The 115,343-nt window shown below is 68.8% G+C and carries 92 protein-coding genes and 1 pseudogene (2 of these 93 running past the window's edge); 46 read left to right on the plus strand and 47 right to left on the minus strand.

Going from position 1 to position 115,343, the window contains the following annotated elements; translation table 11 throughout:
• Positions 1-449 carry the 3' portion of a rhodanese-like domain-containing protein gene (locus tag DAT35_RS04695; RefSeq protein WP_108065706.1) on the plus strand. 13 nt of this gene lie to the left of the window's left edge, so only the last 449 of its 462 coding nucleotides appear in the window; its start codon lies beyond the left edge, outside the window; it ends in the stop codon at positions 447-449.
• Positions 450-703: 254 nt separating this feature from the next.
• A complete protein-coding gene (locus DAT35_RS04700; protein ID WP_108065707.1) occupies positions 704-1,171 on the plus strand; it encodes a nucleoside deaminase in 468 nt (155 codons plus the stop codon).
• A gap of 45 nt (positions 1,172-1,216) precedes the next feature.
• Here DAT35_RS04700 and DAT35_RS04705 read toward each other — a convergent pair whose 3' ends face one another.
• From DAT35_RS04705 to DAT35_RS04715, 3 genes are all read right to left on the minus strand, one after another.
• Entirely contained in the window at positions 1,217-1,618 is a 402-nt protein-coding gene (locus tag DAT35_RS04705) for a helix-turn-helix transcriptional regulator (protein WP_108065708.1), read from the minus strand.
• 127 nt (positions 1,619-1,745) lie between these two features.
• Positions 1,746-3,041, minus strand: a complete 1,296-nt coding sequence (locus tag DAT35_RS04710) for a CapA family protein (protein WP_233261303.1) — start codon at positions 3,039-3,041, stop codon at positions 1,746-1,748.
• Between the two features lie 65 nt (positions 3,042-3,106).
• Positions 3,107-5,068 carry an APC family permease gene (locus tag DAT35_RS04715; protein WP_108065710.1) on the minus strand — a complete coding sequence of 654 codons (1,962 nt, stop codon included), beginning with the start codon at positions 5,066-5,068 and terminating at the stop codon, positions 3,107-3,109.
• Between the two features lie 238 nt (positions 5,069-5,306).
• On the opposite strand from DAT35_RS04715, the gene DAT35_RS04720 reads away from it, so the two are divergent.
• The 4 genes from DAT35_RS04720 (at position 5,307) to DAT35_RS04735 (ending at position 8,757) form a co-directional block, all read left to right on the plus strand.
• Positions 5,307-6,278, plus strand: a complete 972-nt coding sequence (locus DAT35_RS04720) for a DUF6328 family protein (RefSeq protein ID WP_108065711.1) — start codon at positions 5,307-5,309, stop codon at positions 6,276-6,278.
• Positions 6,279-6,352: 74 nt separating this feature from the next.
• Entirely contained in the window at positions 6,353-7,258 is a 906-nt protein-coding gene (locus tag DAT35_RS04725) for a hypothetical protein (protein ID WP_146209565.1), read from the plus strand.
• Entirely contained in the window at positions 7,255-8,169 is a 915-nt protein-coding gene (locus tag DAT35_RS04730) for a DUF3396 domain-containing protein (protein ID WP_108065713.1), read from the plus strand. Before DAT35_RS04725 ends, DAT35_RS04730 begins: the two co-directional genes overlap by 4 nt.
• 42 nt (positions 8,170-8,211) lie before the next feature.
• Positions 8,212-8,757, plus strand: a complete 546-nt coding sequence (locus DAT35_RS04735; protein ID WP_233261304.1) for a glutathione peroxidase — start codon at positions 8,212-8,214, stop codon at positions 8,755-8,757.
• A 10-nt stretch (positions 8,758-8,767) separates the two neighbouring features.
• On the opposite strand, the gene DAT35_RS58770 is transcribed toward DAT35_RS04735, so the two are convergent.
• Positions 8,768-9,223 (minus strand): DUF4440 domain-containing protein, encoded by a 456-nt coding sequence (locus DAT35_RS58770; protein WP_158501550.1) that lies wholly within the window; start codon positions 9,221-9,223, stop codon positions 8,768-8,770.
• 208 nt (positions 9,224-9,431) lie between these two features.
• Here DAT35_RS58770 and DAT35_RS04745 point away from each other — a divergent pair, with 208 nt between their 5' ends.
• Together DAT35_RS04745 and DAT35_RS04750 are read left to right on the plus strand one after the other, a co-directional pair.
• Positions 9,432-11,978: a VIT domain-containing protein gene (locus tag DAT35_RS04745; RefSeq protein WP_108065714.1), complete on the plus strand. Its 2,547-nt coding sequence runs from the start codon at positions 9,432-9,434 to the stop codon at positions 11,976-11,978.
• A gap of 180 nt (positions 11,979-12,158) precedes the next feature.
• Entirely contained in the window at positions 12,159-13,829 is a 1,671-nt protein-coding gene (locus DAT35_RS04750; RefSeq protein WP_108065715.1) for a hypothetical protein, read from the plus strand.
• 37 nt (positions 13,830-13,866) lie between these two features.
• Here the strand turns inward: DAT35_RS04750 and DAT35_RS04755 are convergent, their stop codons facing one another.
• Positions 13,867-14,349: a RebB family R body protein gene (locus DAT35_RS04755; protein WP_108065716.1), complete on the minus strand. Its 483-nt coding sequence runs from the start codon at positions 14,347-14,349 to the stop codon at positions 13,867-13,869.
• 141 nt (positions 14,350-14,490) lie between these two features.
• Here DAT35_RS04755 and DAT35_RS04760 point away from each other — a divergent pair, with 141 nt between their 5' ends.
• Positions 14,491-15,234 (plus strand): hypothetical protein, encoded by a 744-nt coding sequence (locus DAT35_RS04760; RefSeq protein WP_108065717.1) that lies wholly within the window; start codon positions 14,491-14,493, stop codon positions 15,232-15,234.
• Between the two features lie 5 nt (positions 15,235-15,239).
• Complete coding sequence (gloA, locus tag DAT35_RS04765) at positions 15,240-15,626, plus strand: lactoylglutathione lyase (RefSeq protein ID WP_108065718.1); 387 nt, start codon at positions 15,240-15,242, stop codon at positions 15,624-15,626.
• A gap of 72 nt (positions 15,627-15,698) precedes the next feature.
• Here gloA and DAT35_RS58775 read toward each other — a convergent pair whose 3' ends face one another.
• On the minus strand, positions 15,699-17,087 hold the full coding sequence (locus DAT35_RS58775; protein ID WP_158501551.1) for a hypothetical protein: 1,389 nt from the start codon (positions 17,085-17,087) through the stop codon (positions 15,699-15,701).
• A gap of 189 nt (positions 17,088-17,276) precedes the next feature.
• On the opposite strand from DAT35_RS58775, the gene DAT35_RS04775 reads away from it, so the two are divergent.
• The 5 genes from DAT35_RS04775 (at position 17,277) to DAT35_RS04795 (ending at position 24,480) form a co-directional block, all read left to right on the plus strand.
• Positions 17,277-18,686, plus strand: coding sequence for a hypothetical protein (locus DAT35_RS04775; protein WP_146209566.1), 1,410 nt, complete (start codon positions 17,277-17,279; stop codon positions 18,684-18,686).
• Positions 18,667-20,019 (plus strand): hypothetical protein, encoded by a 1,353-nt coding sequence (locus tag DAT35_RS04780; RefSeq protein WP_108065720.1) that lies wholly within the window; start codon positions 18,667-18,669, stop codon positions 20,017-20,019. Before DAT35_RS04775 ends, DAT35_RS04780 begins: the two co-directional genes overlap by 20 nt.
• Positions 20,020-20,191: 172 nt before the next feature.
• The gene (locus tag DAT35_RS04785; RefSeq protein ID WP_108065721.1) at positions 20,192-21,946 is read left to right on the plus strand and encodes a DEAD/DEAH box helicase; all 1,755 of its coding nucleotides are present in this window, start codon (positions 20,192-20,194) and stop codon (positions 21,944-21,946) included.
• Positions 21,943-23,007: an RING finger protein gene (locus DAT35_RS04790; RefSeq protein WP_108065722.1), complete on the plus strand. Its 1,065-nt coding sequence runs from the start codon at positions 21,943-21,945 to the stop codon at positions 23,005-23,007. Before DAT35_RS04785 ends, DAT35_RS04790 begins: the two co-directional genes overlap by 4 nt.
• 63 nt (positions 23,008-23,070) lie before the next feature.
• Complete coding sequence (locus DAT35_RS04795) at positions 23,071-24,480, plus strand: hypothetical protein (protein ID WP_146209567.1); 1,410 nt, start codon at positions 23,071-23,073, stop codon at positions 24,478-24,480.
• On the opposite strand, the gene DAT35_RS60495 is transcribed toward DAT35_RS04795, so the two are convergent.
• Positions 24,470-24,724, minus strand: coding sequence for a hypothetical protein (locus DAT35_RS60495; RefSeq protein ID WP_233261305.1), 255 nt, complete (start codon positions 24,722-24,724; stop codon positions 24,470-24,472). The genes DAT35_RS04795 and DAT35_RS60495 overlap by 11 nt on opposite strands.
• Positions 24,725-24,865: 141 nt before the next feature.
• On the opposite strand from DAT35_RS60495, the gene DAT35_RS04800 reads away from it, so the two are divergent.
• On the plus strand, positions 24,866-25,798 hold the full coding sequence (locus DAT35_RS04800; protein WP_233261306.1) for a hypothetical protein: 933 nt from the start codon (positions 24,866-24,868) through the stop codon (positions 25,796-25,798).
• Positions 25,799-25,801: 3 nt separating this feature from the next.
• Here DAT35_RS04800 and DAT35_RS04805 read toward each other — a convergent pair whose 3' ends face one another.
• Both DAT35_RS04805 and DAT35_RS04810 read right to left on the minus strand, forming a co-directional pair.
• Positions 25,802-26,728: a hypothetical protein gene (locus DAT35_RS04805; protein ID WP_108065724.1), complete on the minus strand. Its 927-nt coding sequence runs from the start codon at positions 26,726-26,728 to the stop codon at positions 25,802-25,804.
• 201 nt (positions 26,729-26,929) lie between these two features.
• Positions 26,930-29,044: a peptidase gene (locus DAT35_RS04810; RefSeq protein WP_108065725.1), complete on the minus strand. Its 2,115-nt coding sequence runs from the start codon at positions 29,042-29,044 to the stop codon at positions 26,930-26,932.
• A gap of 85 nt (positions 29,045-29,129) precedes the next feature.
• Between DAT35_RS04810 and DAT35_RS04815 the strand changes: the two genes are divergently transcribed.
• From DAT35_RS04815 to DAT35_RS04840, 6 genes are all read left to right on the plus strand, one after another.
• Positions 29,130-29,975 (plus strand): alpha/beta fold hydrolase, encoded by an 846-nt coding sequence (locus DAT35_RS04815; RefSeq protein ID WP_108065726.1) that lies wholly within the window; start codon positions 29,130-29,132, stop codon positions 29,973-29,975.
• A 10-nt stretch (positions 29,976-29,985) separates the two neighbouring features.
• Positions 29,986-30,978, plus strand: a complete 993-nt coding sequence (locus tag DAT35_RS04820) for an AraC family transcriptional regulator (RefSeq protein ID WP_158501552.1) — start codon at positions 29,986-29,988, stop codon at positions 30,976-30,978.
• Positions 30,975-31,685, plus strand: coding sequence for an AzlC family ABC transporter permease (locus tag DAT35_RS04825; protein WP_108065728.1), 711 nt, complete (start codon positions 30,975-30,977; stop codon positions 31,683-31,685). Before DAT35_RS04820 ends, DAT35_RS04825 begins: the two co-directional genes overlap by 4 nt.
• Positions 31,682-31,966, plus strand: a complete 285-nt coding sequence (locus DAT35_RS04830) for an AzlD domain-containing protein (RefSeq protein WP_108065729.1) — start codon at positions 31,682-31,684, stop codon at positions 31,964-31,966. The genes DAT35_RS04825 and DAT35_RS04830 overlap by 4 nt, the downstream gene beginning before the upstream one ends.
• A 77-nt stretch (positions 31,967-32,043) precedes the next feature.
• Entirely contained in the window at positions 32,044-32,718 is a 675-nt protein-coding gene (locus tag DAT35_RS04835) for a GNAT family N-acetyltransferase (protein WP_108065730.1), read from the plus strand.
• A 155-nt stretch (positions 32,719-32,873) separates the two neighbouring features.
• Positions 32,874-34,217 (plus strand): haloacid dehalogenase-like hydrolase, encoded by a 1,344-nt coding sequence (locus DAT35_RS04840; RefSeq protein WP_233261307.1) that lies wholly within the window; start codon positions 32,874-32,876, stop codon positions 34,215-34,217.
• A gap of 33 nt (positions 34,218-34,250) precedes the next feature.
• On the opposite strand, the gene DAT35_RS04845 is transcribed toward DAT35_RS04840, so the two are convergent.
• Positions 34,251-35,444: a leucine-rich repeat domain-containing protein gene (locus DAT35_RS04845; protein WP_158501553.1), complete on the minus strand. Its 1,194-nt coding sequence runs from the start codon at positions 35,442-35,444 to the stop codon at positions 34,251-34,253.
• 322 nt (positions 35,445-35,766) lie between these two features.
• On the opposite strand from DAT35_RS04845, the gene DAT35_RS04850 reads away from it, so the two are divergent.
• From DAT35_RS04850 to DAT35_RS04860, 3 genes are read left to right on the plus strand one after another with little or no spacing between them, the layout of a single operon-like run.
• Entirely contained in the window at positions 35,767-36,222 is a 456-nt protein-coding gene (locus DAT35_RS04850) for a hypothetical protein (RefSeq protein WP_108065732.1), read from the plus strand.
• Positions 36,219-36,593: a hypothetical protein gene (locus DAT35_RS04855; protein WP_146209568.1), complete on the plus strand. Its 375-nt coding sequence runs from the start codon at positions 36,219-36,221 to the stop codon at positions 36,591-36,593. Before DAT35_RS04850 ends, DAT35_RS04855 begins: the two co-directional genes overlap by 4 nt.
• Positions 36,594-36,603: 10 nt before the next feature.
• A complete protein-coding gene (locus tag DAT35_RS04860; RefSeq protein WP_146209569.1) occupies positions 36,604-37,401 on the plus strand; it encodes a hypothetical protein in 798 nt (265 codons plus the stop codon).
• Positions 37,402-37,456: 55 nt separating this feature from the next.
• Here the strand turns inward: DAT35_RS04860 and DAT35_RS04865 are convergent, their stop codons facing one another.
• Positions 37,457-38,563: an AraC family transcriptional regulator gene (locus DAT35_RS04865; RefSeq protein WP_108065735.1), complete on the minus strand. Its 1,107-nt coding sequence runs from the start codon at positions 38,561-38,563 to the stop codon at positions 37,457-37,459.
• A gap of 108 nt (positions 38,564-38,671) precedes the next feature.
• Here DAT35_RS04865 and DAT35_RS04870 point away from each other — a divergent pair, with 108 nt between their 5' ends.
• Both DAT35_RS04870 and DAT35_RS04875 read left to right on the plus strand, forming a co-directional pair.
• Positions 38,672-39,700 carry an aromatic ring-hydroxylating dioxygenase subunit alpha gene (locus DAT35_RS04870; protein WP_233261308.1) on the plus strand — a complete coding sequence of 343 codons (1,029 nt, stop codon included), beginning with the start codon at positions 38,672-38,674 and terminating at the stop codon, positions 39,698-39,700.
• Positions 39,701-39,729: 29 nt separating this feature from the next.
• Positions 39,730-41,076 carry a transporter substrate-binding domain-containing protein gene (locus DAT35_RS04875; RefSeq protein WP_108066397.1) on the plus strand — a complete coding sequence of 449 codons (1,347 nt, stop codon included), beginning with the start codon at positions 39,730-39,732 and terminating at the stop codon, positions 41,074-41,076.
• A gap of 15 nt (positions 41,077-41,091) precedes the next feature.
• Here DAT35_RS04875 and DAT35_RS04880 read toward each other — a convergent pair whose 3' ends face one another.
• The 11 genes from DAT35_RS04880 to DAT35_RS04930 form a co-directional block, all read right to left on the minus strand.
• Entirely contained in the window at positions 41,092-41,550 is a 459-nt protein-coding gene (locus DAT35_RS04880) for a GyrI-like domain-containing protein (RefSeq protein WP_108065737.1), read from the minus strand.
• Between the two features lie 90 nt (positions 41,551-41,640).
• Positions 41,641-43,581 carry a methyl-accepting chemotaxis protein gene (locus DAT35_RS04885; protein ID WP_108065738.1) on the minus strand — a complete coding sequence of 647 codons (1,941 nt, stop codon included), beginning with the start codon at positions 43,579-43,581 and terminating at the stop codon, positions 41,641-41,643.
• A 24-nt stretch (positions 43,582-43,605) separates the two neighbouring features.
• A complete protein-coding gene (locus DAT35_RS04890) occupies positions 43,606-44,160 on the minus strand; it encodes a PDC sensor domain-containing protein (RefSeq protein ID WP_108065739.1) in 555 nt (184 codons plus the stop codon).
• Positions 44,160-46,316 carry a response regulator gene (locus DAT35_RS04895; RefSeq protein WP_158501554.1) on the minus strand — a complete coding sequence of 719 codons (2,157 nt, stop codon included), beginning with the start codon at positions 46,314-46,316 and terminating at the stop codon, positions 44,160-44,162. Before DAT35_RS04895 ends, DAT35_RS04890 begins: the two co-directional genes overlap by 1 nt.
• A complete protein-coding gene (locus tag DAT35_RS04900) occupies positions 46,306-46,818 on the minus strand; it encodes a chemotaxis protein CheW (RefSeq protein WP_108065741.1) in 513 nt (170 codons plus the stop codon). Before DAT35_RS04900 ends, DAT35_RS04895 begins: the two co-directional genes overlap by 11 nt.
• Positions 46,796-47,656: a chemotaxis protein CheW gene (locus tag DAT35_RS04905; protein ID WP_108065742.1), complete on the minus strand. Its 861-nt coding sequence runs from the start codon at positions 47,654-47,656 to the stop codon at positions 46,796-46,798. The genes DAT35_RS04900 and DAT35_RS04905 overlap by 23 nt, the downstream gene beginning before the upstream one ends.
• Before the next feature lie 9 nt (positions 47,657-47,665).
• Positions 47,666-48,070, minus strand: coding sequence for a response regulator (locus tag DAT35_RS04910; protein ID WP_108066398.1), 405 nt, complete (start codon positions 48,068-48,070; stop codon positions 47,666-47,668).
• 264 nt (positions 48,071-48,334) lie between these two features.
• Entirely contained in the window at positions 48,335-48,736 is a 402-nt protein-coding gene (locus DAT35_RS04915; RefSeq protein ID WP_108065743.1) for a response regulator, read from the minus strand.
• Between the two features lie 174 nt (positions 48,737-48,910).
• The gene (gene polX, locus DAT35_RS04920) at positions 48,911-50,677 is read right to left on the minus strand and encodes a DNA polymerase/3'-5' exonuclease PolX (protein WP_108065744.1); all 1,767 of its coding nucleotides are present in this window, start codon (positions 50,675-50,677) and stop codon (positions 48,911-48,913) included.
• A 95-nt stretch (positions 50,678-50,772) separates the two neighbouring features.
• Positions 50,773-51,588, minus strand: a complete 816-nt coding sequence (locus DAT35_RS04925) for a Uma2 family endonuclease (protein ID WP_108065745.1) — start codon at positions 51,586-51,588, stop codon at positions 50,773-50,775.
• Between the two features lie 217 nt (positions 51,589-51,805).
• Entirely contained in the window at positions 51,806-53,395 is a 1,590-nt protein-coding gene (locus tag DAT35_RS04930; RefSeq protein WP_108065746.1) for a glucose-6-phosphate isomerase, read from the minus strand.
• Positions 53,396-53,620: 225 nt separating this feature from the next.
• On the opposite strand from DAT35_RS04930, the gene cglB reads away from it, so the two are divergent.
• From cglB to DAT35_RS04945, 3 genes are all read left to right on the plus strand, one after another.
• Positions 53,621-54,862: an adventurous gliding motility lipoprotein CglB gene (cglB, locus tag DAT35_RS04935; RefSeq protein WP_146209570.1), complete on the plus strand. Its 1,242-nt coding sequence runs from the start codon at positions 53,621-53,623 to the stop codon at positions 54,860-54,862.
• Between the two features lie 56 nt (positions 54,863-54,918).
• Positions 54,919-55,725: an alpha/beta hydrolase gene (locus DAT35_RS04940; protein ID WP_108065747.1), complete on the plus strand. Its 807-nt coding sequence runs from the start codon at positions 54,919-54,921 to the stop codon at positions 55,723-55,725.
• A gap of 117 nt (positions 55,726-55,842) precedes the next feature.
• Entirely contained in the window at positions 55,843-60,693 is a 4,851-nt protein-coding gene (locus DAT35_RS04945) for a myxosortase-dependent M36 family metallopeptidase (protein ID WP_108065748.1), read from the plus strand.
• A 49-nt stretch (positions 60,694-60,742) separates the two neighbouring features.
• On the opposite strand, the gene DAT35_RS04950 is transcribed toward DAT35_RS04945, so the two are convergent.
• The 9 genes and pseudogenes from DAT35_RS04950 to DAT35_RS62300 all read right to left on the minus strand — a co-directional run.
• Positions 60,743-61,480 carry an SDR family oxidoreductase gene (locus DAT35_RS04950; protein WP_108065749.1) on the minus strand — a complete coding sequence of 246 codons (738 nt, stop codon included), beginning with the start codon at positions 61,478-61,480 and terminating at the stop codon, positions 60,743-60,745.
• A complete protein-coding gene (locus DAT35_RS04955) occupies positions 61,458-62,855 on the minus strand; it encodes an NAD(P)/FAD-dependent oxidoreductase (RefSeq protein ID WP_108065750.1) in 1,398 nt (465 codons plus the stop codon). The genes DAT35_RS04950 and DAT35_RS04955 overlap by 23 nt, the downstream gene beginning before the upstream one ends.
• Positions 62,842-64,122 (minus strand): kynureninase, encoded by a 1,281-nt coding sequence (gene kynU, locus DAT35_RS04960; RefSeq protein ID WP_108065751.1) that lies wholly within the window; start codon positions 64,120-64,122, stop codon positions 62,842-62,844. The genes DAT35_RS04955 and kynU overlap by 14 nt, the downstream gene beginning before the upstream one ends.
• Positions 64,123-65,136, minus strand: a complete 1,014-nt coding sequence (locus tag DAT35_RS04965) for an amidohydrolase family protein (protein ID WP_108065752.1) — start codon at positions 65,134-65,136, stop codon at positions 64,123-64,125.
• The gene (nbaC, locus tag DAT35_RS04970; protein ID WP_108065753.1) at positions 65,133-65,657 is read right to left on the minus strand and encodes a 3-hydroxyanthranilate 3,4-dioxygenase; all 525 of its coding nucleotides are present in this window, start codon (positions 65,655-65,657) and stop codon (positions 65,133-65,135) included. Before nbaC ends, DAT35_RS04965 begins: the two co-directional genes overlap by 4 nt.
• A 1-nt stretch (position 65,658) precedes the next feature.
• Complete coding sequence (locus tag DAT35_RS04975) at positions 65,659-66,090, minus strand: RidA family protein (RefSeq protein WP_108065754.1); 432 nt, start codon at positions 66,088-66,090, stop codon at positions 65,659-65,661.
• Positions 66,087-67,529: an aldehyde dehydrogenase gene (locus DAT35_RS04980; protein ID WP_108065755.1), complete on the minus strand. Its 1,443-nt coding sequence runs from the start codon at positions 67,527-67,529 to the stop codon at positions 66,087-66,089. Before DAT35_RS04980 ends, DAT35_RS04975 begins: the two co-directional genes overlap by 4 nt.
• 104 nt (positions 67,530-67,633) lie before the next feature.
• Complete coding sequence (locus tag DAT35_RS04985; RefSeq protein WP_255415152.1) at positions 67,634-67,972, minus strand: DUF1579 family protein; 339 nt, start codon at positions 67,970-67,972, stop codon at positions 67,634-67,636.
• Positions 67,863-68,357 (minus strand): annotated as a pseudogene (locus DAT35_RS62300) (DUF1579 family protein); the annotation flags it as partial. The pseudogene DAT35_RS62300 and the gene DAT35_RS04985, both read right to left, overlap by 110 nt.
• Between DAT35_RS62300 and DAT35_RS04990 the strand changes: the two are divergent.
• The 4 genes from DAT35_RS04990 (at position 68,248) to DAT35_RS05005 (ending at position 74,826) form a co-directional block, all read left to right on the plus strand.
• The gene (locus tag DAT35_RS04990) at positions 68,248-70,518 is read left to right on the plus strand and encodes a hypothetical protein (protein ID WP_108066400.1); all 2,271 of its coding nucleotides are present in this window, start codon (positions 68,248-68,250) and stop codon (positions 70,516-70,518) included. The pseudogene DAT35_RS62300 and the gene DAT35_RS04990 overlap by 110 nt on opposite strands.
• Positions 70,515-71,855: a hypothetical protein gene (locus DAT35_RS04995; RefSeq protein ID WP_108065756.1), complete on the plus strand. Its 1,341-nt coding sequence runs from the start codon at positions 70,515-70,517 to the stop codon at positions 71,853-71,855. Before DAT35_RS04990 ends, DAT35_RS04995 begins: the two co-directional genes overlap by 4 nt.
• A 66-nt stretch (positions 71,856-71,921) precedes the next feature.
• The gene (locus tag DAT35_RS05000; protein WP_108065757.1) at positions 71,922-72,707 is read left to right on the plus strand and encodes a 2-keto-4-pentenoate hydratase; all 786 of its coding nucleotides are present in this window, start codon (positions 71,922-71,924) and stop codon (positions 72,705-72,707) included.
• 103 nt (positions 72,708-72,810) lie between these two features.
• Entirely contained in the window at positions 72,811-74,826 is a 2,016-nt protein-coding gene (locus tag DAT35_RS05005; protein WP_108065758.1) for an ATP-binding protein, read from the plus strand.
• Positions 74,827-74,848: 22 nt separating this feature from the next.
• Here DAT35_RS05005 and DAT35_RS05010 read toward each other — a convergent pair whose 3' ends face one another.
• From DAT35_RS05010 to DAT35_RS05040, 7 genes are all read right to left on the minus strand, one after another.
• Positions 74,849-76,306 (minus strand): hypothetical protein, encoded by a 1,458-nt coding sequence (locus DAT35_RS05010; protein ID WP_233261309.1) that lies wholly within the window; start codon positions 76,304-76,306, stop codon positions 74,849-74,851.
• Positions 76,307-76,676: 370 nt separating this feature from the next.
• The gene (locus DAT35_RS05015) at positions 76,677-76,976 is read right to left on the minus strand and encodes a DUF5985 family protein (RefSeq protein ID WP_108065759.1); all 300 of its coding nucleotides are present in this window, start codon (positions 76,974-76,976) and stop codon (positions 76,677-76,679) included.
• Positions 76,973-77,230, minus strand: coding sequence for a DUF5985 family protein (locus tag DAT35_RS05020; protein WP_108065760.1), 258 nt, complete (start codon positions 77,228-77,230; stop codon positions 76,973-76,975). The genes DAT35_RS05015 and DAT35_RS05020 overlap by 4 nt, the downstream gene beginning before the upstream one ends.
• Positions 77,223-77,624, minus strand: a complete 402-nt coding sequence (locus DAT35_RS05025; RefSeq protein WP_108065761.1) for a hypothetical protein — start codon at positions 77,622-77,624, stop codon at positions 77,223-77,225. Before DAT35_RS05025 ends, DAT35_RS05020 begins: the two co-directional genes overlap by 8 nt.
• Before the next feature lie 54 nt (positions 77,625-77,678).
• Entirely contained in the window at positions 77,679-79,199 is a 1,521-nt protein-coding gene (locus DAT35_RS05030) for an ATP-binding protein (protein ID WP_369945109.1), read from the minus strand.
• Between the two features lie 50 nt (positions 79,200-79,249).
• Positions 79,250-84,526 carry a HAMP domain-containing protein gene (locus DAT35_RS05035; protein WP_158501555.1) on the minus strand — a complete coding sequence of 1,759 codons (5,277 nt, stop codon included), beginning with the start codon at positions 84,524-84,526 and terminating at the stop codon, positions 79,250-79,252.
• Positions 84,527-84,631: 105 nt separating this feature from the next.
• Positions 84,632-85,081, minus strand: a complete 450-nt coding sequence (locus DAT35_RS05040; RefSeq protein ID WP_158501556.1) for an arsenate reductase ArsC — start codon at positions 85,079-85,081, stop codon at positions 84,632-84,634.
• Between the two features lie 213 nt (positions 85,082-85,294).
• On the opposite strand from DAT35_RS05040, the gene DAT35_RS05045 reads away from it, so the two are divergent.
• From DAT35_RS05045 to DAT35_RS05060, 4 genes are read left to right on the plus strand one after another with little or no spacing between them, the layout of a single operon-like run.
• On the plus strand, positions 85,295-85,624 hold the full coding sequence (locus tag DAT35_RS05045; protein ID WP_108065764.1) for a hypothetical protein: 330 nt from the start codon (positions 85,295-85,297) through the stop codon (positions 85,622-85,624).
• Positions 85,624-85,887: a hypothetical protein gene (locus tag DAT35_RS05050; RefSeq protein ID WP_108065765.1), complete on the plus strand. Its 264-nt coding sequence runs from the start codon at positions 85,624-85,626 to the stop codon at positions 85,885-85,887. The genes DAT35_RS05045 and DAT35_RS05050 overlap by 1 nt, the downstream gene beginning before the upstream one ends.
• The gene (locus DAT35_RS05055) at positions 85,884-87,434 is read left to right on the plus strand and encodes a PepSY domain-containing protein (RefSeq protein ID WP_108065766.1); all 1,551 of its coding nucleotides are present in this window, start codon (positions 85,884-85,886) and stop codon (positions 87,432-87,434) included. Before DAT35_RS05050 ends, DAT35_RS05055 begins: the two co-directional genes overlap by 4 nt.
• Positions 87,435-87,471: 37 nt before the next feature.
• Entirely contained in the window at positions 87,472-88,698 is a 1,227-nt protein-coding gene (locus tag DAT35_RS05060; protein WP_108065767.1) for an MxcI, read from the plus strand.
• Positions 88,699-88,713: 15 nt separating this feature from the next.
• On the opposite strand, the gene mxcH is transcribed toward DAT35_RS05060, so the two are convergent.
• From mxcH to DAT35_RS05080, 4 genes are all read right to left on the minus strand, one after another.
• Positions 88,714-91,200 (minus strand): TonB-dependent siderophore myxochelin receptor MxcH, encoded by a 2,487-nt coding sequence (gene mxcH / locus DAT35_RS05065; RefSeq protein WP_108065768.1) that lies wholly within the window; start codon positions 91,198-91,200, stop codon positions 88,714-88,716.
• Positions 91,201-91,464: 264 nt separating this feature from the next.
• Positions 91,465-92,214, minus strand: coding sequence for a zf-HC2 domain-containing protein (locus DAT35_RS05070; protein WP_108065769.1), 750 nt, complete (start codon positions 92,212-92,214; stop codon positions 91,465-91,467).
• A complete protein-coding gene (locus DAT35_RS05075; protein WP_233261310.1) occupies positions 92,211-92,825 on the minus strand; it encodes an RNA polymerase sigma factor in 615 nt (204 codons plus the stop codon). The genes DAT35_RS05070 and DAT35_RS05075 overlap by 4 nt, the downstream gene beginning before the upstream one ends.
• Positions 92,826-93,063: 238 nt before the next feature.
• Entirely contained in the window at positions 93,064-93,960 is an 897-nt protein-coding gene (locus DAT35_RS05080) for a LysR family transcriptional regulator (protein ID WP_233261311.1), read from the minus strand.
• A 129-nt stretch (positions 93,961-94,089) separates the two neighbouring features.
• Between DAT35_RS05080 and DAT35_RS05085 the strand changes: the two genes are divergently transcribed.
• Positions 94,090-95,067, plus strand: a complete 978-nt coding sequence (locus tag DAT35_RS05085; RefSeq protein WP_108065772.1) for an NAD(P)-dependent alcohol dehydrogenase — start codon at positions 94,090-94,092, stop codon at positions 95,065-95,067.
• A gap of 71 nt (positions 95,068-95,138) precedes the next feature.
• Here DAT35_RS05085 and DAT35_RS05090 read toward each other — a convergent pair whose 3' ends face one another.
• Both DAT35_RS05090 and DAT35_RS05095 read right to left on the minus strand, forming a co-directional pair.
• Positions 95,139-96,980, minus strand: a complete 1,842-nt coding sequence (locus DAT35_RS05090) for a M4 family metallopeptidase (protein ID WP_108065773.1) — start codon at positions 96,978-96,980, stop codon at positions 95,139-95,141.
• 349 nt (positions 96,981-97,329) lie between these two features.
• A complete protein-coding gene (locus DAT35_RS05095; RefSeq protein WP_108065774.1) occupies positions 97,330-97,731 on the minus strand; it encodes a DoxX family protein in 402 nt (133 codons plus the stop codon).
• 258 nt (positions 97,732-97,989) lie between these two features.
• Here DAT35_RS05095 and DAT35_RS05100 point away from each other — a divergent pair, with 258 nt between their 5' ends.
• Positions 97,990-100,377, plus strand: coding sequence for an excinuclease ABC subunit UvrA (locus tag DAT35_RS05100; protein WP_233261312.1), 2,388 nt, complete (start codon positions 97,990-97,992; stop codon positions 100,375-100,377).
• Between the two features lie 98 nt (positions 100,378-100,475).
• Here DAT35_RS05100 and DAT35_RS05105 read toward each other — a convergent pair whose 3' ends face one another.
• Positions 100,476-101,351 (minus strand): alpha/beta fold hydrolase, encoded by an 876-nt coding sequence (locus DAT35_RS05105; RefSeq protein WP_108065775.1) that lies wholly within the window; start codon positions 101,349-101,351, stop codon positions 100,476-100,478.
• A gap of 320 nt (positions 101,352-101,671) precedes the next feature.
• On the opposite strand from DAT35_RS05105, the gene DAT35_RS05110 reads away from it, so the two are divergent.
• On the plus strand, positions 101,672-102,715 hold the full coding sequence (locus DAT35_RS05110; protein WP_158501557.1) for a DUF4157 domain-containing protein: 1,044 nt from the start codon (positions 101,672-101,674) through the stop codon (positions 102,713-102,715).
• Positions 102,716-102,813: 98 nt separating this feature from the next.
• On the opposite strand, the gene DAT35_RS05115 is transcribed toward DAT35_RS05110, so the two are convergent.
• Positions 102,814-103,365 carry a carboxymuconolactone decarboxylase family protein gene (locus tag DAT35_RS05115; protein ID WP_108065777.1) on the minus strand — a complete coding sequence of 184 codons (552 nt, stop codon included), beginning with the start codon at positions 103,363-103,365 and terminating at the stop codon, positions 102,814-102,816.
• Positions 103,366-103,451: 86 nt separating this feature from the next.
• Between DAT35_RS05115 and DAT35_RS05120 the strand changes: the two genes are divergently transcribed.
• Entirely contained in the window at positions 103,452-103,781 is a 330-nt protein-coding gene (locus tag DAT35_RS05120) for a helix-turn-helix domain-containing protein (RefSeq protein ID WP_108065778.1), read from the plus strand.
• A 157-nt stretch (positions 103,782-103,938) separates the two neighbouring features.
• On the opposite strand, the gene DAT35_RS05125 is transcribed toward DAT35_RS05120, so the two are convergent.
• Complete coding sequence (locus DAT35_RS05125) at positions 103,939-110,136, minus strand: AAA family ATPase (RefSeq protein WP_108065779.1); 6,198 nt, start codon at positions 110,134-110,136, stop codon at positions 103,939-103,941.
• Positions 110,137-110,250: 114 nt separating this feature from the next.
• On the opposite strand from DAT35_RS05125, the gene DAT35_RS05130 reads away from it, so the two are divergent.
• The 4 genes from DAT35_RS05130 to DAT35_RS05145 form a co-directional block, all read left to right on the plus strand.
• Positions 110,251-112,446 (plus strand): NAD(P)-binding protein, encoded by a 2,196-nt coding sequence (locus DAT35_RS05130; RefSeq protein WP_108065780.1) that lies wholly within the window; start codon positions 110,251-110,253, stop codon positions 112,444-112,446.
• 108 nt (positions 112,447-112,554) lie between these two features.
• On the plus strand, positions 112,555-113,814 hold the full coding sequence (locus tag DAT35_RS05135) for a caspase family protein (protein ID WP_108065781.1): 1,260 nt from the start codon (positions 112,555-112,557) through the stop codon (positions 113,812-113,814).
• Positions 113,811-114,563, plus strand: coding sequence for a hypothetical protein (locus DAT35_RS05140; RefSeq protein WP_108065782.1), 753 nt, complete (start codon positions 113,811-113,813; stop codon positions 114,561-114,563). The genes DAT35_RS05135 and DAT35_RS05140 overlap by 4 nt, the downstream gene beginning before the upstream one ends.
• On the plus strand, positions 114,560-115,343 hold the 5' portion of the coding sequence (locus DAT35_RS05145; protein ID WP_108065783.1) for an Ig domain-containing protein. It continues 284 nt past the right edge of the window; the window shows 784 of its 1,068 coding nt (coding positions 1-784); the start codon lies at positions 114,560-114,562; the stop codon falls past the right edge of the window. The genes DAT35_RS05140 and DAT35_RS05145 overlap by 4 nt, the downstream gene beginning before the upstream one ends.

Genomic DNA, 115,343 nt, shown 5'->3' on the forward strand with positions numbered 1-115,343 from the left:
TCCTCGGCGCCGTCCTCGTTGCCGCCACCCTCGCCGCTCCCGTCGTGCTCGCCGGTGAGGGTGAGTCCTGCTCGGGTGACAAGGCGACGCACGCCGCCAGCAAGTCCGCCGTGAAGGATGTCACCATCACCCAGGTGGCCAGCCTGCAGAAGGAGAAGAAGGTGACGGTGCTCGACGCCAACGGCGCCGACTTCCGCAAGCAGAACGGCATCATCCCCGGCGCCGTGCTCCTCACCCACTTCCAGAAGTACGACGTGGCCAAGGAGCTGCCGGCCACCAAGGACTCCAAGCTCGTCTTCTACTGCGCCAACACCCAGTGCAAGGCCAGCCACGCCGCTGCGGAGAAGGCGCTCGAGGCCGGCTACACCGACGTGAGCGTGCTGCCCGACGGCCTGCTGGGCTGGAAGAAGTCGGGCCAGCCCACCGCCTCCGTCGCGCCGCAGAGCTGACGCGTCCCCGGAGGTGCGCGCCTCACTTCACGGTGAGGCGCGCGGTGTTCCGCTCGAAACGGGGGGACACGGCGGCCGCTGCCGCCACGGCGCTATGCTGCGCGGGTCATGACCTCCTCCTTGACTGGGGCTCATGCCCGAAGGAGCGGTGCGCGTGTCGCTGCTGCATTACAACACGCTCGAGGACATCGACCGGCTCCTCGCCGGCCTGGACTCGCTACCCTGAACCACCCCCCACACATCGGAGAGAGCACATGCGCCCGGAAGAGCTACAACACCTGATGCACTCCATCGACCTGGCGCGCAAGGCCCGCGCCCGGGGAGACCATCCCTTCGGCTCGGTGCTGGTGGACGTGGGGGGCAAGGTCCTCCTGGAGGGGGAGAACACCGTGGAGACGACGCGCGACTGCACCGGTCACGCGGAGTCCAACCTCATGCGCGAGGCCACGCAGCGCTATGCCCCCGAGCTGCTCGCGGACTGCACCCTCTACGCCAGCACCGAGCCCTGCGCCATGTGCGCGGGCGCCATCTTCTGGGGCGGCGTGCGGCGTGTCGTCTTCGCGCTCTCCTCCGAGCAGCTGGGCCAGCTCATCCACCCCTCCGCGCCCGCACTCCGCATGTCCTGCCGCGAGGTCTTCGCCCGCGGCTCCGAGCCCACGGAAGTGGTGGGTCCCGTGGAGCTGCCGGAGGCCCGTGAGGTGCACGCGGGCTTCTGGAAATAGGCCGACCTCTCCCATCGGGTGGGACAGGCTCACCCGACGCGGAGCTCAGCGCGTGAGCGCGGTGGCGATGACGTTGAGCACCTTGAGCTGGGCCGGAGACAGGTTGCGCAACGAGCGCGCGAGCCGCCTCAGGTCCGGTGGCCGCTCGTCCCGGGCCGGCAGCGAGTCCACCCAGGCCGTCACCTCCGAGTGGCTCAGACTCAGCAGCGTGTCCGAGGGAATCTTCAGGACGATGCTCAGCCGTCGGAGCGTGGGGACACTGGGCATCATGCCTCCGCGCTCGATACGGCCGTAGACGCCTGGGGCCAGACCGACCTTCTCGGCCGCTTCCGCCTGGGTGAGCCCCGCGCGCAGCCGGGCGGCGCGCGCCGCTGCCCCCAGGGCAAGGGCCAGCTTGTCATCCATGCGCTGCTGCGAAGTGGGCGGAGGGGTGCGTTTCGATGCCATGGTGCCTGACGTCCAAAGAGACGTTGGAGGACATTACCCGAGAGGCCAACCCGCGCCTAGGGACTTGCGGAATCACCAGGGCGTCTCATGTCCTTCCCGGCAGCCAGGGCACACCCGCGGGGGCTCCTCAGCCCGAGGTCTCACCCACCCGGCGCCTGCCGGACTCCACCGGGGCCACGCCGGGGCCGGGAGGCAGGGCAATCTGGAGGATGACCTCGCGCCGGCTCCGGGCCAGGTCCAGCCGGCGCTCGAGCGCGGTGCGCTCCTGACGGAGCTCGCGCGGCGGCAGGTCGGCCCGCGACGTGAGCGCCAGGAGCCGCTCGTGGAGGGTCCGCACCTCCTCGTCGAGGAGCATGGGCCCGATGTGGCGCGGCACATTGCGCTTGCCGGACGCGACGTAGTGGTTGTTGTCGATCCACACCGGCAGGACGGACATGTCCTCCAGCGACACGGGCGCGCCCGGCTCGGGGCGAGAGAGTGAGAGCCGCAGCAGCAGCGAGTCGCGCTTCCGGCCTTCCTCCTCCATGTGCCGGCCGTGGATGAAGCCCCGGCCCTGGTTCGCGAGGAGGTTGCCCAGCGAGAAGGCGACGAGCGCGTTGCGCCCGGAGGTGGTGCGGTACGACTCGATGGGCTGCAGCACGTGGGGATGGTGGCCGATGATGGCGAGCGCACCGGCCTCCACGAGGGCCCGGGCCAGCTTCCGGTCCTCCGGGTGCGGCGTGTGCGAGTACTCGGTCCCCCAGTGGATGGCGACGATGAGCGCGTCACAGCGGCGGGCCGCGGCGCGCACCAGCTCCGCGGCCGACTCGGGGGACAGGCCGCTCTTCCGGGGCTCCTTCGAGGCGTAGGGCACGAAGGCCACCTGGGGAGAAACATCCGGGTCCATCGGGTTGCGGGCGCCGTTCAACCACCGGGTGATGGACAGGAAGCCGATCCGCATCCCGTGCTTCTCGACGATGAGGGGCTCCCACGCGGCGGCCTCGGAGGGGCCCGAGCCGACGCCCTGGATGCCCGCCTCGGCCAGGTGCGCCCAGGTCAAGGGGATGCCCGCCCGGCGCTGGTCGAAGGCGTGGTTGTTGGCGAGCGACACCACGTCCACCCCCGCGTTGGCCAGCGCGTGCAACAGGGCGGGCGGCGCGTCGAAGAGGAGGGGGCCGGTTCGGGCACGAGGGTCCCCGCTGACGGGCGTCTCCAGGTTCACCATGGCGACATCGGCGGAGCGCAGCGTGTCGGCGATGGGGGCGAAGACATGGTCCCAGCCTTCATGGTTCGCCGAGCGGGCCGGACCGGCATCCCCCGGGTCGGTGCGGTCGTGGTCCGCCGCGGCCTCCTTCACCTCGCCATGGGGGATGACATCGCCCCCGAAGACGAGCTCCACGCGCTCCGGTGGAGTGGCACACAGCGAGGAAGCGAGCAGGAACACCGGGACAAACACGCCCTCACGCTAGCCGAGCAGGCTGCCCGGGGGACAGGCCCCCGGATCCACCTTCACGGAGAGTCAGAGGCCTGCTTCCGGAATCGGAGGCCTCGGAGCGACGACTCCGGCCTACGAGTGGCGGCACCCGCGCCATGGCGTCTTCGTTCTCGCAAATACCAGGGCGCGTTGATGACCACGACCCGCGGCCCGCCTCGGAACAGGAGCATCATCTTCAGCAGGGTGGCCGTGTGGCTGCGCAGGAGGTAGTGGTACCACCGGTGCTCGATGAGCTCCGGCACGAGCACGGCGATGAACCTGTCCGGATGCTGCCCGGCGAGCTTGCGGACATAGCCGAGGAGCGGGTCGATCACCTGGCGGTACGTCGACGCGAGCACCACCAGCTTCGGCACCGGGAGCCCCGCGGCCCGGAGGGGCGCTTCCACCAGGCTCTTCCAGTTCGAGCCGATCTCCTCACTCTCCTGCGGCTGCGCGTGGACCTGGACGACGTAGACCTCGGGAGAGATCGAGAGCGCGAACTGAAGGCCCTTCTCCGCCACGAGGTCCAGACGCTTGATGGGAACCACCACCACGGGCGCGGTAACAGGAGTCACCCTCATCGGCTGGTGCGTTTCGGTGGCCCGCGCCACCTTCACGTAATGGCGGCGGTTGGCGCGGAACAGCGCATACGCCAGGGGGATGAACACGAAGGTCAGCCAGGCCCCCTCGAGGAACTTCGACACCGCCACCACTCCCAGCGTCAGGGCCGTGGCCACCGCGCCGGTCCCGTTCACCACGCGGTAGTGCCTCGCACGGGGAGCGGTGCTCTTGCGCCAGTGGGCGACCATCCCGAGCTGCGAGAGGGTGAAGGCCAGGAAGGCCCCCACGGCGAACAGCGGGATGAGGTGGTCCGTCACGCCGCCGAAGACCACCAGCAGCACACCCGCCAACAGGGAGAGGATGATGATGCCGGTCGAAAACACCAGGCGGCGGCCGGAGTGAGCGAAGGAGGCGGGAAGATTGCCGTCGAGCGCCAGCACGCGGCACAGGCGTGGGAAGTCCGCGAAGCTCGTGTTGGCCGACAGGCACAGGACGGCGACGATGGCCGCGATGGTGACGTAGTAGAACACCCCGCGCCCCATGACGGCGGAGACCATCTGGGACAGGACGCTCTGGAAGCCCGCCTGGCCAGGAGGCGTCGCGCCGATGCCGTAGGCGTGGCACATCAGCGCCACCCCCGCCAGGAGCAAGACCAGGGTTCCCACGATGCTCGAGAGGGTGCGCTGGGCACCCTGGACCCGAGGCTCCCGGAAGAGGGGGACGCCATTGCTGACCGCCTCCACGCCCGTCATCGCGGTGCACCCGCTCGCGAACGCACGCATGAGCAGCCAGAGGCTCACCGTGGCCGTCCCGGCCGGAAGCCGTGGCGGCGGTACGACGGGAGTCGGATGCCCCGCCGAGCCAACGAGCTTCACCAGTCCCACCACGATGGTGATACCCAGACAGGCGACGAACAGGTACGTCGGGAGCATGAAGAGCATGCCCGCGGTGCGCACGCCCCGCAGGTTCACCAGCGTGAGCAACCCGAGCAGCACCAGGCACAGCGCGAGCATGTGGGGGAAGAGCACGGGGACCGCGGACACCAGGGCACCCACTCCCGCGGAGATGGCCACCGCCACGTTGAGCACGTAGTCGAGCGCCAGCGCCGCGGCGGCAAGCAGCGCCGGCTTCGTCCCGAGGTTCGCCCGGGCCACCGAATAGGAGCCCCCTCCGTCAGGGTAGGCGGCGATCGTCTGCCGGTAGGAGAACTGAACGATCAGCAGGAGCGCCGCGATGACGATGACGAGCGGGCCGATGTAGCGAATCCCACCGGTCCCCAGCACGAGCAGGATGGTGAGCGCGGCCTCCGGCCCATACGCCGCCGACGCGAGCGCATCGAGCCCAAGGACGGGTATTCCCGTCAACGGACCGATCTTCTCCTCCTCCGCCTCGTCGTTCGGGATGGGCTTCCCGAGGAGCAGTTCCTTCCAGGACATAATCGAATGTAGGGAGGGGCGGGTCCGGACGTGCACTGGTCCCGTGGACCTCGATGCTGGCCTTCCACTCGACCTTGCGAGTAGAAGCGCGGGCCCTACCTTTCTCGTCGGATGGAAACAACCACCGCCAGCACCCGGGGCGGGCGCACAGGAGAGCACTCACCTACCAGGCTCCTCCGGCGGGAGCGTGACTTGCGGTCGTCCGAGGGCATTCACACGCTCGTGACAGGGAACCCGAATGGCCGAGCTGAAGAACAAGATCCAGAACGGGCTCGACGAAGCCCGCATCCTCATCCTGGGAACCCAGGTGCTCATCGGCTTCGGGTTCCGCCTCATCTTCGAGGACCGCTTCCCGGAGCTTCCCGCCACCTCACAGCGGTTGCTGCTGGTGGACCTGGGCCTGCTGCTGATGACCTTCGCCCTGCTCGTCACCCTGAGCGCCTGGCACCGCATCGTCGAACGCGGTGAGGACACCCCCGGCTTCCTCCGCACGATCTCGAGCCTGATGTGGCCCACCTTGCTGCCCATCTCGGTGGCGTTGGGCATCAACCTGTTCGTCGCGGGGGAGAAGGTGCTGGGACGCACGGGGGGACTGGCCTTGGGGCTCGGCGGAGCAGGGGTGTCGCTCGTCCTCCTCTACGGGCTCGAGGAAGTACAGCGGCACAGGTACGCGCCCGACATCCAGCGGAGACAGGACATGAGCAACCCAGAGCAGGCCGAGGGGAAGACGGGAATCGAAGACAAGATCCGCCATGTGCTCACCGAGGCCCGCGTCATCCTCCCAGGGGCCCAGGCCCTGCTGGGTTTCCAGTTCGTCATCATCTTGATGCGGGCCTTCGACGAACTGCCGGCCTCCTCGAAGCTCGTGCACCTGGCGAGCCTCGCGCTGGTGGTGCTCAGCACCATCCTCCTGATGACCCCGGCGGCCTACCACCGCATCGTCGAGCGGGGAGAGGAGACGGAGCACTTCCATCGCTTCGCCAGCCGCGTCGTGATCGCATCGCTCGTGCCGCTCGCGCTCGGGCTCTCCGGAGACCTCTACGTGGTGGTGCGCAAGGTGATGGGCTCGGTGCCGATGGCCCTGACCGCCGCGGCCGTATGCCTCGTGGCCTGCTATGGACTGTGGTTTGGCCTCCCCCTGGCGCGCCGTGCACGGCAGACCTCGCGGCCTCCCCTGCCACCCCGGAGCTCCCATCCGGCCCACGCGTGAGCCGCCCCTCTGGAATCACCCCCGTTTCTTGTCCCGCCACGGCAAGCCCTCTATAGCATCGGCGCCACTCCGCCATGCCCTTCAAGAAGACAAAGACCGAGTCGCTCATCCACAAGCGCCACACCCCCTCCGAGCTCGACACCCACAGGGGACAACGCCGCAAGGACAGAACCAGACCTGCGTTCCGGCCATTGACTGGAGTATTGCTCACCAGCGTGCTCCTCACGTCCTGCCATGTTGGAGTGGTGGGCTACGGAACCCCGAGCCACTACGCGCAGTCCTTCGACTCGGCATCGAACTCTTGCAGGACCCAACCGGCCTTGTGCGCTCGTGTGGCCGGAGAGGAAATCGTCGTACCGCAGGCCGCGCAACATCTGGCCGAGTTCGGCGCATCGGCCACCGCGGTCGCGGTGCTGCTGAATGAAAAGCAGAGAACATCCATCGAACAGAAGCTGAAGGAATGCGCCAACAAGGCACGCGAGAAGGTGCTCCTCCAATACATGGACGGCAGGAGTCCCACCGCGGCTGAATGCCGCGAGGAGAAGACGTTCAGGGGCAGGGTCAGAACGCGAGCCATGTTCTTCGGCGAGGAGATGCACCGGGTCGCGTTCGAATGTGCCCAGCTGGAGTTGAGTGCATTGCGCCCGGGCGGTTTCAGCCTGGAGCCACGCTACCGCTACAACAAGGAGAACGGGCAGCGCGAACTGATCAGCCCCGAGAAGGAGCAGGCTCTGCTGGAGGAGGGCTGCTACAGCGAGCTGAGCGGTACGATCAAGCCAGACATCGTCATCCACCCGGGAGATCCGCTCCTGCCTCAGGCCGTGTATGATTTCAAGTTCCCCTGCGTGAACACTGATACAGTCCCCTGGTGCAAGTATAAAAAAGGGCCTCATGCTGACCGCTTGCAAAACACGGTGTATGAGGAAGCCCTGGGAGTTGAACCCCAGGCAATCCTCCCCTGGGTGGGAGTCACGCCATGAGCGAACATCATCCACGCATCCGCGTCTACGGGCCGGCCGGATATAGCATCCTCCGCGACAGCCTGAACCTCTGCTTCTACATCCGCCACCCCCACCAGGAGATAGTGCGGGGAGTGCTTCACTCGTTGGAAACCTACCTGAATGCGGTAGGGCCAGGGGCGCTCGGCACCTACGTGGACGATGAAGGATACAGGCAGGTGCTCGACGACGCCGGGTGGAAGCGCATCCGGCGTGAATTGCTCGAGGACGAAGATCGCCTCATCCAGCTGCACGATGATGAGACCAGCCGTGAGGAACGGTACTGTTTCGACTATCACGGCAAACCGCTCGGCACCCCCGCCGTGAACTACGAACCGGATGCGTCCTGCGCGGTGAGCTTCTGGCTTCCCACCGAATACCTGGAGGAGCACGGACCAAACCGGTTGCGCGAACTGGCACTACAACTGGCCGCCCCCCTGCCCTTCTGCTTCGGACAGGTGGGCCTCGCCTTCAATGGCCAGCTGACCCTGCTCGGCATCCGGAGGAGAATCCGAGAGCTGTGCTTCCGCTATCCCGGCATGGACATCCCCGATCCGGGCTGGCACTCCTGGCACCTCGGCACCCGAGTACGCGGCCCCTCCTGGCTCACCTTCCTGGGGCAGCCCGTGCTGGGCGAGCTGGGCGGCGCGGCGGGCCTGCGCTCGCGCCTGTCCTCACCGGGCACCACCGTCCAGGAGATGGAGGGGGAGCGCGCCGTCGTCACGCTCGGCCCCTGGCCAGACGCGGGGGACACCGAACAGGGCCGTACGCTCCCCGCCTACCGGGAGCTGGCGCGCGTCCTGGAGCCCTGGCTCTATCATGAGACGCGCGGCGCCTCGCCCGACTTCACTGCCGAAGACCTGCGCCGCTGGGAGCGCCGGTTCCTCGACTAGCGAGCCGCGAAACGCGCGCCGGAATCAGGCATCCTGGGGGTCATGACCACCCGACTGCTGTTCCTCACCGCGGCGGCCCTCCTCCTGGGCACCGCCGCCGTTTCCGCGGAGCGTGTGATGTCCTTCCATGACTTGCAGTCCAAGCGCCTCAATGGCCAGGCCGTGAACCTCTCCGAGTACAAGGGCAAGGTGGTGCTCGTGGTGAACACCGCCTCCGAGTGCGGCTACACGCCCCAGTACGCGGGCCTCGAGAAGCTCTGGGGCGAGTACAAGGACAAGGGCGTGGTGGTGCTCGGCATCCCCTCCAATGACTTCGGCGGCCAGGAGCCCGGCAGCGCCGAGCAGATCGCCAAGTTCTGCGAGCTCCGCTACAAGGTCACCTTCCCCATGCTCGAGAAGGTGAAGACCAAGGGCGCGGGCCAGTCCCCCATCTACGAGTTCCTCGCGCGCAAGCATGGCGAGCCCAAGTGGAACTTCCACAAGTACGTGGTGGGCAAGGACGGCCAGGTGCGCGCCGCCTTCCCCAGCTCGGTGACGCCCGAGAGCACCGAGCTGAAGACCGCGCTCGACAAGGCGCTCGCCGAGTAACCCGGACGCCTCACTGGGGCTTCGTGGGAGGTGGCGGCGCCTCGTCCGGGTCACCGATGTCCACCATCACCTTCCACGAGCCATCCGGCTGCTTCTGCCAGAAGTTCATGTACGTGCCGCGTGCCTCCACGCGCTTGCCGCTCTCGTCCTTGTGCACGCTGAGGTAGCGGCCCGTGGTGTAGCCGAGCCTCCCTCCCGGGGTGATTTCCGCGTGCTGGGGCTCCCAGGTGAGCGACACATCCGGGTGGGTGAAGCCCGGCGTGACCGCCGCGCGGATGGCCTCGTGGCCGGTGATGGGACCCTTGGGCCGCACCATCGAGCCGTTCTCCGCGAAGAAGGAGACCCAGCCCTCCACCCCCCGGGCCTGCGTGGCCGCGTTGAAGTCGCGGTCCGTGCGCAGCAGCACTTCCTCCTCCGAAGTCGTCGCCCGCTGTGCCGCGGTGGGGGCGGCGCATCCGGACATCATCAATACTCCAGCCGTGAGCAGTGAGAGTCGTCGCATGGGCGCGCACGCTATGCGAGTGCGGCCGGGAAGCCACAGCTCATGCGAGGCCCTCGGGAACACGGGCCTCCCGCTCCACCCGGCCCAGTCCTTCCGCGCACTTACCGCGACGCAAGCCCTGGCCCGCTGACTGCATTCCCCTGGAGCGTACCCATCCAGTCCGAGGAATCCCATGCGAGCCGCCCTCGCCGCGCTCTTCGTCTGTCTTCTGTCCGTTCCCGCTTCCGCCCAGGAGGGGGAAGCGCCGCGGACGCCCTGCCCCGCTCCCGCCTCGCCCCTGAGCTCCGGGGCCATCACCCAGGGCACGCTGGTGGCGAAGCTGCGCCGCAACGCCGACACCCAGGGCTGCCCCGAGTCCCAGCCCCAGCACTTCAGCCTGAAGCGCACCGAGGTGGACGCCGAGGTGAGCGGCTTCCTCGCCAGCGTCAGCGTCACCCAGGTCTTCGAGAATCCCTACACCGCGCCGCTCGAGGCCCTCTACGTCTTCCCGCTGCCGGAGAAGGCCGCGGTGGATGCGATGGAGCTCGTGGTCGGCCAGCGCGTCATCCGCGGCGTCATCCAGACGCGCGAGCAGGCACGCGACACCTACGAGCGCGCCCGCGCCGAGGGGAAGACGGCCGCGCTGCTCGACCAGGAGCGGCCCAACCTCTTCACCCAGGCCGTGGCCAACATCCTCCCGGGTGAGGAGATCCGCGTGCGCATCCACTACGTGGAGCGGCTCGTCTACGAGAATGGCCAATACCGTTTCAACTTCCCCATGACGGTGGGCCCGCGATTCATCGGCGGCGAGCCCCTGGCCTTCCGCCAGGGCGAGGGCACCGCGCCGGACACCACCACCGTCCCGGACGCCAGCCGCATCACCCCGCCGGTGCTGCCGCCCGAGCTGCGCAGCGGCCACGACATCCACCTCACCGTGCGCCTGGACGCGGGAGTGCCCGTGCATGAGCTGCGCTCCACCTCGCACCGGGTGACGGTGACGCGCACGGGCTCGAGCCGCGCCCAGGTGGAGCTGGCCGCGGACGACCGCATTCCCAACAAGACCTTCACCCTGGAGTACCGCGTGGCCGACGCGCTCATCCGCCCCGCCGTGCTGGTGCACCGCGAGCCCGGCGCCGAGGAGGGCTACTTCCTCGTGCTCCTCAACCCGCAGCTGGAGCCGAAGCAGGAGGAGGTGGTGCCGCGCGAGCTGTACCTGGTGCTCGACACCTCGTGCTCGCAGTCCGGGCAACCCATCGAGAAGTCCAAGGCCATCACCGCCGAGGTGCTGCGCCACCTGAACCCCGAGGACACCTTCCAGGTGCTCAACTTCGACACGCAGGTGACGAAGTTCGCTCCCGCCGCGGTGCCGGCCACGCCGGAGAACGTGACGCGCGCCCTGCCCTACGTGGCCAACTTCTGGGGCGGTGGCGGCACGGACGTGGGCGTGGCGGCCCAGGAGGCCATGGTGCCCCCCAATGACCCGAAGCGTCTGCGCATGGTGCTGCTCATGACGGACGGCTTCATCGGCGGCGATGACCAGGTGCTGGGCACCCTCCAGCAGCACCTGCGCGAGGAGACGCGCGTCTTCAGCGTGGGCGTGGGCAACGACGTCAACCGCTACCTCGTCACGAAGATGGGCGAGGTGGGCCGTGGAGCCTCCACCTTCGTCAATCTCCGCCGCCCCGAGGAGGAAGTGGCCCGTGAGTTCGAGTCGCGCATCCGCGGGCCCGTGCTGACCTCGGTGCGTGTGGACACGGACGGGCTGCCGGTGTCGGACGTCTACCCGCGCGTCATGCCGGACCTCTTCAGCGGCCAGCCGCTGTTCCTCGTGGGCAGGTTCCATGGCACGGGCCAGGGCCTGCTGCGCATCACCGGCCGCGTGCGCGGGCAGGAGCGCCACTTCGAGGTGCCCCTCTCCTTCCCCGAGTCCGCGCCGGAGCACTCGGCGCTGCGCAGCCTGTGGGCACGCCAGCGGATTGAGGAGCTGTCCGTGGAGAACTACCGCGGCGAGAAGCCCGAGGTCGTCCAGGCCATCACCGCCACGGCGCTCCAGTACGGGCTGATGAGCAAGTACACCTCGTTCGTCGCGGTGGAGGAGGTGGCGCGCACCCAGCCGGGTGGCGACTCGGTGCGCGAGCTGGTGCCGGTGGAGCTGCCAGAGGGCACTTCGTACACGGGCGTCTTTGGAGAGCTGAGCCGCGAGGAGATTCCGCCCGGGGACCCCATCATCTCCGTGGTGGCGCCGAGGAACGCGCGCCGCGTGACGGCCTACTTCCCCTTCGGCCTGGTGAAGCCGCTCACCTATGACACCGTCTCGGGCTTCTGGCGGGGCCGCTTCCTCGTGCCCCTCTTCGTGAAGGACGGGTACTACGACGTGCTGGTGGCCGTGGAGATGAAGGACGGCACGGTGCGCCGGCGCGAGGTGCGCTACCGGCTGGACTCCCAGGGCAACGACTTCGAGGTGACGCTGTCCTCACGGCTGCTGGCGCCGGGCCAGACGCTGCGGCTGGAGGTGGACGCGGTGGAGGCCACCCGGGAGCTGAGCCTCTACGGCGAGCTCTTCGGTGACGAGCAGCTCCTCCTGGAGACGCGGGATGGCCTGCGCTTCTCCCGCGAGCTGCGGGTGCCCGAGGGCACCGAGCCGGGGGAGTACGAGCTGGTGCTCGTGGCCCGGGATGCCGCTGGCAACCGCTTCGAACGCCGCGAGAAGATTCGCGTCGCCCTCACCGTCGCGGAGTAGGAGTAACCCCGCGGTCCCGTGAACGAGCTCCTCGGCCCCCACTCCGCCGAGGAGCTCGTTGCGTCTCGAGCAGGGGCGCATCGGTGATGGTGCCCGGCCACACCTCGCGGCTGGAAGCGGACACCCCTACGTGATTTCGCGGGGATGCACGCTGGCCCGGGCCTCGCAATGCACCCAGGCATGATGCTCGCCACCCTGACCGCCGCCCTGCTCTCCGCCACCGTCACCAACACCGAGACGGTGCATGACCTCGCCGCGTACAACGACCACGTGGTGGCCTGTACCGAGGGAGGCCTCGAGCTCTTCACCCGCGCGGGCCGCCCGGTGCGCACACTGACGGTGGAGGACGGTCTGCCGAGCCACTTCTGCCGCGCGCTCGAGGTCGCGGGCGACCGGCTCTTCGCGGCCACGGACGAGGGCGTGGTGGTGGTGGACAACCGCTGGCGGGTGGAGCTGGCGGTAGGGGCGAAGTGGTACGCGCTGCCAGCGGCGGGTGGAATGAATGCGGAGGTCTACCGCGCGGCGCTCGGCTGGCTCTCGGAGCGGCTGCCCGCGGGCCCCACGTACACGGCCTTCACCGAGCGCTACCTCGGTACGGCGGACGGGCGGGTGATGGCTCCGGCCTCGGGGCGCATGTGGACGGTACCGGGGCAGGTGCTGCTGCTGGAGGAGGCGGGTGACTCCCTGCGCGTGGGCACCACCGAGGGCGCCTTCACGCTCGGGCCCGACGGGCTCGTGTCACTCCCCGTGCCGGTGGGACCGCTCGCGTACGCCACGGGCCCGGACAGCGGGACGCGGGTACTCGGCGGTGAGGGCGAGGCACGGCGCTGGGGCGCGAGCTCGGGAGAGCCCCAGGCACTGCCCTCGGGGACCACGAGCACGCTCGAGGTGAAGGGCGTGGCATGGGCGGGCACTCGCGACCAGGGCGTCTTCCGGCGCCAGGGCAAGGAATGGAAGCGGGTGACGCCCACGGGCCAGCTCTGTGGCAACCACATCACCGCGCTGACTCGGCACCAGGGACAGCGGGTGGTGGGCACCTTCGACAAGGGCGTGTGCTGGGAGCTGCCCGATGGGCGGTGGAGGACGTTCCGCGCGCCGAACCTCCCGAGCAACCACGTGCTGGGCCTGGCGAGCGACGGGCGCAACCTCTACGTGGCCACGATGTACGGGCTCGGCCTCTATGACGGGAAGACGTGGACGCCGATGGCCTACGGTGGCCGCAACCCGGTAGCACTCGGCAAGCTGACGGTACTGGCGGCGGTGGCGGACACGGAGGACGGTGTCGCCCTGGTGGACGGGCGTGGCGCCTCCTTCGTGAAGCGGGCGAGCCAGCCGCTCGAGCTGGCGAAGCGGCTGCAACTGCCGGAGGGCTGGAGCACCCACGTCGCGGGAGCGGATGGCGCCGGGCGCTACCTCTGGGTGGCGAGCGAGGACCGGGGCCTCCTGCGCTGGGACGGCGCGCAGTGGAAACGCTTCCACGATGGGAAGGACCTCACGGACAACTGGGTGACGGCGCTCTCGGCGGACGCGGAGGGCCGCGCGGTGGTGGGCTCGTGCCAGGACGGCTTCAGCTACTTCGACGGCGAGCGCTGGACACGAGTGCGTGACGCCGAGGGCCTGCCGAGCCGCTATGTGGTGTCCGCGGCGCTGGTACCCGGAGGCGCGCTGATTGGCACACTGCTGGGCGCGGCGCACTACGACGCGGCGAGCGGCACGGTCCACCCGTTGCCACGGCTCGCGGATCCGCGAGTGCATGCCCTCCTCGTGGAGGAGGGCAGCGTCCTCTTCGGCACGGAGGGCGGTCTCTCCCAACTGGCATGGAGCGCCCCCGTGTCACTCACCCGGCGCTGAGCCGCATCCTCCGGCGTGCGCCTCACGTCTCCAGGGCTCAGCCCGCCTTGAGGACGCCCACCGGCTGCGACTCGCTCGAGGAGCCGGCCGAGAGCACGTGCACCGCGGACTGGCTCAGCGCCGCCTGCCCCAACACGTTGAGTTGCTGCTGATTGACCACCGCGTTGTGGAAGGCCAGACCGAGCGCCTGCGCCGCCGCCTCGTAGACGGAGGCCAGGGCCCGAGCCCGCGCCTCGTCCGGGTGGATGTCCCGCGAGCCCGACTCCTGGGCCTTCTCCACATGGGGCACGGGCTGCGCCGGCTCGATGGGCGGGAGTGAGGCGGACTTCGGCTCGGGGGAAGGACCCCGCACGGCCTCGCAGGCCATCCGCGCGTCCACGACGAGCTGCAGGATGCTCCGCTGCTGCTGCGCGGTCACTTCGTTCAGCTTCGCCAGCACGTCGGCCACCGCCGTCCCGAGCTGCACCAACTCCGCCTCGGCGCCGAGCGTCGCCAGATTCACCTTGTCGCCATCCGCCATCGAGTTCCTCCTGGGAATGAAGGGCACCACGGTGCCACCCCCGTGAAGTAAAGCCGTCCCGCCCGGCGACGTCGAGCCAACTCGTCCCTGGCGCCCGCTTCTCCTCCACCGCGCGGGCGTGACACACTGCTCCAAGCCCCCATGCGACTGAGCCACGCGCAGGCGCTGCTGGACACCTCCTTCCTGGGTATGAAGGAGGGCGCCGCCCGGATGTACGAGCCCGAGGACCTCCGCTTCGACAAGCGCCTGAGCGCCGTGTGGCTGGAATACCGCTGGTACGTGCACGAGCGGGGGCTCGCCGAGGTCTTCGTGAAGTGGAAGCGGGTGGAGAAGGAGGCCTGCGCACAGGAGGAGGTGTCCGTGCTGCGCATCCATCTGCTCGGGCACTCGGCCATGCTCACCGAGCGGGCCCAGCGAGTGCTGGAGGTGGGCCTGCCCTCCCCGGGACGGCTGCTGGACCTGTTCGGCTCGGACGGAGTGAAGCGCGAGTGCAGCGCGGCTGGCGCCACCGGCATCACGCTCGAGCACTGGCCTCACCCGGCGCCCCAACCCCTGCTGCCGGAGGAGACCTTTCAGGCGCTCTCCGCCGTACTGGTGGACCCCGGCGCCTCCTTCGAGGAGCGGCACGAGGCGGTGGACCGGCTGTGCCGCGAGCGCAGCCCACGCGTGGTGCACACCCTGCTGGCCGCGCTGGAGGTGGGCCCCTCGCTGTCCGCCCTGCGCCGGCTGTCCGAGTGGGGCGAGCCCGGCGCCCTGCCCCACCTGGAGCGGGCACTCGCGGCGGTGGCACCGGACAATCCCGCGGACCTCTGGGCCCTCACCGCGTTGCAGAGACGACTCCAGGCATGGAAGGCCACGACACTCGCGGGCGAGCCCGCTATGTAGGGCGCATGCGAATCCTCCACACGATGCTGCGCGTCGGTGACCTCGACAAGTCGCTCGACTTCTACACCCGCGTCCTCGGAATGCAGTTGCTGCGCCGCAAGGACTATCCGGACGGCAAGTTCACCCTCGCCTTCGTGGGCTATGGCCCCGAGGACACCCACCCCGCCCTGGAGCTCACCTACAACTGGGGCACCTCGAAGTACGACCTGGGCAACGCCTACGGCCACGTCGCCCTCGGCGTGCAGGACATCCACGCCACCTGCGACGCCATCCGCAAGGCCGGGGGCAAGGTGGTGCGCGAGCCGGGTCCCATGAAGCACGGCACCACGGTCATTGCCTTCATCGAGGACCCGGATGGCTACAAGGTGGAGCTCATCCAGCGGGACTCGTGACGGCTCGGTGACCCCTCGGCTGCGTCCCCGCGCGACTTCAACAGCCGAGGAGTCCTCGTGAATGCGCCGCGCCTACTGGCCGAGCTGGAAGGAGCCCTCGGCGACCACCAGCACCTCCACCGCGGGCGAGGCCTTCGCGCCGAACACGGCCAGCGCGGTGGCCTGCGCGCGCACCGCCGTCGCATAGGCCTGGTAGGCCTCCGCCGTCTTCGTGGCCAGCAGCGTGACGTCGACGGCATTCGAAGACACCGCCGCCGAGGCCGCCGCGTCCAGCGTCGCCTCCAGCGTCGCCGCCGCCGTCACCGTCGCCTGCACCGCCCCGCTCACCACGAGCTGGTTCGCCACGTTCACCCCGAGATAGCGACCCAGCACCGAGGCCTGCAGATCCGCGCTCCCCGTCACGTTCGCTCCGAAGCTCGCGAAGGCCTGCGCCGCCATCGCCGCGCTCGTGGACGCACGCACCTGGGTGCGCAGCGTGGTGCTCGCCGTCACCGCCTGCTGCTTCACGTCATCCGCCGCGTTGGCCGCCGCGAGGATGGCCGACAGCGCCGCTCCCGAGGCCCTCGCCTCAATACCCGCCGAGGCCCTCAGCGCCGCATCCGCCAGCGGCTTCGCGTCCTCCGCCGACAGCCGCGCCTTCACCGTCGCCCGGAAGGAGGCACTCGCCGCGCGCTCGCTCTGCGCCTGCTGCTCCACCTTCGCGCCCAGCCGCTCGGCCGCCGCCTGGAGGTCCGCGTGGAACTTGTCATAGGCCTGCTCCGCCGACGTGCCCGCGTCCAGCGCCACGTTCAGCGCCGCCGCCGCCGAGAGCTCCGCCTCGAAGAGCGCGGACTGGCTCGTCTGCACCCCCGCCTTCGCGTACATCTCCAGCTCCGCCTGCTGCGCCGCGCGAATCGCATCCGCCAGCGCCTTCACCCGCGAGCGGAAGGCCTCGCTCGTGGATGCCCCCTGCCGCGCCGCCGTCGCCATGTTGGCGGTGATGCGGGCGCGCACGTCCACCATGTCCACCATCTCCGCCCGTGCGTCCGCCGCCATCTGCAGGAAGACATCGGCCTCCAGCGAGCTCTCCCCGTCCATGGGCGGCGCCACCGCGTCCTGGCCCTCGGCGGTTGCCTCGAGCAGCGCCGAGGCCACCACCTTGCCCGAGGCATCCACCGCCTCCAGCACCAGGCGCTCCTCGCCTGCGGGCACATCGAGCGTGTAGCTGCCCTTCGCATCCAGCTTGCCCTCGGCCACCACCGTCAGCTTGCCGTCCTGTCCCACGGTGCTGGCGCGCACCTGCGACGTCGCCGCCACCGTTCCCGAGCCTCCAAAGGTCGTCGCTCCTGAGATCAGCGCCTGCGGCTGCGTACCGTCCGCGTCCGTCACCCGCCCCTTCACCTGCACCGTGTTGCCGCACCCCGTGCCCAGGCCCAGCACCACCACCGCCGCCCAGAGGTTGCGAAGCGTCGTCGTCTTCAAGGTTTTCTCTCCTCATACGCAAGTCGCCCCGTCCGGCCTTCCGGCCAGGCCAGGAGCGGGCGCTCACGCTCTCTTTGACAGGGGGATTTCGGGTTGGATCCACCCCCGCTCCTTCGCGGGTGGGAGCCGGACTGACTGTTCAGTGCTCATCATGAATGGGAACCCGTGAGGCATGAGAAGCTGGCGGGCATGCGCTGGCTTCGCCTGCTTGCCCTACCACTCGTGCTGGCCCTTGCCGCGCCGGGCACGGGCTGCACCGAGGACGAGCCCTACGTCCGCACTCTTCCACCCGTCGACGAGCCGCCCTTCGACTACGGCCTGTACTGTGATGCCCAAGGGCAACTGGTGGGCGAGGACTCCGCCGTGCTCCTCGTGCGGCGGTCTTCTCACCTGGAGCGGGTGTACGCGGACTCGCAGCACGGTGAGACACGCGCCCAGGTGGTGTTCCGCCAGCTCGAGGACACCTTCGTCTCCAGTGGGCTGTACATCGCCGACGAGGTGACATCTCCGCGCTGCCTCGCCCTGCCCCTGCCCGGATGCAAACCGGACTGGAGCTTCCTGGACACGCTGCTGCCCTCGCATGGGCCTGGGGCGCAGCGCCTGCGCGAGGTGATGGGAACGGCTTTTACCGAGCGGGCCCGCGTGCGCGGCATGCGCAACGCCCTCATCACCTCGTCCGTGAGCGCACTGCTGGCCATCACCGTGGTGAAGGGGCAGTTGAAAGGCGCCGCGGCGGAGGGGAGCGCCGAGGCAAGGGCGACGCTGGCCGCCACCGAGGGGCGGACACTCGTAGCCGCCACCACCGAGGCCGAGGTGCTCGAGGCCCGGCTGGCGGAGGCCGAGGCCGCGTCCACCGAGGCCCGCTACCCGGCAGAGCCCTCCGGGCTCGCCCGCTTCCGCCCCTCCTTGCAGAGCCCGCCCACGGGTGTGACTGCCGGAGACACGTTGTGGGGCGAGTACGTGGCCTACTGGGAGCAACGCTACGCGGAGGTGACCGGCCAGGGTCCTCCCTCCGCCCGGCCAAATGCGCCAAAGCCGCCCCTCAAGCCGAAGCCTCCCCTCAAGTGGGAGGGCTATCGCGTAATGCGCGCCGACTTCCGGCGCGGCACGGTGTTCCAGGGCTCGGTGGGCCAGATGCTGCGGCGGGAGTTGGAGCTACCGGAGATGGTCCGGCGCCTGCTGCGCGGCATGCGCAAGCCCCGGCTGGACGAAAACCTCGGCCTCAAACACCCGGGCAGCACCTCCCTCACCTACCCCGACCAGTTCACCGTGGACGAGGCCACCATCGGGCCCGGCTTGAGGGTGCGCGTGGAGACATTCAGCAACAAGAGCCATGATTTCAGGGGTTGGAGTGAGGAAGACATCTTCAAGCAAGTCGTGGCAGATGCGAAAGAAGCCCAGGTGAAGTACGGAGGCATCGTGCAGGTACGCCGCCCTGGCCATCCGCTCTTCGGCCAGAACGTTCCCGTGTCCCGGGTCCATCTCGTGTATGACGACCAGACATTGACGCCCCGCCTCAAGCAGGAAATCGTCAAGGAACTCGACGAAAATAAAATCAAAGTCGAAATCCACTTCCACCATGTCCCTCCCGCCCCCTGACGAATGGAACAAGTCGGATGTCCTCGACTTCGAGCTCTTCTCTCTCGTCAACCCGTTCGACCGGGGCCATGAGGGCCTGGACGAGGTGCTCGACGTCATCGAATCCTTCGATGAGGAACTGCGTCCGGGCAGGATCTCGTTTGAGCGTAACCGCAAGCCAAAGTACTCGCGTCAGCTCATGCATGAGAGCCTTCCCGAGTTCCAGAGCATGGAACACACCTCCTTCTTCCTCAGGTGCGCCTGTGTTCCCGAGGCCTACTTCCGTATTCACGGCAGCACGGACGATGAAGGCTCGCGCTTTTCCCTATCACTTCAATCCATTCCGTTCGCTTGGTTCCGCGAGCCCGGAAAGCAAGAGGAGCGCGCTGCCGGGCTGGTGGCGGTGGTGCGAGCCCTTGCCGCCCGCCTGCCACTCTCCTACGGCCAGGCCCACAGCGGCACCGACCAGGGCCTCGACAAGGACCTGGATCATCCCGGTCTCCATCCCTATCCCCCGACTGAGGTGGAACGGATGTATTGGCTCAACGTGTACGGGCCTCAATTGGTGGAGGCGCTCGGCCGCGAGCGGGTGCTATCCACTCCCGCCTTCCTCGTGGAGGAGTTGCCCCACGGCGCCGTGCTCGTGCTCACGCACCCCACCCCCGTGGACTTCGCCTCCGAGAAGGCCCGCCTCGCCCAGGCTCGCGCCCTCGTCCACCTGCGTCCCGACTTGAATTTGGAGGACGTCCTCTCCACCCTCCACCGGCGCTCCCTCGCCTTCACTCCCATCCCCATCGAGTTCGACCCCGACGTGGCCGACATCCTCCAGGAGGAGATGGAGTTCCAGGGACTCCTGCTCCAGCGCCCGTTCGTCGAGCGCTACAACGCGTACCACCCGCCCTCCGTCTCCGAGTGGCTGCCCGCCGCGCAACAACCCTGGCCCGATGTGCCAGACGTCGAGGCCGCCATCGACCGCTACGAAGGCCTCCACGCCGAGCGACTCCTCGCGCGGCTCCACACGGAGGTGCCCTCCGTTATGGACCGCTCGCCCGAGTCCCTGCCCCGCATCGACTGGAACGCGTGGCGGATGGCCTGGGGCAGCACCATGTCGCAGGAGGAGCGCGCCCTCGTCACTCCCGCTCTCGGTGCCTACCTCGGCATGCTGCTGGTGTACCAGTTGGGCGGGAAGTGGATGCCCCGGCGCAACCTGGACGAGGCCGCCGTGATGGTGGGCGACAGGGCATGGCTCCCCTTCCTGCGCGCCCGCCATCACCTGCAGGGGCGCAATGGTCCCCTGGACTACTCCCTCACCCAATTCTTCCGTGAGGCCCGCCGGCTGCGCGGCGAAGAGTGACCCACCTGTTCGCTTTCCCTCCATCCTCCCTCGGAAGTCATCTTCCGGGTTGAACTTCCCGAGTAGGGTCTTATGCTGCTCATGAAGGCTCCGGCCCTGGCGGGGGCGGCCCACCACGGACTCCCCCATGGGTCCTGGAGGCCCCCGTGCGTCCCGATGGAGTGGAAACGCCATGCACAGCACCCTGGAGACAGGCCTTGAGCTCGCGCCACTCGAGCAGCAAACCCTGACGCCGCTCCTCGCCCATCCAAAGGACTCCGTGGCCGCCGTGGCCCACACCTTGCGGGCCCATGCCCTCGCGGCCGCCGAGCAGTTCGAGGAGTTGCTCGCCTTCTCCTCCCTCCACGGAGTGGAGCCCCATGCCTACCAACTCGAGACGGTTCGCCGGGTGCTGCGCCAGCACCGGGGCCGCACCCTGCTCGCCGACGAGGTCGGTCTGGGCAAGACGGTGGAGGCACTCATGGTGCTGCGCGAGTACCAGTTGCGCGGCATGGTGCGCCGGGTGCTGGTGCTGGTGCCGCCCGCGCTCGTCCTCCAATGGAAGGGCGAGCTGGCCGCCAAGGCCGGCCTCGAGGCCCAGACGCTCTCTGACCACGCCCCCGGCACACCGGCCGAGTCCTTCTGGCAACGCGAGGGGGTGCTCATCGCCTCGCTGGCCCAGGCCCGAAGCGCCCGGCACGCACCGCTCGTCCAGGCACAGCCGTGGGACCTGGTCATCGTCGACGAGGCCCACCACGTGAAGAACCGGCGCACGCTGGCCTGGAAGCTGGTGGATGGGCTCAAGAGCCGCTTCCTCCTGCTGCTCACGGCGACCCCGGTGGAGAACGACCTGGAGGAGGTCTACAACCTCGTCACCCTGCTACGGCCCGGGCAGCTCGCCACGCCCACCGACTTCCGGCGCCAGTACGTGGACTCGAAGGACCCCACCTCGCCACGCAACCGGGAGAAGCTGCGGCGCCTGCTGTCCGAGGTGCTCATCCGCAACACCCGGGCCCGCTGCGGGCTGAAGCTGCCGCCGCGCTACGTGACGACGGTGGCGGTGGAGCCGCTGGAAGGCGAGCGCGCCCTGTACACCGAGGTCCTGGGCTTCCTCCAGCGCCACGCGGGCGAGGCTCGGGCCCGGCTCTCCGCCTCGACGTTGTTGCTGGAGGCCGGGTCCAGCCCCGCCGCGGTACGCGGGACCCTGCACCGCCAGCGCGAGCGCCACCTCCACGCAGAGGACGGACGCTCACCCACCGTCGCACGCGAGCTGGAGCGCTTGGGACTCCAAGCCGAGACGGTGCGCGCGTCAGCCAAGGCCCGGGCCCTGGTGGACATCCTGCGCGCCCACCGCGAGCAGGTGCTCGTCTTCAGCCGCTACCGCGAGACGCTCGGCTATGTGGAGCAGGTGCTGGAGGAAGCGGGAGTGCCCCGCGAGGTGGTGCATGGGGGGATGAGCCAGACACAGAAGCACGAGGCCCTCGAGCGCTTCCGCGCCGGTGCCCCCGTGCTGCTGGCCACGGACGTGGGCAGCGAGGGGCACAACCTCCAGTCCTGTCACGTGCTGGTGAACTTCGACCTGCCGTGGAATCCCATGGTGATTGAACAGCGCATCGGCCGGCTGCACCGCTTCGGGCAGACGGAGGAGGTGCGCGTCTACAACCTCTGCGCGAAGGGGACGGTGGAGGAGCGGGTGCTGGACGTGCTGGACCGGCGCATCCACCTCTTCGAGCTGGTGGTGGGGGAGATGGACATGGTGCTGGGCAACCTCGCCGACGAGCGCGACCTGGAGGAGCGCATCCTCTCCATCTACGCCGAGCCCCGGGGTGAGGAGGAAGTGGCGCGGGCCTTCGATGCCATCGCGGAAGAGCTGGCACAGGCGCGCGGGCAGTACGAACGGACGCGAGCACTGGACGCGGCGCTCTTCGGAAAGGATTTCGAGGCATGAGGGAGGGAGAGGTACGGGTGGTGCCGGATCCACTCGCATTCACGGCCCAGGCGCTCGCGCGACGGGGGGCGCTCCTGGAAGTGGCGCAAGGGGGTGAAGTGCTGGCGCTGCTACCGCCGGAGCTCTCCCGGGAGATGGGCCTGTCCGAGGAGGTGCGGCTGTCGGCGGTGGGAGCTGAGGACGCGGTGGCGTGCGGCCTGGGGACACCGCTCCTGGAAGCGGTGGTGGGGGCCGCCCGGCGGGAGGTGCCGATCACGGCGGCGCGGGTCGTGAGGGAGCAGGCTCCCAAGGTGGGGCACGCGCGCAGCCTGGCCGAGCGTTTCGTCATCCGCAACGGCGTGGCCGAGGTGCTCGAGGCGGCGGGGGCTGAGGCCACATACCTGGTGGCGTGGCTGGCGTACGTGGCCGAGGCGGACGAGCGGCACGAAGGGGTGGTGACGTTGGGGGTGCACGCGCAGGAAGGGGCGGTGCCAGAGGAGGGATTCATCACCGCGTGCGACGTGGGCGGCGAGGGAACACTAGCGCCGTGGCGAGAGCCGACGGTGGTCCCCGGTGCGGAGCAATGGCTGGCGCGCTACACGCCAGCGGAGGAGGAGCGAGCGCTGCGAGGGTTGAGAGAGGCGACGGCCCGGCGGCATGAGAGGGATTACGAGCGTATGGCCGAGTACTACGCGGCGATGGTGGCGGAGGCGCGAGCGCCCCGGCGGAGGGTGGACGGAGCCGCAGTGGAGGCCAAGGTGCAACACCTGCAGGCGGAGCGGGACAACAAGCTGAGGGCTCTGGCGGATCGCTTCACCTTGCGCGTGCACACCCGGCTGGCGGCGGCTCTCTGGGTGCTGGCACCGGTGGCCCGCGTGCGACTCCACGTAAGGCGGCGTAAGGGCTCGCGCGAGCTGGTGCTGCGGCTGCCGGCGGGAGCCCAGGGGTTCGACCGGCTGCCCTGCGAGGGCTGCCAGGGCACCACCGAGCGGCCCGCCCTCTGTGACGAGCGACTCCATGTGCTGTGCGAGACGTGCGTTCCCCTGGCCTCCGGCCGCCCCCGCTGTCCCGCATGCGGGTGAATGGGGTTACCGCCCTCACAATCCCTGTTCCGGTGGCGGTGACGACATGGGAATGTGGCGGACATGAGATGGCTTCGCCTGCTTGTCCTTCCGCTGGTGCTGGCCCTGGCCGCGCCGGGCACGGGCTGCACCGAGGACGAGCCCTACGTCCGCACCCTTCCGCCCGTCGACGAGCCGCCCTTTGACTACGGCCTGTACTGCGATGCCCAGGGGCAGCCAGTCAATGAAGAAGCTCCCGTCCTCCTCGTGCGGCGGCCTTCTCACCTCGAGCGGGTGTACGCCGACGCGCAGCGTGGTGAGGCGCGCGCTCAGGAGTTGTTCCGGCACATCGAAGGCACCTTCGTCGCCAGCGGCCTGTACATCGCCGACGAGGTGACGTCCCCGCGCTGCCTCGCCCTGCCCCTGCCCGGATGCAAACCGGACTGGAGCTTCCTGGACAGGCTGCTGCCCTCGCATGGGCCTGGGGCGCAGCGCCTGCGCGAGGTGATGGGAACGGCTTTTACCGAGCGGGCCCGCGTGCGCGGCATGCGCAATGCCCTCATCTCCTCGTCCGTGAGCGCACTGCTGGCCATCACCGTGGTGAAGGGGCAGTTGAAAGGTGCCGCGGCGGAGGGAAGCGCCGAGGGAAAGGCAATGGTGGCCGCCACCGAGGGGCGGACACTCGTAGCCGCCACCACCGAAGCTGAGGTGCTCGAGGCCCGGCTGGCGGAGGCCGAGGCCGCGTCCCCCGCGGCCCGCTACCCGGCGGAGCCCTCCGAGCTCGCCCGCTTCCGCCCCTCCTTGCAGAGCCCGCCCACGGGCGTGACTGCCGGAGACACGTTGTGGGGCGAGTACGTGGCCTACTGGGAGCAGCGCTACGCGGAGGTGGCCGGCCAGGGTCCTCCCTCCGCCCGGCCAAATGCGCCAAAGCCGCCCCTCAAGCCGAAACCGCCCCTCAAGTGGGAGGGCTACCACGTCATGCGCGCCGACTTCCGGCGCGGCACGGTGTTCCAGGGCTCGGTGGGCCAGATGCTGCGGCGAGAATTGGAGCTACCGGAGATGGTCCGGCGCCTGCTGCGCGGCATGCGCAAGCCCCGGCTGGACGAAAACCTCGGCCTCAAACACCCAGGCAGCACCTCCCTCACCTACCCCGACCAGATCGCCGTGGATGAGGCTACGATTGGGCCCGGCTTGAGGGTGCGCGTGGAGACCTTCAGCAACAAGAGCCACGACTTCAAAGGCTGGAGTGAGAAAGACATCTTCAATCAAGTCGTGGCGGATGTGAAAGAAGCCCAGGTGAAGTACGGAGGTATCGTGCAGGTACGCCGCCCTGGCCATCCGCTCTTCGGGCAAGACGTTCCCGTATCCCGAGTCCACCTTGTGTATGACTCCGAAACATTGACCCTCCGACTCAAACAGGAAATCGCCAAGGTACCCAGCAACAACAAAATCAATGTCGAAATCCACTTCCATGATGTCCCTCCTACACCCTGACGAATGGAACAAGTCGGACGTCCTCGACTTCGAGTTCTTCTCTTCCGTCAACCCGTTCGACCGGGGCCATGAAGGTCTGGACGACGTGCTCGACGTCGTTGAATCCATCGATGAGGAACTGCGTCCGGGTAGGATCTCGTTCGAGCGTGGCCGCAAGCGAAAGTACTCGCGTCAGCTCATGCATGACAGATTTCCTGAGTTCCGGTTCATGGAACACACCTTCATCACTCTCGAATGCGCCCATGTTCCCGAGGCGTACTTCCGCATTCACGGCAGCACGGACGATGAAGGCTCGATTTCTTCCCTGACACTCCGAATCATCCCGTTCGCTTGGTGCTGTGAGTCCGGAAAGCAAGAGGAACGCGCTGCCGGGCTGGTGTCGGTGGTGAGAGCCCTTGCCTCCCGCCTGCCGCTCTCCTTCGGCCTGTCGCATAGCGACACCGATCAAATCCTCGACACTGACCCGGAGAATCCCGGTCCACCCATTCCCCCACGGGTGGAACGGATGTATTGGCTCAACGTGTACGGGCCTCACCTGGTGGAGTCGATCGGCCGCGAGCGCGTGCTGTCCACTCCCGCCTTCCTCGTGGAGGAGCTACCCCACGGCGCCGTGCTCGTACTCACGCGCCCCACTCCCGTGGACTTCGCCTCTGAGGAGGCCCGCCTCGCCCAGGCCCGCGCCCTCGTCCACCTCCGTCCCGACTTGAAGCTGGAGGACGAACTCGCCACCCTCCACCGCCGCTCCCTCACATTCACCCCCATCCCCATCCAATTCGACCCCGACGTGGCCGATATCCTCCTCGAGGAAATGGAGTTCGAGGGCCTCTTCCAACAACGCCAGGTCGTCGAGCGCTACAACACGTACCACCCGCCCCCCGTCTCCGAGTGGCTTTCCGCCAGCCAGCAGCCCGGGTCCGATGTGCCCGACGTCCAGGCCGCCATCGCCCTCTACGAAGACACCTACGTCCGGCAACTCCTCGACCTGCTGCACAGAGGAGTGCCCTCTGTCATGGACCGCTCGCCCGAGTCCCTGCCCCACCTCGACTGGGATTCCTGGCGCACGGCCCGGGGCTGGCGTTTCCCGTACGAGAAGGACACCCGCCTCATCCCCGTCGGCGCCTACCTCGGCATGCTGCTGGTGAAGGAGCTGGGCGGGAAGTGGGTGCCCCGGCGCAACCTGGACGAGGCCGCCGTAGTGGTGGGCGACAGGGCCTGGCTGCCCTTCCTTCGCGCCCGCCATCACCTGCAGGGCAGCAATGCTCCGCTGGACTTCTCCCTCACCCAATTCTTCCGCGAAGCACGGCGCCTGCGCGGCTGACAGCTACCCCTGTACCTGGCGAGTGACGGGCTCCCAGCCGAGGGTGACGAGCTGGAGGAGCTCGACGCCGAGCAGCTCCGGGTAGCGCTGCAACCACGCGGTGCGCTCCGGCGTGACGGGCTCTCCGTTCCACAGCACCTGTCCCCCAGCGCTCGCCCGCAACCGCACGGCCGCGTCGAAGGTGCTGTGCGCAGTCTTCGCGAAGGGAGCCTCTCCCCACTGCGGCCAGATCAGCAGCTCGTCCGAGGCGTGGGGATTGAGATGGAACCATGTCACCGGCTCATCGGAAGCTCGATCAAACCAGACACCTTGCTCCCCCCGTATCTCCACGCCCAGACCCTCCGGCGGGGACCCCAACAACTTCGTCAACGGTGGCAGCCTGGGGTGCTTGAGCCTCAGCGCCAGCAGGTTCGGGGCTTCATCCTGTCCGCCCGCGGGGAACTCGAGGGGCATCCGGACCGCGGTGTAGAGCTGCTCGCGGCTCAGCTGCCACCGATGCGCCATCTCCCGCGTGTACTCGCCCTGGACGTCCCTGAGCTGGCTGAGGGACTCCACCGTCACTTCCCGGCCGTGTACCCCCTCGAAGGCGAGCAGGCCCAGCTCCTCGTTGACCATGGCCGCGAACGAGAGCAGCTCGTACATGTTGGCCATGAAGAAGGGGCTGGTGCCACTCACCGTGAGCTGGATGGTCCCCGTCCGAGGGCCGTTGTTGGGCCGCACGCCCGCCATCAGCAGAGGGGCCAGGGCTGGCGGCTCACCCCCGCGAAACACCCAGGTGGCCCCATCGGGCCGGCGTACCTCCTGCGTGGGTCGGGAGCGCGCGAGCAATCCCAGGCAGGTACGCAGATTCTCGAGCGTGAGCCGGTCCGGCGCACCGGCCCGGACGTCCTCGTAGCGGCGGTGCGACGTCAACCAGACGGAATAGGGCATGGGAGAGGTTCCTCGGTTCCTGACCAATGAGGATCAGCACCTACGCCACCACGGGCCAGGCCGTCGACAAGGATGTGGCCTCAAACGGCCATGGCCCTGCCTGCTCGTGTGACGGCCAGACCCTCGACGCCCGGCTCCCTGCTCGCCTGCGGATGAGCCGGGCCCTGCTTGTACGCTCCGGCCCGAGCCGTGGGAAGAAGGCTACCGTCTCGGCGGAGGGAGCTTCCGGTACTCCTCCGAGAGCGCCTCCGGTGAAGCGGCGAGCCGTGCCGCCACCCGCGTGGCCTCGTCGGGTGATAGCTTGCCCAGCACGCTGCGCTCCAGGTGTTGCTCGATGAAGCCCTGATCGTGCCGCACCTGCACGTCCGTCAGTCGGCCCTTCCCGTCCACCACCGGCACCAGCCGCGGCGAGATGAGCAGCACCTCCGCCGGGACGTCCACCGCCCGCACGCGCGCCACCACCTCGTCGCGCAGCTTCGGGTCGAACCGGATGCCCTTCTCGCGCACCAGCTTCTGGATGCCCTCGTAATCACCCGTGGCCTTGATGACCATCAGCTTCGAGAGCAGCTCGCCCACCGCCGCGTGCATCTTCCCGTAGTCCTCCACCACCCAGTACGTGCGCCCCGGCTGGCCTGCCCCGCCGCCCTCCGTCACCTGCTTCACCGCGCCCTTCTCCATCAGGAAGCTCACCGTCATGTGGTGGCCTCGCTGGTGGTCCTCCTCGAAGGCGTCGCCCTTCGGCACCTGGTTGAGGTTGGTGAGCCCCTCCACCAGGAAGTCTCGGTACATCTGCTCGGCGATGCGCTCGTGGTCCGGCGACAGTTCGGCCAGCGACGGATCGAACGCGTACCAGAGCGCCACCAGATCCGCCCGCGCCTCCTCCAATGTGTTGTCGTACTCCTTGAGATAGCGCGACGGATTGCCCCCGAGCTTGGGGTCCACCTGCCCCGACGCGTGCCCCATCACCTCGTGGAAGGCCACCAGCCACTTGCGCGCGGTGACGGTGTACTTGCGCGCCCGTTCGGCCTCCTCGGGCGTGCGGGAGAACTCGATGGCCAGTGGCAGCCGCTTCATCGCCGCCGCGGCCTCCATCACATTCGCGATGAGCACGCTCTTGCTGCCGTACTTCTCGCGGATGTGCTGCTCGTTGGGCAGGTTGATGCCCGCGGGCGGATTGGGATTCGTGTCCACCAGGTTGATGGCCTTGGCCACCGGCGTCGTCACCTTCTTGCGCTTGTACGCATCCGGCCAGGGCATCCGGTTCTCGAAGTCCTGGGCCCGGCGGGCGATGAGCTCCATCACCCGGTTCTCCTTCGCGTCCCGGTAGTTGATGAGCGCCTCCCACTGTCCCTTCTGGCCCCGCGCGTCCACGTACGTCTCGATGAACCCGAGGTTGGCGTCCACCGTGGGGTTGGCCTTCAGCCAGGCGATGTTGTACGCGTCCCAGTCCTTCAGGTCGCCCGTCTCGAAGTAGCGCACCAACTTCTCGAGCGCGGCCTTCTGGTCCTTCGGCGCGGACTTCGCCGCCTCTCGCAAATCCGCGATGACGCGCGAGAGCTCCTCGGCGTACAGCCCGCGCGGCACCTTCCCATCCGGCGTGCCGGCGCGGAACACCTGCTCCACCAGCTTCCCGTCCACCTTCACCACGCGCGAGTTGAGCGGGTTCTTCTCCTGGAAGCCCTCCAGGTCCTTCAGCGACACGCCCCGGCCATACGCCGTGTTCGCCGAGGCCGTGAGGAGGTCCTGGCCCGCCGGAGGCGTCTTCGCGGTGAGCTGCGGCTCGAAGCCCGCGTCGAAGAGCGAGGGCCTCAGTCCGCCCAGCCACGCCTTCAGCTCCGCCTCGTCCTTCACACCGAAGGGAGCTCCGGCCTTCAGCGCCCGCAGCGCCGCGGCCTCCAGCTCGGCCGGAGTGAAGTCGGGGACGAACTTCTGGCCCGTCACCTGGTCATGGTTGCCCGACTGGCCGTAGAAGCGCGCCAGGTAGTCCGCGAGCTTCGCGTCGAAGGAGCCGGACTCCGCATGGCCCTCGCGGCCGAAGAGGTACACGCCCTCCAGCAGCCGCTTGAGGGCGACCGTGTCCCAGCCGAGCTGGTCATACGCAATCTCCTCGCCCGCGTGCGCCGCGAGCGTGAGGTACCAGGCCACGCGCTTCTCGTCCCGGGACAGCGTGGGCACGCCCGGCGCGTACAGGCGGGCGATGGCATCGTGACCCAGCCGCGCCACGAAGAAGGTCTGGGCGCTGGAGTCGGTCGAGGGCGGAGAAGGCTTCGTCTGCGGAGTGACGGCGAGCACCGCCGCCAGGAAGAGGGCTTTCATGGAGGCTCCGGGAAACGTTCAGCGGCCGCACGGTTAGCACCCGGGACCTCCTGCCACCAGCAGCGCGCGGTGCTATAGCCCCGGCATGACCACCCCACCTCCTCCCGTCCGGGATTTCGCCGCGGTGAACGGGGCTCGCCTGCACTACGAGCTCCAAGGTGATGGTTTCCCGGTCGTGCTGCTCCACGGTGGCCTGCTCGACCTGCGCATGTGGGACGGGCAGGCCGGACCGCTCGCCCGGCACTTCACCACGCTGCGCTATGACCTGCGCGGCTTCGGAAAGACACAGGCGCCCCTCGGACAGCCGTACGCGGGTCACGAAGATTTGCGCGCCCTGCTCGACCACTTCTCCATGGACCGCGTCCATGTCATCGGCCACTCGCTCGGCGGACGATTCGCGCTCGACTTCGCCCTGGCATTCCCTGAACGCGTCTCCTGCCTCGTCCTCGTGGCTCCCGGCATCAACGGCGCTCCGCCCTCCCCCGAGGAGTTCTCCTGGTACATGTCGCTCCTGGGCTCGGGACGGGAGAAGGACCCCCAGGCGGTCCTCGAGGCGTGGCTCGGCAGTGACTACCTCGCCGCCGCCATGGCTCGCCCCGACCTGGCTCCCGTGGTGCGCCAGTGGACGCTCGACAACCAGGGGAGCCTGAGCGCTGGCGCACACCTGGCCCAGGCCCTGGAGCCCACCGCCCATACCCGGCTGGAGCAAGTCCTCTCGCCCACGCTCATCGTCGTGGGAGACAAGGACAACCCTGCGATGCTGAGGAACGCGGAGGAGCTGGCCCGGCGCGTGCCCGCCCCCACGCTCGTCACCCTGCCGGGCGTGGGCCACCTCCCCAACCTGGAGCGCCCCGGGGACTTCAACCGCGCCGTCCTCGACTTCCTCCTGGCGCAAGTTTCTACAAGACCCCCGGGTGCCCCCCTCCGTTAGACTCATGGCCGTGAGCGTCGACCCCCTCGCCACCGTCCGGCGCATGGCCCGCTCCGGGTCCACCCCGGCGGCGCCTGCCTCCCGGGCACGCACGCCTCGCCCCGCCCTGGCGCACGCGGCCCCGCCTCCGGGAGTGCTGAGCCCTCGCGAGGAGTGCACCCTCTGGCTCGTCGAGGAGCTCGGCGGCCTGGAGATGCTCAAGGCCACCTACATCACCCACACTTTCGCGCCGCACACCCATGACGGCTTCGCCATCGGCGTCATCGAGCGGGGCGTCGAGTCCTTCCGATGCCGCGGGCAGATGCAGCACGCCGCGGCGGGCAGCGTCGTCGTCGTCAACCCGGGTGACGTGCACACCGGCCAGTCCGGCGAGGAAGAAGGCTTCTCGTACCGGATGCTCTACCCGGACGCGAAGCTGCTCGCGGACGTGGCCACGGAGCTGAGCGGCCGCATCCAGGGCGTTCCCGACTTCCGCTCGCCCGTCATCGAGGACCCGGAGATCGCCACCCGCATCCGCGCCCTCCATGCCGCGCTGGAGCGACCGAGCTCCGCGCTCGAGCGCCAGTCCCTGCTGCTCGCCACCCTCGCTCCCCTGGTGAGCCGCCACAGCGAAGCGCGAGTGGCGCCGCGCGTGGAGAGACCCGAGCACGCGGCGGTGCGCCGGGCGCTCGACTACCTCGAGGCCCACCCCGGAGAGAACGTCACGCTGGAGGAGCTCGCGCGGGTCGCGGGCCTGAGCGTCTTCCACCTCGTCCGGGTGTTCCGCCGCGAGCGGGGATTGACGCCGCATGCCTGGCAGCTCCAGGTGCGCATCCGCCGGGCCCGGGAGCTGCTCGTGCGCGGCATGCCTCCGGGGCAGGTGGCCGCCGAGCTGGGTTTCACGGACCAGAGCCACCTGACGCGCGAGTTCAAGCGGCGGATTGGAGTGACGCCGGGCCGCTATGCCGCGAGCGCAATCGCATCCAAGACGCGGACAGCGCCGGGCCCTACGCTGGGGGCATGAATCCGTTTCATCGCGACTTCGCTCGAGGTTTCCGGGCGGTCGTCCCCCTGTGGTTGGGAGTCATTCCATTCGCCTTCGCCTACGCGGTGACGGCGCGCAATGGCGGGCTGAGCCTCGCGGAGACGCAGCTCATGAGCCTGCTCGTCTTCGCCGGGGGCTCCCAGTTCAGCGCCGCGGGCCTCTTCGCCACCGGCGCCTCGGGCGTGGAGATCATCCTCACCACCTTCCTGCTCAACGTGCGCCATGTGCTCTACGGCATGTCCCTCACCCGGCAGGTGCCGATGTCGAGCGCGCAGCGGCTCGTGGCGGCGCACTTCCTCACCGACGAGGCCTACGGGGTGACGCTCGCCTCCGGTGAGTCCTCCTTCGCCTTCCTGCTCGGCGCCGAGCTGAGCCTGTTCCTGCCCTGGAACGTGACCACCGGCGTGGGCGCGCTCGCCGGGCAGGTGATTCCGGACCCCTCGCGGCTCGGGGTGGACTTCGTCTTCCCGCTCGCCTTCCTCGCCCTGCTCATCCCGCTGCTGAAGGGCTGGACCGAGGTGCTCGTCGCGGCCTTCTCTGGCCTGCTGGCGCTCGCCCTGTCGCGGGTGGCCCCGGGAGGCGTCGCCGTCCTCGTGGCGGGAGTCGCGGGCAGCCTGCTCGGCGCCCTCTTCACCGCGGATGGCACCCCGAGCCCCCGTCCCACCCAGGAGGAGGCCTCCCCATGAACGCGCTGCCCATTCTGCTGGGAATGGCGGGGGTGACGTACGCCTCGCGGCTCGCCGGACTCTGGATGCATGCGCGCGTGCCCGCCTTCTGGATGCGCTTCCTGCGCTTCGTCCCCATCGCCGTGTTCGCCGCGCTCGTGGTGCCCGCGCTCCCGGGCGAGCACGGTGAGACGGGGGCCCGGTTCCTCGCCGCCGGACTCTCGGCGCTGGTCAGCTGGCGCTTCCGCAAGCTCTGGCTCGGGCTCGCCACCGGCATGGCCGCCTACTGGCTGTTTCGCTGACCGGACATTCCACCCGGGGGTCCCTTGACGCAGCGCGGCATCCCCTTGGATGCTTGAACTTCCAAGGGGGTCCTCGGATGCCGCCACAGCGTCGCTTCGATACCCGGTGGCGAGAGCGGCTGACGCTCGCCGATGGGACGGAGGTGGAGCTCCGGCTGATCCAGCCGGAGGACGCGGAGTTGCTGCGCCAGGGCTTCGAGCGGCTCTCGGCGCGCTCGCGGGTCGGACGCTTCCACGGACCCAAGCCTCGGCTGCTGGAGCACGAGGTGCGCTACCTCACCTCGGTGGACGGGGAGCAGCACCTGGCGCTGGGCGCGGTGACCCGGGGGCCCGAGGGACACGAGGAGGGAGTGGGCATCGCCCGGTTCATCCGCCTGGCCCACGCCCCCGAGGTCGCCGAGGCCGCCATCACCGTGGTGGACTCGGCGCAAGGCAAGGGGCTCGGCCGCATCCTGCTGGAGCGGCTCGTGGAAGCGGCGCGAGAGCGCGAGGTGGAGCGCTTCGAGTGCCGCATCCTCCCCGGGAACATCGCCATGTTCCGCCTGCTGGATGACCTCACCCCGGACGACACATCCGAGGAGGATGAGGACGCGCGCTGCTTCAGCGTGCCGCTGACGAACACACCGCGCAGGAAATGGAACCTGTTGCTGCTGCTGCTGGGGCTCGCCGCCCGAGGGGCGCTGACCGTGCTCGGGCCGGCGCGGGGAGGAGCGGAAGCACCCGACGCGCCGCCTCCCGCGGACGAGCCCTAACAAGCTGGGCGTGAGTCCCACCGCCCGCAGTTGTCGAAGGAACACCCCGGCCGTTTCGCGAGGTTTCCCGGGGACCCCTTCTCCTACCGTTGTCGTGGGTCCGGGCGCCGCGGGGCGACATGCCCGTGACGGCCCTCCCTCACAGGAGAAGCCCCATGACGCATTCCCACCGAAGCCACGCAGGAGTCCGCCTTTCCGCGCTCGCACTGGCCGGATGGCTCGCTGGCAGTGTCCTCGCCTGCTCGGGCCCACAGGGTCCCGAAGGTCCCACGGGGCCCCAGGGCTCCCCGGGGAAGGACGGCGTGCCCACTCCGGTGCGTCTGTTGGACGACAAGGTCGGGCGCTGGCTCCCGGAGAACCGCACCCGGCTCAACGAGATGATCTCCTCGCTGGGCATCGCCAGCCCGGCGTTCGACCCCAAGAACCGCCCCGTGGCCGTGTTCGACTGGGACAACACCGTCGTGAAGAACGACCTGGGGGATGCCACCTTCTTCTGGATGCTCCGGCACGACAAGGTGCTCCAGCCCATGGACAGGGATTGGAGCACCACCAGCCGCCACCTCACGCCCGAGGGCCGCGCGGCCCTCAACACCGCCTGTGATGCCGCCGCCGCTCCGGGCGAGCCCCTCCAGACGAGCACCCACACCGATTGCGCGGACGAGCTCGTCAGCATCTATGACAGTGGCAAGACACGCGCGGGTCAGAGCGCCTGGAACAACCGCATCACCCTGACGCTCAACACCTCATATGCCTGGGTGGCCCAGCTCCAGGCCGGCTACACACCGGAGGAGCTGCGCGCCTTCGCCCGCTCCGCCTACGCGGAGAACGCCTTCAACCCGCCGGGCACCACGCAGACCGTGGGCACCACGTCCGGGCTCGCCTTCCACGTCCAGGCATACGAGGAGATGGTCGACCTCATCGAGACGCTCCAGGCGAACGGCTTCGACGTCTGGGTGGTCACCGCCTCGCCGCAGTTCGTCATCGACGCCGTCTCCGAGGAGCTGGTCGGCATCAAACCCAACCGGGTGATTGGCATCCGCACGGTGACGGATGCGCGAGGACGCGTGACGCCCCACCTTCAGGGCTGCGGCACCGTGGCCGATGGAGCGGACACGCTCATCACCTACGACCAGGGCAAGCGCTGTTGGATCAACAAGGTCATCTTCCACCAGTCCGCGGAGCAACAACTGACGCGCGTGGCGGACGAGCGCATGCGGCAGGTGTTCGCGGCTGGGGACTCGGACACGGACCTCTCCTTCGTGCAGGACGCGACGCACCTCAAGCTGGCCATCAACCGCAACAAGGTGCAGCTCATGTGCAACGCCTACGCGAACCGCCAGGGCCGGTGGCTGGTACAGCCCATGTTCATCCAGCCCCGTGCCAAGGGGGCCAGCTATCCCTGCACCACCGCGCTCGACGCGGCCGGACAGCCCATCACCGACGAGGAGGGCAACCGCTTCACCCAGGACTACGAGGACCGCGTCTACGCGCTGCCTTGACGCCGCATGCACCTGGGACGCGGCGAGCAGGTGTCACAGGTAGACCATGCATCCACGCTGCTCGAGCCGCTCCAACCACTCGGGAAGTGATGACAGCTTGTTCCATCGCAGGTCGAGCTTCTCGAGGTTCGGAAGCTCTCCGATGCTCGAGGGGAGGGAGCGCAGCATGTTGCCCCTCAAGTCGAGGTACGCGAGATGGGTCAACCCGTCGAGCGACTCGGGGAGCGCACCCAACCTGTTGTTCCTCAAGTCGAGCTCCAGGAGGTGAGAGAGTCCTCCGATGGACTCGGGGAGAGACGTCAACCGGTTGTTCTCCAGGCTGAGCTTCCTGAGACGCGTCAATTGGCCGATGGACTCGGGGAGCGAGACCAGCGCGTTGTTCTTCAGATGGAGCTCCTTGAGGCTCGCCAGCTGACCCAGCGATTCAGGGAGCACCTCCAGCTGATTGTTGTAAAGGCGGAGCTCCGTGAGCGCCGCCATCCCGCCCAGGGTTTCGGGGAGGGCCCGCAGCTTGTTGTCCGTGACGTTGAGATACCTCAGCACCTTCAGATTCCCGAGCGACGCGGGCAGGGACCTCAACTGGTTGTCGCTGAGGTAGAGGAAACCCGAGAGCCCGGTCAGATGGCCGATCGACTCGGGAAGCTGGGTCAACGCGTTGTGACCCAGGTCCAGCATTCGCAGCTTCGACAGCTCCCCGATACCTTCGGACAGGGACGCGAGCTTGTTCTCCCCGAGGTCCAGCGTCTCGAGGTCCCTCAAGCTCCAGAGCGACTCGGGCACGGAGGTCAGGAGGTTCTTTCCCAGACGCAGGTCCTTGAGTCCACGCAGACGGCAGAGACTCTCCGGAACGGCCGCGAGCCGGTTGCCACGCGCGTCCAACCGCTCGAGGCGCACCAATCGCTCGATGGCCGTGGGCAGGGAGGAGAGCCGGTTGCCGTCCACGAAGAGCTGCTCGAGCCCGGCCAACTCACCCAGCGACTCGGGGAGCGACGCGAGCTGATTGCCGTCGGCCAGGAGCCGCGTGAGGCGCGACAAACGGCCCATGCTCTCCGGGAGGGAGGAGAGCTGGTTTCCCGTCACGTCGAGCTGTTGGAGGTGGGTGAGCTCACCGAGTGACTCGGGGAGAGCCGCCAGACTACGGCCTCGGAGCGACAAGGCGAGGACGGTGCCGTTCTCCGTGCGGATGCCGGCGCCTTCGACAGCACCATCGATCCGATCCCTCATCATGACAGGAATGGATTCACTTTCTGGGTGCCGACCCGCGTTCCAAATCAGTGCTTCGAAGTCATCTGCGATTGTCATCTGGGTGTTTTCCGAGGAGGATTCTGCTTTCTTCCATGAGTCCGCGGGCGGAGCGCAAGAAGAATCAACTCCCGCGTGTGGTTTCGCAGGCCATCGAAGCGGTCGGCATCCGCCCCTGAGCCAAGGCTCTTGCAATCAACCGAGGCTCGAGGACGTGTAGGGACACGGTGGTGATTCCCTGCGTCCTGTCAAGGACACACATTTCACATATATCGTTGATTCCATGTTGACATGGCCTTTACACCGAATGGGACGTGTCCTTGGCGCTGTCCTCTCTCTGGTCCTGGCAGGCTGCGCCTCGTCTGACGAGAACATCCGACCCGAAGAACTGAGGTTCGGCGCCTACGAGGTGGACCCGGATGGCTCTCAACCCTTTGAGTTCTTCATTCACGGGACGACACATGCCAAAGCAGTGGAATTCGAGCCCAAGAAGGGTGCCCGCCTCTTCACCACGACGGACATCCATGTCGCTCGGCTTTTTTCGCAGCGGACAGTCGGGCGGGAAGGGGGTAGAGTGGGTGCTGCCGTGATTGCCATCCCCCGCGAGATTGCAGTCCAGCTCCGCGAGAGAGGGGTGCTCAAAACGCAACCCGTGCCAGACATGCCGCAAATGCTGGAGACCATCTTCGAACCGGGAGCTGTCGAGGTTCTGAAGGACCATGCCGCGATTCGACCGTTGCCAGAAGGATTCTTCGAGCCATGAAGGGGCGAGTGAGGACCATACGCGTCGACCTGCCGCCAACCAACCCCGAGTACAAAGGCTCGTTCCTGTACTTCTTCATTGACGCTGAGTGGGGCGAGAGCCGACATCCGTGGTGGGGCAAGCTGGTCCGTTTCCTGTTGGAGCTCGAACGGCAACCCGCAGGCCTCAGCCACGATGGCGTGGAAATGGAGGTGGCGCTGCTGACCGGGCAGAAGCGTCAGGAGTTCCTGGAACTTCTCCGCACTGCTCCCGAGTCGGAGGTCGCGGGGCATCGAACGCTCCGCTCGGCGCTGCGGCAGCTACCCCAGCACGAGCTCAATGTGCCCGTCCGCTACTTTGGTCCAGACCCCAGTCAGCCGTCGAATGATTGAGCGGAGGTGGATGCCTGTGTCACCGGTCGGCAAGCTCTCTGCCCTGGTGCTGCTCCTCCTGCTCACCGGCTGCAAGAAGACCAGTCCTGAGAAGACCCTCGTGGACTGCAAGGAGGATCTCGACTGCTACATCGCCCGGGCCCGCGAGTGCCTCCCCACCCTCGTGGTGCACCGTGCTCTCTACCCGTTGGATTGGAATGACACTGACAGCGAAGTACCCATGACCGTCCTGTACGAAGTGCATGGTTGGGTGCGGGGCCGCTGCCATGTCGAGCGTACCCAACTCCATCCCCCCTGGGATTGGCCTGACGCGGGCCCTCGACCGGAGGACGCGAGCGATAAGATGCGCGCGGAATACTGGCGCAGCGTGCCTTTCAGCACCGCGCTCGGGGTCCACGCGCCGCGGATGCAGTGTCTTTATGTGCCAGCACAGGCCGCGGGGATGATGGAGCGCATTCGCGACGGCTATGCCCAGATCGAGGATATGGAGCCCTGCTACCCGGGCGATGGCCGCTGCGGCACGGTGCCCCGCTTCGTGGTGGGCTGTGCCTACCGCGAGTGCTTGCTCGGACGCTGGACCTATGTCTGCGACGACAAGGGGCAGCTCCGGACGTGTGAGGGCACGCGCCTCTCGGACAACACCCCGTGGGAGAAGCGCTGCGTCAGCTGGTGTGGCGAAGATGGCAGGGAAGTCCTCGACTGCGACTTCTTCTGGCCCGAGCGCCGTCGCGCCAGACTCCTCCGAGAAGCCGAGCAACAACGCCTGCGGGCCACTGGGAACACCGAGGACGCGGGCTCGCCTCCATGAGCAACGGAGTGTGAACCCTCTCTCCCTTGGGAGAGGGCTGGGGCGGGTCTACCCGCTACGGACGGGAGCGAGGTGGACGTGGGGGCAGCACCACCGTCCGAGGCGAGGCAGCGACCTCGCCCTCCATGCGCCACTCACGCGGAGACTGTCCCGTCCAGCGGCGGAAGGCGTGGTGGAAGGCGCTCGGCGCGGAGTAACCGAGCCGCCACGCCACCTCGGCAATGGGGGTGTCGGCTTCGAGGAGGACACACGCCTGTTGTCGCCGGAAGGCCTCGCGCTCGGTATCCAGTGACGTGCCCTCGTCGCGCAGGCGCCGCTGGAGCGTGCGGGGACTCATTCGCAAACGGGCCGCCAGGTGCGCGAGGTCCGCACCGGATTCGGGCAGCAGCTCGGGCAGCAGTGCCCGGACCTGATCCGCCACGCGAGATGACGCGGGGAGACCGGCCAACATCCGGTCCGTGGCGCGCGCGAGCACTCCCGACAAGCCGGCGTCTGCTCCGGGCAACGGGCTCGCGAGAAGAGCGGCGGGCATCTCCAGCACGTCCTGCGGCGCGCGGAAGGAGACCGGTATGCCCAGCACGCGCGCATACACCGAGGCCTCCGCGGGGCGCGACCCGCGCAAACGCAGGCGAGCCCCCGGCAGTCCGCCCACCAGCCGCCCGCCATTCAGGACGAGGTCCGCGAAGACGAGCTGGGCCATCAGCCGGTGCGCGGGGCGCTCGGGCCCGTACGGGTGGTACGTCACCGTCACGCGCCCGGCTTCTCGCTCCAGCGTGAACCGTTCCCCCTCGCTCCACAGGCGCTGATAGCGCAGCACGTGCTCCAGCGCATCGCCGAGCGTGCGGCTGCTCACCATGAGGAAGCCGAGCGCATCGAAGTCTTCCACCCGCAGGGACGCCCCCATGTGCAGCCCGAAGCATCCGTCCCCCAACCGGGCCGCGGCCTCCTCCAGGAGCGTGTAGACGGCGAGCAGGGATACCCGCGCCTCCGGCTCGGTGAGTCGCGCGCGCTCGAGTCCCGAGGCTTCCAACAAGATGCGTCGTGGAAGACCTCTGGCCTCGGCGGAGTCGAGCACGCGCAGCGCCAGCCCGGCCCAGGCGGTGGGGCCCGCGGGTGCCAGGCGCGGTTGGCGCGTGGGAGCATTCCTTCTGGCGCGTGGCATCACTCTCGTCCGGTGGGGCCTCTCTACATTGGAGTCATGGGAGGCCCCTGATTGATGGGAACGGATGAGAATAGGCAGACGCGGAGACAGGGAGCACGAGAGGACTTCGTGCGAGACACGTGGTACCCGGTGCTGGAATCGAAGCGGCTGGGCCGCCGGCCCGTGGGAGTCACCCGGCTCGGCCGCAAGCTCGTGCTGTGGCGAGACGCACAGGGCCAGCCCGTGGCACAGGAGGCGGCCTGTCCCCACCGGGGCGCCGACCTCTCCAAGGGCCGGGTGGTGAGCGGATGCCTGGAGTGCCCCTACCACGGCCTGCGCTTCGCCGCGGATGGCGCGTGCGTGCGCGTACCCTGCGAGGGGGACGCACGCCCGATCCGGGCCGACCTGCGGGTGAAGGGGTTCGTGGTACGCGAGGGGCTCGGCCTGGTGTGGCTGTGGTGGGGCGAGGAGCGGAACGAGCTTCCCCCTCTGCCCTGGAACCACGAGCTTCCGGAGGCGGGAGCGGGCTCGTGTACCGCCACGCTGACCTGGAACGTCCCCTTCGCCCGGGTGATGGAGGGAAACCTGGACCTCCACCACTTCCCCTTCGCTCACCGCCGGTGGGCCCCTGGGTTGGGGACCCTGCTGGACCCGTATACGGCGCGCCTCGAGGGCGACGTCATCCACACCCGCGGCGTCCTGCGCAGGGATGACGGCAAGCCCTGGGATGGTCGAAGCGGTTTCGTGGCGGAAATCAGGGTGCTCTTCCCCCACCTGGTGCTCCTCCGCTTCGGCAGTCTCACCCAGGGCATGGCGGCGGCCACGCCCATCGACGAGGAGAACACCTGGGTGGTCTTCCGCTACCGCAGCAGCCTCCCGCTCCTGGGAGGGCTCGTGGCGTGGTTCCTCGTGCGGACGGAGGTGGGGCTCATCCAGCCGGAAGACTACGCACTGCTGCGCGACAGCGAGCCTCGGCACCCCACCCGCGAGGACTTCCATCTGGTGCGCGCCGATGCGGGCATCGCGCTCTGGTTCCGCATGTATGAGCGACGGCTGGAGGCTCAGCGCCGGGCGCTCCCGTCAGGGGAAGGTGTCGAGAGCCCCGAGCAGGGAGTGCACACGAGCGGCGAATGGGGCGGAGACAGAGCCTCTGGGTGATTCGCCTCCCCCTGGGGCAGAGTCCGGGAATGCATCCATTCCCTCATCCGAAGGCCGAAGAGCCGCGCGAGACACTCCGAAAGGTGTTCCTCGCCGGCACCATGCTGGTCCTGCTCGCGGCGTGCGCGGCGCATCCCGGGACGGTTCCTCCCTCGAGAGAGACCCGGGTCCTCCGCGTGGGAACGAGCGGCGACTATCCGCCCTTCAGCACCCTGCGGGATGGGCAGGCGTCCGGCTTCGACGCCGCGCTCATGGAGTCCTACGCGGCCGACCGCGGATACCGCCTCGAATGGGTGCGCTTCCGCTGGCCGGAACTGGTGGCGGACCTCGGCGCTCATCGCTTCGACGTGGCGACCAGTGGCATCACCCTCCGGCCCGAGCGCTCCCTGGCCGGGCGCTACACCGTCCCGGTGGCACGCAATGGAGCCTTGCTGCTCCTGCGGCGTCCGGCCTGGGCACCTCCGCCCGGAAGCAGCACCCCCGAGGAGCCACTCGCGCTCCTGCGCGCACTCGACCGGCCCGAATTCCGCGTGGCGGTGAACCGGGGCGGTCACCTGGAACGTGTGGCACGCGCTCACTTCAAGAACGCGCGCATCCTGGCCATCCCCGACAACGCAGCGGTGCGCGAGGCGCTGGCCAACGGGGAGGTCGACGCGGCGCTCACCAACACCGTCGAGGGACCGCGCTGGGCCGAGGGCCTCTCCGGCATCGAGCGGGTCGGCCCGTTCACCCGGAACGTGGTGGCGCTCTACGTGGAGCCCTCACGGGCCGAGCTGGCCGCGGATCTGGACACGTGGCTCCTCCAACAGGAGGAGAGCGGCGCACTCGAGCGGCTCCGAGCGCAGTACCTGGGCCCCGCCGCCACCGGGCCCACCGCGACGCCCGTGGACGCGCTGCTCTCCGCGACGGCCGAGCGGCTGGCGTTGATGCCCATGGTGGCCGCGGCCAAGCAGCGCGCGGGTCAACCCATTGAGGTGCCAGCGCAGGAGGCGCGTGTGCTGGAGGCCGCCCGGAAGGATGTCCACGCGGCCGCTGCGGCCCTGCGCATTCCAGCGCCTCCGGACGAGGCCATCACCACGTTCTTCCAGGCGCAGATGGACGCGGCCAAGCAGATCCAGCTTCGCACGCCCACCACCCTGGATGCGCCCGTGCACTCGCTCGATGATGAGCTGCGGCCAGCGCTCGCGCGCATCAGCTCGCGCATCAGCGCACTCGTGCCTCGCGTCCCAGGAGGACTGGACCGTGAAGCCACCCGGCGCAAGGCGCGCGAGGAGCTCGCGTCCACGGGTCTGAAGGCAGAGGAGATCGACCGCCTCGCCGATGCGTTGGTGGAGCTCGGTGCGACCCGTCGAGCCCCGGCCACGGTGGGCCCGTGACGTCCGAGCGGAACGTCACTTCACTCCGATCTGGATTTCGAACGCGTTGGCCGGAGAGTCCGCCGAAGTCCATCCATGCCAGACTTCGCGGCTCTCACCGCTGAACTCCCGCCCTGCCCGGGTGATCGCCTCGACGACACCTCCGTAGCCCGCGCGGAGGCTCTCCTCGGAGAGAGCCCCCGTGTGCAGGGTGGAGAAGCAGGGGAACGGCTCGAGTGTGCGGACCTGGAACGCGCCCCTGTACCTGTCCGGGTTGCTGACAGGCACACAATAGTCGTGACGGAATCGCTTCCTCGGATCGCCATCACGTCCGTGGGAAACGAAGATCCAGGGCCCGGTCGTCTCGAGACCATCGCGCTCGATCTCCGCCATCATGATCGGCGTGAGCTTCTCACCCCAGCTCCCTATCTCCGAGATGCTCAGGAATTCGGTCGCAGCGATGACTGTCACAGGCTGTACGACTTTGAAGCTCAACGTGGCCTCCCTGCTGGATGTCCGCGGGACTCTGATGCAAGCCCCTGTCGATGCCAAGGCATCCATGCGCCACCGGTGCGGTCGGAACTTCTACACGCGATAGCTCTTCACGATGGCCACCATCTGCTCGGCCACCACCTCGAGCTCGGCGGTGGCCTTGTTCGTGGAGGCCAGCCGTGCCACCGACTCGTGCATCATCTTGTTGAGCTCGGAGACGGCGGCGAACACCTGGGTGACCCCCACGCTCTGCTGGGTCACCGCCGCCGAAATCTGCCGCACCACCGCCACGTTCTCGCGCACGATGGTCGACAGCTCTCGCAGGTTCTCCCCCGAGGCCTTCATCCGCTCCAGCCCCGCCTCCATCCGCTGCGAGCCCTTCTCCGTTATCTGCACCGTGTCCCGGATGGCGCCGCTGATGTCCTCGAGGATCTCCCGCACCCGGTCCGTCGCCTTGAGCGACTGGTCCGCCAGTCCGCGGATCTCCCGGGCAACCACCGAGAAGCCCTTGCCGTGCTCGCCCGAGCGCACCGCCTCGATGGCCGCGTTGAGCGCCAGCATGTTCGACTGGTCCGCCAGCTTCGTCACCGTCTGGGTGATGCCTCCAATCTGGAGCGTCCGCGCGGACAGCTCGGTGATCTTCGCGGCGATCTCCCCCGCCCGCAGGCGGATATCCGCGAGGTTCTCCAGGCTCTGCTCGATGGCCTGGCTGCCCGAGCGCGACACGTCATCCGCCCGCTCCACCACCGAGAGCACCGCCTCCGCCTTCTGCGCCGCCACCAGGGACGTCTGCCTTATCTCCTCCGCCGTCACCTGCGCCTCCTGCAGGGCCGCGGCCTGGTAGTTGATGGTCTCGCTCTGCTCGCGGGTGGACACGGAGAGGTTGCGCACCGCCGCGGTGAGCACCTGCGCGGACTCCTGCAGGCTCCGAGGCACCTCGCGCAGCTTGCGCACCATCTCCGAGAACGAGGCCGCGAGCTGGCCCACCTCGTCCCCACCCTGGATGGAAATCTCCTGCGTGAGGTCCCCCTCGCGGATGATGCGGCCCACGGCCTCGTTGAGCGCCTGGATGGGCTGCACCATGCGCTGCGCCATGAGGAAGGAGCCCACGAGCGCCAGGCCACCGAAGAGCAGCACCAGGGCGCCAGAGGTCCACAGCGAGCCCCTCACCTCCGCATACGCCTCGTCCGAGGACAGCAGCGCCACGTAGAGCCACTCCTCACCCGCCTCCCGGCCGCTGGCGGCGCGCACGAAGCCGCCCACGTCCTGACCGAGCTCCAGCACCCCCGCGTCATCCAGCTCGGAAGCCGCCAGCACGGGCGTGAGCAGGGGCGTGATGTTGCGCGGGCCGAAGAGGAGCCGGCCCTGGGTATCCGCCAGTGCCAGCCGCAGACTGCCGTGATGCTGGGCCTCGGCGCGCTCCAAGGCGGGTTGGGTCTCCGCCTCGAGCTGGCCCCAGTCATACGCGGCCATGAGCAGCCCCAGCCGGCGTCCGTCCGTGGGCGCGATGACGGGCACGGCGAAGCGCAGCACCCGCTGACCGAGGACGGTGTCGTCTCCCAGCGCGGCCTCCCCGCTCAGACTGCCGTCGAACGCCTCGCGGAACCACGCGCTGCGCGCCACCGACTCCGCGCTCGCCGCGTAGCGGGCCTGCAACCCCAGGTCACTCGCGGACACCGCCCGTCCGTCCGGCGTGAAGAGGACGATCGCCTTGAAGGCGGGATAGCGCTGCTGGAGCACCGTCAGCACCGCGTTGCTCTTCGTGTAGATGCCATAGAGGAGCGCGCCGCGGAGGATGGGGTCCTCGGACCAGCTCAGCACTCCGGCATGGCGCTCGGAGAAGGTGTTGCGCAACTGTCTGGAGAAGCTCTCCGTCTCCGCGCGCAGGGTGGCGTGCACCTGATCGGTGAGCACCTTGCGCAAGAGCCGGGCCGACAACCCCCCCAGCAGCAGCAGGGGCGCGAGCGACAGCAGGGTGACGGCGAGCGTCAGGCGGCCTCGGAACTGGAGCGAGCGCGGTGGGAAGGGACGCATGCGGACCTCGGTGGGAGCGGAGGACTAGAGGGCATCCAGGTTGAGGCTCACGGTGAGGGCGCCGATGGCCCGGCCCCCATCCATCACGGGCAGGGAGACCTGGACGACGTACGCCTGGACGGATTCGTCGAAGTCCGGGGTGTCGACGAACTCGGCGCCCTTGCCGTCCGCGAAGGAGCGCTTCCATTTCTCCTCATCGCCCTGCCAGAAGTCGGTGGTGCGCTGGGTGGCGGCCACCAGGGCTCCCTGGTCATCCATGACGAAGGCATCGCCCATGAAGGCCGCGTCCTTCTGGATGCCGCGGAGCACGGCGGCACAGGCGTTGTCGAGGTAGGGCCGCATGAAGTCCTGCGTCCCGCTGCTGCCCATCCATCGCGCATCCAGTTGCTGGATGTCCGCGAGCGGTATCCGGCGTGCGTTCTGGGCTCGCACGGCAGCAAGCACCTCGGGGTTGTGCGCGAGGGTCCGCAGGCGCTCCAGGACGAGCCTCACCTTGGCGACGTGGGCCGCGACGTCCTCGGCCCGAGCCTCCACCGGCCCCAGGGTGAGCAGCAGCAGGCAGAGAAGACGCAGAGGCATCAGCGGCTCCAGACAGGAGGAAGGGAAGCGGAGGCCGGGGCCTCCAAGGACGAGGGAGAACCAGGGGCGGACGCCCGGAGACGGGGACGCACGAGCAGGTCCTCCACGACGGCGAGCAGACGGCCCGCGCGGCACTCGCGCTTGCCGAGGAAGGCATCCGCGCCCGAGGCCAGGCCCGCGTCGCGCTCGGAGTCCGAGTCACTCGCGGAGACGAGGATGATGGGAACGGCGCTCGTCGAGGGGCGGGCACGGAGCTGCGAGGTGAGGGCCCGGCCGTCCATCTCCGCCATGGCCACGTCCACCACCACCACATCGAGGGGGAGGCGCGCCGCGAGCGCCAGGGCCTGGGCGCCCGTGGCGGCCGTGTAGACCTGGAAGCCTCCCGCCTCCAACATGGTGCGATGAAGGGCACGCGCGGTGAGCGAGTCATCCACCACCAGCGCCCGGCGCCCGCGTCGCGCCCCGGGCACTGGCCCCTCCGTGGCGAGCCAGTCCGAGCGCAGCACCGGGAGGAACTCCCCCCCGGGAAGGGCCGCGGCGCCCTGCCACGCGGGCAGGTGCCGGAGGGCGGGTGGGAGGGGCCTCACCGCCAGGTGGCGCTCGTCCAGCACCGAGTCCACGCGCAACGCCAGTCGCCGTCCCCGCGCGTGGATGAGCACCAGCCGCAGCTCCTCCACGGGAGGACCTGGAGGCAGACCGAGCCGCTCGGCCAGGTCCACCAGCGGCATCCGCTCCTCCCGCAGCACCAGGCAGGGAGACACGTCTCCCCGCACCTCGGATGCGGGCGCGGTGCACACGCAATCCACCGAGGACAACGGCAACCCGAGGGTGTGCTCTCCCACGCGCACGCCCAGCACGGGCGAGGTGCCCAGACCCTCGGGCAGGGTGATGACGAAGCGCGTGCCCTGCCCCGGCAGGCTGTGCACCTCCAGCTGTCCCTCCAGGGCCAGCACCTGGGAGCGCACCGCGTCCAGTCCTACCCCGCGCCCGGACGTCTCCGTCACCTGCTCCCGCGTGGACAGGCCCTTGCGGAAGATGAGCTGGTGCACCTCCGCCGCCGTCATCGCCGCCAGACGCTCGGCCGGCAGGAGGCCCATCGCCAGGGCCGCGCGCCGCAGGGCCTCCGTGTCCAGTCCCGAGCCATCGTCGGACATCTCCAGCACCACCAGGTTGCCCACGCGCTCGGCTCGCAGCAGCAAGGCTCCCACGCGGTGCTTGCCCCGCCGTTGCCGCTCCTCGGGCCGCTCCAGCCCATGGTCCACCGCGTTGCGCACCAGGTGCGCCAGCACGCCCGACAACATGGACAGCACCCGCTGGTCCACCGACAGCTCCCCGCCGAGCAGCGAGAGCTGCGCCTCCTTCCCGGTGCGGCGGCAGAGATCGCGCACCCCGCGCTGCAACGGCTCCAGCAGGGTGTGGAGCTCGGCCGTGGAGAGATCCTGCACGTTCCGCTCGACGGAGCCGGCCAGCTCGCCGGCCTCTTCCCGATCCTCGGCGAGCGCGTCGCGGACATCCTCCAACATCAGGAGGGGCGACATGCCGCGCGGTGCACGGCCCGGGTGGCGCATGGCATGAATCACCCGGTCCAGCTCTCCCAGGCGCTGCTCCAACCGCAGCCGCAGTTCCTGGAAACGCTCTACGTCCCGCACGAGCGCGTGGAGCTGTGCCGGCCGCATCCACCACCCCGCGTCCTCCGCCTCGGCCCGAGCGGGCTGCACCGGCCCGGGCTCCGGGGCCACGGGGGGCGCCTCGGCCAGGGAAGCCGGGTCGTCGAAGAGGACCAGGGTGGCGGCCAGGTCGGGCAGCCCGGTGGTGCGTCCTTCCTGGTGGGCGCGCAGCCTCCGGCCAAAGACATCCAGCCCTTGCAGGAAGGCGTCCGCGCGCTCCGGAGGCATCCTCCCCGCATCCTGCAGCGGCGCGAGGGCGTCCTCCATGCGGTGGGCGATGGCCGCCAGGTCTTCCAGCTCCAGCGTCCCGGCGCCGCCCTTGAGGGTGTGGAGGGCGCGGGCGAGATTGTCGAAGGACTCGACGAGGGCTTCGGGAGGCGCGCTTCCCCGCTCGAGCGTCATCAATTCGCGGGTGATGGTGCGGCAGAGCTCCCGCGCCTCCACGGAGAAGGTGGTGAGCAACACCTGGGTGGAGTCATCAACGGACACGGTCCACCTCTCCGGCGAACAACGCCGGAACATCGAGCAGCCGCAGCGGAGGCTCGCCGGGAGGGAGCACCTCGCCCTTGCGCGCCTCCTGGACCACGGACAAGGGAAGCGCCCGCGGTATGGGGACGCGCTCGCAGTCGAAGGCAACGAGTCCGCCCACCCCGTCCTCCACCACCACGAGCACGGACGGGTCCCTCGTCCAACCCCTCACTCCGAGCAGCGCCGCGAGGCTGTGGGCGGACAGGGCGCGTCCCTCGAAGCGCAGCAGGCCCAGCACGTGCGAGGGAGCCAGCGGCAGGGGCGTCACTCCGCGCAAGGGCAGCACCGCGCGCATCCGCTCCAGGGGAATGGCGCAGCGCTCGGAGCCCACGGGAAACTCGGCCACCCAGACCGTGGGAACGTCGTCCTCCTCTTGGGGCCGCTCACGCAGGGCCGCCGCGCGCTCCTCGAGCTCGGCGCGTGCCTCCTCGGGAGGTTCGTCATGCAGCGGGAGGATCTTCATCGGAAGACCTCGCAAGCTCCTGGAGGAGGTTGGGAGTGACGAGCACCTCGGGCGAGAGCAGTGGAAGGAACCCCTCCGGCGTCTGGAGGAGGGCGCGCAGGGCCTCGCGCAGGGCGGGATGGCCGCTGCCTCCCAGCGCCTCGCGTGGACGGAGGGCATCGGCGGAAAACTCGCGGGGCTCCTCCACCTGGTCCACACACAGGGCGAGCGCGCGGCCCCGCACCTCCACCACCACGAGCTGGCGGAGCAGGTGCCCCACCTCGTGCTCCACGCCGAAGCGGCGCGCGAGGTCCAACACCCGCACCGGCTCGCCATGCAGCACGAAGAAGCGGTTGAGCCAGGAAGGACTGCCCGGCAGGGGCTGGGTGGCGGGGAGCCGCAACACGAGCCGCACGCAGTCGAGGGGCACAGCCACCCGCAACCCGCCCACGCACACCACGAGGGCCTGGAGCCGCGTCCGGGCCTCGGCGGCCCTCGCGTCGGCGAGCACCCGGTCCACGGTGCTCACCAGCACGTCGGCGCGCAGGGGCTTGGGGAGGAAGGCCACCGCCCCCTTCCCCACCAGGGCCTCGCCCCGGGCGCGCTCGGAGGAGGCGATGATGATGGGCAGCGAGGCCAGCTCCGGGTCCTCACGAAGGCGGGCCACCACCGCCGCGCCATCGAGCTCCGGCATGGACAGGTCCAACAGCAACAGCGCGGGCCGCAGGGCACGCACACGCTCGAGGGCCTCTCGCCCATTGGCCGCCGTCTCCACCTCGTACCAGCGGCCGAGCGCCGCGCGGGAGAAGGCGAGAATGGCTTCGCTGTCGTCCGCGTGAAGGAGACGGGGACGGGACATGGGCGAGGCTCAGGCGACGAGATCGTCCGCGTCCGAGGGCAGCGCGAGATGCCGGCGGACCACGGCCACGAGCGCCGCGCTGGAGATGGGCTTGCGCACGAACTCGGAGACGCCCACCTCCCGGGAGCGCTGCTCGAGGTCCGGCGCCTTGCCGCCGGTGAGCAACACGATGGGCACCCGGCTCACCTCGGCCCTGTCGCTCGCCCGCACCTGGCGCACGAACTCCAGCCCATTCATCCCGGGCATGTTGACGTCCGCGATGACCAGGTCCACGGGGCTAGCGCCCAGCAGCTTCAGCCCCCGGTCACCCCGGTTCGCGTCGAGAAAGTCCAACTGCTTCAACTTCATCAAGTACACCTTGATGATGTGCCGGATGGTGTCGCTGTCATCGACGAGCAGCACGGTATGTTTCATGGAGTCCCCCGCGAATCCATGTTTCGCGAAGGCACGCGCAATCCCTTGCATCGGCCAGGACTGACACGCGCCACGTGAGTTCGGAAGCCGAGGAAGACACGATTCCGGAAGGTCCGGCGTGTGTCGATCCATGGTCATTCGCGGCGAGCCGGACTCGATCAGCGCTGAACACTCCAGCCAGGGACGGGCCGGAGGATGTTCAGCAACCGACTGCTCCGGACCCTCCTGGACGGAAGGATCCGACGGCAGCGGATTCCCAGTCACTCAGGCGACGAGCTCCACGTCATCAGGCAGCTTGAGTTGCCGGCGCACCACGGCCGCGAGCGCATCGATGGAGACGGGCTTGCGCACGAACTCGGAGGCACCGGCCTCCCGGCCCCGGGCCTCGAGGTCCGGCGCCTTTCCTCCCGTGAGCAGCACGATGGGAACCTCGCGCATCCGTTCCTTCTCACTCGCACGCACCCGGCGCACAAACTCGAGCCCATCCATTCCGCCCGGCATGGTGATGTCCGCGATGACCAGGTCCACCGTGCGGATTTCCAGCAGCTTCAGCCCCTGCTCGGCCCGGTCCGCATCCAGGAAATCCAATTTCAATTTCATCAGATATATCTTGAGGATCTGCCGGATGGTGTTGCTGTCCTCCACCAGAAGAACGGTGCGTTTCACGGGAGCCCCCTCGATGGCGTGAATTCATTTCATTTCCAGGATCTTTTCGCACCGCCACTCGGAGTATTAGCGTGAAGTTGCGCCGCCAAGGATTGAACAGAGAAAAGAGAGGCTGTGCACCAGCCAATACTCCAGACGTCCTCTGGTGCACGGGCGAAGCCTCACATGTGCGACTCATGGGGACGGGCCCGGGCCCTCGTCCGCCCAGGTAGGAGCGGGAACGCGGCGCGAGCGGCGGAAGTGACGCCGCAGCTCGGAGAGTGGAAGGGTATTGAGCACGTCGCCCGATTCCAGCCATCCCCGCCGGGCCACCCACACGCCGTAGCGCAGGTTCTCCAGGTGGCGCGCGTTGTGGGAGTCACTGGAGATGACGAGCTTCACCCCCGCCTGCTTCGCCATCCGGCACGCCGTGTCCGTCAGGTCCAGCCGCTCGGGCTGCGCGTTCACCTCCAGCGCCACGCGCTCCTCCCGCGCCACCTCCAGCACCCGCTCGAGGTCATAGGGGTAGGGGTCCCTGCTCCCGATGAGCCGCCCACTCGGGTGCCCCAGCACATGCACGAGCCCGCTGCGCAGCGCGCGCACGATGCGCTCTGTCATCTCCTCCGAGGACATGTTGAAGCGCGAGTGGACGCTGGCCACCACGCAGTCCAGCTCCGACAGCACGCTGGCATCCAGGTCCAGCGAGCCATTGGGGAGGATGTCCACCTCGATGCCGGTGAGCAGGTGTGGGCGCCCGCGCAGCTCGCGGTCCATCCACCGGATGGTGTCGACGTGCGCCCACAAGCGCGCCTCATCCAGGCCCAGGGGACGCGAGCGGGAGTGGTCCGTGATGGCCAGGTAGCTGCGCCCGAAGCCCCGTGCGGCCGAAGCCAGCTCCAACAGCGAGCTGCTCGCGTCCGACGAGGCCTCCGAGTGCACGTGCAGGTCTCCGCGCAGGTCCTCCTCTTCGATGAGCTCGGGCAGACGGCCGGCCTCGGCGGCCTCCAGCTCGCCCAGGCCCTCGCGCAGCTCGGGAGGAATCCATGGAAGGCCCACGGCGCGGAAGACGTCCTCCTCGCGCTCGCCTGCGATGCGGCGGCCCTTCGCGTCGAAGACGCCGTACTCGCTGACCTTGAGGCCCCTGTGCACCGCACGCGTGCGCAGCGCGATGTTGTGGGCCTTGCTGCCGGTGAAGTAGTGGAGCGCGGCGCCGAAGGACTCGGGAGGCAGGACGCGCAGGTCCACCTGCAACCCCACACTCAGGCGCACCGTGCTCTTCGTGGGCCCCTGCGCGAGCAGCGTGGCCACTCCGGGCAGCGTTGGAAATGCGCTCACCACGCGCCCGGGGTCGGTCGAGGACACGAGCAGATCCAGGTCTCCCACCGTCTCCTTGCGGCGGCGCAGGCTCCCAGCGGCGACGGCCTGCTTCACACCCGGAATCGCCCGCAGGCGCTCCACGAGCTCCTCGGCATACGGGAGGGCGCGGTGAAGGGGAACGCGGCCCTGGCGGGAGCGATAGCGCGCCACCGCCGAGACGATGGCCTCCGCGCGTTTGGAGCCCAGCCGTGGCAGCTCGGCCAGCCGGCCACTGAGCGCGGCCTCCTCGAGTGCGTCCACGGAGGTGACGCCCAGTTCCTTCCACGCGAGCGCTGCCGTCTTGGGGCCCACGCTCTCCACGCGGAGCAACTCCATGACGCCGGGAGGCACCTTGCCGCGCAGGCGCTCGAGCTCGTCACAGGTGGCCTTCTCGACGAACTGGGCGATGCGCTGCGCGGTGTGCTCTCCCACGCCGGGCAGGCCGGCGAGCTCGCCCTTGCGCACCAGCTCGGAGATGGAAACGGGGAGCGTGTCCACCACCTGTGCCGCCCGCCGGTAGGAGCGGACCTTGAAGGGGTTCTCGTTGGTGAGCTCGAGGAGGTCTGCAATCTCCCCGAGCATGGCCACGACCTCGGCGTTCTCCATGGCGCTCCTCCGCGGTGACCCTCCGACTCAATGTCGGTCGCCCCACGGAGGACGGGAACTGGCTCGGGTGGTGGAGCAACCAGACCCGGGAGCGCTCACTTCTCGCGGTGCTGGAGGCGCTCCAGCTCGGCCTCCAGTTGCGCGAGACGGCGCTCCGCCTCTTCACGCCGCCGGACTTCCTCCTCCCGCAGCCGTGTCTCCTCCTCCCGCAGCCGCGCCTCTTCGTCCGCGCGCTGCTGCACCGCCTCCAGCTTCTCCTCCAGCCGTACCACCAGCTCCCCCGACTCCAGCAGCAGCGCGTTGCCCGCCCACAACCGCAACTTCTCCCCCACCACCTCGAAGTCCAACCCCAATACCTCCGAGGTGTATCGGCCCTGCTTCGCCTCCATCCGCTCGTACCGCCTCGCCCCGGGCCGTGGCAGCCGGTAGGCCTCCAACCTCTCCCTGGACCGGTCGTAGATGAAGTACTCGGGAATGCCCACCCGGGCGTATCGCTCCACGTTGTACTCGGCGTCCTTCTTCCGGTCGCCGCCCACGTGCACCTCCATCACCCAGTCCAGCCCCCTGCCTTCGTGGCTCACCACCCACTTCTCCCGCTCGTGCTGCTCCACATCCAGCACCGCCAGGAGGTCGGGCGCGAAGCGCCGCTCACCCGGGTAATACACAGGCAGCTCCGCACCCAGGTACACCTTGCGCCGCTGGTGTTTGAAGTATTCGAGGAGCACATCCAGCGTGCGCACCTTGGCCCGGAAGTGCTTGTCGCCCTCCGGCATGGCCATCTCATCCCACGTCACCTCCCCGGGCAGTGACTCCACCACCCGGGCCCTCTCCTCTGGCCCCATCGCCTCCCACTCCTCTTGCGTGGGCGCCTGGGGAAAGGCGTCCCCACCCTCTTTCGTGTGCCGTCCCATGCCCTCAAGCCTGCGACGGGTGACCTCATGGGTCAACCTCCCCGACGCAACTTCTCAGCAAGGAGCGGGCCGAGTGGACAGAATGCACGGCGCAGAGGGCACGGAGGGCAGGCACATTTCGCGCCTTCCTCTCATGACGTGGAGGGGTGTCCCGTTGCGCGGATGGAGGCCCTGACGTCATCAGGGCCTCCTGGGGAGAGAGGGTTCTCCGTCGGGCTCAGCCCGCGCGGAAGCGCGCGTCGAAGCGGGTGGCGCCCGGCTCGAGCTTCACGCCGTGGTCCGGGTTGGCCGACAGGTGCTGCAACACCTTGAACACCGTCTCCACCTCGTCCGGCGCGCCCACGGCGGAGGCCAGCTCCTCGACGGAGTGGGCCTTCGCCTTCTCCGCGCGCAGCTTCGCCAGCAGCTTGCGCTGCACGTCCAGCACCGCGCCCGCCGCCTTCTTCCCCGCCTCCACGCCCGGCTGGTGGTAGGCGTTGATGTTCACCAGCGACGCGTAGAAGCCCACCGCCCGCTCATAGAGAGCAATCAAGGCCCCCAGCGTGCGCGCGCTCACGTCCGGCACCGTGAGCGTCAACGACTCGCGGTCCTTCTCGAACAGGGCCCGCCGCGAGCCCAGGAGGAAGCCCGCCAGGTAGTCCCCGCTGGTGACGTCCGGCTCCACCTGCATGGACGCTCCCTCACGGTCCTTGAGCACCTCCACGAAGGTGACGAAGAAGTTGTTCACGCCCTCGCGCAACTGCTGCACGTAGGCGTGCTGGTCCGTGGAGCCCTTGTTGCCGTAGACGGCGATGCCCTGGTTCACCACCTTGCCGTCCAGGTCCTTCTCCTTGCCCAGCGACTCCATCACGAGCTGCTGGAGGTAGCGCGACAGCAGCAACAGCCGATCCTTGTACGGCAGGATGACCATGTCCTTCTTGCCGCGCCCGTCGCCCGCGTGGAACCACATGAGCGCGAGCAGCGCGGCCGGGTTGCGCAGCATGTCGCGCTTGCGCGTCTCCACGTCCATGTCGCGAGCGCCCGCGAGCAGCCCGTCGATGTCCACGCCCTGCAACCGCGCCGGCAGCAGCCCCACCGCCGACAGCACCGAGGTGCGCCCACCAACCCAGTCCCACATGGGGAACGTCCGCAGCCAGTTGCCCTGCTTCGCGGTGCGGTCCAGCTCGCTGCCCTCGCCCGTCACCGCCACCGCGTGCTTGCCAAAGTCCAGGCCCTTGCGCTTGTACTCGCGCTCGGCCTCCACCATGCCGTTGCGCGTCTCCTTCGTGCCGCCCGACTTGCTGATGACCACGGTGAGCGTCTCGGAGAGCTTGTCCCCGAGCTGCGCCAGCACGCGGTCGAATCCGTCCGGGTCGGTGTTGTCGAAGAAGAACACCTGCATCGGGTCCTTCGGCGTGCCGAGCGCGTCCGCCACGAGCTGCGGCCCCAGCGCCGAGCCACCAATGCCCACCAGCAGCACGCGGGTGAAGCGGTCCGCCTTCGGAGGCTTCACCCGGCCGGCGTGCACGTCATCCGCGAAGGCGCGGACGGCGGCGACCGTGTCCTTGATTTCCTTCGTGAGGCCCGGCTCCGGAGCGAGCTCGGGAGCGCGCAGCCAGTAGTGCCCCACCTTCCGGTTCTCGTCCGGATTGGCGATGGCACCCTTCTCCAGGGCCGCCATGGCGTCGAAGGCCTTCTCCATGGGGCCGCGCATCCGCCCGAGGAACTCCTCGGTGAAGTTCATCCGCGACACGTCGAGCGTCAGCCCGACAGACTCCGCCCCACACAGGTACTTCTTGTAGCGCTCCCACAGTTGCCGCTCGCTCATCGGCTCTCCCTCGTCCTACGGTTCCGTCTCGGGCCCGTTCCTACCGCCATGCCCATGTGCGGGGAAATGGGTTTGATGCGGACCACGCCCGGGGAATGACACTGAACACCCCGGAGGCTCCGAGCGTCGGGCGCCATGCACCCCCGTACTCCCGGCCGAGGCCAGGACTCCCCCGCGTGCGCTCCCTGCTCCATCGGCCGCCGCACCCCACTCCCAGGAGCCCCCATGTGCCCCCGGTTGAACACTTCCGGAGCCCTCGCCTCCTTTCTCGTCTGTGCCGCGCTCGCCGCGGGCTGTCAGACGTATGACTTCGAGCCCGTTCCCCCCGCCGCCATCTCCACGCCCAGGCTCGAGAAGACGGTCGCGGCCCGGGGCGACACGCCCAACCTGATGCTGCTCGTGGACACCTCCGGCTCGATGCTCGAGCCGATGAACCCGGCCAATCCCTCCTGCCGCTCGAGCCTCGGGCTGATCTGCCTGGGCGAGGGGTGCCCCGCGGACTGTCCCACGCGCTGGAAGTCCCTCCAGGGAGCGATGGACTCCTTCTTGAGTACCCACGGCACGGTCGCGCGCATCGGCCTGGCCACCTACCCGGGAAGCCAGCTGGTCCGCGGCACGCAATGTGGTGGCACGGAGTCGCTCACCCTGGACCTGCTCGCGGACGACGACCCCGCCGCCCTGCGAGCCCATGCCCAGGCCGTCAACGCGGAGCTGCACAAGATACCCAATGACACACGAACGGGGCCCACCGGAGGCACCCCCACCAGCGCGAGTCTCCTGTTCGTGGGATCACTGCCACAGCTCCAGACGGACGAGCGCACCGACTTCGTCCTGCTGCTGACGGACGGCGTGCCCAACTGCAACGAGAGCAATGCCACCTCTGGCCCCTCCACAGCGTGCCGCTGCACCCTGAGCGAGGACCCCGACGCCTGCAGCGGCGACTTCGAGCGGCTGGGCTGTCTCGACCAGGACGGCTCGGTGGCCGCGGTACGGGCCCTGCGTGGCAAGGACATCCAAACCATTGTCATCGGCTTCGGCGCGGAGACGGCCTCGGGCCCCGGGTTCGAGGTGCTCAACGCCATGGCCGAGGCCGGTGGCTTCGCGCGCAAGTGCCAGACGGACGCTTCATGCGGCGCAGGAGACACCTGCGACACGGCGCTCGGACTGTGCCGCCGCCGCTACTACCAGGCGGGCAACCAGGACGAGCTCGCGGCGGCCCTCCAGCAGATCAGCGAGCGCTTCGAGGGCAAGCCCTGTCTCATCGAGCTCGCCCCCGACCAGTTCCCCCCCTCGCCGAGCCTCGCGCGGGTGTACGTGGATGGCGAGGGCTACTCCGCCGGTGACGACACCTGGCAGCTGAAACAAGGGGTGGGCGTGGAGCTGGTGGGCTCGCTGTGCAAGCGCGTCGAGAGCACCTCGCCCTCCCATCCCGCGCGCATCGAAGTCCGCATCGTCATCCCCCACTGAGCGTCCGCATCCCTGCTTGATGCGCACACGGGCCGAGCCCCATCATCGCGCCCGCCATGAGCGAACCCTGGATGCTCGAAACTCCCGCTCCGCCCGCCGACGCGCGGATTCCCTATGGGGATGACCCCCACCAGTTCGGGGACCTGCGGCTGCCCGGCGGCAAGGGACCCCACCCGGTCGTGGTGGTGGTGCATGGCGGCTTCTGGCGTGCACGCTACGACCTCGAGCATGTGGGCCACCTGTGCGCGGACCTCACGGCGCGGGGCTACGCCACGTGGAGCCTCGAGTACCGGCGCGTGGGCCACCCGGGCGGAGGATGGACGGGCACCCTCGAGGACGCGGCCCGGGGAATGGACCACCTCCGCGCCCTGGCGGCCCGATACCCGCTGGACCTCGAGCGCGTGGTCGTCCTGGGGCACTCGGCCGGGGGACACCTGGCGCTGTGGCTCGCGGGGCGTGGGAGGCTGAAACCGGGACGGCCGCTGTACATCGAAAATTCCTTCAAGCCGCGGGGCGCGGTATCGCTCGCGGGCGTGGCGGACCTGGCGCGGGCCTTCGAGCTGCGCCTCAGCGATGGCATCGTCGAGTCCTTCCTCGGCGGCACGCCCGCGCAGGTCCCCGAGCGCTATGAGCTCGCGTCACCCGCCGCGCTGCTGCCGCTCGGCGTGAAGCAGGTGCTGGTCCACGGAACCGACGACGACACCGTCCCGCTGAGCGTCAGCACCGAGTACCACGCCCGCGCCACGAAGCTCGGCGACTCCGTGCGGCTCGTGAGCCTGCCGGGCGCGGGCCACTTCGAGGTCATCGACCCGCGCGCCCGGGAGTGGCCACAGGTCGTGGAGGCGGTGGCCTCGCTGATGTGAGCTGCACCCGGAAGTCAATCCGAGAGGAAGGCTCGCACCTCCCACCGGCCCCCACTCGGAGCCAGCCGCCAACAGGTTTAGACTCCAAGGTTCAGCACTGAACACTGGAGATAGCCTTTGAAGCGAAGCATCGTCGCACTGGTTGGTGTCGCTCTGGCGATGACGGCCCGTCCCGCCGCCGCCGCCAAGGAGCTCCCCACGGTGGATGCCTTCACGAGCATCCCACCCTCGCTGGATGAACCGAGTGCCCATGAGCGGGCCCGGGGCGTTCACGTCGCGCACGAGGAGCCCCGTCTTGGAGTCCCCACCTTCGTCTGGGGGGCACGCCCCTCGAGTGCCACACGGAGCGCCCGGCCGCTGCCGCCCGAGCAGGCCGCACGCGCGTACCTCGGCGAGCAGGCGCCGCTGTACCGCCTGGCCCTCACCGACGCGGCCCACATCCCGGTGCGCACTCAGCACCGCACCCGCGCGGGCGCCAGCATCGTCTCCTTCGCGCAGGAGGTGGACGGCATCGAGGTCTTCCGCCAATCCCTCACGGTGCTGATGGACGCCAACAACCAGCTCGTCGCCATGTCGGGCCACCTGAGCCCGCCGGCCAGCGAGCCGCGCTTCTCGGGCGGACGTCTGCGCTTCACGCTCGGGCCTCGCGAGGCCATCGCGCTCGCCTGGAAGGACCTGCACGGCGAGAACCTCCCCGCCACGAGCTTCCTGTCCACCGGCCGCGCCGTCGGGCGCTATGGCCACTACGAGCTCAGCCCCGGACCGCGCAGGACGGTGTTCTCCTCGCCCGCGCGCGTGAAGCAGGTCTTCTTCCCGCTGCCGGACGCGCTGGTGCCGGCGTACTACGTGGAGCTCGACACCTCGCCCGCCGACGACACGCAGGGAGACCTCTACGCCTACGTCATCTCCGCGAACGATGGCCGGCTGCTCTACCGCCACGACCTTACCGTGCACCAGAGCTACACCTACCGGGTCTGGGCGGACACGCAGAGCCCGTACATCCCCTATGACGGGCCCCAGGGCACCGCGCCCACGCCCCACCCCACCGGCCTTCCGGATGGCTATCAGGCGCCCTTCGTGGCTCCCAACCTGGTGACGCTGAGCAACTCGCCCTTCAGTCGCAACGATCCGTGGCTGCCAGCGGGCGCCCTGGAGACCACGGGCAACAACGTGGAGGCCTACGTCGACGTGGTCTCGCCGGACGGCTTCAGTGGCGGCGCCGACATCCACGCCAGCACCAGCGCGGCCGATACCTTCAACCACGCCTATGATCTGCTGCTCGCGCCGAGCATCACGGACACCCAGCAGATGAGCGCGGTGACGGAGCTCTTCTTCGTCACCAACTTCCTGCACGACTGGTACTACGACTCCGGCTTCGACGAGGCGGCGGGCAACGCCCAGGTGAACAACTACGGGCGTGGCGGCGTCGAGGGGGACAGCCTCCGCGCCGAGGCCCAGGACTACTCGGGGCGCAACAACGCGAACATGTCCACGCCGTCCGATGGTGGCCGCCCCCGCATGCAGATGTTCCTCTATGACACGCGCGGGCGCCGGCTCCTCGTCGTCCCCCCGCCGCACGCCGTCGCGGGCAACATCGCCGTCGGGGTCGCCACCTTCGGACCGCAGCAGTACGAGGTCACCGCGGCCGTTGTCATCGCGGAGGATGGCGTCGTTGCAAGCACGAGCGGCGCAACCATCAACGATGCGTGCGAGCCGCTCACCAACGCCGCCGCCGTGGCTGGGAAGTTCGCCCTGGTGGACCGGCTCGGCTGTGACTTCACCGTCAAGGCCACCAATGCCCAGGCCGCTGGCGCCGCCGGTGTCATCATCGCCCACGGGACGACGGGAGCCGCGAGCTTCGTCGTCACCGGGCGGGCCCCCGACGTCACCATTCCCGTCATCTCGGTGAGCAACACGGTGGGCAAGGCGCTCCGGGCCGACCTCCCCGCGAGCGTGACGCTCTTGCGCGATGCGACGGACCGCGATGGTGCGCTCGACAACACCATCGTCACCCACGAGTGGACGCACCACATGAGCAACCGCCTGATCGGCAATGCCAACGGCCTGACCAACAACCAGGGCCGCAGCATGGGCGAGGGGTGGAGCGACTTCGCGGGACTGCTGATTCTGGTCCGCGAGGGAGATGACCAGGTGCCCTCCAACGCCAACTTCGGCGGCGTCTATGCCCGCGCCGCGTATGCCAGCAGCGGCGGCAACAACCAGGGCTACTACTGGGGCAACCGGCGCTACCCCTACACCACCGACCTGTCGAAGAACCCGCTCACCCTGCGCTACATCCAGAATGGAGCCGCGCTGCCGGGTTCCATCCCGGTGTCGTTCGGCGCGGATGGAGCGAGCAACGCCGAGGTCCACAACTCGGGCGAGGTGTGGGCGGTGATGCTGTGGGAGTGCTACGCGGCGCTGCTGCGCGACACGGGCCGCCTCACCTTCGCCCAGGCCCAGCAGAGGATGAAGGAGTACCTCGTCACGTCGCTCAAGCTCACGCCCAATGCCCCCACCTTCCTGGAGGCACGTGACGCGCTGCTGGCGGCCGCCTACGCCAACGATCCCCAGGACTACGTGCTCTTCGTCCAGGCCTTCGCCAAGCGCGGCGCCGGGACGCGAGCCATCGCCCCCAACCGCGACTCCACGGACCATGCCGGCGTGGTGGAGAGCTTCATCTCCGGCAAGGATGTGACGATCGCCAGCGTGGAGCTGCTCGAGTCCACGGGGACGACGGCGTCCTGTGATGATGACGGGGTGCTCGACACGGGCGAGACCGCACGGGTGCGCGTCACCCTGCGCAACAACGGCACCGGGCGGCTCAGCCGCACGAGCGTGACGCTCTCCAGCGATGACGCGGACCTCTCCTTCCCCGAAGGACCGACGGTGTCCTTCCCCGCCGCGGACCCGCTCCAGCTCTTCAGCGCGGAGGTGGTGGTGAGACTCTCGGGCCCCGCCACCCAGCGAAACATCTCCCTGAACGTCGCGTACCGGGACGAGGAGCAGCAGGTGCCCGGAGACCAGACATACTCGGTGCTGCTCCGGGTGAACACGGACCAGTTGCCGCAGACGGGCACCCTCGAGACGGTCGAGTCCGCCCGCCACCCGTGGACCTTCACGACCGGCTCGGCGGAGAGCGTCACGCCTTGGGCACGTCAGGCCGCTCCGACGGGCGTGGCCTGGTACTTCCACGGACCGGACAACAGCGTGCCCGCGGACCTCGGCCTCGTCTCGCCGCCCCTCCAGGTGTCGGAGACGCAGCCCTTCCGCTTCACCTTCCAGCAGCGATTCTCCTTCGAACGGAACTCCGCTGGCGTCTACTTCGACGGCGCCGTCATCGAGCTGAGCGAGGATGATGGAACGACCTGGGTGGACATCGGCCCCTCGCTGAGCCCCACCTACAACTCGCGCCTCGACGCGGCCGGGGAAAATCCGCTCAGGGGCCGGCAGGCCTACGGTGGCACCAGTTCCTCCTATCCCGCCTTCACCTCCGCCACGGCCGACCTCGGCACCACCTACGCGGGGAAGACGGTGCGCATCCGCTTCCGCATCGGCACGGATGATGGCACGGCCGCTCCGGGGTGGGACCTGGATGACCTCCAGTTCGAGGGAATCACGAATACGCCCTTCACGCAGGTGGTGGACCACCGGGGCGTGTGCATCAACCGGCCGCCAGTGGCAGACGCGGGCCCCGGCCAGACCGTCAACGAGCGGAAGCGCGTGACGCTCTCCGGCGATGGGACGGACCCCGAGGGCGGCACGCTCACCCATGCATGGACCCAGGTCGCGGGCCCGGCCGTGACGCTCAGCGGCGCGGACACGCGCACGCCCACCTTCCTTGCGCCGGAGGTGACGGAGGACACCGACCTCCGCTTCGAGCTGCGCGTGAGTGACGAGGTGAACACGAGCCCCCCGTCCGAAGTGACGGTGCGGGTGCGGAACATCTCCGATGGCAACCGGGCGCCCACGGTTGAGACCGAGCCGGTGCTGAGCGTCGACGAGAACGACCCGGTGACCCTGGCCGCGTCGGGCACGGACGCCGACGAGGACCCCGTCACCTACGAGTGGACCCAGGTGGGCACGCCCGCGGTCGTCCTGGAGGGGGCCACGACGGCACAGGCCACCTTCACCGTGCCCGAGGTGACGAAGAACACCGAGCTCACCTTCCAGGTCGTCGTCAGCGACGGCACGGCCCAGAGTGCTCCCGCCATCGTCAAGGTGCAGGTGCGCAACATCAACCAGGCGCCGGTCGCCCATGTGGAGCCGGTGGGCGCGGTGGATGAAGGAGAGAGCGTAACGCTGGCGGCGAGCGCCTCGGACCCGGACGATGGCACCACGCTCAGCTACTCGTGGACGCAGGTGGGCGGCCCCGGTGTCACCCTGAGCGACCGCACCTCGGCCCAACCCACCTTCATCGCACCGCAGGTGGGCTCCGATACGGAGTTGACCTTCCAGCTCATCGCCAGCGATGGAGCGCTGGAGAGCGCGCCGGTGACGGTGTCCGTGCTCGTCCGGGACGTGCCCAACGAGGCACCCGTGGCCCGGGCGGGTGAGGACCAGAGCGTCATCGAGGGAAGCCCGGTGACGCTCAGCGGCTCGGGCTCGACGGACCCGGAGCACAAACCCCTCTTCTACGTCTGGTCCCAGGTGGAAGGGCCCCGCGTGACCCTCACGACGGACGACAGCCCGATCGCCACGTTCACCGCGCCTGCCGTGGACACGGACACGTCCCTCACCTTCCAGCTCCGGGTGACGGACGTCCGCGGCGAGAGCAGCGTGGACACCGTCACCGTGCACGTGCTCGACAGGAAGGTGTCAGTGCCTCCGGGCAATGGCTCGGGCTGTGGCTGCGCCGCGGGCCAGGACGGCGGCGTGCCCACGACGGCGGCCCTGCTGCTCGCGGCGCTCGGCTTCGCCCTGCGGCGCCCGCGCTTGCAGCCGGAGCGCCTGCGCCGCTCGCGCTAGGCCGTGGAGGACCGGGTGCTCCACACACGGAGCGCCCGGTCCCCGGGTCTCAGAAGCCGCGCATCCAGCCGCCGTCGATGACGAGCGACTGGCCGGTGATGTAGCCCGCCTGCTGCGAGGAGAGGAATGCCACCAGTGCACCGAGCTCCTCGGGCTTGCCCAGCCGGCGCGCCGGAATCGCCGACGTAATCTTGTCCTCGGGGACACCGAGCTCCGCGAGGCGCTCGGTCGCGTGATAGCCCGGCTGCACCCCGTTGATGGTGACGCCGTGCTCGGCCACCTCGTTGCTGACGGTCTTCACCAGCCCCATCAGCCCCGCGCGCAGCCCGTTGGACACCGTCAGCAGCGACATCGCCTCGCGCGCCGCCACCGACGTCACCAGGATGATGCGCCCCCAGCGCCTGTCCTTCATCCCCGGCAGCGCCGCCTGGAGCCCCTCCACCACGCTCATCCACAGGCTCTGGAAGCCCTCCTGCCACTGCTCGGCGGTGATCTTCTCGATGCTGCCCTTGGGCGGACCGCCCGTGTTCATCACGAGGATGTCCACACCGCCCATGGCCTCGATGACCTTCTCCACCAGCTCCTTCGTCGTGCCCGACTTCGTCAGGTCCGCCGTCACGGCGAGCTCGGCGCCCATCTTCCTGGCGGCGTCGCGGATGCGGCCCTCGTCGCGCGAGCAGATGGCCACGCGCGCGCCCTCCTTCACGAGCTGCGCGGCGCTGGCGTACCCCAGTCCACTGGAGGCGCCCAGCACCAGCGCCCGCCTACCCTTCAGTCCCAAATCCATCCGAGTGCTCCTTCACGAAGGGCACCAGCCGCTCCTGGATGAGCGTGCGGGCCCGGTCCATGTCCACGTCCTCCACGCGGGTGAGGCCCTCGCTCAGCTCGGCCACGATGCCGCCCGCGATGGCGCCCACCTCGTACGCCAGCCGGTAGGGCACCCGGCTGAAGCTCACCAGCGTGTAGCGGCTCAGGAACTCGCCCGGGAAGGCGTTGAGAAGAGTCTTCTCCACCGCCTTCTCCAGCAGGAAGCGCGGATCCGCCGTCTTGTCCCGCATCTCCACGAAGTTCTCCACCGCCATGTCGGCGATGGCGTCCGCGTTCGTCTTGCGCAGCCGGGAGACCTCCTCGAAGGCCTCCTCCCACCGCGTGTGCCGCCCGAGGCACTCATCCAGCACCACGCAGTCCTCGAAGCCGCAGTTCATCCCCTGCCCGAAGAACGGCACGATGGCGTGCGCCGCGTCGCCCAACAGCAGCGCCTTGCCGCCCACATTCCATGGCGCGCTCTTCACCGTCACCATCGTCCCGGTAGGGTTGTGGAAGAAGTCGTGCACCAGGTCGGGAATCAGCGCCAGCGCGTCCGGGAACTGCTGCTCGAAGAAGGTCACCAGCCGGTCGGACGAGTCCAGCGATTCGAAGCTCACCGGCCCCTGGAAGGGCAGGAAGAGCGTGCAGGTGAAGCTGCCGTCCTCGTTCGGCAGGGCAATCAGCATGTACGAGCCCCGCGGCCAGATGTGCAGCGCGTGCTTCTCCATGCGGAAGGCGCCGCCCGCGCCGGCGGGGATGGTCAACTCCTTGTAGCCGTGGCTCAGGTGCTCCTGCGCCGTCGCGTGCCCCGGCAACGTCTCCACCGCCTGGCGCACCGCCGAGCCCGAGCCGTCCGTGCCGAACAGCACCGGCGTGCGGACCTCGCGCGTGGCACCGCTCGACTCATCCAGCACGGAGAGCGAGCCCTTCTCCAGGTCCACGTGCTGAACGCGCTGCTTGAACTCGATGCGCACCCGGCCCGTGCCCTCCGCGTGCGTCATCAGGAATTTGTTCAACCACCCGCGCGACAGGCTGTTGATGTGCTGGGAGGCGTCCTTGCCATAGGCCTGGAAGGCCAGCGCTCCCGACACGGGGTGGATCATCCGCCCGCGCATGGGGATGGCATGGCGCAACGCCTCCTCTTCCAGCCCCACCTGCCGCAGGGCGTGCAGCCCCCGGGTGGAGATGGCGAGGTTGATGGAGCGGCCCGCGCCAATGGCCTCGCGCCGCATGTCCGGGCGCCGCTCCAGGACATCCACCTGGAAGCCGCGCCTCGCCAGGTACATCGCCAGGAGCGAGCCCACGAGGCCCGCTCCCACGACCGTTACACGCTCCGTCCGCTCAATCTCGTGCATGCCTTTCGAGTACCCCCGCGAATCGGTATACGTCATGGAAGCTGGTGTAGAGGGGCGCGGGAGCCGCACGGATGACGTCCGGTGAACGGAAGTCACAGTGGATTCCGGCCGCGTTGAGTTTCTCCAGCAGGCGCCTCGGCTCCTTGCTGAAGCGCAACGAGAGCTGGGCGCCCCGCTGCTTCGAATCCCTCGGGGTGATGACGCGCACGAACCCGGGCGGGAGCCTGTCCAACAGGAACTCCAGGTAACCGGTGAGCCGCTCGCTCTTGCGGCGCAGCGCCGGCATCGTCGCGCGGTCGAACAGCTCCATGGACGCTCGAAGCGCCGCGAGCTGAAGGATGGGCGGGTTGGACAGCATCCAGCCCTCGGCGCCCGGCATCGGGTCGAAGTCCGGCCCCATCTGGAAGCGCGTCTGTTTATCGTGGCCCCACCAGCCCGCGAAGCGCGGCAGTGCCTTATCCCGCGCGTGGCGCTCGTGGACGAAGACGCCGCCGAGCGTGCCCGGGCCGCCATTGAGGTACTTGTACGAGCACCACACGGCGAAGTCCGGCCCGTCATCGTGCAGCGAGAGCTGGAGATTGCCGGCGCCGTGCGCCAGGTCGAAGCCCACCCGGCAGCCCTGCTTGTGCGCGGCCCGGGAGATGGCGGCCATGTCGAACGCCTGGCCGGTGAGGTAGTTCACGTTGCCGAGCAGCACCAGGGCGATCTCCCGCCCGTGCCGCTCAAGGGTTTCCAGGATGTCCTCTGGGCGCAGCGTCTCCTCGCCGGGGCGCGGAGCGAGCCGGAGGATGTCCCGCTCCGGGTCGAAGCCGTGGAAGCGCACCTGCGAGGCCACCGCATACTGGTCCGACGGGAAGGCACCCGCCTCCATGAGGATTTTGGGACGCTCGGGCGTGGGCCGGTAGAAGGACACCAGCATCAGGTGCAGGTTCACCGAGAGGGTGTTCATCACCACCACCTCGAGGGGATGGGCCCCCACGAGCCGGGCGGTCTGCTCGGTGAGGAACTCGTGGTAGGGCATCCACGGGTGCGCCCCGCGGAAGTGCCCCTCCACGCCCAGCTTCTCCCAGTCCTCCAGCGCCTCGAGCACGTAGGCCTTCGCCTTGCGAGGCTGGAGCCCCAGCGAGTTGCCCACGAAGTAGATGGCGGGCTCGCCACCGTGGTCGGGGAAGAGGAACTCCTCGCGATAGGGGCGAAGCGCATCCTCCGCGTCCATCCGGCGGGCGAACTCCTCACTGGCCTCGAACCGCACGACGTCACCGCTCATCTACTTGAACTCCTCGGACGAGCGCCCGAGCCACTCGAGCGCATTGCGCCACAACAGCCGCTCCCGGGTGGAGGCATCGAAGTCCGGGAGGGACTCCACCAGCGAGCCCGGCCGGTCCTCGCCGAGCGGGAAAGGATAATCACTGCCCAGGGCCACCTTCTCCGGGCCGAACAGCTTCACGATGAAGCGCAGCATGTCCGGGTCGTGCACCAGCGAGTCCACCCAGAAGCGGCCCAGGTAGTCGCGAGGCGGCACGGGGTTGTCCACCGCCACCAGGTCCGGCCGCACCTGGAAGCCGTGCTCGATGCGGCCGAAGGTGCCCGGGAAGGCACCGCCGCCGTGAGCGAAGGCGAGCCGCAGCTTCGGCAGCTTCTCCAGCGTGCCGGAGAAGAGGAGCGAGCAGATGGCCAGCGCCACCTCGGCGGGCATGCCCACGAGCCAGGGCATCCAGTACTTCTTCATCCGCGCCTCGCCCAGCATGTCCCAGGGGTGGACGAAGATGGCGGCGCCCAGGTCGGCCGCGGCCTCGAAGAAAGGGAACAGCTCCGGCTCGCCCAGGTTGAGGCCGTTGACGTGCGAGCCCACCTGCACGCCCGCCATCCCCAGCTCGCGCACGCAGCGCTCCAGCTCACGCACGGCGAGCGCCGGAGACTGCAGGGGCACCGTGCCCAAGCCCACGAAGCGCTTCGGATGCGCCCGCACCACCGAGGCGAGCTGGTCGTTGAGGAAGCGCGACAGGTCCAACCCGTGCTCCGGCTTCGCCCAGTAGCCGAACATCACCGGCACCGTGGACAGCACCTGCACGGTGACGCCGCACGCATCGCACTCCTCGATGCGCTTCACCGGATCCCAGCAGTTGCTCTCGACCTCCCGGAAGAACTTCCCGTCGTCGCGCACCATGCGGGCCCGGCACGGCGCATGGTGATCCAGCGTCATGAAACCGCCATAGCCGTAGCGCTCGGCGAAGCGAGGCAGCTCGGGCGGCAGCAGATGGGTGTGGATGTCGATCTTCACGACGGGCGCTTCTCCCGCGTCAGCTGGAAGCCGCACTGCTTGCAGGTGCAGTGCTCCGGGTTGCCATAGAAGCGGTCGAACACCGGCGGGAGCTGGGTGACGATGTTCGAGACGTGCAGGAACTCGTCATACAGCTTGGTGTTGCACCGGGGGCAGTACCACGCGAACCCGTCCAGCTCGTGCGGCTGCCGCTTGCGCTCGATGACCAGGCCCACCGTCCCCGCGGGCCGCTGCGGCGAGTGCGGCACCTTGGGAGGCAGCAGGAAGATCTCCCCCTCGCGGATGGGGATGTCCTGGGGCTTGCCGTCCTCGATGACCCGCAGGGTGATGTCACCCTCCACCTGGTAGAAGAACTCCTCGCTCACGTCGATGTGGAAGTCGGTGCGCGAGTTGGGCCCGCCCACCACCATCACGATGAAGTCGCGGTCCTGCCACACCATCTGGTTGCCCACGGGGGGCTTGAGCAGGTGGCGATGCTCGTCGATCCACTTCTTGAAGTTGAGGGGCTGCAGTCGGCTCATCTCAATCTCCGATGGTGGCGATGCACTTGAGTTCGATGGCGATGGGAGTGGGCAGCGCGGTGATGCCGAGCGTCGTGCGGCACGGAGGCGTGGGCACGTCCTTGAAGTACTCGGCCCAGAGACGGTTGTACGTGGGGAAGTCCTTCTTCATGTCCGTGAGGTACACCGTCACGTCCACGAGCCGGTCCCACGAGGAGCCCGCCTCCTCCAGGATGTAGCGCACGTTGCGGAACACCGAGTGGCACTGCGTCTCGAGGTCGTAGGAGACGATGTTGCCCTGGGCATCCAGCTCGACGCCGGGGATCTTCTTGCTCCCGCGCTCGCGCGGCCCCACGCCGGAGAGGAACAACAGGTTGCCCACGCGACGGGCGTGGGGATAGAGGCCCACGGGTTCCGGGGCCTTCTGGGAATCGACTCGCTCGGAGTTGCTCATAGCTTCACGCACACGTTCTTGGGCTCGGTGAAGAAGCGCAGCACGTCCCAGCCGCCCTCACGGCCCACGCCCGAGTCCTTCACCCCACCGAACGGCGTGCGCAGGTCGCGCAGCATCCAGCAGTTCACCCAGACGATGCCGCTCTCGAGCTTCGCCGAGAAGCGGTGCGCCCGACTCAGGTCGCGCGTCCACACGGTCGCCGCCAGCCCGTAGCGCGTGCTGTTGGCCCAGGCGAGCACCTCCTCCTCCTTCTCGAAGGGGGTGAGCGTGGCCACCGGGCCGAAGATCTCTTCCTGGTTGGTGCGGCACGCATGACCCAGGCCCTCGATGAGCGTGGGCTCCACGAACCAGCCATTGCGGCAGCGCCCCGGCACCTGCGCACGCTTGCCTCCGGCGAGGATGCGGCCGCCTTCCTGACGAGCCAGCTCGATGTAGCCCATCACCTTCTCGAAGTGCTGCGGAGACACCAGCGCGCCCTGCTCCGTCCCCGGCTCCAGCGGATCGCCGACCTTCAGCGCCCGCGTGCGCGCCACCAGCGCCTCCTTGAAGCGCTCGTAGATGGGGGCCTGCACGAAAATGCGCGAGCCGCAGAGGCAGATCTGCCCCTGGTTGGAGAAGGACGAGCGCACCGTGGTAGCCAGCGCCTCGTCGAAGTCGCAGTCGGCGAAGATGACGTTGGGGTTCTTCCCGCCCATCTCCAGTGAGAGCTTCTTGAAGAGCGGCGCGGCGGTGCGGGCGATCTCCGCGCCCGTGCGCGTGCTGCCGGTGAAGGAGATGGCGCTGATCTCCGGGTGGCTGCTCATCGCGGCGCCCACCTTGGCCCCGTAGCCGTGGACGATGTTGAGCACCCCCGGCGGCAGACCCACCTCGCGGCACACCTGCGCGAGCAGATGGGCCGTCATCGGAGTCACCTCGGAGGGCTTGGCCACCACGCAGTTACCGATGGCCAGCGCGGGGGCGATCTTCCAGGTGAGCAGGTACAGGGGCAGGTTCCACGGAGAGATGCACCCCACGACGCCCAGAGGCGTGCGCAGCGTGTAGTTGAGCGCCACGCCCTCCGTGACGTGGGCCTCCGTGGCGAACTGCGTCACGGCATCCGCGAAGAACTCGAAGTTGAGGATGCTCCGGGGGATGTCCACCGAGGAGGCCACCGCCAACGGCTTGCCAGTGTCGATGGCCTCGGCGCGGGCGAAGACATCCAGGCGGGCGCGGATCGTCTCCGCGACGCGGCGCAGCAATCGCGCCCGCTCGGCCGCCGGGGTGGCGGCCCAGGCCGGGAAGGCGTTCCGGGCGGCATCCACGGCCCGCTGGATGTCCGAGGCGTCCGAGTCAGGCACCCGGACAGAGGGCTCGCCCGTCGAGGGATCAGGCTTGTCGAACCAGACCTGCGAGCCAGGGGATACCAGCTCCCCACCGATGTAGTTGAGGACCTTCTCCACGCGCGAAGCCTCCTGTCTGGCAGCCCGGCGCCCCGAATACCACGAGCCCCGCGCCACGGCCACCCAAGGAGGAAACCCGCGACGTTCACTTCTGGTTCATGTGCTCAGGACTTACGGCGGTAAACCGTCTCGACCGCCTTGGCCTCCTGGCCATCGGGCGTGATGTTGTAGTGCGTGATGATCAGCTTCCCGGGCTCGGGCAGCTGGATTTCCGTCCGCCAGCCCCACAGCGGCCCGGACGGGGCCTCGTAGCTGCCCCGGACGCCAAAGCCCCCCGGCTCTCGTTCGCTCCCTTGGAGAACATGATGAGCGATCCGGGTCCAGGTGGTAGCCGTAGATGGCCATCCCGGCGAGTGGCTTGCCCTGCAACGAGCCCTCGTACTCGTGCACCACGAACCTGCCCCCGAGAACGGGGCAGATGGTCCCGTGCCAGGGTGACTCATCCGCCAGCTTGTCCGGCTCGAACCACGTCCTCGTCGTGCCCTCCCACTCACCAACGAGCTGACCCAAACGGTGGTGAAGACCGCCCTCCTGCCTGGACTCCTCGAAGGAACGCCGTGTCATGCGTGAGCCTTCCTCCAGGCAGCGACCCTGGCGCATTTCCACTGCATGCGCCAACGCCCGTTCACGGGACAGGCGGGAAGGAAACAGGTACGACCGGGACGTGAACTTCCCGCTGCGACCGAGAGCCCATGCCTCGCTGGGCCTGGGGTGGACGATGCGCGCTGAGGCCGTGGCACTCAGGTGGGCGGCGCTGTTGCTTGGGATGGCGTTGCTCACCACGGGCTGCGTCACGATGGCTCCGCTACCTGGCGGGAGCGGCTCCATATCCGCGTTGCGAGAGACGGCAGCCGGTACGCCCTCACTCCAGACGCCCTCCTCTTTCGCATCCACCGAGCCGGGCGGACAGGAGCTGCTGCACCGCCAACACGGCGAGCACATGAGGGCCTCGGATGTGGCCCTGGTGAGTGCGACTGCGCCCCAAGGCCCGCCCTCCTGCGGAGGCCAGGCAGTACCGGAAGGCTGGCCTGATTACTCCTCATGGTCGGATGAAGAGCTGCTCGCTCCCTTCTTCACATGCACCTCGCCCGCGGAGTTCCTCGCGTTGCAGCGCCGGGTGGACATGCCCCGGCTGGTGGAGGCGCTGGAGGATTGGTCCGCCGTGAGGCTCGGCGCGCTGGGGCCCTTGGAGGGCCCGGCCGCCCAGGTGCTCCAGCGCAAGCGCTTCTCCTTCCTCGTCACCGCCACCCGCAAGTACGGGGCCTACGCCCAGGTGCTCTCCCTCTACCTCCTCGACACCGCCTTCGATGACGAGGTGCGCGAGCTGTTGGTTCTGCTGGCGAAAGACAAGCAACTGGAACAGACGCTGGGGCAGATGCGGGCCGTCCGCGAGGCGTTGGAGCAGCGGGGCTTCAAGCTCTCGGGCTACCCGGACCGGGACGAGCAACCCGGTGACGTGCTGCGGGGCCTGGGCCGCGCCGCCGACGACATGGCCTCCTCCATTCCGGTGGTGGATGGGCTTCAGGGCGGGGGAGTGCTTGCCACGCGAGCCCACCTGCCACCGCCCTACCAGGAGGCCTTCGACGAGACGGAGCGGGCACTCAACCGAGAGTACTTCGCTCCGGGCCACGTGGCGCTGGGCACCTTCGACTCCATGACGTTCGGAGTGCCGCTGGGCTTCTATTACCTGGTGGCGGGCACGGGCCATGGGGCGTACTCGCTGACACAGCGCCAGTACGAGCAGGCCGCACGCGAGCTGGTGCCCGCGTTGCTACTGGGAGCCCTGTACGCCGGGGACAAGGGCATGCACGCCCTGTCCGAGGCTCGAGGTGCCCCGGGCGCCGGACAGGGAGCTGCGCGAGGGCTGGGAGTACCGGAACTGCGCCTGACAGCCCTCAAGGAGATGGTGCAGCAGTTGGAGGCACGGCTGGGCGTGGACGGCCTGCGAGAGCTGGCCCGGGACATCCAAGCCAGCCGGGAGGCAGGCCGCTTCGTGGCTGTGGGAGGCGTGGATGCTGCCCTGGCTCTGCGCGAGGCCCGGGGCAACGTGGCCCGGGCACAAGCGATGATGTCCAAGGCCCGGCCAGGGGCCACGGGTGCCCCTGCGGGCAGGAGCGGGGCGGAGAATGGCCCCGGGCAAGTGGCCACCGTGGCGGACAACACTGCACGTCCCACCAACAGAGCAGCCGGTGCCGCGGAGCGCCCCGGTATGGCCTCGCTGGTGGACGAGGGGGCGGGCATCACCTTCGAGGTGGTGGAGGCCCGGCTGGCGCTGGCGGAGTTGGAGGCCACGGGCCCGCGCCTGCCCGCGAACGTGGCGTTGCTGGAGAAGCAACGCCCCTCCCTCGACGCCCCGCCGCCCGGAGCTGAAATCAACCCGCGTTGGAGTGAATACGTCGCCTATTACGAGAATCGCCTGGGGGAGCTCAAGCAGGGCAAGGCCTCCAAGGGTCCTCTGCGCTGGGATGCTTACGAGAGGATGTGGGGGTGGTTCGCCCGGGGGCTGCACTTCGAGCGCCTCATGGTGGCGTTGCTGCGTGCCGACGCGACCCTTCCCAAGGCGCAGCGCCGCTTCCTCGCGGACTTCGACCGTCCTCGCATCGAGAGATACGTAGGCGTGTGGAAACCCAAGAGCGGCCTGCGCTTCGCGGATGTACTCATCATTGAGGAGGGAGCGCTCGCCGGGCGGCCACGTCGTGTCGAGACGTTCAGCTTCAAGAGCCGAGATCTCGCGCTGCTGGAGGAAGAAGCTTTGAAAACGCAGATGCTTGAGGACGCGAGGGAAGCCCTGCGGTTCTACGGCGAGACGCTGGACATCCGCCGACCCTCTCTGCAGCCTCTTCTGCCAGGCGGCAGCGAAGTGCCAGTTCAAAGGGTCCGCCTCGTCTACGAGGGGGGGTCCCTCTTGCCCAAAGACGTAAAGCTGTTGGATAGGGCCGTGGAAAAAACCCAGAGCAAGGTTCCGGGAGTGGAGGTGTTGTTCCAATGAAGAGGCTGGAGTTTCACCGCGAGAGGGAGGAGGACTATCTCCGGCTGGATTTCGACGGTGCCTTCGACACGCAGGCGGCACTGGAGAGCGAGCTGGAACCCTTTCTTCAGGCGCTCGAGGAGCACGCCAACGGGTGGATGCCAGACGTCGTTGAAGGCAAGCGGCGCCGCAAATATTCCCGCGCCGCCGCCTGGAAGTCCCTGGAAGAGGAGCGCGACGAGAACAGCACGGGGCTCGGGCTCTATCGCACGAAGTGGCCCGCGTTGGACATGTCGCTCAGTCTCTGGTTCCCACCGCTGCCTACCAAACTGGGAATCACGATCAAGGTGAAGCCGATCTCCTCCTTCACGGACGCGGAGTGCTGCCGCCAATTCGTGGAGATGGTGCGCTCCTGGGCCTCTCGCTACCCGGTCACTCATGCCGTAGCTCACAGCATTGCTGACAGTGCGTTGGCGGGTTCTCCCCGTTTCGGCCGCGATCAGCAGACCTCCATTCGAGACGGGTTCGACAAAATCTACGAGGTATCCTGGCTCAACATCTTCGGCCCGAAGCTGGTGGAGACCGTCGGCCGAGAGCGCATGCTGTCCACGCCGGCCTGGCGGGTGGAGGAGCTGCCCAACGGCTCCGTCCTCCTGGTGACGTGGCCCACCGCCGCGGACTTCGCCAGCGAGGAGGCGCGCCTCGCCCAGGCTCGCGCCCATGTCCACCTCCGCCCGGACCTGGACCTTCCCACCGTGTTGCGCAATTTGCGTGAGCGCAGCGCCACGCTCGCCCCCGTGGAGCCCCGCTTCCACCCGGACGTGGCGCCGCTCCTCTCGCGCGTGGTGGACCGCGTCGCCAGCCACGAGCGCCAGCGGAAGATTGCCGAGTTCAACGCATACCAACCGCCCGAGCCCGAGGAGTGGCTCCCCGCCGACGCCGCCCTACCTTCGGACGTGGAGGACCCGAAGCGTGCGCTCGAAATCTACAGCTACCTCGCCGAGCTCCTGGTGGCGCTCCTGCACACGAAGGTGCCCTCCGTCTTCGAGGAGACGCCCGAGTCCCTCACGGATGTGGACTACCAGTTCTGGCATGAGGAGTTCCCACGGGTCTTCGAGCGGAAGAACATCGACGAGCACGCGGTGCCCGCCATTGGCGCGTACCTGGGCCAGGTGCTGGTGCGCAACCTGGGCGGCCAGTGGATACCGCGCAAGAAGTTCTCGGAGGCACAGGTGCGCGTGGGCAACCGTGTCTGGCTGCCCTTCGTCCGGGCCTGGCGCTACATGCGCTCGTGCCAGTCGCTGCTGGACTTCTCTCTCACCCAGCTCTACCGGGTCGCCGAGCGGCACCGCTCCTGAGCCTGGCCCCTTGCGCTCCCGGCCGAGGCATCGGAAAACGGGCCATCCCCTGCTTCGGAGATGGCGATGACGGCACGCATGCACGAGGAACTGGCCCAACTGCTGGACCAGGCACGGCTGGAGGCCCGCGAGATTCCTCCCCTCACCCGGCAACACACAGACCTCTCGCTCCCGGACGCCTACGCCATCCAGGCCGAGGGCATCCGCTTGCGCACCTCGCGCGGCGAGCGCGTCGTGGGGATGAAGATGGGCTTCACCTCCGAGGCCAAGCGCCGTCAGATGAACCTGGACTCGCCGGTGTACGGCGTCCTCACGGACAAGATGCAGGTCCCCTCCGGCGGCACCTTCCGTCTCCAGGGCTCCATCCACCCGAAGATTGAACCGGAGATCGCCTTCCGCACCTCGCGCGAGCTGCGCGGCCGCATCACCCGCGAGCAGGCACTCGAGGCCTGCTCGAGCGTCTTCGCCGCGATGGAGATCCTCGACTCGCGCTTCGTCGGCTTCAAATACTTCTCCCTGCCCGATGTCGTGGCGGACAACTCCTCGTCCTCGCACTTCGTCCCGGGCACCACCGTGCGCCCGTCTCGCGAGCTGGACCTGCCTCGGCTCCAGATGGTGATGGAGGTGAACGGCCAGCGTGTGGCGGAGGCGCGCTCGGACGCCATCTCGGGAGACCCGTTGCTGTCCGTCGTCCAACTGTGCGAGCTGCTCGACCAACGTGGAGAAGCCCTGCCCGCCGGCAGCATCGTGCTCTCGGGCGCCGCCACCGCGGCCCACATGCTCCAGCCCGGAGACAAGGTCCGCCTCACCGTGGAGGGCCTGGGGGACGTCTCTGTCTCCGTCGAGCCCTGAGGACATCCCGCCCCAACCTCGCAATCGCGCGATTCCAGGTCATACTGCGAGTGATCCAACGCGGCTGCGAGAATGCAATCCAGGGTGCCGGGAGAGGAGTTCCATGCACGTCGTCATGCTGGGGGTTCCCCAGTCGGTCACCGAGGAGCTGGAGCGCAAGCTTCACGAGGAGGGCGCGCACCACGCGGTGGAGTGCTCCATCCGGCACGCACGGCAGTTGGAAGAGCTGCCCGAGGCCCTGCCCTCGGGACTGCTGGTACTCTGGGACGCGGGAGGGCCCCTGGAGGACACGCTCGCGTTCTGCCAGCAGCTCCACGCCCGCCGCACCGCCTCGCAGTCCCATCTGGTGGTGCTGACGCAGCGAGGCCCGGACGAGCTCGACAGGCTGGACCAGGCGGGCGCCGACGAGTGTCTGGCGCCTCCGGGTGCACGCTGGGGCACCCGGCTGATGGCGCTGGAGCGGCGGCTGCAGTCGATGGTGCCCTCGGCCCTGGTGGTGGACAGCCAGCGGTCGGTGCGGATGGAGGCCACGCTCCAGGCCCTGCTCGAGCTCACCCTCGCCGAGCCCGGCCCCGGCTTCTTCCAGTCCATGGTGAAGCAGCTGGCCCAGGTGCTCGGCGTCACCTGCGCGCTGGTGGGGGAGCTGGACGGAAACACCGTGCGCAAGCTGGCCTGCTTCAACCAGGGTGACTTCTGCGACCTGCCGCCCTACCCGCTCGCCGGGACGCCCTGCCAGGTCACGGTGGACCAGGCCATCTGCCACTACCCGGATGGCGTGGCCGCGCGCTTCCCCGAGGACACCATGCTGCACGAGCAGGGCCTGCGCAGCTATCTGGGCGCCGCCCTGCGGGACTCGCGTGGGCAGCCCATCGGCGTGCTCGCCATCCTCAATGACAGGCCACTCGAGGCGCGGCCCCTGGACTACGCGCTCATCAACGCCTTCGCCGTGCGCGCGAGCATGGAGCTGGAGCGCCTGCGCGCCCGTGACGAGCTGGACCGGTCGCGCGAGCAACTGCAGAAGACGCTCGACGCCGTGCCGGACCCGCTGCTGGTGAAGGACCGGGCCCACCGGTGGGTGGCCATGAACAGCGCCTTCTGCCGCCTCGTGGGACGCCCCCTCGAGCAGCTGCAGGGCAAGACGGACCTCGATTTCTTCTCCCAACACGAGGCGGAGGCCTTCAGGAAGCAGGACGAGCAGGTCTTCACCACCGGACAGCCGCAGGAGAACGAGGACAACTTCGCCGACGGCTCCGGACACACCCACGCGATCGTCACCAAGAAGGCGCTCTTCACCGGACTGGGGGGCCGTCCCCTGCTCATGGTGCTCTGCCGCGACGTCACGGACCGCAAGCGGCTGGAGTCGCAGCTGCGGCTGGCAGATCGCATGGCCTCGGTGGGCACGCTCGCCACCGGCGTGGCGCATGAGATCAACAACCCGCTCACCTTCGTCTCGGCCAACATCACCTTCCTGGAGGAGCAGCTCAACCAGATGATGGTGATGCCCGAGTCGCTGCCCGAGCTGCGCGAGGTGCTCACCGAGACGCGGGAGGGCGTGGGGCGCATCCGGGAGCTCGTGCAGGACCTGAAGTCCTTCGCACGCGCCGACGAGGAGCGCAGCGGCCCGGTGGACGTGCACCGCGTGGTGGACAGCGCGCTGCGGCTGATGCGCAGCGCGCTACGGCATCGCACCCAGGTGGTGCGCTCGTTGGGAGAGGTGCCATTCGTGCGCGGCAACGAGGCGCGTCTGGGACAGGTACTCGTCAACCTGCTGGTCAACGCGCTGCAAGCGCTTCCGGCGCGCCACCCCGACGACAACCGCATCCAGGTCTCCGCGTGGCGCGAGGGACCGAAGCACGTGGTGCTCGAGGTGGCGGACAACGGACAAGGCATCCCGCCCGACCTCCAGCAGCGCATCTTCGAGCCCTTCTTCACCACCAAGCCGGTGGGCGTGGGCACCGGGTTGGGGCTGGCCATCTGCCAGACCATCGTGCAGTCCATGGGCGGGCAGATCGACGTGCGCAGCGAGCCAGGCCAGGGCACCGCCTTCCGGCTGCGGCTTCCCGTGGACGGCTCGGTGACCACGCTGCACCGGGGGCATTCGGCGGCGCTGAGCAGCTGAGCCAGGAGCCGCCCTGCCCTGTCTACTCGGCGCGGTAGATGCCGATGGCCCCCGGGCGTCCGCTCTCATCGGTTCCGAAGGCCACCAGCAGCCGGCGCTCCGTCCCGCTGCCCACGGACTGGATGTCCCAGACGGGGTGGTACGCGAGCGGGCCGAGGGCCTCGCTGTAGCGCAGCGTCGTGTCTCCCTTCAGCCGGGTGAGCCCGCCGCCCCAGCGGTGACCAGCCCAGACACTGTTGTCGCTCGAGTCACGCGCCAGTGCCGAAACGAAGCGATCCCCGCCCGTGCCGAGCGCGTACTGCTGCACCACGCCCTTCGAGTCCATCCGGGCCACGCCCCACGCGAAGGAACTCACCCACACCGAGCCATCTGGCATCAGCGCCATGCCCGACACGTTGTCGTCCACCCGGTCCCCGGGGCCCGGAATCCCCACCTCGTCCACCTTGTCTGGCCAGACGTCGATGCGGTTCTTGATGGCGGAGCGGTTCTCCGACTGCTTGCGCGCCAGCTCGAAGTCCCTCGGGACCTTGACGGTCATGAAGCGGAAGCGCGTGGAGCGGTTGCACCCGCCGAACCACACGTCCCCGTCCGGACGCACGGCGATGCCGTAATAGGCATCCGTGAGCCGGAACTGGTGGCCCGACGCATCCTTCGCCGTGATGTACGGGTGCGTGTGCTCCAGCACGCCCGAGCACTCCCGCTGGCCATTGCAGGTGGGGTTGCCCTGATAGTCCGGGTCTCCCCACGCGAAGGCGTGATTGGCGCCGAACCACAGGTTGCCGTGCTTCTTGTCCCAGGCGATGCGCAGGATGGAGCAGATCTTCTCGCGCCCGCCCGCCTCCTCGCCAATCACTCCCGGGCCGGACGAGATGTCGTAGTGGACGACGTGGATGCCCGTGGCCGTCAGCGTCACCTTGTCCGCGTCACCGCTCTTGTAGATGTTCGGATCCTTCGCGCCCTTCACGTAGAAGTTGTTCTCGCAATCCGGATGGCCCTGGTAACCCACGAACACCGTGCCCGCCGGCCCTCCCGCCACCGAGATGACCTTGAGGTACTTCGGCCCCACTGGCGCCTTCCCGTTCTTCAGATAGCCATAGGGGCGCAGACCATCGTCCATCGTGAAGCGCTCGAAGGTGTCGGCGCCCGGACGCAGGAGGAACAGCCCTTCCTCGCCACCGGCCACCCAGAGGTTGCCTCCCTCGTCCTCCGTGACGCCGTACGCCTCGCGCGGCGCCCCCTGCTCCGGACCGTAGAACGTCCACCCATGGGCATCCGGGTAGACGACCGGGCCCGCCTCCGGTGGAGGTGGAGGCTCGCTCGTGCCCGGCTCGGGCGCGCGATCCACCGGCGGAGTCTCCGCGACAGGGCCCGGCGGAGTCTCCGCGACAGGGCCCGGCGGAGCCGTGTCGGGTGGAGGCTCGACATCGTCCCGCGGAGTGTCGACCCCCACGGGGCCCTCGTCCTCTCCTCTGTCAGCCACGGGTAACGGGGCCTCATCCCCGTCCCTCGTGCCGGCCTCATCGGGAGGCGAAATACCCGAAGGAGCCCCCGAGCCCGGGTCACCCCGCACCGGCACGAGGGGCCCATGCCTCCCCTGTTGACCCTCCCCACAGGCCAGTACCGCCGCAAACACACCCGCCAGCCCCCACCCCCACCGCCGCCGTCCACTCATACCCTGGTACGCCTCCGCCGCTCGCCTCCGGACACTCCGTCCAGTGCAAGACAAAGCATCGCAAACGCAGTGCCATGCCCCAGGGCTGGTCAAGCCCCTCCACCCGACACTCCTGGAGCACTCCCGTCCTCACCGGAAGCAATCTCGTGCCCTCCGTGAGCACGGCGAGGGACTCGTCTCAGGGGGCCGGTTTGTCGTCCCGGGAGGCGGGGGCCTTCTTGCGCGGCGTCGCCCGGTTCTTGTCCACGATGGCCACCAGGATGAGCACGAAGGCGAGCAGCCGGATGGAGTACGCCCCGACGAGGTGCTCGTTGCTGTCCCGCAGGTACAGGTTCACCACGCGGTGCAGCGCCATCAGCCAGAAGGAGGCGGAGAAGAACGCGAAGAAACGGTCGCGCGTCCTCCGCCAGAACCGGAGGAAGAACAGCCCCGCGACACAACACAGGGCGGACGCCATGCCGGAGAGGAACTCGTTCATTCAGAATCCCAGACGAGCCCGAAGACCAGGAGCGCGAGCGACAGGAGGCCGGACACGTTGCGGAACAACAACAGGCTCCGGTCGGAGATGACCATCAGGTCCATCACCAGCAGTACGTTGTTCACCGCCAGCCCGACGAAACAGAGGCTGCTCCACAGCAGCAGGCGAACCTTGTTGCGGGCATAGCCGCGCAGGAGCAGGACCGCGCAGGCGAGACTGGTCGCCGCGCACAGCAGGAAGACCACCTCAGCCATTGTCATCCTCCTTCTTCCGGAGCCGGAAGGCATCGGCGAAGGTACGAATCTTGTCGACCGGCTTGGAGAAGATGAGGTTGATGACGGTCACTCGGCGCTCCACATACGCTGTGGCGAGACCCCGTACCGATTCATCCTGCATCGGGCTCCGCGGTGCATAGCGGTACTCCTCCGCGCTCCCCTCGGTGCTGGCCAGGAGCGCGTCGCGCGCCAGGTCCTCCAGCCGGTCACCCGCGGAGAGGGCGGAGATCCTCAGCTCCCGAGCCACCGTCTCCGCGTTCCAGGTCCGCTCCGGGTGACGGGCCAGCAGCAGGAGGATCTCCAGCTGCTCCACGGAATCGATGTGCTCGGCGATGAGCCGCTGCACTCCTTCGGGAAGATCGCCCGCGTGCAAACGTCATCCCTTTCTCCCCTCCTCGAACCGCCCACCGCCCCCCGGGAGGTTCCGCTATGGAAGGACTGATTGGACGGGCAGGCTCACATGGAAGGTGCTTCCCTCACCTTCCACGCCCGGGGACTCCGCCCAGATGCGACCGCCGTGCTGCTCGATGATGCCCTGGGAAATGGTCAGTCCCAAACCCAGACCGCCATAGCGTGCGCCATGGGCCTGGCCGAAACGTTCAAAGATGAGCGCCAGCTTCTCCGCGGGGATGCCGATGCCATGGTCCCGCACCTGGAGCAGGACCCGGCCGCCCTCGGACCACGCCCGCAGCTCTACCGGCCCGCCCTGGGGCGAGTAGCGCACGGCGTTGGAGACCAGGTTGGTCACCACCTGCTCGATGCGTCCCGAGTCTCCGCGCATGGGCAACGACTCGGCGATGTCCAGCCGCAGCTGGTGCTCGGGGGCAAGTGCCTGCAATCGCTCGCAGGTGGTACGCAGCAGCGGCACCAGGTCGAAGGACTCCACCTCCAACGACAGACGGCCCGTGATGAGCCGGCTCACATCCAGCAGGTCGGACACCAGCTTGGTCATCCGGTCCACCTGCCGGTCCAGGCCCTCGAGCGCGCGGCGCGGCCCTTCCGTCAGCTCGGAGCCATACTTGCGCTGGGCCAGCTGCACCTGCATCTTCGCGGCGGCCAGCGGCGTGCGCAGCTCGTGCGAGGCGGCCGCCAGGAAGGCATCCTTGGCGGCGCTCGCCCGGGCCAGCTCCTCCTCGGCCTGCTTCTGGTCGTCGATATCCGTGGCGGTGACGATCCACCCCGTGATGCGGCCCCGCTCGTTGCGCTCGGGCACGGCGCGACCCAGGTGCCAGCGGAAACCCTGATCGCTCTGCCGGCGCAGCCGGAACTGCACCTCGAAAGGCATGCCGGTGCTCACGGACTGACACCAGGCGGCGTGCACGCCCTGACGGTCGTCCGGATGCACGACCTCCGAGCGCCAGAGATCCTCCACGGCCTCGGCTGGCAGGCCGGACAGCTCCGTCCAGACACGGTTGCCGTAGCGCAACCGGCCATCCGGGCCCGCGGCGAACACACACAGGGGCATGGCGTCGCCCAGCAGGCGGTAGCGGTGCGCGCTCTGGCGCTCCAGGGCCTCGAGCTCGCGCTGGCGCAGCAGGGCTTCCTGGCGCTTGAGCTGCTCCTCCTTGAGGAACAGCTCCACGAAGACGGACACCTTCGAGCGCAGAATCTCCGGCGCGAAGGGCTTGAGGACATAGTCCACCGCGCCCTGGGCGTAGCCGCGGAACACATGCGAGGCGTCCCGGCTGCGCGCGGTGAGGAAGATGATGGGGATGAAGCGCGAGCGCTCGCGCTCCTTGATGAGCCGGGCCGTCTCGAAGCCATCCAGCCCCGGCATCTGAACGTCCAACAGGATGAGGGCGAAGTCCTCGCGCAGCAGGTGCAGGAGGGCCTCTTCGCCCGAGTGGGCCTTCACCACCTCACCCAGGTCGCCGAGCGTGGCTTCCAGGGTGAGGAGGTTCGGCGCGTGGTCATCGACGACCAGGATGCGTGCCCGCGGTGGTTCCACCTGAACCGGGAATCCACCACCTTTGCCCCCCTCGGTCCACGTCATCGCTGTCATTTCGCTCCCGCGCAAGGTTCTACCCACCGGCGAATCAGCTCCAACAGCCGCTCGGTATCGACCGGCTTGGACAGGTAATCCGACGCCCCGGCTTCGAGGCACTTCTCGCGGTCGTCCTTGAGAGCCCGCGCGGTGATGGCGATGACCGGCAACGACGCCCACCGGGGGTCCGCGCGGATGGCGCGCATCGCCTGGTAGCCATCCATCTCCGGCATCATCACGTCCAGCAGAACCACGTCCAACTCCGGAATCTTCTCCATGATGTCCATGGCAGCTCGCCCGTCCTGGGCGAAGGTGACCTGCATGCCGTGGTTCTCCAGCACGCTGGTGAGCGCGAAGATGTTGCGCGCATCATCGTCCACCAGCAGCACCTTGCGGTTGGTGAGCGAGCGGGAGAGCTCCTTCATCTCCTCGGCGGAGGCGCGGGACTGGTCTCCCACGCGGCGCAGGAAGCGGCCCACCTCGGCGAGCACCGCCTCGGGCGAGCGCGCGGCCGCCTCGAGCAACACGGACTCGGCCGAGCGGCGGAGCCTCCGCTCGTCATCCGGCAGGAGCTGCGAGCCGCTGTAGAGCAGCACGGGGGGCAGACGGGCGGGCCGGCGCACCAGCTCCACCAGCAGCTTCATGCCCCGTCCGCCGGGCGAGGCCAGGTCCAGGGCCAGCGCGTCCACGCCTCCGCGGTCCAGCGCCTCCAGGGCGTGGTTCGACTCCAGCTCACGCATCTCCAGGGGCTCGCCCATGTTGATGAGCTGCTGCGCGCACTCACGCAGCTCGGGCTTGGGGTCCACCAGCAGCAACTTCCGGGGTGCACCATCGGGCTTGAGCTCCAGGTGGCTGAAGGCGCCCTGGAGGGCCTCGGCAGAGAAGGGCCGGTCGAGGTAGACGAAGCCGCCGCCGCACGAGGCGCCGCGCATGCGGTCCACGCTCACCACCTGGACGGGGATGCGGCGGGTGCGCGGGTCGCGCTTGAGGCGGTCGAGCACGCTCCAGCCGTCGATGACGGGCAGGCCGAGCTGCAAGACGATGGCGTAGGGCTTGAGCCGCTGGGCGAGCGAGAGCGCCACATCCCCGCGCGTGGCCACCAGGGCCTTGAGTCCGCTCTGGTGCGCGGCGGCCACCAGGCCGCTGGCGAACTCCACGTCGTCCACCGCCACCAACAGCACGCGGTCCTCCGCGCTCAGGTCATCCCGGTCGTCCATCAACGGGTGGGGAGCGGCGGTGCCATGCACCTCGTCGCGAGGCAGCAGCTCGCGCAGCATGGGCGTGTAGCCGTCCGACTCGCTGGCCGGCTCGCCACCGCGCTCGGGGCCGTTGTAGCTGCGCGGCAGGTAGAGGGTGAAGGTGCTGCCCGCTCCCCGCGCGCTCCTCACGCGAATCTCACCGCCCAGCAGCCGGGCCAGCTCACGGCTGATGGAGAGGCCCAGACCCGTGCCACCGTACTTGCGGCTGGTGGTGCCATCCGCCTGCTGGAAGGCCTCGAAGATGAGCTTCTGCTTGTCCTCGGGGATGCCGATGCCGGTGTCGATGACGGAGAAGGCCAGCACCGTGTCCGCCTCCACCAGCTCGGGGGCGGCGAAGCGCTCCTCGGCGTCCGCCATGCGGATGCGCAGCGTCACCTGGCCCGCGCTGGTGAACTTGAAGGCGTTGGACAGCAGGTTCTTCAGAATCTGCTGCAACCGCTTCGGGTCCGTGAAGACGGTGGCCGGCACTTCCGAGCCCACCTCGGTGAGGAAGCCCAGGTGCTTCTGCTCGGCCACGGGGCCGAAGGTGCGGCGAGCGAACTCCACCAGCTCCGCTACGGCCGAGTCGCGCGGCTCCACCTGCATCTTCCCGGCCTCCACCTTGGAGAGGTCGAGAATCTCGTTGATGAGGGACAGCAGGTCCCCACCGGACGAGTAGATGGTCTCCGCGTACTCCACCTGCTTGCGGCTGAGCGTGCCGTCGGAGTTGTCCGCGAGCAGCTTGGCGAGCACCAGCATGCTGTTGAGCGGCGTGCGCAGCTCGTGGGACATGTTGGCGAGGAACTCGCTCTTGTACTTGGAGATGAGCGAGAGCTGCTCGGCCTTCTCCTCCAGGCTGGCGCGCGCCTGCTCGACCTCGCGGTTCTTCTCCTCCACCTTGATGTTCTGCTGCTCGAGCAGCTTGGCCTTCTCCTCCAGCTCGAGGGCCTGGGCCTCCAGCGCCGAGTTGGAGCGCTTGAGCTCCTCCTGCTGCTGGGTGAGCTCGCGCGACTGGCTCTGCAGCTCGTTGGCGAGGCTCTGCGACTGACGCAGCAGCTCCTCGGTGCGCATGTTGGCCATGATCATGTTCAGCACCACGCCGATGCTCTCGGTGAGCTGGTCGAGGAAGATTTGATGGATGGCGCTGAACGGGTGGAAGGAGGCCAGCTCGATGACGGCCTTCACCTCGCCCTCGAAGAGGACGGGCAGGACGATGACATTGAGGGGGCTGGCCTCGCCCAGGCCGGAGGTGATGCGGATGTAGTCCGCCGGCACGTGGGTGAGGAGGATGGTCTTCTTCTCCAGGGCGCACTGGCCCACCAGGCTCTCGCCGAGGCGGAAGCGGTTGGCCACGTTCTTTCGCTCGCGGTAGGCGTAGCTGGAGGTGAGCTTGGCCACGGGGTGGCCGTCATCCGAGTCCATGAGGAAGAAGGCGCCGTGGTGCGCGGACACCAGGGGCGTCAGCTCGGACATGATGAGCCGGGAGACGGCCTCCAGGTTCTTCTGGCCCTGCATCATGCCGGAGAACTTCGCGAGGTTCGTCTTCAGCCAGTCCTGCTCGGTGTTCTTCTGGGTCGTCTCCTTGAGGTTGACGATCATCTGGTTGATGTTGTCCTTCAGGGCCGCGACCTCGCCCTGGGCATCCACCGAGATGGACCGGGTCAGGTCACCCTTCGTCACGGCGGTGGCCACCTCGGAGATGGCGCGCACCTGGGACGTCAGGTTGCCGGCGAGCTGATTCACGTTGTCGGTCAGCTGCCTCCAGGCACCGCGGGCGCCGGGCACCTTGGCCTGGCCGCCCAGCTTCCCTTCGATACCCACCTCGCGGGCCACCGAGGACACCTGCTGGGCGAAGGTGCCCAGCGTGTCGGTCATGCTGTTGATGGTGTCCGCCAGAGCGGCCACCTCGCCCTTCGCGTCGACGACCAGCTTCTGGGTGAGGTCACCGTTGGCGACCGCGGTCACCACCTTGACGATGCCGCGCACCTGGGTCGTCAGGTTGCGGGCCATCAGGTTCACGTTGTCGGTGAGGTCCTTCCACGTACCGGCGACACCGGGCACGCGCGCCTGGCCGCCCAGCTTGCCCTCCGTACCCACCTCGCGGGCGACGCGGGTCACTTCCGAGGCGAACGCGTTGAGCTGATCCACCATCGTGTTGATGGTGTCCTTCAGCTCGAGGATCTCCCCCTTCGCGTCGACGGTAATCTTCTTGGACAGGTCGCCGTTGGCGACGGCCGTCGTCACCTTGGCGATGTTGCGCACCTGGTTGGTCAGGTTGGACGCCATCGAGTTCACGCTGTCGGTCAGGTCCTTCCAGACGCCGGACACGCCCTGCACTTCGGCCTGGCCGCCCAGCTTTCCTTCCGTACCCACCTCGCGAGCGACGCGCGTCACTTCCGCGGCGAACGACCGGAGCTGGTCCACCATCGTGTTGATGGTGTTCTTCAGCTCGAGGATTTCACCCTTCACGTCGACCGTAATCTTGCGCGACAGGTCGCCATTGGCCACCGCGGTGGTCACCAGCGCGATGTTTCGCACCTGGCTGGTGAGGTTGGAGGCCATGAAGTTCACGTTGTCCGTGAGGTCCTTCCACGTACCGGAAACGCCCGGCACGTCGGCCTGACCGCCCAGCTTGCCTTCCGTACCCACTTCCTTGGCGACGCGCGTCACCTCGCCGGCGAACGAGCGGAGCTGCTCGACCATCGTGTTGATGGTGTTCTTCAGCTCGAGCACCTCGCCTCGCGCGTCGACGGTGATCTTCTTGGACAGGTCACCGCGGGCGACGGCCGTGCTGACCTCGGCGATGTTTCGCACCTGCGCGGTCAGGTTGTTGGCGAGCAGGTTCACGTTGTCGGTGAGGTCCTTCCACGTACCGGCCACACCGGGCACATCCGCCTGGGCGCCCAGCTTGCCTTCCACGCCCACCGTCTTGGCGACGCTGGTCACCTGGTCGGCGAAGATGCCGAGCGTCTTGGTCATGCTGTTGAGCGTGTCGGCCAGCGCGGCCACCTCGCCCTTGGCATCCACCACGAGGCGCTGGGACAGGTCCCCGTTGGCGACCGCGGTCACCACCTTCACGATGCCACGCACCTGGGTGGTGAGGTTGGAGGCCATCAGGTTCACGTTGTCCGTGAGGTCCTTCCAGACGCCGGACACACCGGGCACGTCGGCCTGGCCACCCAGCTTGCCTTCCGTACCCACTTCCTTGGCGACGCGAGTCACTTCGCCGGCGAACGAGCGGAGCTGGTCCACCATCGTGTTGACGGTGTTCTTCAGCTCGAGCACCTCGCCCCGCGCGTCGACCGTGATCTTGCGCGACAGGTCACCGCGCGCCACCGAGGTCGTCACCTCGGCGATGTTTCGCACCTGCGCGGTCAGGTTGTTGGCCAGCTGGTTCACGCTGTCCGTGAGGTCCTTCCACGTACCGGCGACACCGGGCACACGCGCCTGGCCACCCAGCTTTCCTTCCGTACCGACTTCGCGCGCGACGCGCGTCACTTCGGCCGCGAAGGAGCTGAGCTGATCCACCATCGCGTTCACCGTGGTGCCGATGCGAAGGAACTCGCCCTTCACCGGCTGCCCTGGCAGGTCCAGCGCCATCTTCTGGGTCAGGTCACCGCGCGCCACCGCGCCCAGCACGCGCGCGACTTCCGTCGTGGGCTGCACCAGGTCCGCGATGAGCGAGTTGATGGAGCCGATGCTGGACGCCCAGCCGCCGCTCACGGGGCCCAGCGAGGCCCGCTCCGCCATCTGGCCCTCGCGGCCCACCACGCGCTCCACGCGTACCAGCTCGTCCTGCATCCGCTGGTTCATCGCCACCATGCCGTTGAAGGCGTGGGCAATTTCCGCCATCGCCGCGGGCTGCTCCTCCGGCGGCAGACGGACGGAGAAGTCACCATGGGTGACGGCCCGCATGGACTCCAGCAGGGTCTCGAGCGCCTCGGCCGTCGCGACCCTGCGCGGACGGGAATGGGCGAGACGTGCGAGCGTGGTGGTCTTGCGGGTCTTCTTGCCAGTCTGGGTACGGGAGGAATGGCTGGAACGACGATTCACGGGCCTCTCCAGTGCGGAAGTTGGGCGTTCTCCAAACCCTGGGAGTCCGGGCGTTCGTTCCTGCTCAGGTGGCGCCTCGTACGGGAACAAGCGGGCGTGCGAGCGCTACGGCGGTGCGCCGTCCTGGTCCTGGTGAGGCAGGAGCATCAGCTTCTCCGTGGGCAGCGCGCACAGCAGGTCCAGGCGCTGCGACAGCTCGCGTCCCACCTGGGCGAAGAGCAACTCGCGCTCCTTGTCGCCGCCGTCGAAGGCCACCGGGTCTGGCTCGTCCCAATGGGCCGAGACGGTCCTCCCGGACCAAGCCACGCCCACCTCGCGCGCCTTGTCACTGACCGTGATGACCAGGTGGAAGTGCTCGTCCTGGAATTCCTCCCAGGACTTGCTGCGGGCCCCGTCCGGCTCGATGCGGAAGCGCTCCCTGAGCACCTTCACCGTCAGTGGGTGCACTTCGCCCCTCGGCTCCAGGCCCGCGCTAAAACTCTCGAAGCGCCCGTGCCCCAGACGGCGCAGCAGGTACTCGGCCATGATGCTCCGGGCCACGTTGTGCGTGCTCAAGAAGAGGACTCGAAGTGTGGGGGAGGGGCGCATGGCGCGAGTCATGGTGGGATGGTGCCCCCCGGACGCCAAGTGTGACCGCCGTGTCTGCCTGCACTCCCTGGAGCAGGGAGTGCTGCCGCGTTCGCGCTTGACTCCTCCCTCCCTCAGGGGTCAACTGCGGCCATTTTTTGATACTGATTCTCAGTATCAATATCCGCCCCCGAGGAGGATATGGCGCTCTCGATGTTCCTGACCCTGCTCGGGGCCGCCCTTCTCTATGGCGTCGGAGCCCCGTCGGCCCGCGCTGAAAGCGCATGGCAGCAGGCGCTCCGCCGCCACCGTGCCTGGGCCCGTGCCGCGGGTGCGAGCGCGCTCGTGGCCGGGGCGCTGGCGGGCGTATCGGCGGAAGGTTGGGGCATTGGTCTCACGGTGGCCGCCACGTCGCTGATGCTCGCGCTCTCACTGCTCGCGCTCTGCCATCCGCTCTGGCCGCGCCGCACCTGGGGCGTGGTCCAGGTCCTCGCCCTGGTGCTCGTCGTGAAGTGGCTCGGAGGAGCGTGATGGCGCGCAAGCACGAACACGGAGCCGGGCGCATCTCCGCGGCGGTCTCGGCCGCACCGGGGGCCGCTGTCCTCGCGGATCTCGCCCTCGCCACGGTGCTTCCCCTGCCTGGAGACATCCGGCTCCTCGTCGCGCTCCTGGCGGCAGCTCCGGCGATCGTCCTGGCGGTGTGCCTGGCGTTGCTTGCCCGCAGTGGGCCGCGCGCATGGCTCGGCTCCGTCGTAGTGGGCGCCGCGTCCGCCGCCGTCCTGGTCCTCTCATGAAGCTGTCTCCACGAGCCTACGAGATCCTCTGGGATGCGCACGCCTGGGCCGGAGCCCTCTCGTCCATCGTGCTCTTCACCCTCTTCTTCCTCGGGCCCTTCGCCCTCTTCGCCGAGGAGCTCGCTCCCTGGCAGGAGCCCGCGTTCCGAGGGCCCATCGCCATCTCCGATGAGCGCGCGCTCGAGCTCGCGCAGCGCGTGGTGGACGGCGAGGCCGCGGCGAAGCCCGCCTGGTTCGGCATCACGCTGCCCACCGACGAGGAGCCCTGGCTGCGGCTCTGGCGCATGGCTCCTGATGGTGCCATCCACTCCACCTGGGTGGAGCCCCTGTCCGGGCGGAAGCTCGGGGAGCGCAGCGACCTGGGCGAGTTCCTCAACGAGATGCACTTCCTCGGGCCCATCCCGGGGGGGAAGTATGTCGCGGGCATCGCGTCCATCGTGCTCCTGCTCTTGATTGTGACAGGACTCCTCATCCAGTTCGGGAAGCTGGTACGCGAGCTCGTGCAGTTCCGGCCCCACCAGGCCCGGCGGGTCCTCTGGTCCGACGCACACAAGGTGCTCGGAGTGATCAGCAGCCCGTTCCTGCTGCTCTTCGCGCTGACGGGGACCGTGCTCTGCCTGTCCGCCTGGCTCCAGCCGGCAGCGGCCGCCACGGCCTTGCGAGGCGATGAGCACGCCCTCGAGAACGCCATCGACTGGCCGTCGCCGCGTCCCCCAAAGGGCGAGTCCGCCCCGGCGCCCGACCTGAGACTCGCCCTCGAGAGGGCCCAGGCGCGGTTCCCCGCGTCGACCCATCGCTGGTTCTTCATCGACAACCTCGGCGATGCCCATGCCGTCGTCCACTTGCCCGGCGAGGGCCGCGGCGGCCTCAACGCGTACGATCATGCCTGGGTGTCGCGGGACGGCGAGCTCCTCCGGGTCCGGGAGCCTGGCGGAGCCACGCACTACTCACGAATCATGGAGACGCTCTCGGGCCTGCACTTCGCCGCCTGGGCGGGGCTCGCCACGAAGGTGCTCTACGCGCTGCTGGCCCTGCTCGCCGCGTTCGGCATCCTCGCGGGGAATCTCCTCTGGCTGGAGCGCCGCCGGTCCCGGGGGCTCGGCTCCTTCGACCGGCTCCTGGAGAAGCTGACGGCGGGCGGCTGCGCGGGTCTCCCCTTCGCCGTGGCCGTCCTGTTCGTGGCGAACCAGTTCCTCCCCCCCGGGCTCCACGACCGCCCGAGGTACGAACACGCGCTCTTCTATGCCGCCTGGGCCGTGGCGCTCGGCTATGCCCTCGCCGATCGCTCCGCCGCACGCGCCGCGCGGAGGCTGCTCACGGGTGCGAGCGGCATGCTCTTCGTGGTGCCGCTGATCGACGCCGTGCGAACCGCCCGCGTTCCCTTCGTCCCCGGCTCCGCCTTCGTCTTCGCGACGGAGCTCGGCCTCGTCTTCCTGGGTCTGCTGCTCGCTGGCGCCGCGAGAACCCTCTCCCGGCTCCCGTCTCGCCACGGTCCCTCGCATCCCGAGGAGGCGCTGGCCACCGGCTCCTCTGGCTCCATCGCCTGACCTCGTTTTCCGCACGAACAACCCCACCGGAGCATCCATGAAGCCCTACCGTCGTCTCGCCACCGCGCCCGCGGCATCCGCCCTGCTGCTCGGAGCAGCCCTCGCCGCGTGTGGAACCGAGCCCGAACCGAGCGAGCCGTGTGCCACCACGGGGAATGGCCCCCTCTATGCCCTCGCCACGTCCATCTTCGACAGCGACGGCGCAACCACGTACGTGAGCATCCTGGAGTCGCTCGACGTGCAGAGCGTTCCCCTCGACCAGGCCCAGGAGCATGGGGGCTTCGCGACGATTGGCGCGATCGGAGGGAAGCTCTTCGTCGGTGACGGAGAAGCGCCGGAGATCAGCCGCTACGCGGTCGGCACCGGCTGCACCCTGAACCCGGATGGCCGGTTGAGCTTCGCCAACTATGGCCCCGCCGTGACGCCGCTCTACAAGAATGTGTTCGTCGACACCTCCACCGCCTACATGCAGCTCGAGGAGTCCCGGCGGATTGTGTGGAATCCCTCGGCGATGGAGATCTCCGGCGTCGCCGACGCACCCGGCCTGGCCGCCGAGCGCGACGGCCTCGTCGTGAAGGCGGGCTTTGACCGGAGCACGGCCGTGCGTGATGGCTACTCGTTCCAGCCCTTCTACTGGACCGACAGCTCCTTCTACCGGTTCTCCCCGGGTTCGCAGATCGCCGTGTACTCGAACGCCGACGACCGGCTGGTCAAGCTGCTCGATGCGCCGTGCCCGGGGCTCGACATGGCGACGCGAGACGAGAACGGTAACCTCTACTTCAGCAACTGGGTCTTCAGTGCCGCGGCCCCGGTCCTCGAGGAAGGCGCGCCGGACACCTGCGCCGTCCGCGTCAAGGCGGGTGAGCTGGCCGTCGACGAGAGCTGGACCCACCGGCTCTCTGAAATCGTGGGCGGCCGGCAGATCGCGGGGTTCCGCTACCTGTCCAACCAGGTGGGCATCGTCGCCGTGCTCCATGACGAGCAGATGAACATCGACGAGAACACCACGCCGTCGGCCATCACCAGCGGCAGCAACTGGCGGCTGTGGCGCGTCAACCTCGAGACGGGCACGGGCGCGCCCATCGAGGGGCTGGGCGGAATCGCTGGCGGCTACTACGCCTTCGTCCTCGACGGCCGCACCTTCCTGCTGCTCCCGAGCGCCGACTACGCGAAGACCACGGTCTACGAGCTCGGCGTCACAGGGGCCGCCGAGCCGCGCTTCGAGACCCTCGGCTGGGCCTACCAGCTCGTGAAGCTGCGCTGAGATCCGCGCGCCGGGCTAATACTCGAAGGTACCCTTGAGCCAGAAGGAGCGGCCGGGGCGCTGGACTCCGAAGAAGTCGTAGTTCCGTGCGTCGCCGAGGTTCTCCACCTCGGCGGTGAGGCCCATCACCCGCTCGCCCAGGCTCACGCGATAGCCCACACCAGCGGTCTGCACGAACTGGCTCGGGATCACGTCTTTCGTCGACTGTGCCCCCGCGCTCTCCCAGCCCCGGACGAACTCGTGGATGTAGCGAGCGCTCCAGAAGGGCGAGAGCTCGTCCCGCGCCGCCAGGAGCTCGCGAACGGACATCCGCGCCGTCGCATTGGCGAAGAACCACGGCCGGTTCGGGAGCCGGTCGCCATCGAACGCACCAAAGGTCCCCTGTGCCGAGGCGTTCCGGGCATCCTGGACGGTGGCGTTCGCGTCGACGTGGAAGAGGCTTCCGGAGGAGCTCCAGCCCGCGGACCCCTCGACGCCAAGCACTCTGGCCCCGTAGACGTTCTGGTAGCGCCAATCGCGATTGTCGCCGAGGAGGATGATCAGGTTCTGGGCCAGGCGCGCGAAGCCGTTGAGCTCGCCGCGGAAGGTGCCCAGGCCCGAGCGCAGCGGCGACGTGGCGAGGCCGAGGTTGATGTTGTGACTGAGCTCGGGCTCGAGCTCGAGGTTCTCGTGGATGAGGACGCCATTGCCGAAGACCTCGTCCACCCGGGGATGCCGTGTTGCCCTCTCGTAGCTCACCTTGAGGTAGAGCGGGCTGGCGAGCCGCACGCGCAGCGCCACACCGCCGCCGAGCTGCTGCTGGTCGCGGTCCTCGCGCCGCCATCCACCGCCGGCAGCGAGCGCCTGGGCCCGGGCCACGTAGTGGTAGTCCTTGCCGAAGAGGATCACCTCGAGGGCGTCGTCGAACAGGTCCAGCTCGTATTCGAGGCCGAGGACCGCGGTGAAGAGCTCCCGTTCCGCTGCGAGGGGATCCTGGCCATTGGTGGTAAGCCTCTGTTCGCCGGTACGCCACGTCTGGGTGGGCGCGAGGGAGAGCCGGAGCCGCTGAGAGTCGGAGAGGGTCCAGGCGACGTTGGCACGGCCATAGGCCGCGTGCTGCCGGAGGGTCTGGTCCGTCGCCTCGCCGCCAATCTCTCCGGGCAGGGTCCGCTCACGCACCCGCTGGCCGTACCAATCGTAGACCCAGTTCGAGACATCGACGAAGTCGGTGGCCTGCCACCCGTACCCGCCGACGACGTCGAGGCGCAGGGCCTCGGTGAATGCCTTCTCATAGAGCAGCTGGCCACCGGCGGAGGTCACACCGTAGTGGGCCTCGCCATAGGGCACGCCCCGCATCACGAGGTTGTGCTGCAACTCCTTGCCCGTGCCGGAGCCGAACGCCCGGAAGACCAGCCGGTCCGCCCAACCCAGGGACATGAGGCCCACGTCGAGCCCACCGCCCAGGGCCTTGTAGCCATCATGGAAGCGGGGAACCGTGGCCTGCTGAAGTCGGCCCTGGTCGTCGGCCACTTCGACGTCGATGGGGTAGTTGTTGCGCGCCGTGTCCGCGAACAGGTGGGCCCGGGCGAAGAACCCGCCCGGCTCTTGGCTGTAGCTGCCCGCGAGGGCGAGGCGCCACGTGCCAAACGAGCCTCCCTGCAGGGAGATGGCACCGTGCGCTCCCCCTCGCAGTGGCGCGCTGACGAGATTGACCGCGCCGCCCAGGGCATCGGCCCCGTACCGCACCGGCACGACGCCGCGGTAGACCTCGATTCGCTCCACGAGGTTCACGGGCACGTTGGCGATGCCGAACGGATGGCCCGCGAGCTCGAGCGGAATGCCATCCAGGAAGAAGCGGATCTGCTCGTCGCTCAGTCCGTTGAGGGAGAAGCGCGCCGAGCTCCCGAGGCCCCCCGTGCGGCGGACCGCCACCCCCTCCTGCTGCGCCAGCACCTGGCCGAGATCCGCGGACTGCGCCTTCGCGTGCCGGGTATCGACCACCTTCACGGCCTCGGCGGACTGGCGCATCCGCTCCGCTTCCGACTGGCCGCGAACGGTTGTCTTGTGAACGCGCTCTTCCCCGGTGGGCGTGGGCTCGGCGGGCACGGGTTCAGCGGGCGTGGTGGTCTCAGCGGACGCGGTGGGCTCGGCGGGCGCGGGAGACGCTGGTGCTTCGGGCGCGAGCCGGAAGCTGTGGACGAGCTCGATCCGGCAGGCCACGGGTCTGCCCTCCATCCGAGCGGGCTCGAAGCGGAAGGTGAGACTCGCGGCCCGCGCCGCCTCGTCGAACGCCGCCCCCGCCGACCTCACGACCTCCGACTCGGTGACGGCACCGTTCTCGTCGAGGGTGAGCATCAGGACCACGTCGGCCTCCCGGCGGGCCGCGAGTTCCGACTCGGGATACGGGACCTCGACGGTATCCGTTCGACGAGGAGCCTCGACCACCGGTCCGGGTGCTGCATCAGCGGGAGCCGCCGGGGCCGCCGCCAGGAGAAGGGAGAGACACGAGAGAAGCGAGAACATCCGCCATCCGGATCGGAGAAGGCCCGGAGGCGGAGCTCGCATCACTCCAGGCGGTCGTTGATTCAGGTCGGCGAAAAGCGAACGCCCGTTCGACCGCATGGCCGACCCGGGCCACGACACACTCTCGCGTCCGTGGCACCAGCGCTGATTTTGATGTCGAGAATCATTCTCAACTTCGCGGCGGCACTATCCACGATCGATCCGGGGCGGTCAAGCCAGAGAAGAGAGACGTGCCCCTCTCGTGGAAAGGAGAGGGAGTGTCTGTCATTTCGGCGAGAGGGTCAGCTGCGTACGGGAGAGGGTGTGGCCCTGGGAGTCCGTAAAGGTTGCTCGTACTTCCAACGGCCCGGAGAGCCAGCTCCCTTGCACGGGCGTACTGAAGGGCAGCAACGTGTCCACGCCCGCCGTCACCTCCTGCGCCGAGCCCTCGGGCGGAAAGAACCGCAGCGGCTCCCCCTCGGGAGAGGTCGCCTCCACCGAGAGCCTCACGTCCTCCGGCGCCGTGTAGCTGAACTGCACCGCGTTCCCCTCGCCACACACCAGCGTCCCGCCGGGCCTCGCCTCGGCCCGCACCTGCCCGTCCGAGCCCACGCAGAAGGCCCGCAAACCCCAGGCCTCCGTCCCCGTCCCGCCTCCACGCGACTGCCACTCGGGTTCCTGGGTCCGCAGCCTCGGCACCACCAGCATCAGCGCCACCACGGCCGCCGCGAATCCCACGACCGGGATGAAGAACGTTGGAAAGAAGCGCTTGCGCTCGGGAACGGGTGCCCGCGCCGGCTTCGCCGCAGCGCCCAACCGTGCGAACAACTCCTTCTCCAGCAGCGCCTCCCGACTCGCGGGCAGCGCGCGCTTCTCCAGCACCGACTCCACCCGGCCCAGCTTGTCGTAGGCCTCGCGGCACTCCTCACACCCCTCCGCGTGCGCGCGCAGCCGGGTGAAACCCTCCCCGTCCAGCTCGCCCCGGAAGAGCGCCTCCAGTGCCTGCTTCGCCTGTCGGTCCGCGCACCTCGTCATGACTGGCCTCGCCGCTTGAAGAAGCTCCACCCCTTCACTTCCATCCCCTCCAGGTAGCCACGCGCCTGCAGGTACTCGAGCAGCCGCGTCTTCAATCCCAGCTCCCGTCGACGCACCTGGATGCGCGTCAGTCCCAACCTCTCCGCCGCCCCCTCCTGCGCCATCCCCTCCTCGCCGAAGCGCAGCTCGAACAGCCGCCGCTCTTCCGCCGTCAGCCCCTCCTTGAAGCTCGCCAGCAGCCCCTCCACCTCCCGGTCCTCCAGCGCCTGCGCCAGCCCGTTGCCCTCCTCCGGCGCCTGGCCCGCCTCCTCGAAGGGCTCCAACCCCACCGACACCTCGCGCTGCCGTGTCTGCTCCAGCATCACGTTGCGCGCGATCCCCACCAGGAAGTGCCCGTACGGCCGCACTCCGTCGTACGCCGCCCGCGCCCTCGGTTCGAAGGCCCGGGCGAACGTCTCCAGCACCGTGTTCTCCAGCTCCAGCGAGCCCCTCACCTGAGTGAACCCCCGCCCACGCCACGCCATGGCCCGGAGCATCCGGGCCAGCGTCTCCGCGTGCGCCCGGTACACCCGGCCCATCGTCTCCGGATCTCCGTCCCGGAAGCGTTGCAATGTCCGCTCATCCCACTCCATCCGTCAGCGACTTACCGTGCCTCGCCGCCCGCGTCATCCATCCGTCATGCTGGAATTGTCCGTGGAAGGCCCGATTGGATCTCCCGCGGTCAAAAGACGCCTGGAGTGGGAGGCAGTGGCCTCCTTGACTGGCCCGTGACTTCAGGGGCGCGAGTGTCAACCAGACGGCGGGTGAGCGCCTCGGCCGCCTGCCTGCCGGCCGTCACCATGCCCTCAACTACCCCTTCGCCCGGGCTGCTCCCGGTCGACCCAGCTCCTCGGCGAGGAACTCGGATACCAGTCGGACCCGGCGGCTCGTGCGCACGTCCTGATGCGTGACGAGCCACATCGGGAATGTGAGGGGAGGAAGGTCCTTCAGCACGCGGCGGACGGAGGGGTCGGCGTCGCCCACCTCGGAGATCATGATGCCGATGCCCGCGCCTTCGCGGACGAGCGCCCACTGCACGTGCTGGCTCTGGCTGAGGAGAGGAAAGTTCTTCTCGGTCAGCGACAGGCCGAGCGCCACGAGGCCTTTGCGGTAGGTGTCTGCGCGGTCGAAGCCGATGAAGGTCGCACGCGCGAGGTCGTCCCGGGTGAGCTTCGTACCGAGCGTTCGCAGATACTTCGGCGCCGCGTACAGGTATGCCTCGTTGTCGCGGATTTTCCGCGCAATCAGGTCAGGCTCGGTCGGGCGAAAGCCACGGATGGCAATGTCGGCCTCGCGGCGGCGGAGGTCCATGGCGACGTTCGAGGCGACGATCTCCACTTCGATGCCCGGATGCCGGGCGCGCAGGGCCGTGATGATCGGCGGCAGGAGGTAGGCCGCCACCATCTCGCTGGCGGTGATGCAGACGGGGCCGTCGAGCGACACCGCCTGGCCGGCAGCCACGCGTGAGACGCGGAAGGCCGCGTCGCACATGGTGCGGACGTGCTCGACGAGCTCGAGCCCGGTGGGCGTGAGGGCCAGCCCTCGCCCCGCGCGCTCGAAGAGCGTCACACCCAGCTCGGCCTCGAGCGCCGCCACCTGGCGACCCACCGTCGGCTGCGCGATGCCGAGCGCGCGCGCCGCGGCGGAGAAGGACCCTTCGTCGGCGGTCACGAGGAACGCGCGGACGTGATTCCAGTCGAACTCCACGTGGCTCCAATCCATGCATTTCCGCATATCACATCAGCAGGTCTGGCCGAGGACAGGTGCAATCCTGCATGGGAGAAAGGCTCCACGACTTGCACGGGTGCTCCGGGCGCCCATCGAAGGAGACCGCGTATGAAGGCCATCGTGTATGAGGACTACGGCCCGCCGGAGGTCCTGAAGCTCCAGGACGTCGTGAAGCCCGTCCCCGGGGAGGGCGAAATATTGGTCCGGGTCCGAGCGGCGGCGGTGACCACGGCGGACAGCACCTTCCGCAAGGGCGACCACTTCAGCACGCGGCTGGCGTTTGGGCTCAGGAGGCCACGCAAGCGCATCCTGGGCACCGAGCTCGCCGGAGACGTCGAGGCGGTGGGCAGCGGGGTCACGCACTTCAGGCCGGGCGACCCGGTCTTCGCCGCGACGGGCGCTGCGTTCGGCGCCCATGGCGAATTCGTGTGCCTGCGTGAGGATGGTGCCGTCGCGCGCAAGCCGTCGAACATGACGTACGACGAGGCAGCATCTCTCTGTGACGGAGCCATGACGGCGCTGCCCTTCCTCCGCGACCACGGACGCGTGCAGCGAGGGCAGACCGTCCTCGTCAACGGCGCTTCCGGGAGTGTGGGCTCCGCCGCGGTGCAGCTGGCCAGGTACTACGGCGCGCACGTCATCGCTGTCTGCAGCACGGAAAATGTCGACAGGGTGCGTGCCCTCGGAGCGGACGAAGTCATCGACTACACGCGGGAGGATTTCACCCGACGTCGAGGCGCCTACCACGTGGTGTTCGATGCCGTGGGAAAGAGCTCCTTCTCGCGATGCAAGGACGCGCTGACGGACAGGGGCATCTATCTCTCCACCGTTCCCACCCTGGGGATGTTTGCGGACATGCTCTGGACACGTTTCTTCGGAAGCAGGAGAGCGCTCCTGGCGCTGACCGGCCTGCGGCCGCCGAGCACGAAGAGGAAGGACCTGTGCTTTCTCAGGGAGCTCGCCGAAGCGAGCCGGCTCCGCGCGGTCATCGACCGCCGTTATCCCTGGGAAGACAGCGCCCAGGCCCACCGCCGCGTCGACTCGGGACACAAGCAGGGCACCGTGCTCCTCCAGATGGGGGCGTAGGGGAGCGCGGCCGCCGTGGATTCGCGCGGGCCCCTCGCGGATTTCCGAGGGGTCCGCCTCGACGCTCGGGCTCAGTAGGAGCCCACGAGCGAGACACCGGAGTAGGTGCTGTAGGCGTGCACCATCACGTAGAGGCGGGCAGCCGCGGTCTTCGCGGCGATGCTGCACGTCTCGGCGTTGCCGGTCTGGTACGGGCGGCAGTCGTACAAGGAGGTGGTCGGGATGGCGCCGGCCCTCACGTACAGGTCCGCGTCACCCGTGCCGCCACTGAGGGTGAACGTGGACGCCTTGTTGGCTGGAACGTCCAGGTAATAGTACAGCGCCTTGCCCGTCGAGGCGGAGAGGCCTGTCTTCGCCACGCCGTTGGTCAGTGGGTTGGAGATGCCCACGCCCACCGCCTGCCAGGCCGCCGTCACGGAGGCCACATCCGCCGTGGAGTAGCCGAGGAACGCCGCGGCCTGCTCGGTGTATGTCTTTGCCTGAGCGAACGTGGTGGAGGTCGTGAAGAAGACCTGGTTGGCCGTGTAGAAGATGCGGCCGGCCTTTTCCACGCCGAGCGCCGGCACGACCGTGGTGCTCTTGCCGCGCGGGTGCGTGCCCCCCTTGGACAAGAGTGCATAGGCCAGGTTGCTGATGCCCGAGCTGTAGTGCACGTCCATGCTGCCAGCGCTGCTCGTCCAGTAATCCAGCGAGATGCCATCCAGGGCCGGATTGTCCATGTAGCGGTACGCGTCACCGGAGATGGTGGGCGTCCAGATGTCCTCGCCGAGCTTGTAGATGTCCACGGCCGTGGACCAGGTCCCCGAGGCCCAGCTCTCGCACACGCTGGCCATGATGTCGGCGATGGACTCGTTGAGACCCCCGGGCTCGCCCGTGTAGGCGAGGTTGGACGTGCGCTCGATGACCGCGTGGAAGAGCTCGTGCGTGGTCGAGTCCTTGTCCAGACCGCAGGAGAGGGAGTCCACGCCGTTGCCATCGGTGAACAGCAACTGGGTGCCGTCCCAGTTGACGTCGGTGTAGTTGGAGTTGTTGTAGTGGGAGAGGGCTATCAGCGGCGCGCCCGCGTCGTCATACGAGTCGCGGTTGAACACGGTCTTGAAGCAATTGTAGGCCTCGCCCAGGTTGTCATAGATCGCATCCGTGATCGCATCGCCCGTGGCGGGCTGCCCCTCGACGCGGACGACGATGTTGTTCGGCCACGTTTTGATGCTGCGATAGAGCGCCGCGCGGACGTCCGAGTCGCGCTGCTCGACGGAGCCGGTCAGCGCGTTGATGAAGACGTGGTCGCGGATGGGCTGGGTGGCGCCCTCGCCCGTGACCACCACCTCGTAGGCGAGCTTGAGCGTGTTGTCCTGGCCGGAGCGCACATACACCAGACGCGGCTCCCCCTGGGTCTGGAGGCGGAGTCCCGCGGTGGCGTCGAGGGCGGCGAGCCTGGCGGCGTCGCTGGCGATGAGCGGTTTGGATGGAGCCGACTCGCCGTCGCGCGCCGAGCCGTTGGCCGAGGAGATGAGGCCATGGACGTCCTGGTGGACGATGAGCTCACCGCCGATCACGGGCAGACCGTTCTTCGTCTGGCGGTAGCGCAGATGAGTGTTTCCCTGCTCATCCGTGTCCGAGCGCACGAGCACCAGGTCGGAGGACTGCAAGCGGAACACCGCGGCGATGTTCGATAGGGAGGAGCCCGCGGCGAGGCCCTGGGCGGCACCCAGCCGGCCCTTGATCATGAAGGGGACACCATCTTCGTGAGAGCCCACGACCTCGGCGGAGGGAAGCGCCGCGAGCGCGGCCTGGATGTCCGAAGTGGAGCCGATGTCACCGGTGTGCTGCTGCGCGGCGGGAGATGCCGAGGGCTCGGTTCCACAGGCGGTGAGGGTGAGCGAGAAGCATGCTGCGAGCATCCAGGTGCGCATTCAGTGTCTCCCCTTGAAGAGCGGCGATAAGCCGCTCGAGGCGGGAGACTATGACTGCGAGTGAAACACTCAATCAATGGAAATACGGGGTAGCAGGGAAGAGGACACTGTGAGCGGAGGAGGTCGCGAAGGCTTCAGCGTCCGCTGCTGCGCTTCGTTCCCAGCCAGCGGCTCACGCGCACCTTCCCGGCGTACGGCGTGCCGCGATCATGTAGCGGGTGCTTCATGGCCCATGTGGTTCCGGCTCCATTGTCCGGTGGGCCATCCGCCGTCATCCATCGCCATGAGGATGGAGTGCCCGTAAGTGATTGCACGAGGACTCGGCGCGATCATGGCGCCGAAGCCTCTGCTAGAGGCGGCGCCACAAGAAGTACGAGAGCCCCCAGAGCACGCCGGTGGCCGCCGCCCAGCCCCACGCCTCCGGGCCATCGCCCACCGCGAGGTGGGCGAGGAGCGCCGAGACGAGGGTGATGGCGAAGCCGGCGTAGGCCCACTCCTTGAGCCGCGCCGGCACCGGCGCAAGCATCAGCACCACGCCAAGGAACTTGGCCCATGAGAGCTCCACCCGGAAGTAGTCGGGGAAGCCGAGGTGGGTGAACGCCTGCGCCACCTGCGGCAGGCGCAGTTGCGCATAGGCGGTGAAGCCCATCTGCAGGCAGAAGAGCGCGGTGACGATCCAATAGGCGATGGTCGTGGCTTTGGGGGCGGTCTTGGCGGCGACGAAGGCCGGCTTCTGCAGAGTCGATTCCATAGGGTTCTTCCTCTCACGTTTCAACGCTTCGGGGCGTCAGGAGACCAACCGGGGGTGGCCTCGGCGCCGACGAGGCGTCCAATTCCACGTCCGCGTATGTACCTCCACGTTCATATGCCCGTCAAGTCATATGACGAACTCGTCGGCAGCCGTCCGAAGACGTCCGCCAGCAGAAACTGCCAACCCCGTGGGGGACCCGAGACGCCCGCGGGGGCTCTCTTGACAAGCCCGTCGGTGCTCAATGACATGAGTGCGCACATGGCCTCCTCCAATAAGCACTCCGCAGACAGCCACGACCTGATTCGCGTCCAGGGCGCCCGAGAGAACAACCTGAAGGACGTCAGCGTCGAGATCCCCAAGCGGCGACTGACTGTGTTCACCGGCGTCTCGGGCTCAGGCAAGTCGTCGCTGGTGTTCGGCACCATCGCGGCGGAGTCGCAGCGGATGATCAACGAGACCTACAGCGCGTTCGTGCAGGGATTCATGCCGACGCTGGCCCGGCCTGAAGTCGACGTACTGGAAGGGCTGACGACCGCGATCATCGTTGACCAGGAGCGGATGGGCGCCAACTCCCGCTCGACGGTCGGCACGGTGACGGACGCCAACGCGATGCTGCGGGTGCTGTTCAGCCGCCTCGGCAAGCCGCATATCGGCTCGTCCAACGCCTTCTCCTTCAACGTCCCGTCGGTTCGCGCGGTCGGGCAGATCTCGGTTGAGAAGGGAGCTGGCAAGTCCGAGAAGCGCGTCTTCACCGTCAACGGCGGCATGTGCCCGCGATGCGAGGGCATGGGCTCGGTCACCGACATCGACCTGACCCAGCTGTACGACGACAGCAAGTCGCTCAACGAGGGTGCGCTCACGATCCCCGGCTACACGGCCGACGGCTGGCAGGTGCGCATCTTCGCGGCCTCGGGCTTCCTGGACCCGGACAAGCCGATCCGTGACTACACCAAGAAGGAGCGCCACGACTTCCTCCACAAGGAGCCGACCAAGGTGAAGGTCCAGAACGTGAACCTCACCTACGAGGGCCTCATCCCGCGGATCCAGAAGTCGTTCCTGTCCAAGGACGTCGACGCGCTGCAGCCTCACATCCGGGCGTTCGTGGAGCGCGCGGTCACCTTCACTACCTGCCCCGAGTGCGGCGGCACCCGGCTCAACGAGGCCGCCCGGTCCTCCAAGATCAAGGGGATCAACATCGCCGACGCCTGCGCGATGCAGATCAACGACCTGGCCGCGTGGGTGCGCGGTCTGGACAAGCCGTCCGTCGCACCGTTGCTGGCGACGCTGCGGCAGACGCTCGACTCGTTCGTGGAGATCGGGCTTGGCTACCTCAGCCTCGACCGGCCGTCCGGCACGCTGTCGGGTGGTGAGGCGCAGCGCACCAAGATGATCCGCCACCTCGGATCGTCACTCACCGACGTGACCTACGTCTTCGACGAGCCGACGGTCGGGCTGCACCCCCACGACATCCAGCGGATGAACGACCTGCTGCTGCGGCTGCGCGACAAGGGCAACACCGTCCTCGTGGTCGAGCACAAGCCGGAGGTGATCGCGATCGCCGACCACGTCGTCGACCTCGGCCCCGGCGCCGGCACCGCCGGCGGTGAGGTGGTCTTCGAGGGCACTGTCGACGGGCTGCGGGCCAGCGGCACGCTCACCGGGCGTCACCTCAATGACCGGGCCTCCCTGAAGCCGTCGGTGCGCAAGCCGTCGGGTGTGATGGAGGTGCGCGGCGCCCGCACCCACAACCTGAAGAACGTCAATGTCGACATCCCGCTGGGCGTGCTGGTGGTGGTGACCGGCGTGGCTGGGTCGGGCAAGAGCTCACTGATTCACGGCTCGGTGTGTGGCCGGGATGGAGTGGTGTCGGTCGACCAGACCCCGATCCGTGGCTCGCGGCGGAGCAACCCGGCGACGTACACCGACCTGCTGGAGCCAATCCGCAAGGCGTTCGCGAAGGCCAACGGCGTGAAGCCCGCCCTGTTCAGCGCCAACTCCGAGGGCGCCTGTCCGACCTGCAACGGCGCCGGGGTGATCTACACCGACCTGGCGATGATGGCCGGCGTCACCACGGTCTGCGAAGACTGCGAGGGCCGGCGATTCCAGGCGTCGGTCCTGGAATACCGGCTCGGCGGGCTCAACATCGCCGAGGTGCTCGACCTGTCGGTCGAAGACGCGGTCGGCTTCTTCGGCACCGGCAAGGCGCGTACGCCGGCCGCGCACGAAATCCTGCAGCGCATGGCCGACGTGGGGCTCGGCTACCTGCGGCTCGGCCAACCGCTCACCACGCTGTCGGGTGGCGAGCGGCAGCGGCTCAAGCTCGCGACGCACATGGGTGCCGACGGCGGCGTCTACGTGCTCGACGAGCCGACCACCGGGTTGCACCTGGCCGACCTCGAGCAACTGCTCGGGCTGATGGACCGGCTGGTCGACTCCGGCAAGTCGGTCATCGTGATCGAGCACCACCAGGCGGTGATGGCGCACGCCGACTGGATTATCGACATCGGGCCGGGCGCGGGCCACGACGGCGGGCGGATCGTGTTCGAAGGCACCCCGGCCGACCTGGTGGCGGCAAGGTCGACGCTGACCGGCGAGCACCTGGCGGCATTCGTCGGGAGCCGTCCGAAGGATGTCCGCTCCCGCTGAGACGCCGAGCGCTTCACGGTGGTGGTGGTGTACGAGGGCGTCTTCTGGGCCCGCGCGGCGCTTTGCATGTGGGTTTGCCCCGGCTACGTGGGGCAGGCTCAGTTCGCGAGCAGGAACTGGCTGATCCGGTTCGACACCCAGCCGCGGAACTCATCCGTCGTGGGCGGGCAGTGATTGCAGTCGCGGATGAGCTCCTTGTCGGTGAGTGAAGGGAAGAGCTCGGCCGCACGCGCGAGGACTTTTTCTCCCGGGAAGCTGAGATCCCGGTCCGCACCGATCACCAGCGTCGGTGCGCTGAAGTTCTTCAGCTCGTGAGGCCTGGCGAGGGCGGGCATGCGCATGTTCGTGTCGTAGGCGCGCAAGGCTTCGCCCATGTACGTGGCCCAGGTGTCGTCCCAGTTGGTGAGCAGGTTCTTCAGGAACGCCTTGAGGCGGCGCTCCGACGGCGACCTCAGGTAGAGCATCATGGGGATTGCCATCCGGGTGATCCCGGCCCATGCCGGACCGTTCACCATCCCCGCCGGCACCATCAGCACGAGCCGGTTGATCCGCTCCGGGGCACAGGCGGCCAGGCGGATGGCGGCGAAGCCGCCCCAGCTGACCCCCACCACGTGGGGTTTCCGCAGCGACAACCCATCGAGCACGTCCTGCAGCCACAGCCCGTAATCGTTGTTCGACACCGAGGGCCGCGTGTCCGCGCTCTTCACCGACTGGCCAATGACGTCTACGGAGTAGACCCGGAAGTGCTTCAGCAGGGGAGCCATCTCGACAAGGGCGATGGCGGAGTTGGCGAGCGCGCCGTGGAGGACGACGAGACTGGGACCGTTCTCAGGTCCGCCCACCAGCACGTGCGTGTCGCCGAATCGCGTGCTCACCGTGCGGCTCTCGGTGGGAACGGGGAGCCGTTCGCGGAACCGATCGAACCACTCCAGCATCGTCGCCTTCGCCTTGTCGCCTTTAAACAGGGACTTCATCGGACTCTCCTTCTGGACGGCTGTTTCTTGACGGGTCGAAGCCCCTGCAGGTGCTGCCGCATGAGGTGATCAACGAGAGAAACCAGAGTGGGGTATCTGCCCTGGACCCACGAGATCTGTCCGAGACGAAAGAACAGCATATCCTCCAAGAGCCGACTACCAAGACTTTCTCTTCCTGCCGGTGGTGTTCCCACCGCCCACGCAAGCAGACCGTTCACAGTGCCACCCCTCAGCTCGTCCTTCCGAGCGAGGACCCGAGCCGTCCACGACACATAGCCCGAGAGCTGCTCGGGTGGAGGGAGGAGAACGAGATGCTCCGAATGAAGGCGCAGCAAGGACTGAAACCAGCGATGCACGAAGGGCTCAGAGGGCCGGGCCTGCGTGGCAGACCGCTCCCCGAGGAGGTACGGCATCGCGCCGAGGCCCTGTTCGGCGAGGACTTCTCCGGCGTGCGCATCCACGTCAGCCCCGAGGCACGGCAGATGGGTGCGCGCGCCTTCACCTCCGGCATGAATATCTATCTGGCCCCAGGGGAGTGGAACCCGCGCACGGAGCGGGGGTTGCAGTTGCTCGGGCACGAGCTCGCTCACGTGGTGCAGCAGCGATCGGGGCGAGCGCACAACCCGTACAATTACGGCGTGGCCGTGGTGCAGGACGCCGACCTCGAGGCGGAGGCGGACAGGATGGGGTGGGCACTTGCGCGAGGTCCCTCAAAGAGTGCGCTGGAGGTGCCAGAGAAGTGCCATGACTCCTCGCTGGGGGTGCAGGACGAGCCGGCCTTGGGTCACATCAATCCACGCCAGCTGAACGGACTCGAAGCACCGTCCGTTCAGCTGAAGGCAAAAGACAAGCTCGTCGTGACGACGGGCAAGAAGTACAAGAAAAAAGCAAAAGAGCGAGCTGAAGCTTCCCAAGTCGAACAGACGCTGGACGAGCAGATTAGACACTGGGTCGAGGATTACGGGCATGCCTTGGACCGGCACAGCGGCCTGACGACCGTACAGCTCGACGCCAGAAATCTTCCGCTGGCCACCACCTTCGAGACAGACGACGATCTCTTCGAGGGCGCCAAGGCGGTCATCGTCGCGAATGAGGCCAAACTGAATTCGTGGTACATGAACACCGACGAGACGCGCATCGCTCTCTGGGCGTATCGGCCGGAGGAGTGCACCGTACGAGGACGGCGGAAGCTCGCTCGGCCTCAGTGGCACCAGTACCAACATCCGATGCCTCCACACCCAGGCTTCGAGGACGTCGATGAGGAAGAACTCATTTACGTCATTGGTATATTCGACCGGGACTCGTGGAGCGGCTCTCCCAAGGGCCTTGTGACCTGCTTTCCGTCAGACACCAAGCCCACGTAGCGAGCATGGAATGCGCCTCTCGGGGGCGAAGTCGCGCCGTCAGGGGGCTACTCGAGTGCCTGGAGCTGTCCACCGCCATGGCGGGCGCCTGAGCCACTTCAGGGTTTGGGGAAGCGCGCGCCGAAGGACTCCACCGGCAGGCGCAGCGCGTTCGTGACGAACGAGATGGCGTGGTAGTAGCCCGCGAGCACGAGCAGTTCCAGGAGCTGCGCCTCGCTCCACTCGCGCGCCAGCTCCGACCAGAGCGCGTCCGAAACGGTGGACGTCGCGTGCAGCTCGTCACAGAGCCGCAGCAGCAGCCGCTCGCGCGGGCTGAACGGCGTGGCCTCCGAGTCGTCCGTGCACAGGCCCCGGACTTCCTCGGGCGTCAGGCGCACGCGCTCGCCGAAGAAGGCGACGTGGACGCCCCACTCGTACTCGGAGCCGCAGCGCCAGCAGGTGCGGTCGATGACCAGCTCCCGCTCGCGCAAGCTGACGCTGCCCTTGTCCAGCAGCCCGCCCGCCATCAGCCGGCTGAAGACGCGCTCGTTCTTCGCCAGCGTGCGGAAGAGCACGAGGGGTGGAACTCCCTCCGGCATGATGCGCGCGAGCGCGGTGGTGACGGCTTCGGAGTACGGCGGCTCCTTGGGCGCGATGCGGGGTCCGGTCATTTCTCGCCTCCTCGGTTTCGGGGTGCTACTTTTTTCGTAGCACGTCACCTCTAATGCTACTTTTTCCGTAGCGCAAGCGAGACACCATGGCACGCACACCCCGACCCGGCTCCCCCGCCCGAGGCTCGCGCACCGGCCGGCCAAGCATGGTCCTGCTGGATCTGCTCGGCCGGCGGTGGATGCTGCGCATCATCTGGGAGCTGCGCGGGAAGGCCCTGACGTTCCGCGCCCTGCGCGAGGCCTGTGGCGACGTGAGCCCCTCGGTGCTCAACACGCGCCTCAAGGAGCTGCGGGACAGTGGTCTGGTCACGCTCGACGAGGCCGAGGGCTATGCGCTCACGCCGCTCGGACGGGAACTGATGGAGCGATGCCTCCCGCTGGTCGAATGGGCGGAGCGCTGGGCGAAGCGCGGGTGACGCACGCTCCATCGCGACGGAGACAGGCGCCTATGCGTGGCGAATTCTGGACCGACGAGGAACAGGGTCTGGCTCAGGAGGGTCGTCGAGCCGCGGCGAGAGCGCTCTACCCTGCCGCGTACTTCTGGCGGCAGGGCGGTGCGCTCCCATGGCTGGCTCAACCCGCCTGGAACTTCTTCGCGGGCGCCTGCTGCGGGGTGTCGGCCAGGCGGCCGGTGAGTGCCTCCGCCGCCTGTCTGCCGGCCATCACCGCGCCCTCGACGCTGCCGATGTCGAGTCCGTTGCGCACCCAGTCACCGGCCAGCACCATGTTCGTGTAACCCGAGCCGTCGGGCCGCAGTCGGTACTGCAACCCCCCCGCCATGGCCATGGTGTAGCGCTCCAGCGGGCCACAGTTGGCCCGGATGGTCTGCGCCTGGAGGCGCTCCTCGCCCGGGCGGTTCTGGGGGTCCACCAGTTGGTCCCAGTCGATGCCCGCCGGGTTGAACGAGCTGGCCACCCCTGGCCACAGCGTGCCGGCCCCTCCTTGCAGGAAGCTCATCGCGGCGGCCTCGGCCTTCTGCTGCTGCTGGCGCGGGTAATCCTTGGCCTCGGGCCCGGGCGACTGCTCGGGCGCCGGGAGCGCGCCGAATGCCGTCTCGATGGACTTGGGCTCCAGCTCGGGCGGCCACGTCTCCACGCCAATGAGCTGCGAGGCCTCCTCCCAGGTGCTGAGCGGTGGTGGGATGGCCGAGACGATGGGCACCGGGCCCGGCCACCCCAGCTCCGCCAGGTTCTTCTTGAAGTTGAGCCGCAGCGACTGCGTCTCGACGGCCAGCGTGTTCTGGGCCATCCGCCGCCAGTCCTCCCGCTCGGCGAGGATGCGCTGGCAGTAGAAGGGCACCGTCCCCACCGGCATCGCGTACACCACGTGCTCGAAGTCCGTCCCGTACCGCAGCTCTCGCAGCGGGCCCACCTGGTCCGTGTAGAAGGACTCGAGGTTGAGCTCCTTCACGCGCTCGGGGTCGCGCAGCTGCTCGTAGCGCGGATGCGCGGGCCAGGCCCTGCGGCCCTTCACCTCGATGAACGGCTCGTACGCGTCCGGGTTGCCGCTCACCAGTTCCACCTGCTGCTCCACCGTCACCCGGCCAATGCGCCCGTCCTCGGGCACCACGTCGCGGACCCGGTGGAAGTAGCGGAACTTCACCCCTCGGTAGCGCAGCGCCTGCACTATCGGAGCGATGAAGGAGTCACCAATCTCCGACTTCATCTGCCAGGCGAACGCGCCCCGGTAGGTGAACACCGCGCGCGCCAGCGCCTCCAGGCTGACGCCGGCCGACAGGTTGGGACGCTCCACATCTCCACCCTGGTAGGCCGCCACCGCGTCGTACCACATGCGCACCACGGGCGAGTCCCAGGCGAGCTGCGAGGCACCGTGGTGCTCCAGCCAGTTGCGGTAGTCCCGGTTGTCGATGACCGCGAAGCCCTCGGGACCGAAGACGTCGTCCTCGATCATCCCGATGCCCGTCGTGAGCGCCAGGTCCAGGAGGATCCAGAAGCGCAGCGCGCCCAGATCGGTCTCCAACCGGGGGCGCAGGAGCGTCCAGAGGCCGGAGCGCACCTTGCGCAACACGTCCTCCACGGGCTTGAAGGTCAGCTTCTCGGGCGCCGGCCCGGAGCTCGAGAGGAAGCGCTCGATGCCCTCCACCCCTTCCCGCAGGAGCTTCTCGAGTCTGGCCATCTCCGGTGAGCGCGTCTTCTCCGGGGCGTTGTCGCTGAAGAGGGAGAGGGCCCAGCGCATCACGGCGCGGAGGTAGTCCCGCGGGCCTCGCGCCTCGGGGAGCACTCCGGACGAGGGGAAGCGCAGCTCCCAGTTGGTCCACTGCCCCTGGAAGAACTGCCGGCACACCACGGTGCTGCGCGCGAGGAAGGCCTCCTCGAAGGTGCCGCACTTCGTGTCACCGCGCGCCGTCAGTTCGTCATAGGCCTGCCGCACCAGGTCGAACGAGTCGTGGTAGCAGCCGAACAGGAAGTGGGTGCCGTTCTGCTCCACCTGCTGGTAGGGCGGCATGCGGCCCGAGGAGCAGTTGCCTCCGGACCTCCAGCCCACCTGGTAAACCGTCACGTCGAAGCGCTCGCACAGCGCGGGCGTCCGGGTCAGCTCGAACGCCGCGGCCAGCCCGGCCGGCCCCGACCCGAGGATGATGACGCGCGTCTTCCCGTCCTTGTTGGGGATGACACTCCGGGGCGGTGTCAGGTCCGTGGGTCGTTGCACCGGAGGCCGTAACACGGAGCGGCTGCGCTCCAGGGCGTAGACCAGCCCATGCCGCTCGAAGATGCGGCAAGCGGCCTCGAGCTGCGTGGTGCGCTCGGCGCCGTTGGCATGCCGGCCGAACTCGTGGTGAGCCAGGCCCTGCTCATAGGGCGTGCCCGCCTCGGAGGCCAGCTCCAGCGCGCTCCGCCAGGCCCTGCGCGCCAGCAGCTTGCTGCCCTCGAGCCAATGCAGCCGCCCCAACGCCAGCTCATGACGCGCTCGCGCGCCCGGATACAGGTTGGCGATCTTCTTCAAACGCTTGCACGCGGCGCGGGTGCGCGACTTCAGCGCGTTCTTCTCGAGCGTCACCGGGCCACCGGACTGCTGGCGCTCCCAGAGGTGCAGGTAGAGCTCGGCCACCGCCGCGTGGCCCAGCGTGCTGGCGAAGTAGTCATCCAGCGTCTGCCCCGAGGCCAGGAGCTGCTCGGCCTGCTCCACGGCGCGCAGTGCCTGGGCCTCGTCCCCCAGCTCCAGGTGCGTCTCGGCCAACACGGCCTGGGCGAGGAACACCGACAGGGGCACCGGGTGCCTGCGCAGCAGGGGCAGGCCCTCGCGGCCCTGCAGCAAGGCGAGCGCCTCGGTGGCGCGGCCCATCCTCAGCAGGCAGAGCGCGGAGAGCGCGGTGGACATGCCCGCCACGTGCGGCTCGGCGCCCAGGGACAGCAGGACGCTCTCGGAGAAGCCGCGCTGCGCCTCCGGGTACTTGCCCAGGCACATGAGTGCCTCGGCCAGCATGAAGCGGGGCCGGTGCTTCCACAGGCCGCCGTTGAGCAGCTGCATGCACGAGTCCGCGCGCCGCAGGGGCGCCAGGGCATGCGACGCCTGGCCGGACATGCTGTGGAACATCCCCAGCATCACGTGGCACGAGACGATGGACTGCAGCTCGCCGGTCTCCTCGGCCATGGCGACCGCTCGCCGCAAGTCCCGCTCCGCCACGCCTCGCATGCCCACCACCGCCAGCATGTAGCCGAGCTGCGCCTGGGCGAAGGCGGACTCGGCGCACGGGCCCACCTGGTCCGCGACGTTGCGGCTCATCAGCGCCGAGTGGGCGAACGCGGCCCGGTTGTTCTCCCAGTTGTGGCAGATGGAGAGGATCTCCAGCACGTGCAGGGCCAGGCGGTAGCGCTCGCGCTGCTCCTCGGGCAGGGCCGGGGACTCGCCCGACCAGCGCCGCAGCACGTGGTTGGCCAGGTCCGGCACCATCTGCAGGTCCACCTGGGGAGGCGTCAGCCCCGCCGCCCGGAGCGCGGCCTCGCAGTGGGCGCGCGCCTCGGCGTAGTGGTTGAGGCTGTAGTGGGCCTCGGCGAGCATGCGGTGCAGGCGGCAGCGCTGGGTGTCCACCGTGGTCTGCGCGCGGGCGCGGGCGTCGAACTCCAGGGCCTTGGAGAGGAAGGCGATGGCCTCCTGGTTCGCGTACACCTTGAGCGCGTGCTCTCCGGCGCGGGCGAGCGCTGTGGCGGCCTTCTCGGCCACCTCGGCGTGCATCCAGTGGTGCGCCAGCAGGGCGTAGACGGGCGTCAGGTCGCTGGCGTGGATGCGCTCCAGGTACTCGGCGGCGGCGCGGTGCAGGGTGCGCCGCAGGGCGAAGGGCAGCAGTCCGTACGTCGTCTCGTGGGTGACGGCGTGGCGGAAGGACCAGACGGGGTCCGACTCCTCGGCCTTGTGGGCGATGAAGTCCAGCTGCGAGAGCGCCGACAGGTGCGTGGGCACCTCGGCCCGGTCGCCCGCCAGGGGGTGGATGCCGTGCAGCAGGTAGTCCTCGAAGGCCCGGCCGATGACGCTGGCCACCTTCAGGGTGAGCTGCACCTGGGGCTGGAGCCTGTCGATGCGGCTGGTGATGAGGCCGCTGAGCGTGCCGGGGAAGCTGGCCCGGGCCAGCGCCTGCTCACCGCCCACCAGCGTGCACTGGCCACCCGAGGTGTCGATGATGCCGGCATCGCGCAGGGCGAGCACCAGCTCCTCGCTGTAGAAGGGATTGCCCTCGGCCTTCTCCAGGATGAGCGCCTGGAGGCTCTCGGGCAGCGAGCCCACGCCGAGCCGCGCGCACACCAGCTCGAAGATGTCCGAGGCCCCGAGCGGCTGCAGGTCCACGAGTGACGTGCGCGAGTCCTCCTGGATGGCCTTGAGCTCCGCGGGCGCATCGGCGAGGGGACGGAAGGAGAGGACGACGAGGGCGGAGGGCACCTTGTCCACCAGCAGGCGCACCAGCGCCCACGAGGAGGAGTCCAGCCAGTGCGCGTCCTCGATGAGGAAGAGCGAGGGCTCGTGCTCGGCCACGTGGGTGGCCACGCGGAGCAGCAGCCGGTGCAGGTTGTCGGCGCGGGCCTGGCCCAGCATCTGCCGGGTGAGCGAGTTGTCCGGCAGCTCCAGCGACAGGAGGGTGCCGAGCAGCGGCGCCAGCTCCAGCAGGTCCGGGTGGTGCTCGCGCAGCCACTCCTGGACGTGGCGGGCGGCGGAGGCGGGCGACGTCTCGGCCTCCAGGCCCAGCCAGCGGGCCACCAGGGAGCGGAAGGCGTAATAGGGCGTCTGCGTCTCGATGGACTCGGCCGCGCCGTGGAAGACGGAGACGCCTCGCGCGTGTGCGAGGCCTCGCAGGTGGGCCACCAGCAGGGACTTGCCCATGCCGGCCTCGGCGCGGATGAGGCAAGCACCTCCCTGGCGCTCGTCCTCGACACGCCGCACACGCTCCTCGAGTTGCTCCAGCTCCCGGCCGCGGCCCAACATCCGGGCAACAGAAGGGGGCGCCGAGTCGCGGCGGCCCTCGGGGCGGAACACGCGCACGGGAGACTGGAAGCCCTTCACGGAGATGAGCTCCAGCTCCTCGAAGCGCAGCTCGCGGTCCGCTGCCTGGCGCGTGTAGTTGTCGCACAGCAGCCCGTCACCGGCCGTGGCCTGCATGAGGCGCGCGGCGAGGTTCATCGTGGTGCCCACCAGCGAGTACTGCAGGCGCGAGGGGTGGCCGTACGCTCCACAGAAGACGCGGCCCGTGGCCACGCCGATGCCCGCACGCTGGCCCAGGGCCGACAGCCGCTCGCGGATGATCCGGGCCGCCTCCACCGCGCGCCGGGCGTCGTCGTCATGCGCCATCGGCGGCAGCCCGAAGGCAGCCACCAGCGTGGTGCCCTTCTCGTCGCGCAGCAACTGGTACAGCGTGCCCCCGAAGCGGCGCAGCTGCTCCTGCGCCAGCGACACCACCTCCTGCGGCCCCGCCAGCTCGGCGAAGGAGGCGGCGGCATCCAGGCTGGAGAGGTGCACGAACATCACCGACACGGTGCGGAACTCGGCCAGGTACTCCGTCTGCCCCGCCAGGAGGCGCTCGGACACCACCGGCGGCACGTAGGAGCGCAGCACCTGGGCATGGGACTCCTGGAGCTCGTCCGGCCTGCCAGCGGTGGGAAGCTCCACCGGGATCGAGATGGCGCTCAAGCACACCTGTCCGCCCTCGCGCGTGTCGCCCGTGCCGCGGCCCGCCAACAGCGTCCACGCCTCGGGAGACAGCACCACCTCACCGGGACGGGCCACCTGCGTGCCTCGCGACACCTGGACGATGGGCTCGCCGGTGAGCAGGGGCACCCAGCGTCCCTCCACCCCGCCCAGCTCGTAACAGGACACCGTGCCCGCCCCCACCGCCGCGCGCAGGCGCAGCGAGGTGCCATGGGACTGGAACGTGGACATGCGCCGCTGCACCTCCAGCGCGCACTGCGCCGCCAGCGCCACCGGCTCCTCCAGGCCACCGCCCTCGGACGCCGGCCACAGCACGTGCGCCGAGTCGCCCGCGATGATCCACACGTCTCCACCGTGGGCGTGGATGATGTCGATCATCGCGCCGAACCAGGTGTTGAGCACGTCCGAGAGCTGCTCGGCACCCACCGGGCCCGCCTCCGCGAGCCGCTCGGCCAGCGCGGTGAAGCCGACGATGTCCACCATCAGGTTGGCGCACGAGAGCGGCTGGGCCGAGGGCATGCGCGCCGGGCCATTGCGCTGGGCCACCCGGTGGCGTTGCAGATGAGGCAGATAGGTAGCGAGCTGCCGGGCCGTGGACCCCCCCACGACATTCTTCATACGGACCTCCAGCTGCGTTGCGGCTGAGTTGAGGCGGATGGGATTGGAGGTCAAAAGCTACCATCACCCCCGCCCCCGGGCCATAAGGGGAGACCACACGGAAGGGGGGAGCCCATGTCAACGGCACGTCAAAGGATCGCCATTCTCGGAGGAGGTCCGTCCGCCCTGACGGCGGCCTACCATCTCACCTCGGATGAGCGGCTACGAGAGCGGTACGACATCACGCTCTACCAGATGGGATGGAGGCTCGGCGGCAAGGGCCGCAGCGGGCGCGGCAGGGATGGACGCATCGAGGAGCACGGGCTCCACATTCTGTTTGGTTTTTATCAGAACTTCTTCGCGCTCATCCGCGACTGCTACGACGAGCTGAAGCGGCCCGCCGGGCATCCGCTCGCCACCTGGCGCAAGGCTTTCCATCCCCACAGCTTCGGCGTGGTGGAGGACTGGTTTCAGGGACGTTGGCACCACTGGCCCATCGAGTTCCCTGGCAACGAGGCCACCCCCGGAGGAGACGCGGCGCTCAACGGGAGCTGGGACTACGTGACCCTGGTGTTGCACACCGTGGTGGAGGCGCTGGCGGGCTGGCGCACGGAGCGCGGGCTGGGAGACCGGCTGTTTCCCCGGGAGCGTTGGGAGGGCACCCCGGACGAGGCGCCCACCTCCGCCGGCCGTCCGGACGCGGGCGTCTTCCGCGCGCTGCGGCTGCTGCGGGCCGCGCTGAAGCTCGCGGGAAAGACCCGACAGACACTCGAGCGGCACGCCCCCACGGTGCTCGGCCTGGTGCGGCAAGCCCGGCGCCTCGTCGTGGAGTCCCTGCACCGGCGCTCCCAGGAGAGCGTGCGGGCTTTCCGCTACTTCGCCTACGTGGACTTCTGGTCCACGGTGTTCATCGGGATGATGGCCGATCGGCTGTACGAGCCGGGAGCCCTCCACGCGCTCGACGAGTACGACCTGCGCGAGTGGCTGGCCAGGCACGGCGCCCTCGAGGACACACTCCAGTCGGCCTTCGTGCGCACCATCTATGGCGCCGCGTTCTCCTACGAGCGGGGAGACCCGCGCCAGCAGCGGGTGGCGGCGGGCACGGCCCTGCGCGCGCTCTTCCGCATGGGCTTCACCTACAAGGGCGCGGCCTATTACAAGATGCGCTCGGGCATGGGAGACACCGTCTTCGCCCCGCTCTACCTCGTACTCAAGCAGCGAGGGGTGAAGTTCGAGTTCTTCCACAAGGTGGAGTCCCTGCACCTCACGCCCGGCAAGGACGCCATCGACTCGGTGCGTCTCACCCGGCAGGTGGAGCTGAAGAATCCAGACAAGGAGTATGAGCCGCTGGTGCTCGTCGAGGACCTGGAGTGCTGGCCCGCCGAGCCGCGCTGGGAGCAGGTGCGCGGCGCCGAGCAGGTGAAGGGCCACGACCTGGAGTCCTATTACACACCGTGGAAGGGCGTGGGCTCCGTCACGCTGAAGGCGGGCGAGGACTTCGACCAGGTGCTGCTCGCCACGCCCGTGGGCTGCATCCCGTTCCTGTGCGAGGAATTGCTCGCGCACAGCCAGCGCTGGCGCGACATGGTGGAGCACGTGAAGTCCGTGCAGACGCTGTCGCTGCAGCTGTGGCTCGGAAAGGAATTGGGCGAGCTGGGCTGGGACATGCCTCCACCGCTGCTGAGCCTGTACGTGGACCCGATGAACACCTGGGCGGACATGAGCCAGGTGCTGCACACCGAGCCCTGGCCCGAGCACCACCGGCCGCGCAGCGTGCAGTACTTCACCGGCCCCCAGGAGGGCCCGGACCGGCCGCCCCCCGCGAGCGACCATGGTTTCCCGGCCCGGGAGACGGAGAAGGCGAAGCAGGAGGTGCTCACCTTCCTGCGCAACCACCTCACCGCCCTGCTGCCCGGCGCGGTGGACCGGCACCTGCCGCCGCACTTCGACTGGAACCTGCTCGTGGACCCCGAGGGACGCCAGGGCGAGGCACGGCTCGAGGCCCAGTACTGGCGCTCCAACTGCGACCCCGCCGAGCGCTGCACCCTCGCGCTCCCCGGCGCGACGAAGTACCGCATGAAGGCGGGCGACACCGGATACTCCAACCTCTTCATCACCGGAGATTGGATCGACAACGGGCTGTACGTGGCCTGCATGGAGGGCGCGGTGCAGGGCGGCATCCTGGCGGCGAGGGCCCTCTCGGGTGTCCGCTTCCCCCTCATCGGCGAGGATATGGGGTGGGACGGTCCCGCACCCGCGGCGACGGCTCGCGTCATTCCCCTGGAAGCGCCGAGGCGCGAGGAGGCACGGCCCGGACGCAAGGTCGGCTGATCGACAGTGCAAGCCCGGACAGCCACCGGTGGAGGGAACGGCTGGATTACCCTCGCGCACCCCTGGCACCTTGCGGTCCCCGTTCCCTCCCGGAGACACTGCCCGCGCATGCGATTGTTCCGATGCGCTCCGGCAGCCCTGTGGACAGCGCTCCTCGTGGGTTCCGCCGCGAGCGCCGCACCCCAGCGCGTGACCTACGCGCTCATCCTCGCCAACAACACCGGGCTCGAACCGAAGCAGGCCCCCCTGCGCTACGCCGATGACGACGGCGCGCGCTACTACGAGCTGCTCTCCCCCCGGACGAAGGAGACCGTGCTGCTCTCCGTACTGGACGAGGAGACGCAGACGCTCCACCCGGGGCTCGCCGCCCGCACCCGTCCGCCCACCCGCCCGGTGCTCAAGGAGACGCTCGCCCGGCTCAATGGCCTCATGGCCGAGGACCGCAAACGCGGCGACACCCCGGTGCTCTACTTCGTCTTCACCGGCCACGGAAAGCGCGGGCCCGCCGGCGAGGGCATGGTGAGCCTGCTGGATGGGCCCTTCAGCCGGACGGACCTGTACTCGCAGGTCATCGCCCCCAGCTCCGCCTCCTTCATCCACCTCATCGTGGATGCGTGTGACTCGTACTTCTTCGTCAACTCGCGCGGCGCGCTGCCGGTGGCCCCCGCCCAGGTGCAGGCGGTGCAGGGCCTGCTAGCCACGCGCGAGCTGGCGCGCTACCCGCACGTGGGCGCCGTGCTCTCCACCACTCGCGAGCAGGAGAGCCACGAGTGGAGCGCCATCCGCTCGGGCGTCTTCAGCCACCAGGTGCTCTCGGCGCTCGCCGGAGCCGCGGACGTCAACGCGGACGGGCGCGTGGAGTACTCGGAGCTGCAGGCCTTCATCGCCGCCGCCAACCAGGGCGTGGACGACGTGCGCGGCCGGCTCGAGGTGTCCATCCAGCCTCCCGCGCAGGACCGGGCGGCGCCGCTGGTGGACCTCGGGGACAGGGCGCGCCTGGGCTTCCTGCTGCTGCCCGCGGGCCTGGAGGGCCGGCTGTGGGTGGAGGACTCGCGCGGCCTGCGCGTCGCCGAGTTCAACAAGGAGCGCGAGCGCTCGGTGGTGTTGGGACTGCCGCTCGGGTACGGCTACTTCCTGCGGGCCTCGGGCCGCGAGGCCGCCTTCAAGCTGGCGCGCGAGAGCACGGTGGTGGACGCCGGAAGCCTGTCCTGGCGCGACAACAGCTTCGCCTCGCGCGGAGCCGTGGAGGAAGCCTTCCAGGAGAAGCTCTTCTCCGTGCCCTTCGGCCCCCGCTTCTACTCCGGATACATGGCCAGCCTCGGACAGGCGCCCGTCGCCCCCGAGCAGGGACCCGACCTCACTCCATGAGCCTCCTCTCCATCGCGCTGGTGCTGTCGCTGGCGCAGACCCCCACCTCGTGCAAGGGCGAGCGGGTGGTGCTCGTGCCCTTCCAACCCGTGGCGCTGTCGACCACCGAGGCTCGTGAGCTGGAGGACGCCGTGCGCCGGGTGGCGGAGAGCACCTCGGGCATGTGCCTGGAGCCCCGCGCGGAGACGGTGACGAAGGTACGCGCCCAGGGCGGACGGCTCGTGGGCTGTGTGGACGCGGCCTGCCGGGGCGCCCAGGTGCTGGCGCTCGGCGTGGACCGGGTGGTGCGCGGGGTGGCGCTCGGGGTGGGCGGTGGGCGCAGCGTGGCGCTCACGCTGGTGGATCGCGCGGGCCTGGAGTCCCATACCCTCGTCCAGCTCTCCGGAGAGGGATTGCCATCAGGACTGGAGGAGGCGCGAGCCCGCGAGGCCTTCTCCACCCTGTGGTCCTCGCGGCTGTCGTCCCACAAGGTGGAGCGCCCAAGCAGGGCCTTGCCCACGGTGATGCTGGCGGCGGGAGGTGTCGCGCTCGCGGCCGGGGTGGGCTTCGGGTTGGCCGCGCGCCGTTCGGAGACGCGCCTCGCCGGAGGCACCGCGGGCTGCACCGGCGAGGGCGAGGCCTTCCGCTCCTGTTTCGAGGGACGGATCCAGGAAGGCCGGAAGCAGGCGCGCACGGCCAACGTGCTGATGGGAGCGGGCGCGCTGCTGGGCCTCGGGGGGGCCGTCTTCTTCATCTGGGAGCTTCCATGAAGCGCTGGCTGCCGTGGATGGGACTGGGCGTGCTCCTGGGAGTAGGGGCGTGCGTCTTCCGGCCAGACTTCTCCCGCTTCCCCACGTGTGATGAGCAGGGCATGTGCCCCGGAGGCTGGACGTGTCTGGCCTCCGAGCGGGTCTGTCTTCCGGACTGCGGCGAGCGCGGGCCGTGTCCGGTCGAGGAGGCCTCGGACACGAGTGACGGTGGCTCCGACGCGGGCAGCACAGAGGGTGGTGACTCGGGCACGCCCGACGCGGGTCCGGCGAAACTCGTGCTGGGAGCGGGCAGTCCCGGCAAGGGAGTGGAGACCACCCTCTATACCCATCGCTTCCAGGCGAGCGGCGGGACTCCGCCCTACGCCTTCTCCTTCGCCACGGGAGAGCTGCCCCCGGGCCTGTCGCTCGACTCCGCGGGCCAGCTCTCCGGCAAGCCGGAAGCGGCCGGGGACTTCCGCTTCACCGTCGAAGGGGTGGACCAGGGCGAGCCGCCTCAGCACGCGAGCCAGGAGTTCTCCGTGCACATCCAGCCCCTGCTGCGTCTGGCCGGGCCAGGAGTCCTCGCGTACTACGAGAGCGGCAGTGCCTACGTGGAGCACCTCTCGGCCACGGGAGGCAAACCGCCCTACAGGTTCGAGCTCGTGTCGGGTGGCCTGCCCGCGGGCATCGTCCTGCGTGACGACGGCCAGGTTGACGGGAAGAGCTCGCAAGGGACCACCACTCCGCCCTTCGACGTCCGGGTGACGGACTCTGATGAGCCTCCGCAGGCCGTCACCCGCC

The organism is Vitiosangium sp. GDMCC 1.1324 (genome assembly GCF_003044305.1).
Classification (GTDB): Bacteria; Myxococcota; Myxococcia; order Myxococcales; family Myxococcaceae; genus Archangium.

Coding starts and splice junctions, on each gene's coding strand:
- DAT35_RS05115 (WP_108065777.1), bottom strand. CDS start 103,365: ATGACCGGACCCCGCATCGCGCCCAAGGAGCCGCCGTACTCCGAAGCC.
- DAT35_RS04845 (WP_158501553.1), bottom strand. CDS start 35,444: ATGATGAGGGATCGGATCGATGGTGCTGTCGAAGGCGCCGGCATCCGC.
- DAT35_RS05110 (WP_158501557.1), top strand. CDS start 101,672: ATGAAGGCGCAGCAAGGACTGAAACCAGCGATGCACGAAGGGCTCAGA.
- DAT35_RS04855 (WP_146209568.1), top strand. CDS start 36,219: ATGAAGGGGCGAGTGAGGACCATACGCGTCGACCTGCCGCCAACCAAC.
- DAT35_RS04760 (WP_108065717.1), top strand. CDS start 14,491: ATGCGACTGAGCCACGCGCAGGCGCTGCTGGACACCTCCTTCCTGGGT.
- DAT35_RS04955 (WP_108065750.1), bottom strand. CDS start 62,855: ATGCACGAGATTGAGCGGACGGAGCGTGTAACGGTCGTGGGAGCGGGC.
- DAT35_RS05130 (WP_108065780.1), top strand. CDS start 110,251: ATGTCAACGGCACGTCAAAGGATCGCCATTCTCGGAGGAGGTCCGTCC.
- DAT35_RS05140 (WP_108065782.1), top strand. CDS start 113,811: ATGAGCCTCCTCTCCATCGCGCTGGTGCTGTCGCTGGCGCAGACCCCC.
- DAT35_RS05125 (WP_108065779.1), bottom strand. CDS start 110,136: ATGAAGAATGTCGTGGGGGGGTCCACGGCCCGGCAGCTCGCTACCTAT.
- mxcH (WP_108065768.1), bottom strand. CDS start 91,200: ATGTTCTCGCTTCTCTCGTGTCTCTCCCTTCTCCTGGCGGCGGCCCCG.
- DAT35_RS04875 (WP_108066397.1), top strand. CDS start 39,730: ATGCATCCATTCCCTCATCCGAAGGCCGAAGAGCCGCGCGAGACACTC.
- cglB (WP_146209570.1), top strand. CDS start 53,621: ATGTGCCCCCGGTTGAACACTTCCGGAGCCCTCGCCTCCTTTCTCGTC.
- DAT35_RS04725 (WP_146209565.1), top strand. CDS start 6,353: ATGCCCTTCAAGAAGACAAAGACCGAGTCGCTCATCCACAAGCGCCAC.
- kynU (WP_108065751.1), bottom strand. CDS start 64,122: ATGAGCGGTGACGTCGTGCGGTTCGAGGCCAGTGAGGAGTTCGCCCGC.
- DAT35_RS04885 (WP_108065738.1), bottom strand. CDS start 43,581: ATGCGTCCCTTCCCACCGCGCTCGCTCCAGTTCCGAGGCCGCCTGACG.
- DAT35_RS04940 (WP_108065747.1), top strand. CDS start 54,919: ATGAGCGAACCCTGGATGCTCGAAACTCCCGCTCCGCCCGCCGACGCG.
- DAT35_RS04715 (WP_108065710.1), bottom strand. CDS start 5,068: ATGTCCTGGAAGGAACTGCTCCTCGGGAAGCCCATCCCGAACGACGAG.
- DAT35_RS05135 (WP_108065781.1), top strand. CDS start 112,555: ATGCGATTGTTCCGATGCGCTCCGGCAGCCCTGTGGACAGCGCTCCTC.
- DAT35_RS04830 (WP_108065729.1), top strand. CDS start 31,682: ATGAACGCGCTGCCCATTCTGCTGGGAATGGCGGGGGTGACGTACGCC.
- DAT35_RS05060 (WP_108065767.1), top strand. CDS start 87,472: ATGAAGCCCTACCGTCGTCTCGCCACCGCGCCCGCGGCATCCGCCCTG.
- DAT35_RS05005 (WP_108065758.1), top strand. CDS start 72,811: ATGCACGTCGTCATGCTGGGGGTTCCCCAGTCGGTCACCGAGGAGCTG.
- DAT35_RS05000 (WP_108065757.1), top strand. CDS start 71,922: ATGACGGCACGCATGCACGAGGAACTGGCCCAACTGCTGGACCAGGCA.
- DAT35_RS58770 (WP_158501550.1), bottom strand. CDS start 9,223: ATGATGTCCGGATGCGCCGCCCCCACCGCGGCACAGCGGGCGACGACT.
- DAT35_RS05020 (WP_108065760.1), bottom strand. CDS start 77,230: ATGGCTGAGGTGGTCTTCCTGCTGTGCGCGGCGACCAGTCTCGCCTGC.
- DAT35_RS05085 (WP_108065772.1), top strand. CDS start 94,090: ATGAAGGCCATCGTGTATGAGGACTACGGCCCGCCGGAGGTCCTGAAG.
- DAT35_RS04900 (WP_108065741.1), bottom strand. CDS start 46,818: ATGAAGATCCTCCCGCTGCATGACGAACCTCCCGAGGAGGCACGCGCC.
- DAT35_RS05015 (WP_108065759.1), bottom strand. CDS start 76,976: ATGAACGAGTTCCTCTCCGGCATGGCGTCCGCCCTGTGTTGTGTCGCG.
- DAT35_RS04890 (WP_108065739.1), bottom strand. CDS start 44,160: ATGCCTCTGCGTCTTCTCTGCCTGCTGCTGCTCACCCTGGGGCCGGTG.
- DAT35_RS04990 (WP_108066400.1), top strand. CDS start 68,248: ATGCGCGCTGAGGCCGTGGCACTCAGGTGGGCGGCGCTGTTGCTTGGG.
- DAT35_RS05045 (WP_108065764.1), top strand. CDS start 85,295: ATGGCGCTCTCGATGTTCCTGACCCTGCTCGGGGCCGCCCTTCTCTAT.
- DAT35_RS04840 (WP_233261307.1), top strand. CDS start 32,874: ATGACGCATTCCCACCGAAGCCACGCAGGAGTCCGCCTTTCCGCGCTC.
- DAT35_RS04730 (WP_108065713.1), top strand. CDS start 7,255: ATGAGCGAACATCATCCACGCATCCGCGTCTACGGGCCGGCCGGATAT.
- DAT35_RS04850 (WP_108065732.1), top strand. CDS start 35,767: ATGGGACGTGTCCTTGGCGCTGTCCTCTCTCTGGTCCTGGCAGGCTGC.
- DAT35_RS05105 (WP_108065775.1), bottom strand. CDS start 101,351: ATGAAGTCCCTGTTTAAAGGCGACAAGGCGAAGGCGACGATGCTGGAG.
- DAT35_RS04910 (WP_108066398.1), bottom strand. CDS start 48,070: ATGAAACATACCGTGCTGCTCGTCGATGACAGCGACACCATCCGGCAC.
- DAT35_RS04705 (WP_108065708.1), bottom strand. CDS start 1,618: ATGGCATCGAAACGCACCCCTCCGCCCACTTCGCAGCAGCGCATGGAT.
- DAT35_RS04735 (WP_233261304.1), top strand. CDS start 8,212: ATGACCACCCGACTGCTGTTCCTCACCGCGGCGGCCCTCCTCCTGGGC.
- DAT35_RS04775 (WP_146209566.1), top strand. CDS start 17,277: ATGCGCTGGCTTCGCCTGCTTGCCCTACCACTCGTGCTGGCCCTTGCC.
- DAT35_RS05095 (WP_108065774.1), bottom strand. CDS start 97,731: ATGGAATCGACTCTGCAGAAGCCGGCCTTCGTCGCCGCCAAGACCGCC.
- DAT35_RS04790 (WP_108065722.1), top strand. CDS start 21,943: ATGAGGGAGGGAGAGGTACGGGTGGTGCCGGATCCACTCGCATTCACG.
- DAT35_RS05090 (WP_108065773.1), bottom strand. CDS start 96,980: ATGCGCACCTGGATGCTCGCAGCATGCTTCTCGCTCACCCTCACCGCC.
- DAT35_RS04795 (WP_146209567.1), top strand. CDS start 23,071: ATGAGATGGCTTCGCCTGCTTGTCCTTCCGCTGGTGCTGGCCCTGGCC.
- DAT35_RS04930 (WP_108065746.1), bottom strand. CDS start 53,395: ATGAGCGAGCGGCAACTGTGGGAGCGCTACAAGAAGTACCTGTGTGGG.
- DAT35_RS04865 (WP_108065735.1), bottom strand. CDS start 38,563: ATGCCACGCGCCAGAAGGAATGCTCCCACGCGCCAACCGCGCCTGGCA.
- DAT35_RS05055 (WP_108065766.1), top strand. CDS start 85,884: ATGAAGCTGTCTCCACGAGCCTACGAGATCCTCTGGGATGCGCACGCC.
- DAT35_RS05120 (WP_108065778.1), top strand. CDS start 103,452: ATGGCACGCACACCCCGACCCGGCTCCCCCGCCCGAGGCTCGCGCACC.
- nbaC (WP_108065753.1), bottom strand. CDS start 65,657: ATGAGCCGACTGCAGCCCCTCAACTTCAAGAAGTGGATCGACGAGCAT.
- DAT35_RS04860 (WP_146209569.1), top strand. CDS start 36,604: ATGCCTGTGTCACCGGTCGGCAAGCTCTCTGCCCTGGTGCTGCTCCTC.
- gloA (WP_108065718.1), top strand. CDS start 15,240: ATGCGAATCCTCCACACGATGCTGCGCGTCGGTGACCTCGACAAGTCG.
- DAT35_RS04810 (WP_108065725.1), bottom strand. CDS start 29,044: ATGAAAGCCCTCTTCCTGGCGGCGGTGCTCGCCGTCACTCCGCAGACG.
- DAT35_RS04815 (WP_108065726.1), top strand. CDS start 29,130: ATGACCACCCCACCTCCTCCCGTCCGGGATTTCGCCGCGGTGAACGGG.
- DAT35_RS04720 (WP_108065711.1), top strand. CDS start 5,307: ATGGCCGAGCTGAAGAACAAGATCCAGAACGGGCTCGACGAAGCCCGC.
- DAT35_RS04700 (WP_108065707.1), top strand. CDS start 704: ATGCGCCCGGAAGAGCTACAACACCTGATGCACTCCATCGACCTGGCG.
- DAT35_RS05100 (WP_233261312.1), top strand. CDS start 97,990: ATGGCCTCCTCCAATAAGCACTCCGCAGACAGCCACGACCTGATTCGC.
- DAT35_RS04905 (WP_108065742.1), bottom strand. CDS start 47,656: ATGTCCCGTCCCCGTCTCCTTCACGCGGACGACAGCGAAGCCATTCTC.
- DAT35_RS04825 (WP_108065728.1), top strand. CDS start 30,975: ATGAATCCGTTTCATCGCGACTTCGCTCGAGGTTTCCGGGCGGTCGTC.
- polX (WP_108065744.1), bottom strand. CDS start 50,677: ATGGAGAACGCCGAGGTCGTGGCCATGCTCGGGGAGATTGCAGACCTC.
- DAT35_RS04975 (WP_108065754.1), bottom strand. CDS start 66,090: ATGAGCAACTCCGAGCGAGTCGATTCCCAGAAGGCCCCGGAACCCGTG.
- DAT35_RS04755 (WP_108065716.1), bottom strand. CDS start 14,349: ATGGCGGATGGCGACAAGGTGAATCTGGCGACGCTCGGCGCCGAGGCG.
- DAT35_RS04835 (WP_108065730.1), top strand. CDS start 32,044: ATGCCGCCACAGCGTCGCTTCGATACCCGGTGGCGAGAGCGGCTGACG.
- DAT35_RS04985 (WP_255415152.1), bottom strand. CDS start 67,972: ATGAGTCACCCTGGCACGGGACCATCTGCCCCGTTCTCGGGGGCAGGT.
- DAT35_RS04925 (WP_108065745.1), bottom strand. CDS start 51,588: ATGGGACGGCACACGAAAGAGGGTGGGGACGCCTTTCCCCAGGCGCCC.
- DAT35_RS04805 (WP_108065724.1), bottom strand. CDS start 26,728: ATGCCCTATTCCGTCTGGTTGACGTCGCACCGCCGCTACGAGGACGTC.
- DAT35_RS04785 (WP_108065721.1), top strand. CDS start 20,192: ATGCACAGCACCCTGGAGACAGGCCTTGAGCTCGCGCCACTCGAGCAG.
- DAT35_RS05070 (WP_108065769.1), bottom strand. CDS start 92,214: ATGACGAGGTGCGCGGACCGACAGGCGAAGCAGGCACTGGAGGCGCTC.
- DAT35_RS04750 (WP_108065715.1), top strand. CDS start 12,159: ATGATGCTCGCCACCCTGACCGCCGCCCTGCTCTCCGCCACCGTCACC.
- DAT35_RS04995 (WP_108065756.1), top strand. CDS start 70,515: ATGAAGAGGCTGGAGTTTCACCGCGAGAGGGAGGAGGACTATCTCCGG.
- DAT35_RS04780 (WP_108065720.1), top strand. CDS start 18,667: ATGTCCCTCCCGCCCCCTGACGAATGGAACAAGTCGGATGTCCTCGAC.
- DAT35_RS60495 (WP_233261305.1), bottom strand. CDS start 24,724: ATGGGCGCATTCGAGAGTGATGAAGGTGTGTTCCATGAACCGGAACTC.
- DAT35_RS05050 (WP_108065765.1), top strand. CDS start 85,624: ATGGCGCGCAAGCACGAACACGGAGCCGGGCGCATCTCCGCGGCGGTC.
- DAT35_RS04950 (WP_108065749.1), bottom strand. CDS start 61,480: ATGGATTTGGGACTGAAGGGTAGGCGGGCGCTGGTGCTGGGCGCCTCC.
- DAT35_RS04745 (WP_108065714.1), top strand. CDS start 9,432: ATGCGAGCCGCCCTCGCCGCGCTCTTCGTCTGTCTTCTGTCCGTTCCC.